We start from the raw sequence: 114,343 nt of genomic DNA on the forward strand, positions 1-114,343 counted from the left end.
GTAGACGAACGGGTAGGACGACTTGATCCAGTTCTCGTGCTTGGCCGGCGGCGGCATGTCGCTGGCGGCGATCTGCCGACGCGCCTTCCAGTCGATCTCATTGGCCTGGTCGGGCGCCTTCTGGTGCGGCTTGGCCGGTGTTGCCAGCACGTCGGGATTGACGAAATGGCCGCGCCGCTCGCGCGCCACCAGGAACCCCTGGTCGACGAGCTGCTGGAAGGCCAGAACCACCGTCCCGCGTGCGACGCCTAGTTTTTCAGCCAGGATGCGGCAGGAGGGAAGCGGCATCGAAGCGGCGATCTGCCGGTCGAGAATGGCGGCCACGATGGCCTGGCGGATCTGCGCCTGCAGGGTTTGGCCGGATTCGGCCGAAATCCGGAACAGGCCGGACCATATGGCCGTGTCGTTGCGCTGTGGCATGGGAAATCTTCCTCGGATGGCCAGCCATTTTCATTTGGCTGGACCAGTCGAGTGTATGGGTGGCACAAGGGGTTGCGCCAATCAATTTTTCTGATCTTTGGGATTTATGCCAGTGATCCTTCAACCAAAATCGGGCCCTGCGGCCGCCCCAAGTGACACATTGTGTCATCGCATCGTGATGCGATGCGGCATCGCCGCGTATTGACCGCACGGAATTCGGCTCAATAGGTTTGTCGCGACGACACGCGCCGGAAACATCCGGTCTGATAAAATACGTCGAAAAACGCCAGGAGCTCCCCGCCAGTGGATAAATCAGCCTTCCAGAAACAGCTTGCCGCCTTGCGCGATCATCGCTCGGCGGCACCTGCCAGCATGCGCCAGGCCTTCGCCGCCGATCCACAGCGTTTCCAGGCATTCACAGCCACCGACGGCGACCTTTTGCTCGACTGGTCGAAATGCGCCGTCGACGCAACCACCATGGACTTGCTGGAAAAGCTCGCCGCTGCCGCCGATCTCGAGGGCCGCCGCGCCGCCATGTTCGCCGGCAAGAAGATCAACATCACCGAAGACCGCGCCGTGCTGCACACGGCGCTGCGCAATCTCAGCGGCACGGGCGTCACGGTCGACGGCCAGGACGTCAAGGCCGATGTCCTTTCCGTGCTCGACGCGATGGGCGCCTTCGCCGATGCCATCCGCTCCGGCAAGGCGCTAGGTGCCACCGGCAAGAAGATCACCGACATCGTCAACATCGGCATTGGCGGCTCCGACCTCGGCCCGGCCATGGCGACGCTGGCGCTGGCGCCCTATCATGACGGGCCGCGCGCGCACTACGTCTCCAACATCGACGGCGCCCATATCCATGACACGCTGAAAGGCCTGTCCGCCGAAACCACGCTGTTCATCGTCGCCTCCAAGACCTTCACCACGGTCGAGACGATGACCAATGCGCAGACGGCGCGCGACTGGGTGCAGAAGGCGCTCGGCAAGCAGGCGGTCGGCAAGCATTTCGCCGCCGTCTCGACCGCGCTCGACCTGGTGGCCAAGTTTGGCATCGAGGCGGACCGCGTCTTCGGTTTCTGGGACTGGGTCGGCGGCCGCTATTCGGTCTGGGGCGCGATCGGCCTGCCCGTCATGATCGCCGTCGGTCCCAGGAATTTTCGCGCCTTCCTCGATGGCGCGCACGAGATGGACCAGCATTTCCGCACTGCGCCGCTCGCCGGGAACCTGCCGGCGCTTCTCGGCCTGGTCGGCTGGTGGCATCGTGTGATCTGCGGCTATCCGGCCCGCGCGGTCATCCCCTATGACCAGCGGCTGTCCCGGCTGCCGGCCTATCTGCAGCAGCTCGATATGGAATCGAACGGCAAGGGCGTCACCCTCGACGGCACGCCCGTGGCGACGCCGACCGGGCCGCTGGTCTGGGGCGAGCCGGGCACCAATGGCCAGCACGCCTTCTTCCAGCTGCTGCACCAGGGCACCGACTTCATCCCGGTCGAGTTCCTTGCCGCGGCCGTCGGCCATGAGCCGGAGCTCAAGCATCAGCATGATTTGCTGCTCGCCAATTGCCTGGCGCAATCGGAAGCCCTGATGAAGGGCCGCACGCTGGACGAGGCGCGCGCGCAGATGCTGGCCAAGGGCATGAAGCCGGCCGATGTCGACAAAATAGCGCCGCATCGTGTCTTCTCCGGCAACCGGCCTTCGCTGACCATCCTCTATCGCAAGCTCGACCCGCGCACTTTCGGGCGGCTGATCGCGCTCTATGAGCACCGCGTCTTCGTCGAGGGCACGCTGTTCAACATCAATTCCTTCGACCAGTGGGGCGTCGAGCTCGGCAAGGAGCTGGCGACCGGCCTGCTGCCTGTCGTGGAAGGCAAGGAAAGCGCCGCAAACCGGGACGCCTCGACCAGGGGCCTTGTGGAACGCATCCACCAATTGCGTGGTTCGGAGTGACTGATTTGGCAGACATCAAGGGGATATTGTTCGACAAGGACGGGACACTTGTCGACTTCAACGCGACCTGGCTCGGCGTCGCCGATTTCATGGCCATGGACGCCTCCGACGGGGACCGCTGGAAGGCCGACAGGCTGCTTGCGGCCGCCGGCTTCGATTTCGCCAGCCGCCGCTTCAAGCCCGATTCGATCTTTGCCTCGGGCACCAATATGGATGTGGTCGAGCTGTGGTTCCCGCGTCTGTCCGACGAAGACCAGATGCTGGCCGTCGCCCGCTTCAACGAAATCACCTCGGTGCAGGGCTCGGCGATGGCGGTGGCGCTGCCGGGCGTGGTCGACACGCTGGCGGTGCTGCACAAAAGATCCTACCGGCTTGGGGTCGCCACCAACGATTCGACCAGCGGCGCGGAAAAGACCTTGGTCACGCTGGGCGTCGCCCAGCTGTTCGACGCGGCCTATGGTTATGACGCGGTGGCCAATCCCAAACCCGCGCCCGACACCATCCAGGCCTTTTGCGACCTTACCGGCCTGAAGCCGGCTGAGGTCGCCATGGTCGGTGACAACCGCCACGATCTCGAAATGGCGCGCGCCGGCGGCTGCGGCCTGGCGGTGGGCGTGCTCTCCGGCACCGGCACGCGTGAGTCGCTGGCTGGCATTGCCGACGTCGTTCTCGATTCCGTTGCCGATCTGCCGGACTTCCTGTCGGCCCGGGTCAAGGAGACGGTTTGATCGCTCCCGCCAGCGCTGGTGCGGTCTCGGCCTCGAAACGAAAGACGCCGCTCGGCTTCAGCGCGGCGTCTTTCGCGTCACCGAAATCCGGCACCTGATATTCGGCGAGCAGTCGCAGCCGGGACAGCGGCAGGTCATGGCGACGGGGATCGCCGACCAGCACCTCGATGCCGGCTGCCAGGCAGCGGTCGAGGAACGGGATAACCCGCAGGGCGACCTCACGGCCGTAGAACACGTCGCCGGCAAGCACGAGGTCGACGGCCGGCGGCGAGCCCATGGTGATATCCTGGTGCACGATAGTGATCTCGACCCCGTTGGCCGCCGCGTTGAGGCCGATAGCGGCGACACCGTTGCGGTCGATCTCGGCGGCTATCACCTCGCTTGCGCCGGCTTTGGCAGCGGCAATGCCGACAATGCCTGAACCCGCGCCGAGGTCCAGCACGCGGCGGCCCGCCACCGTCTTCGGATGGTTGAGGATGTGGCGTGCCAGCACCGCACCACCGGCCCATGCATAGGCCCAGTAGGGCGGCTGCGGCTCCGGCGTGTCGTCGTCCGCGTCAGCATCGTCTTCGGGGTCGACGAGGCGTCTCAGCCCGCTGCCCGGATGGGCGGTGTAGAACCGGATTTCGGGAAGCGCCAGCACAGGAACAAGGCCCATGTTCGCCTTGATGAACTCCGCCGGGTCGAGGCGCGGGCGGCTTGGCAAATCCTTGCCCGGCGCCTCGTCGCCGACGAAATCTTCCCCCGTTAAAGCGCGCTGCGCTTCAGCTCTTTGTTTTGGTGCATGTCGTTTTTCCAAAACCGAGGTCACTTTTGGGCGACCTGCATCAGGCGCGCAATGCCCGCCGCAGGATCTTGCCGACCGGCGTCTTCGGCAATTCGGTCCTGAACTCGATATATTTGGGCCGTTTGTAGCCGGTCAGGTTTTCGCGGCAAAAAGCGGCGATGGCTTCCACGGTCAGGGCTGGATCCTTCTTGACGATGAACAGCTTCGGCACTTCGCCCGAATGCTCGTCTGGCACGCCGATCGCCGCGACTTCGAGCACGCCTGGATGCATCGCCACGACCTCCTCGAGCTCGTTGGGATAGACGTTGAAGCCCGAGACCAGGATCATGTCCTTCTTGCGATCGACGATCTTGGTGTAGCCGCGCTCGTCCATGAAGCCCATGTCGCCTGACTTGAAGTAGCCGTCCTTGGTCATCACCTTGGCGGTCTCGTCAGGCCGGTTCCAGTAACCCGCCATCACCTGCGGTCCCCGGATGCAGATCTCGCCGACCTCGCCCAGCGGCAAATTGTTGCCGTCATCGTCGCGGATGGCGATTTCCGTCGACGGCAAGGGCAGGCCGATCGTGCCGGTGAAGTCGCCGGAACTGAACTTGTTGGCCGTCGCCACCGGCGAGGTTTCCGAGAGGCCGTAGCCTTCAGTGACAGGGCAACCGGTCAAAGCCTTCCAACGTTCGGCGACGCCCTTCTGCACCGCCATGCCGCCGCCCAGTGTCAGCACCAGCGGCTTGAAGTCGAGTTTGCGGAAGTCCTCATTGTTGAGCAGCGCGTTGAACAGCGTGTTGAGGCCGGGAAAGATGTGGACCGGATACTTCTGGAGTTCCTTGACGAAGGCTGGAATATCGCGCGGGTTGGGAATGAGCACGTTGCGGGCGCCTTGCTGCATGCCCATCAGTGCGTTCACCGTCAGCGCGAAGATATGATAGAGCGGCAGCGCGCAGATGAAGTTCGGGTGTGCCGGTTTCGGCTTGATCGTATAGGCGTCTTCCATCCACTGTGCGTTCTGCACGACATTGGAGAGCACATTGCGGTGCAGCAGCGTGGCGCCTTTCGACACGCCCGTGGTGCCGCCCGTATATTGCAGGAAGGCAACATCGTCGGCCGCAACCTTGGCCGGCTTGAAGCCAAGGCCGGCGCCGGCCTTCATCGCCGCGTTGAACTTGACATGCCCGGGCAGCGACCATGCCGGCACCATCTTCTTCACGCGGCGCACCACGAAGTTGACGATCGTGCCCTTGAGGCCGCCGAGCATGTCGCCCATGGCCGCCACCACGACATGCTTGACCGCGGTCCTGGCGATTACCGCCTGCAACGTGTTGGCGAAGTTCTCCAGGATGACGATGGCTTGTGCGCCGGAATCCTTGAGCTGGTGCTCCAGCTCGCGCGGCGTGTAGAGCGGATTGATGTTCACCACGACATAGCCGGCGCGCAGGATGCCCATCATCGCCACCGGATATTGCAGAACGTTAGGCATCATCACGGCGACGCGCGCACCCTTTTGCAGCCCCTTCGATTGCAGATAGGCACCGAAGGCCGCCGACAGCTGCTCGACATCTGCGTAGCTGATGGATTTGTCCATGCAGGTGAAGGCCGGCTGGGCGGAAAACTGCTTGCAGGCGGCGACCAGGAAATCGCCGATCGAACTGTAGGGCAACACCCCGATCTCGGCCTGGACATTTTTCGGATAGCTCTTGAGCCACGGCTTTTCGGGCAGGCCGGCGGCAAGTTCCGTGAGCGCCTTCGGCAACCGCTTGGTGTCAGCCGTCGCCGGTTTCGATGGCGGCGCTGCCTTTGCTGGGGATGTGGCCTTCGTTGTCCCGGTCTTTGCGGGAGAAGTCTTTGCGGGAGCAGCCTTCGCCGGAGTCTTCGTCGCAGAAATCCTGGTCGCAGAGGCCTTTGCCGGGGTGGCTTTCGCCGCCGGCTTCGCGATGGCCTTGGCGGTGGCCGCCTTTGCCGCCGGTACCGTCTTGGCAGGTTTTGCGCCTGTCCTGGCGGTCGCGGCCTTGGCGCCAGCTTTGCCTTGCCCGTCGGCGGCGGCTGGTTTCGAGACTGCCTTTGCCGACGCTTTCACCGGCGCCTTTGATGCTTTCGCCACCCGTTCCTCCTCGACAATTCCTGTTCGCCCGTTTCGGTCGCCTATGCCGCGCCCGCCTCCGAATTGACAGAGACGTCCTCCGTGCCGCCAGCATATCCATCTATGTATTGCCTCTATCGGCGGCGGTGCAAGTCTTGCCCTTGCGGCAAGCCGCCGAAAGATTTGCCGTCGAAAATCTTTCCCGCCGCCGACACTTGGAACCGGCATCTTTCGACATCGACGATCGGATGAAGGTGGATGCGGCATCCATGTCGTCAGATGCCAGATCAATAAAAAAATGCGGTCGTTAATAATCTCGTGAGTGGAAAAAACTGCTAATTTTTTCTGCCTTTTAGCAAAATGGCGGATTTTTTTCCTGCTTCCCGAGGGGTAAGCAAACGGGGTGTTCCAAAGCCGGAAAAACGGTGCTTATATGCGCGCTTCGCGAGCCTGCTAGAGGGGCTTGGAAGAACATCAGGGAGTGCTCAATGAAAAAGAAACTCGCTTTTGCGGCCGCGTTGCTGGCCGCAAGCGTCCTGGGCGGCATGGCCAATGCAAAGACGCTCGTCTATTGCTCGGAAGCATCGCCTGCCAATTTTGATCCGGGTACCACGACCGGCGGCAACGACTTCGATGCCTCGTCGCGCACCGTCTATTCGCGCCTGGTCGAGTTCAAGCATGGCGGCACCGAGGTCGAGCCCGGCCTTGCCGACAAGTGGGACATCTCGGACGACGGCCTGGTCTATACTTTCCACCTGCATCCGGGCGTGAAGTTCCAGACCACCGACTATTTCAAGCCGACGCGCGACCTGAATGCCGATGACGTCGTCTTCTCCTTCGATCGCCAGTTCAACAAACAGAATCCCTGGAACGGCGACAAGTATCTGCCGAACCTGACCTGGGACTATTACACCGGCATGGACATGCCGAAATATGTCGCCAAGTGGGAGAAGGTCGACGATCTGACCGTCAAGCTGACGCTGACCGAGCCGAACGCGCCGATGCTGGCTAACCTCGGCATGGACTTTGCTTCGATCGTGTCGAAGGAATATGCCGACCAGCTGGCGAAGGACGGCAAGATGGCCGACTTCTCGACCAAGCCGATCGGCACCGGCCCGTTCCAGTTCGTCGACTACCAGCTGGATTCGGTCATCCGCTATGCGGCCAACCCAGACTACTTCAAGGGCAAGGAGAAGATCGACGATCTCGTCTTCGCCATCACGCCTGACGCCACCGCCCGCACCCAGAAAGTGCTTGCCGGCGAATGCGACATCGCGCCCTATCCGAACCCGGCCGACATCGCCACCATTAAGGCCAATAAGGACGTGACCCTGATGGATCAGGCCGGCCTGAACATCGGCTATATGAGCTATAACACCACCATCCCGCCGCTCGACAAGCCTGAGGTGCGCCATGCGCTCAACCAGGCGATCGACCGGCAAGCGTTGATCAAGTCGCTGTTCCAGGATGCAGGCGCCACGCCCGCTGAAAACCTGATCCCGCCGACCATGTGGTCGTGGAACAAGGATGTGAAGACCGACGCCTACAATCCGGAAGCGGCCAAGAAGGTACTTGAGGCTGCCGGGCTGAAGGAAATCCAGCTCTGGGCATCCGACCGCGTTCGTCCCTACAATCCGAACTTCCAGCGCGCCGCCGAACTGATCCAGGCCGACTGGGCCAAGGTCGGCGTCAAGGCGGAGATCGTCAACTACGAGTGGACCAAGTATCGCTCGGAAGGCAAGAAGAAGGACCGTCCAGGCGCCTTCCAGATCGGCTGGACCGGCGACAATGGCGATCCGGACAACTTCTTCGCCACCCTGTTCGCCTGCTCGGCCATCGGCGTGTCGAACTACTCGAGCTGGTGCGACAAGGACTTCGAGGATCTGATTCAGAAGGCCAAGAAGACCAGCGACCAGGCCGAGCGCTCCAAGCTCTATGAGCAGGCGCAGGTGATCTTCGCCAAGGAAGCGCCCGCCTTCCTGCTGGTCCACAGTCAAGTCTATGCGGTCGTGCGCAACAATGTCAGCGGTTTCAAGATGGATCCGCTCGGCATTCACCGCTTCGACGGCGTTGACAAGGCCGAATAAGACTATAGAGCGGGGCGGCGCAATGAAGCGCCGCCCCCCTACATCATGCTAAAATATATCCTCCACCGAATTGCACTTTTGATCCCGACGCTGGTCGGCATCACGATCTGCGCCTTCGCGTTCGTCAGGCTGCTGCCCGGCGATCCTATCCTTGCCATGGCCGGCGAACACGGCGTGGCGCCGGCGCGCTACGAAGAGCTCAAGGAGCAGTTCGGCTACAATCTGCCGATCTGGCAGCAATACACACGCTATGTCGGTGAGGTCGTGACCGGCGATTTCGGCGTCTCGATTTCGTCCAAGCGCCCGGTGCTCGAGGAGTTCAAGACGCTCTTCCCGGCGACGCTGGAACTGTCATTCTTCGCCATGATTTTCGCCATGGTGCTCGGCATTCCGGCCGGCATCTTCGCGGCCGTCAAGCGCGGCTCGTGGTTCGACCAGTCGTTGATGGGCACGGCGCTCGTCGGCTACTCCATGCCGATCTTCTGGTGGGGCCTGCTGCTCATCATCTTTTTCTCCGGCTATCTCGGCTGGACACCGGTCAATGGCCGCATCGACCTGCAGTACTTCTTCAAGCCGATCACCGGCTTCATGACCATCGACACCTTACTCTACGGCAAATGGGATGCATTTCGCTCGGTATTGCGCCATCTGGTGCTGCCGACAATTGTGCTCGGTACCATTCCGCTGGCTGTGATAGCGCGCCAGACGCGCTCCGCCATGCTCGAGGTGCTGGGCGAGGACTACGTGCGGACGGCCCGAGCCAAAGGGCTTTCGTCAACCCGAGTCATCGGCGTGCATGCTCTGCGCAATGCACTCATCCCGGTGGTCACCACCATCGGCCTGCAGGTTAGTACGCTGCTCGCCGGCGCCATCCTCACCGAAACGATCTTCTCGTGGCCGGGCATCGGCAGGTGGATGGTCGAATCCATATCCAAGCGCGACTATGTCGTCGTGCAGTCTGGCCTGCTGTTGATTGCCCTTATCGTCATGGCCGTGAACTTGATCGTCGATGTGCTCTATGCAGTCATCAACCCACGCATAAGGGCGGCGTGATGAGCCAGTCGACCGAAATCGCCCCGATGGCCGCCGGCAACCCGGATCGCCTCACCGGCCTCAGGACCTTCTGGTATTATTTCTCGGTGAACCGCGGGGCCGTTATCGGCCTGTTCGTCTTCATCCTTTTGGTGCTGGCGGCGCTGTTTGCGCCACTGCTGGCTCCCTATGCACCCGACGTCCAGGACAAGACCGCATTCCTGCGGCCTCCGGCCTGGCAGGCAGGCGGCAGCTCGCAATATCTGCTCGGCACCGACCCGGTTGGGCGCGACATCCTTTCACGCCTGCTCTACGGCGCGCGCTTCTCGCTGCTGATCGGCGCTGTCGTCGTCTCGCTGGCGCTCGCCGGCGGCATCACGCTCGGCCTGCTGGCCGGCTATTTCCGCGGCTGGGTCGACGTGGCGATCATGCGCGTCATGGACCTCATCCTGGCCTTCCCGTCGCTGTTGCTGGCGCTGGTGATGGTCACCATCCTCGGCCCTGGCCTGTTCAATGCGATGCTGGCCATCGCGCTTGTCCTGCAGCCGCATTTCGCGCGGCTGGTGCGCGCCGCGGTGATGGCCGAGAAGAGCCGCGAATATGTCGTGGCGGCAAAGGTCGCCGGCGCCGGGCATCTCAGGCTGATGCTTCGCACCATCCTGCCCAATTGCCTGGGGCCGCTGATTGTCCAGGGCACCTTGTCCTTCTCCAACGCCATCCTCGAAGCGGCAGCCCTCGGCTTCCTCGGCCTCGGCGCCCAGCCGCCGACGCCGGAATGGGGCACCATGCTTGCTACGGCGCGCGAATTCATCCTGCGCGCCTGGTGGGTGGTGACGTTCCCGGGTCTCGCCATCCTCATCACCGTGCTTGCCATCAATCTGATCGGCGACGGCCTGCGCGATGCGCTCGATCCCAAGCTCAGGAGGTCATGATGGCGCTGCTCGACATCCAGAACCTCGTCGTCGAATTCCAGACCGCATCCGGTTCCTTCCGCGCCGTCGACGGCGTGTCGCTGCATGTGGACGAGCGCGAAGTGCTGGCGATCGTCGGCGAATCCGGCTCCGGCAAGTCGGTCTCGATGCTGGCGGTGATGGGCCTCTTGCCATGGACCGCCAAGGTCACAGCCGACCGCATGAGCTTCAATGGCCGCGATCTCCTGAAACTGAGCCCGGCCGAGCGGCGCAAGATCGTCGGCAAGGACATGTCGATGATCTTCCAGGAGCCGATGGCCAGCCTCAATCCGTGCTTCACCGTCGGCTTCCAGATCGAGGAGGTGCTGCGTTTCCACATGGGCATGGACAAGGCCCAGCGCCGGGCGCGCGCCATCGAATTGTTGAAGCAGGTCGGCATTGCCGAGCCGGCGGAACGGCTGAACTCGTTCCCGCACCAGATGTCGGGCGGCCAGTGCCAGCGCGTCATGATCGCCATCGCCATTGCCTGCAATCCGAAGCTTTTGATCGCCGACGAGCCGACCACCGCGCTCGACGTCACCATCCAGAAGCAGATCCTCGATCTCCTGGTCTCGCTGCAGGCCAAATACGGCATGGGCCTGATCATGATCACCCACAATATGGGCGTGGTGGCCGAGACCGCCGACCGCGTCATCGTCCAGTACAAGGGCCGCAAGATGGAAGAGGCCGACGTGCTGTCGCTGTTTGAATCGCCGAAGAGCAACTACACCCGCGCGTTGCTTTCGGCGCTGCCGGAAAATGCCGTCGGCGACCGCTTGCCGACCGTCTCTGACATGCTGTTCGAGCCGGCGCCCTCGGGAGCCGCCGCATGACCACTGTTGTCGAAGGCAAGAACATCAAGCGCGACTACCATGTCGGCGGCGGGCTGTTCCGCAGCGCGCGCACCGTGCATGCGGTGAAGGGCGTTTCCTTCAGTGTCGAGAAGGGCAAGACGCTGGCCATCGTCGGCGAATCGGGCTGCGGCAAGTCGACGCTCGCGCGCATCATCACGCTGATCGATCCGGCGACGTCGGGTGAACTGTTCATCGACGGCAACAAGGTCGACATCGCCAGGGGCGGATTGACCAAGGAGATGCGCCGCAAGGTGCAGATCGTCTTCCAGAACCCGTACGGCTCGCTCAATCCGCGCCAGAAGATCGGCGACGTGCTGGGAGAACCGCTGCTCATCAACACCGGCAAGCCGGCCGAGGAACGGCGCGACCTCGCCATGAAGATGCTGAAGAAGGTCGGCCTCGGACCCGAGCACTACAACCGCTACCCGCATATGTTCTCGGGCGGCCAGCGCCAGCGCATCGCCATTGCCCGCGCGCTGATGCTGAACCCCAGCCTGCTGGTGCTGGACGAGCCGGTCTCGGCGCTCGACCTGTCGGTGCAGGCGCAGGTGCTCAACCTGCTCGCCGACCTGCAGGACGAGTTCCAGTTGACCTATGTCTTCATCAGCCACGATCTGTCCGTTGTACGCTACATCGCCGACGACGTGATGGTGATGTATTTCGGCGAAGCGGTCGAATACGGCTCGCGCGACGAGGTCTTTTCAGACCCCAAGCACGCCTACACCCGGACGCTGTTCGCCGCGACGCCGCGCGCCGACGTCGCCTCGATCAAGGCGAGGCTGGCGAAGAAGAAGGCGGCGGCCTGAGGCTGCTGGTCGCAGCTGTCAGGCCACCCCCTCATCGATCACGACAGCCTGGCGATAATCGCGCGCAATGCTTCGCCAAATTTGTGCACTTCCTCGACCGTGTTGTAGTGCACCAGCGAGGCGCGGATGGCGCCGCTGTCCATCGACAAATTGAGGCGCTTCATCAGCCGCGGCGCGTACATATGGCCGTCGCGGATGCCGATCTGCATGTCGGCCATTTCCTCGACGATCCGTTGCGGTGACAGTCTGCCGATGTTGAAGCAGAAGGTCGGCACGCGCTCGTTGAGACGGGCCTCGTCGGCGACGCCGTAGATGGTCGCGCCGCAACCTTTCAGCACGGCAAGCATCTCGCGCGCCAGAAGCAGCTCATAGTCGCGGATGGCGCCCATGCCGGCGACGATGTTCTCGCGCCGCGAGCGGTTGTTGGAGGGGGCCAGATTGCGGCCGATCAGTTCCAGATACTGCACGGCCGCGTCCATGCCCGAGACATTCTCGTAGATGAAGGTGCCGGCCTCGACCTTGTAGGGCGGCTCGTCGGGGATGAAATCCTCCCGAAAAGTCGGCAGCCGCTTCAGCGTGTCGAAGCGGCCCCAGAGAAAACCCATATGCGGCGAGAAATTCTTGTAGCCGGAGCAGACGAGATAATCGCAATCCCAGGCCTGCACGTCGATCAGCCCGTGCGGCCCGTAATGCACGCAGTCGAGGAACACTTCCGCGCCGGCCGCATGCGCGATCTCGGCCACCGATGCGACATCGACGATCGAGCCGATCGAATGCGCCGTCACCGTGCAGGCGACGAGGCGGGTACGGTCGGAAACCAGCGGGCGCAGATCGTCGACATGCAGATTGCCGTCCTCGCGCATGCGCCACCACTTGAACTTGGCGCCGGCGGTTTCCAGCGCCAGCCAGGTGGCGATGTTGGCGTCGTGGTCCATGTCGGTGATGACGATCTCGTCGCGTTCCGAGAGCATCTGGCCGATCCCGAGGCTGACCAGGCGGATGAACGAGGTGGCGTTCATGCCGAAGCAGATTTCCGCCGGGCTATAGGCATTGATCAGCAGCGCCACGCTCGTCCGGGCATCAGCGACCGACTGATCGACGGTGACGCTGCGGCCATAGCGGCCGCCGCGCTGCACATTGTGCGAAACCAGATGGTTGGTCACCGCGTCAAGCACGCTCTGCGGGATCTGCGCGCCGGCGGCATTATCCATGAAGATGAAATCGCCGGCCCGTTGCAAGGCGGGAAACATGGTGCGGATGGTGTCGACGGGGAACGCGGCGGCGTTCGCATTGTCGGTTTGGTGCTTGTTCACGGGCAGGCTCCTGCGAAGAATTGGGCGGGTGGAGATCGGTTGGCGAGGTTAGCGCGCTTTCTCGGTCTTGAAGCGGTCTTCAAGCAGGCTGACGAGGCGAACCATCGGCCAGAGGAAGATGAGGTAGACCAGTGCGGCACCGATCAGCGGCGAAGGATTGGCGTAAAGTGACTGTGCGTTGGTCGCTTCCTTCAGGAGTTCCGGCAGCGCCACGGTCGAGGCGAGCGAGGTGTCCTTGAACATCGAGACGCAATTGCTGGTCATCGGCGGGATGACGACGCGGATCGCCTGCGGCAGCACCACCTTGCGCAAGGTCAAAAGGAACGGCAGGCCAAGCGCCTGCGACGCCTCGAACTGGCCTTTCGGAATGCTCTCGATGCCGGAGCGGAACACTTCGGCCGAATAGGCCGACATGATGAAGGCGAACGCCGTCACGGCGGACGCCCAGGATGACAGGCGGATGCCGAGGAAGGGCAGCGCGTAGTAGATCAGGATCAGCACCACCAGCACCGGCAGCGCGCGGAAAATGTCGGTGTAGCCGACCGCCAGCCAGCGCAGCGGCTTGGGTGCATAGAGCCGCACCAGGCTGATCAGCAGGCCGATGGGAATGCCGATGCCGATGCTCAGAATGCCAAGCAGCAGCGTGTTCAGGAAGCCGCGCAGCAACGCCGGCAGGCTGGACATGATGACGTCGGGATTGAAGAAGGTGTCGATCAGCGACATGGGAGCGTTCCCGAACCCCAGAGCAAAGGGTGTTCAAAGTTAAAAACCAATCGACCTCGCCCGTGGCGAGACGGTCCGCGCGGCAGCGGCGCCGGAGCAGGAAATGAATCGTGCCGGCCTGGAAAGCCGGCACGATTTCAGTGCATCTCCGCTCACGCCTTCGGCAGCGGCATTTTCTTGACGGTCGAGGAATCGGCCGGTGCGTCGCTGCCGAACCACTTCTTGTGGATCGCAGCCAGCGTGCCGTCCTTCTTCATCGCGGTCAGCGCGTCGTTGAGCTTGCCGAGCAGCGGGTGGTCCTTGGTCATCATCAGCCCGTACTGCTCACCGGTCTTGATGCGCTGCTTGACCTTCAGATCCTTCATCTTGGTGAAGGAGTATTCCATGCCCGGAATGTCGCTGACGGCGGCGTCGACGCGGCCGGCGCTGAGGTCGAGCAGCAGGTTCTGCTGCGTGTCATAGCCCTTCACATCGCTGAAGCCGTCAGCTTCCTGATGCGCCTTGACCCAGCTCTCGCCGGTCGAGCCGGACAGCACGCCGACGATCTTGCCCTTGAGATCGGCTTCGGTGTTGACCGCGCTGTCGGTCTTGGTGGCAATGCCCATGTCGGAATCATAATAGGGCTGGGTGAAAGACTGCGACTTCAGCCGTTCGGCCGTGATGGTGATCGACGAGATGGCGACGTCGATGCGCTTCGACGTGGTGGCCGCGAACAGCGCCTGGAAGCCGAGATCGGCGATGTCCGTGGTCATGCCGATGCGCTTGGCCGCTTCGTTGACGATGTCGACTTCAAAACCCTCGAAGATGCCGCTCTCGTTCTTGTACTCGAAGGGCGGATTGGTCGGGTAGGCGCCGACATTGAGCACATCGGCGGCGTAAGCCGTGGCGGGGCCGGCGGCGATGCCGATGGCGGCGGCGAGCAGGATGAGATTGCGACGTGTCAGGTTCATTTGGTGTTCCCTCTGGTTGTTGATCGGGCGGGTTCGCCCCGCACGGTTTCTTGCCGCCCCACCTCCCAGCGGGGCGTCAATTCATGGCAGCGACCTGCGCTTGGTTGGCGATGGTCTCAGAATGCGGATCACGGATACGGCCGCGCACGCCGTCGAAAGCAGAGCGCGCGCTGGATGATGACTGGGGCAGCATGAACGACAAGGACTGAACCCCCCGAAGCACCACGATGGACTGGCCGGCAACCCCTGCGGCACGGCCGTCGTCATCGATCTTGAATGCTTATCCAAAGTGGGACGCTTTTCAAGGCGAAAGTTTTAAGCTTAAAAAGCTTGGCGCGCGTGTTGCTCCGGCGATACGCCTTTTTGTCTGGCCGCGCCGGTCTATGCCAATTCGTCGCGTGCGGCAGCAGCGTTGGCCGCGGCGCCGGCGCCCAGAAACATCGTGTCGCTGGCCAGCACGAAGAAACTCGCGCCGAAGGCTGCCCATCGGCCGACAGCCTGTGGGCTGGCGCAAAATATGCCGGATGTCTTTCCATGTGCGCTCGTGGCAGCAATGATCGTCCGGATCGCCGCATTGAGCTTGTCGGCGCCCTGCGATCCGATCGCATCGATCGACACGGAAAGGTCGCCGGGGCCGACGAAGATCACGTCGACGCCGCCGACGGCCGCGATCGCTTCGATGTTGGCGAGCCCCTCCGCTGTCTCGACCTGCACCCCGACGACGGTTCTGTCGTTGGCGCTGGCAAGATATTCGGGAATGCGATAGCCATAGCCGGCGGCCCGGCCAGGCCCGACGCCACGCTCGCCCAGCGGCGGATAGCGTGAGGCTTTGACGACCATCGCCGCCTGCGCGGCGGTCGAGACGCGCGGCACCAGCACCCCTTGCGCGCCGCTGTCCAGCGCCGCCTGGATGGCTTCCGGCGCATGGCCGGGAACGCGCACCATCGCTGGCACGCGGTGGACGTCGGCCGCGCGCACCATGCTCTCGATCATGTCGCGCGAGATCTGCGCATGCTCCCAGTCCACGCAGAGGAAGTCGAGGCCCGACAGCGCCATCACTTCGACCGCGACGGGATGGGGAATGGCGGCAAACGAACCGACGAGGTTTGCCTTGCCGATGCATTTCTGGCGGAATTCGCTCATGCCGATCCCCTTTGTCGTCTGGTCCAAACTCATATCCGCAAACGGCGGCGAGGCGAAGCTATTTCAGGCTTGAAATATTTTGCCGCGGGCCTAGCGTGTGGCCTCCCGCCGCGAGTTCCCGAGATGATCAAAGCGCATCCCCTGCACGGCCCGAACAAACTGAAGCTCGGCGTCTTCTCGGCCAACGCCGATGGCGGGCTTGCCATCACCGATGTGCCGGAACGCTGGACGGCAAGCTGGCAGGACAATCTGACGGCGGCGCAAATCGCCGACCGTGCCGGGCTGGAGTTCATGCTGCCCATCGCCCGCTGGCGCGGCTTTGGCGGCCGCAACAAGGTGCGCGAATGGTCGTTCGAGACCTTCACATGGGCGGCGGCTCTGGCTGTGGCCACCGAACAGATCGGCCTGTTCATGACCGTGCACGTGCCGTTGGTGCATCCGCTCTACGCCGCCAAGGCGCTTGCAACGGTCGACCACATCAGCCAAGGCCGCGCCGGCCTCAACATCGTCTGCGGCTGGAACCCGAAGGAATTCGGCATGTTCGGCACGCCGCTGGTCGAGAAGGGTTACGACCAGGCCGCCGAGTGGATCGAGATTCTTGAGAAGCTCTACGCGTCGGCCGAGCCGCTCGACTATGAGGGCAGCTACTATCAGCTGAAGGAAGCGGTGAGCCGCCCGGCCAGTCTGCAGCTTCCGCGCCCGGTGACGATGAATGCCGCTTTCGGCGGGCCGGGCCGCGACTTCGCCGCCGCCCGGTGCGATTATCTGTTTACGACCTTTTCGGAAATGGGCGATGCCGGCAAGCATGTCGCCGACATCGGCGAGCGCGCCGACAAGGTCGGCCGCGATGTCGGCGTCTACACCGTGGCGCATGTCGTCTGCCGCCCGACCATGGAAGAGGCGCAGGCCTATTATAGGTGCTATGCCGTCGATCTGGCCGACCATGACGCGGTTGACGCCCACATGGCCGGCAAGAAGGAATTCTCGCAGTCGCACGACCCGCACGCCTATGACCGCTACCGCCAACGCTTCGCCGGCGGCGCCGGCACCTATCCCTTGATCGGAACGCCGGAAACGATCGCCGCCGACATGGCCGCCATTGCCGGGCACGGCTATCAGGGCATCGCGCTCTCCTTCGTCAACTACACGCAGGAACTGCCCTATTTCTGCGACCACGTGCTGCCGATTTTGAGGAAGGCGGGCCTGCGGGTGACTTAGTCCGGACGACCGAGTGCGTCGGGTATCACAGCGGTGGCCTGGATCTCCACCTTGGCGCGGTCCTCGACAAGCGCCATCACCTGCATGGCGGCCATCGCCGGGAAATGCCGGCCGATCACCTCGCGATAGGCTTCGCCGATGCCCCTGAGATTGGCGAGATACTCGGCCTTGTCGGTGAAATACCAGGTCATCGAGGTGATGTGCCGAGGCTCGGCACCGGCCTCGGCCAGCACCGCGACGATATTTTGCAGCGTCTGCCGCACCTGGCCGACAAAGTCGTCGGTTTCGAACTGGCACTGCCCGTTCCAGCCGACCTGTCCACCGACAAAGATGAGTCGTCCACGCGCCGCTACGCCATTGGCGTAGCCGACCGGTTTGGCCCAGCCTTCCGGCTGCAGAATCTCATGCATTTGAAGCCTCCCGGTATTTCTGAAAACCAAGTCTCAAAATCGAATACTCTTCAATTTCCCACCGTTAGGCCGCGCCCATCACTTGCCGCGCGATGACCACTTTCTGCACGTCGGAGGCACCCTCATAGATGCGCAGCGCGCGGATTTCGCGATACAGGCTTTCGACAATGTGGCCTTTGCGGACGCCGTCGCCGCCATGCAGCTGCACCGCCTTGTCGATCACGTCCTGCGCCTTGTCGGTGGCGAACAGTTTGGCCATCGCCGCCTCGCGCGTTACCCGCGCCGCGCCCATATCCTTGGTCCAGGCGGCGCGATAGACCAGAAGTGCCGCCGCGTCGATGTCGAGGGCCATGTCGGCGATGTGGCCCTGCACCATCTGCAACTCCGCCATCGGAGCGCCGAACAGTTTGCGTTCGGCCACTCGTTTGATGCTTTCATCGAGCGCCCGGCGGGCAAAGCCGAGCGCCGCAGCGCCGACGGTCGAGCGGAACACGTCGAGCACCGACATGGCGATGCGAAAGCCATCGCCGGGCTTGCCGATCAGCGCCGAGGTCGGCAGGCGGACCTGATCGAAGGACAGCCGCGCCAGCGGATGCGGCGCGATCACTTCGAGGCGTTCGGCAATGCCGAGGCCCTTGACGTCACCCGGTACGATAAAGGCGGAAAGCCCCTTGGCGCCCGGCGCTTCGCCGGTGCGGGCAAAGACGATGTAGAGATCGGCGATGCCGCCATTGGAGATCCAGGTCTTCTCGCCGGTGAGCACATAGCTGTCGCCGTCGCGGGTCGCCGTCATCTCGGTGTTGGCGACATCCGAGCCAGAGCGCGGCTCCGACAAAGCGAAGGCGGAGATCGCCTTGCCGGCGCGTGTCCTTGCCAGCCATTGCTGCTGGTCCGGCGTGCCGAACAGGCTGAGCGCACCTGTGCCCAGCCCCTGCATGGCAAAGGCGAAATCGGCGAGCCCGTCATGGCGGGAGAGCGTCTCGCGCGTGATGCATAGTGTCCGCACGTCGAGCGGTCCGGGATTCACGGTGTCGACAGCTGTCGGTTTCAGCCACCCGTCGCGGCCAAGTTTTTGCACCAGCTCGCGGCATGCGGCGTCGACGTCGTGATGATCGACGGGGAGGCTCTTCGAGCACCACGCTTCCAGGACTTCGGCCAGTTCGCGATGACGGTTCTCGAAGAACGGCCAGTTAAGGAAACTCTTGTCAGCCATCAGTTCCCCTCGAACACCGGCTTTTCCTTGGCCACGAATGCCTTGTAGGCGCGCTCGAAATCGCGCGTCTGCATGCAGATCGCTTGCGCCTGGGCTTCCGCCTCGATCGCCTGGTCGAGGCCCATCGACCATTCCTGGTTGAGCTGCGTCTTGGTGATGCCGTGGGCGAAGGTCGGGCCTGAGACGATGCGCGCTGCCATGTCGAGTGCATCCGCCTCGAGGGAGGCCGCGTCGACCAGCCTGTTGTAAAACCCCCAGCGCTCGCCTTCCGCTGCCGTCATGGTGCGGCCGGTATAGAGCAGTTCGGCGGCGCGGCCCTGGCCGATGATGCGCGGCAGGATCGCACAGGCGCCCATGTCGCAGCCGGCAAGGCCGACGCGGGTGAACAGAAACGCGGTCTTGGCCTCCGGCGTGGCGATGCGGATGTCCGAGCTCATGGCGATGATGGCGCCGGCACCGACCGCCACGCCGTCGACGGCGGCGATGATCGGCTTGCCGCAATTCAGCATCGCCTTGACGAAATCGCCGGTCATGCGAGTGAAGGCGAGAAGCTGCTTCATGTCCATCTTGACCAGCGGACCGATAATGTCGTGGACATCGCCGCCGGAGCAGAAATTGCCGCCATTGGAGAGGAACACCACGGCGTCGATATCGTCGGCATAGACGAGGTCGCGGAACGTATCGCGCAACTCGGCATAGCTGTCGAAGGTCAGCGGGTTCTTGCGCTCGGGCCGGTCGAGCCGGACCTTGGCGATCCTGCCCTCGACCTCCCACAGGAAATGCTTCGGCTTCAGCCCGGCCATCCCGGTCATTCGCGTCCCTCCCAGTTGCTGCGGAACGAGGTCAGCATGCCGGTCAGGCGGCGGGCATCCTCCTCGCTGACCTTGCCCAGCAATTCGCCGATCCAGCCCTCATGCGCGGCAGCGATGGTGGCAAAGGATTTGGTGCCTTCCTCGGTCAGCCGCACCATCGAGGTGCGGCGGTCGCCATTGCGGCGGGCGCGAGCGACCAGCCCTTCGGAAACCAGCCGGTCGACAATGCCGGTGACATTGCCGTTGGAGACCAGCAGGAAGCGCGACAGGTCGCTCATCAGCATGCCTTCCGGCACGCGGTACAGCGCGGCCATCACGTCGAAACGCGGCAGCGTCGTGTCGAATTCCTTCTTCAGGCGCTCGCGCAACTCGGCCTCGATCGTGCGCGAGGCGCGCAGCAGCCTGATCCACAGACGCAGACGGTCCTTGCCGGGTCCCGACGGTGCGGGCAGGGGGCCGGCTACCATGTTTCGCCTCCTGAGATGGAAATTGCCTGTCCGGTGATCGATGACGCCGCATCGCCACACAGCCACAGCACGGCGGCGGCGACTTCCTGCGGCTGAATGAAGCGGCCTTGCGGATTGGTCGAGACAAGGCTCGCCCGCGCCTCGCCGGCAGAGCGGCCGGTCTTTTCGATGATGCGCTGGATGGATTCTTCCAGCATGTCGGTCTCGACGAAACCCGGGCACACCGCGTTGACGGTGACGCCGGATTTCGCGGTTTCCGCCGCCAGCGCTCGCATCAACCCGACGACGCCGTGCTTGGCCGCAACGTAGGGCGCGACATAGGCGTAGCCCTTCAATCCGGCGGTGGAGGCGACGAATACGATCCGGCCTGCCTTGCGCACGGCCATCCCGGCCAGCGCCGGCTTCACCGTCAGGAAGGCGCCGGTCAAATTGACGTCGAGCGTCTTCTGCCAGTCGGCGAGCGTGGTCTTGTGCGCCGGCGTGCTGCCGGCCATGCCGGCATTGGCAATGACGATGTCGAAGGCCCCGCGCGCGGCTTCCGCCGCCTGATAGAGCGAGGCCATGGACGCCTCATCGGTGACATCGGCGGCGATGCCGAAGATACGGTCGCTTTCGCCGGCCACTTTGGCAAGCTCGGCGTCGCGCCGGCCGCAGATGGTCACGTCGATGCCGGCACCGGCCAACGCAAGTGCGATGGCCCGGCCGACGCCGGAGCCACCGCCAGTGACCAGCGCATGCTTGCCGGAGATCGCTGGTACCGCCGTCATACTTTCAGCCCCGCGGCAGCATCGCGCTCGGCCAACCGGTAGATCTGGTCGCGGCCAGGCAAATAGGGATCCGGCCATTTGACGCCGCGGTCGCCGAGCGTCACCGCCGCATGCAGCGTCCAGTAGGGATCGGCCAGATGCGGCCGCGCCAGCGCCACCAGGTCGGCGCGGCCGGCCATCAGGATCGAATTGACATGGTCCGGCTCATAGATATTGCCGACCGCCATCGTCGCCATGCCGACCTCGTTGCGGATGCGGTCGGAAAACGGTGTTTGGAACATACGGCCATAGATCGGCTTCGCGGACACCGATGTCTGCCCGGCCGAGACGTCGCAGATGTCGACGCCGGCTTCGTGCAGCAGCCGCGCGATCTCGACCGCGTCGGCGGGCGTGACGCCTTCGATGCCGACCCAGTCATTGGCCGAAATGCGCATCGAGATCGGCTTCTCCGCCGGCCAGGCGGCGCGCACCGCGTGGAAGATCTCGAGGGGATAGCGCATGCGGTTTTCCAGTGAGCCGCCATATTCATCCGTGCGCCGGTTGGTGACAGGCGTGATGAAGGACGACAGGAGATAGCCATGCGCGGCATGGATCTCCAGCATGTCGAAGCCGCAACGTTCAGCCATCTCGGCCGAGACCACGAACTGGTTGCGCACCAGATCCATGTCGGCGCGGTCCATCGCCTTCGGCACCTGGTTCTCAGGCGACCATGCGACAGCCGATGCCGCCATGACAGGCCAATTGCCCGAGGCGAGCGGCACGTCGGTGCCTTCCCAGCCGAGCCGGGTCGAGCCCTTGGCACCGGAATGGCCGATCTGGGCGCAAATCTTGGCCTCGGTCTCGGAATGGACGAAATCGACAAGCCGCTTCCACGCCACCTCGTGCTCAGGCGCGTAGAAGCCCGGACAGCCGGGCGTGATACGGCCTTCCGGGCTGACGCAGGTCATCTCGATATAGATGAGCCCCGCGCCGCCCTTGGCGCGCTCGGCATAGTGGGTGAAATGCCAGTCGGTCGGGCAGCCGTCGACGGCCTTGTACTGCGCCATCGGCGAAACGACGACGCGGTTTTGCAGCTTCATGTCGCGCAGCTTGAACGGCGCGAACATCGGCGCCCGGCGCAGCCTGTTGCCGCCGGCACCGGCCTGGCGCTGGAACCATTCTTCGGCGCCGCCCAGCCATTGGGCGTCGCGCAGCCGCAAATTCTCGTGGCTGATGCGCTGCGAACGGGTCAGCAGCGAATAGTTGAACTGCACCGGATCAAGACCGAGATAGCGTTCGACCTCCTCGAACCATTCCAGCGAATTGCGCGCCGCCGATTGCAGCTTCAGCACCTCGGTACGCCGCGCGTCCTCATATTTGCGGAAGGCGGCGTCGAGGCCCGGTTCCGTCTCGACATACTCGGCCAGCGCCACCGCGCTTTCCAAAGCGAGCTTGGTGCCGGAGCCGATCGAGAAATGCGCCGACGCTGCCGCGTCGCCCATCAGCGCCAGGTTCTTGTACGACCAGCGTTCGCACAGTACGCGCGGGAAATTGATCCAGGCCGAACCCCTGATGTGGTTGGCATTGGTCATCAGCGCATGGCCGCCGAGATGCTTGGCGAAAATGCGCTCGCACACCGCGATCGATTCCTGCTGCGTCATCGCGCCGAAGCCGAAGGCAGCCCAGGTCTGTTCGCTGCATTCGACGATGAAGGTCGCTGTCTCGCTGTCGAACTGGTAGGCGTGCGCCCACACCCAGCCATGCTCGGTCTTCTCGAAGATGAAGGTGAAGGCGTCGTCGAATTTCTGGTTGGTGCCGAGCCAGACGAATTTGCATTTGCGGGTGTCGATGTCGGGCTTGAAGATGTCGACGAAGGTGTTGCGCGCCCTGGAATTCAGCCCGTCGGCGGCGACGACCAGGTCATGAGTCTCCATGTAAGGCTTGGGATCGGCGATATCGGTCTCGAACATCAGCTTGACGCCGAGCTCGCGGGCGCGGCGCTGCAAGAGGATCAGCAGCCGCTTGCGGCCGATGCCGCAAAAACCATGGCCTGACGAGACCGTGCGAACGCCGTCATGGATGACGGCAATGTCGTCCCAATAGGCAAAATGCTTCTTGATCCAGACGGCGCTGACCGGATCATTCTCAGCGAGGTTCTCGAGCGTTTCGGCCGACAGCACCACGCCCCAGCCGAACGTGTCGTCGGCGCGGTTGCGCTCGAACACCGTCACATCGTGCGTGGCGTCCCTGAGCTTCATCGATATGGCAAAGTAGAGGCCGGCTGGACCGCCGCCGAGAACCGCAACCTTCATCTGTGCGATCTCCTCTTCGCTTGCTGCCTTGCGAGTATCGCGCCGGCGGCAAAATATTTCAAGCTTAAAGTTTTATGTCGAAATCATTGTCCGATACCGGGCGGCGCGCTTGCGTGTCGTCCCGTAAGCGCGCGCCGAAGGATCACTTTTCCGGGTTCTTCGGGCTCCACAGCACCGTCTCGGCACCTTTCTCATAGGCCATACCGTCGGGGTAGCTGATCGCTTCCAGCTGCAATCCCCAGGGCGCCTGGAAATAGAGAATGGTCTGGCCGGCGGCGGGACCCTCCTTGACCGGCAGAGGTCCCATGCGCGTCTTGACGCCCTTGCCATCGAGATAGGCTTTGGCGGCGGCGACGTCGTCGACATAGAGGGCGATGTGGAAGCCGCCAATGTCGCTGTTCTTCGGCGTCAGATCCTTCTGGTCGGGCGCGGTGTATTTGAACAGCTCGATGTTCGAGCCATAGCCGCAACGCACCATGGTGACCTGCTCGATGACGGCCTTGGGATCGACGCCCAGAAGGTCCTGCATGAAGGTGCCCTTGTCGTCGGCGAACGGGCCGAACGACATTGCGTTCTTGCAGCCGACCACCTCGGTGAAGAAGTCGACCGCCTGCTTCATGTCGGGGACGGTGATGCCGGTGTGATCGTGGCCGCGCATGCCGGGGATCGAATCCGCCGAGGCCATGCCGGCGCCGCCAAGGACAGCGGCGGCAAGCGTTGCATTTCGAAGTATCGTCTTCATGTCAGTCCTCTCCATTGGCGGGACCTGGGTCTTTGCGGTCGCATGTCCGAAACCCGCTTTTCGGCATGCGTATGCATTCATGTCGGGGCTTTGGCGGCGGCCGGAATGTCCAGCCAGCCGGCGTCGATTTCGGGCAGCGGAATGGCCGCGATGAGGTCGCGCGTGTAGGTCTCTTTCGGGGCCTCGAACAGCGCGTCGGTGGCGCTGGCCTCGACGATTACGCCTTCGCGCATGACGATGACTTGCCGGCACAGCCGCCGGATGACCGACAGATCGTGGCTGATGAAGGCGACGGTTAGGCCCATCTCCGCTGCCAGCTTCTCCAGCAGGGTCAGGATCTGCGCCTGCGTCGACACGTCGAGGCCAGAGACGATCTCGTCGGCCAGCACGAATTTCGGCGACAGCGCGAGCGCGCGGGCAATGCCGACGCGCTGGCGCTGGCCACCCGACAGTTCGTGGCGGTAGCGGCTGGCAAAGCTCTGCGGCAGCCCGACCCGCTGCAGTGCTTCGGCGACTCTGGTCTTCAGATTGTCGCCAAGCCCGTTCTGCCTGAGCGGCGCGGCGATGATGCTGGCAATGGTGCGGCGCGGATTGAGCGACGACATAGGATCCTGGAAGATCATCTGCAGGTCACGGCGCAACGGCCGCAACTCCGCCTCCGGCAGATGGGCGATGTCGCGACCCTCGAAGCTGATGCTGCCGGCGCTCGGCTCCAGCAGCCTAACCAGCGCGCGGCCAAGCGTCGACTTGCCGGACCCGGACTCGCCGACAATGCCGGTCACCGACCCCCTCGGCAGGTCGAAGTCGAGCCCTTTCAGGATCTCGGCCAACGGCGCGCGGCCGATCAGCGGCTTGCGGGTCATGTCAGGCAGCGCGACCTTCAGCCCGCGCACGGAAAACAGCGGCTCAACCATGGGGCCGCCTCCACGCCAGGTCTGCCGCTGCGATCTCGGCGGCAAGCCCAGCCAGCACCGCTTCGTCCACGGGTTTCAGCGAGGCGAAGGGGTCGGTATAGCGCGGCGTCGCCGCCATCAGCGCCCGCGTATAGGGGTGCTGAGGGGCGGCAAAGAGCGCTGCCGTTTCGGCTTCCTCCACCACCTTGCCGGCATAAAGCACCGAGACCTTCTGGCTGATCTTGGCGACGACGCCGAGATCATGGGTGACGAACAGGATCGCGGTGCCGTGCTCGCGCTGCAAGGCGGCGATCAGGCGCAGAATCTGCTTCTGCACGGTGACGTCGAGCGCCGTGGTCGGTTCGTCGGCGACGATCAGCCGGGGTTCGGCGGCGAAGGCGGCCGCGATCAGCACGCGCTGGCGCATGCCGCCGGAGAGCTCATGCGGATAGCTCTTCAGCACGCGCTCGGGGTCGCGGATCTGCACCTCGTCCAGCAATTGCCGGATGCGGGTGTCGGCCTTCTCGCCGCTCCAGCCGAGAATGCGCACCAGCCGGTCGGTCATCTGCGGGCCGATGCGGCGCGACGGATTGAGCGCGGTCAGCGGATCCTGCGGGATCAGCGCCGTGCGTGCGCCGATCAGCGTGCGCCTTGCCTTGGGCTGAAGCTTGCCGAGGTCTTCGCCCTCGAGCAGCATGTCGCCTTCGACGATGCGCACGCTCGACGGCAACACACCAAGCACCGCCTTGCCGATCATCGTCTTGCCGGCGCCGCTCTCGCCGACCAACGCGCGCACCTCGCCGGGCTGCACGGAAAGCGACACCGAGCGCAGCACGCGCTGGCCGTTCGGCAGCACGGCGCTGAGATTGGCGATGTCGAGACAGGCGCTCATCGCAGCACCGGGTCGAAACGCGCCTTCAGCGCTTCGCCGAATTGGCTGAACGACAGCACGGTGAGGATCAGCGTGATCAGCGGAAACACCAGCACCCACCATGCCTGGTGGATGGACAGCCGGCCCTCGGCGATGATGCCGCCCCAGGTCGGATCGTCGGTCGAGATCGACAGGTTGACGAAGGACAGGATCGCCTCGACGATGACGGCGATGCCCATCTCCAGGGACAGCAGCGCCACGATCGACGGCACCACATTGGGCAGCACTTCACGCAGCATGATGCCGATGCGGCCATAGCCGGCGATGCGGGCATTTTCGACATAATCCATGCGCGACTGGCCCATCGCCTCGGCGCGGATCACCCGGCAAAAGCGCGTCCAGTCGATGATGGCAATCGCCAGGATGACGGAGCTGAGGCCCGTGCCCAGCACCGCCACCAGCAGGATGGCGAACAGCACCGGCGGAAACGCCATCCAGATATCGACGATGCGCGAGATGATGCGATCCGCCCAGCCGCCGAAATAGCCTGCGATCAGCCCGAGCGTCGAGCCGACGAGGCAGGCGGCGATGGCCGCCGCGAATGCGACGATGAAGGCGATACGGCCGCCGAAGATCAGCCGGGACAACAGATCGCGGCCGAGGCTGTCGGTGCCCAGCCAATAGCCGGGCTCGGCGCCATCGAGCCAGAAGGGCGGCAGCCGCTCCAGCATCAGATCCTGCGCCAGCGGGTCCTGCGGCGCGACCAGCGGCGCGAAGATCGCCGCCAGCAGCGCCAGCAGCAGCCAGCCGCCGGCGAGCCACAGCCTGGGGCTCAGTCCGCGTCTTGAGGCCCTATCCATGGCGCAGCCTCGGATTGAGCAGCGCATACATCATGTCGACGGCAAGGTTGATCAGCACGAACAGCAGCGCGAACACCAGCACGATGCCCTGGATCAGCGGCAGGTCGCGGTTGATGACGGCATCGATCGCCATATTGCCGAGGCCTTCATAGGAAAACAGCCGCTCGACGATGACGGTGCCGCCAATCAGGAAGGTGAACTGCACGCCGACCAGCGTCAGCGTCGGCAAAGACGCATTCTTCAGCGCCTCGCGCAGGATGACCTGCGTCTCCGAAAACCCTTTCACTCGCGCCAGCACGACATAGTCGAGGTCGAGCACTTCCTTCAGCGACTGTTTCAACAGTTGCGATATGATCGCCGCCAGTGGCAGCGCCAGCGCCACCGCCGGCATCAGCATGTGTTTGAGGAGATCCCAGGTCAGGTCGAAGCGCAGCCGCATCAGGCTTTCGAAGAAATAGAACTGGGTGACGAAGGGCAGGTCGAGCTGCGGCGACACCCGGCCGGAAATGTCGAAGATCGGCACCAGCACGCCGAACAAAAGGATCAGCACCAGGCCCCACAGGAAATCGGGAATGGAGAGTGCCGCCCCGCTGGCGATGTCGATGCCGGCTTCCACCGCCGTGCCGCGTTCGCGCGCGCCGAGAATGGCCGTCGTACCGCCGAGCGTCACTGCCATGATCAGCGCGACGATGGCTAGCTCCAGCGTGGCCGGCAGCCGGTTGAAGACGAGGCCGAGCACATCCTGCCTGAGCGAAATCGAGGTGCCGAAATCGCCCCGGACCACGCCGGACAGCCAGATGAAGAATTGCTGCACGATGGTCTTGTCGAGCCCGTAGAGTGCGCGCAGGCGGGCGATGTCGTCATCCGTCGCGCCGGGCGGCAGCATCATGGCGATCGGATCGCCGGGCGCGACGCGGATCACGACGAAAACGACGACGGCCACGCCGAACAGCGTGATCAGCATCGTCAGGAGACGGATCAGGAATCGTTGCAGGAGCATGTAAATCTTTGCAGGAGCCTGCTGGCTCGTATGCCTGATAGAAAATGCGCGCCGTCGCTATGGACGGCGCGCGGCAAGTTCAGGCCGATATCAGGCCGGGGTCATCAGGGCCGGCAGCAGCGCACCGGAAATGTGCTGCACGACATTGACCTTCTTCGAGTGCACGATCGGCTGTGCGTACTGGATGAGCGGCAGCACATAGGCCTCTTCGGCAATGTACTTGTCGACCGCTTTCCAGCCAGCGATGCGCTTGGCCTCGTCCTTCTCGCCCCACAGCGGGCCGATCTTGGCGTCGAGGTCGTCGGTCTTCCAGGACGAGTGCGGCGAGGGCCCGAACATGGCGAAACCGGTCGAGGTGGTCGGATCGCCGATGGAATTGCCCCAATTGTAGAAGGCCGCCGGCGCCAGCTTGTGCGCGGCGCGCAGTTCATAATGCTTGGCGATCTCGTAGACCTCGATCTCGGCCTCGATGCCGACCTTGCGCCACATGCCGACGATCGCCTGCACCATCTCGTAGTCCTTGGGCTTGAAGCCCTTGGTCGTCTGAATGGTGAACTTCGCAGGCTTCTTGGTCGAATAGCCGGAGGCGGCGAGCAATTTCTTGGCCTTTTCCGGATTGTGCTCGACCTTGATCGACGGATCGTAGGCGGCGTATTCCGGCGTCTCCAGCGTGTCGATCGGCTGGCCGTAGCCGCGCAGCAGCCGCTTGACCAGAAGCTCCTTGTCCACGGCCATGACGGCTGCCTGGCGGACATTCTTGTCGAGCATGGCATCCTTGTTGTTGAAGAAGATCATGCCGATGTCGGAGACATTCTTGATCGAGCCGGCAAGTCCGTCCTTGGCGATCAGGCGGTCATATTCCTCGTAGGGGATTTCGAGCGTCACCTGCGAGGAGCCGGATTCGATCTCGGCGACGCGGCTCGCCGCGTCGGTGACGAACTTGATCGTCACATTTTCGAAAGCCGGCTTGCCGCCCCAATAGTTCGGATTGGCCTTCAGCCGCAGGAAGGCGTTGCGCTCGAACTTTTCCACCATGTAGGGGCCAGTGCCGATCGGCGCCTTCTCGAAACCTTCAGCGCCGACCTTCTCGTAGTAGGCCTTCGGCAGGATGTAGCCGGTCAGGAACGACATCCATTTGAAATAGACCGGGTCGAACTGCACCACGTCGCCCGTGATCTTGTTGCCGTCGATCTTGAAGTTGTTGACGTTCTTCCATACGAACTGGATCGGGTTGCCGGTTTTTTCGTCGCCCGCGCGCTGCAGCGACCAGACAACGTCCTCGGGCGTGAACGGCGAGCCGTCATGCCATTTCACGCCCTCGCGCACCGTCATCGTCACCTTGGTGCGGTCGTCGTTCCAGCCCCATTCGGTAAGCAGGCCAGGTGCGAAGGACAGGTCGGGCTTTTGCGAGATGATCTGGTCGAACACCGACTGGTAGAGACCCTGGATGGTCGGGTTGACAGCCGAGGGTCCGGTGGTCGGATCCCAGGACGGCAGGTTTACATTGTAGGCGATGGTCAGTTCGCCGGCAGCGGCCTTGGCGATTTTAGGCAAGCCAATGGCGGCCACGCCGAGTGCAGCGGCACTGTATCCCAGCAATTCGCGTCTGTTGATTTTCATGGTCGTTCCCCTTGTTGGTTATTGTCTTTGCGCGGCACCGTCCGTTCATTGGTTCAGGCTTCGTGGCAGCAGCGCCTTGCCTCTCGTCGCCTTGATAAAATCGTTGGAGCCTACCTCCCGCCTAGCTGTTGCGCGAGCATGAAACCCGAGGCCGCACCGGTGCCGGCGCCCGGCCATGTCGCGGCTCCCGTCAGATGCAGATTGCCGACCGGCGTGTTCCAGCCGGCATAGCCGCGCGCCGGGCGGAACAGAAAGTTCTGCGCCAGATGATGGCTGCCGCAGACTTGATCGCCACCGACAAGGTTCGGGTTCTCGCGCTCGAGATCGATGGGCGAGAACACCGATCGGCCGAGGATTTTGCTCCGCAGGCCGGGCGCATAAGTCTCGATGATGTCGAGCACGCGCTCGGCGTAGGCGTCCTTGACCTGATCCCAATGCGCGGGCGCGATCTTGCCGCCGGCATCGCCTGTTATCTCGGCAGGCAGCATGCGCACCTGCACCCACAGCACATGCTTGCCCTGCGGCGCGCGTGACGGATCGATCGCGGTCGGTTGGCCGACGACCAGAACCGGTTCGTCCGGCAGCATGCCGGCCATTGCCTGCTGGTAGGTGCGCGACATGGCGTCGAGCGAGGGTGACAGATGCACATAGGCGAACTGCCGCAGCTCAGACCCGGCGCGCCAGCCCGGCAACTCGTCCAGCGCCAGATGGATCATCATCGTGCCCGGCGCGTACCGAAACTTCTTCATCGCCGTGTCGAAGCCGGCATTGCCGGAACCGCCGGGCAGCAGCGTGCCGGTCAGCGCCTTGGGCGCGACGCCAGCGATAACGGCTTTGGTCGCCGTATGCGTTTCACCGGAAGTGAGCCGCACCCCGGTCGCCTTGCCGTTGGAAACCGTAATCTCTGACACTTCGGCGCCGGTGACGATCTTGCCGCCGGCAGATGTGACCATGCCGGCCAGTGCCCGGATGATGGTGTCGGCGCCGCCCTTGCCCAGCACCATGCCGAAACTCTGGTTGGCCATCGATTCCAGATAGGGGAACACCGCACCTCCCGCGATGTCGGGGGCGAAGTCGAGGTGCATGCCCCAGGTGGCGAGCGTCGCCCGCACATAAGGCGACTCGAAAGTCTCCTCCAGCCACGTGCGGGGTGAGGACAGCAACAGCCTTCCCGTGTCGAGCGCGCCGGCGACACCCTTCTTGCGCCACAGGTTCCACGCCGTGCCGGCCAGCGCACGGGCGCTCATCGGCGAGCCTAGCAGCCTGAACAGATGCTCGGCCTCGCCCGGGAAGGCGGCTACCAGCTTTCGCCATGTCGCGGCATCGGCGGCGGAGAAAGCGGCCATGCGGCTCGCCGTCTTTTCCAGGTCGTTGCTCACGCCGAACCAGCGTCCATCCGGAAAGGCGCTGGCGAAACAGTCGGCGACCGGCGCGAATTCCAGGCCCTGCGTTTTCAATTCATTTGCATATTTCCGGTGAAAGGCAGAGCCGGCAAAGAGGCTCAGATTCATCGCGCCGAAATCGTGGCGGAAGCCGGGAAGGGTGAATTCGCGGGTCTGGACGGCGCCGCCGATCGTGGAACTGCGCTCGAAAATCCCGGTTTTCCAGCCTTTGAGCGCCAGATGCGCGGCGCATGCCAGACTGTTGTGGCCCGCCCCGACAAAGATGGCGTCGAACTCGCTCACGCCCCGTTCCCATTTCCTTTATGCTTAAAGATAATTGCAGATGCATATGTTTTCGTCTAGTAGGATATTAAGGGCCGAGACGAGCCTTGATCATCACTATCAAAGAGGGAACAGAAGACCATGGACACCCAAAAACTCCTCGGCGAAGTCGCCGGCCAGTTGCTGTCAGGCGCCATCAAGGTGGTTGACCTCTCGGCGCAACTCGGGCCTGACACGCCGCTGATCAAGCTGCCGCCGGAGCTTGCCGTTGACACGCCGAAGGTCGAGATCCATTCGATCTCCCGCTATGACAAGAACGGTCCGTGGTGGGCGTGGAACTGGCTGAAGCTCGGCGAGCATTCGGGCACGCATTTCGATGCGCCGCAGCATTGGATCACCGGCAAGGACTATCCGGACGGCGCCACCGACACCATTCCGGCGCAGAACTTCGTCGGCCCGGTCAATGTCATCGACTGCTCCAAGGAAGCCGCCGCCGACCACGATTTCCTGCTCACCGTCGACCACATCAAGGCGTGGGAAGCCAAGCACGGCGCCATTAACGCCGGCGAGTGGGTGGTGATGCGCACCGACTGGTACAAGCGCAACGGCTCGGAAGCCGAGTTCCTCAACGCCAACGAGACCGGCCCGCATACGCCCGGCCCGACGGCCGAGGCCATCCAGTACCTGATAGCCAAGGACATCAAGGGCTGGGGCTCGGAGACGATCGGCACCGACGCCGGCAAGGCCGGCGGCATGGAGCCGCCGTTCCCGGCGCACACGCTGATGCACAAGGCTAACCGCTACGGCCTCGCCAGCCTCTGCAACCTCGACCAGCTGCCGCCGAAAGGCGCCATCCTGATCGCGGCACCGCTGAAGATCGAGCACGGCACCGGCAGCCCGATCCGCGCACTGGCGCTGGTCTCGGGAAAATAGAGCGAGGTGGGGTCTTCGGGAGAAGATCATGCGCCCGACGGTCGAGAGCAACTCTCAATGAAAGCGCCCGATCACATCATCGTCGGCAGCGGCATCAATGCGCTGGTCTGCGCGGCGGTGCTTGGCGGCAAGGGTGCCAAGGTGCTCGTCCTCGAACGCAACGACCGCATCGGCGGCTGTATGCGCACCGAGGAGATCACTGCGCCCGGCTTCATCCATGATGTGATGGCGACGACCTTCGTGCTGTTCATCATCTCGCCGGCCTTTGCGGCATTGGGCGGCGACCTCGCCCGGCACGGGCTGGAGTTCTGCCACACCGGCACGCCGACAGGCGTGCTCACCCCCGACGGCAGCCATGCGGTGCTCGCCACCGACCGCGCCGCCAATGTCGCCGCCCTCAATGCGATCGCGGCGGGTGATGGCGACCGGCATGCCGACGATGTCGGCGGCATCGAGCGCAATGCCGGCCTGCTGTTCGGCCTGCTCGGCGGCAGCCTGTGGTCCTATCCGACGGCCAAGCTTTTGGCCGGCGATGCCTGGCGGCGCGGCCCGCGCGGCCTTGCCGCCTTTCTCGGCGAGGCGCTGGCGCCGGCACGCGGCTGGCTGGAAAGCACCTACCAGTCCGAAACCATCCGCGCGCTCTGGGCGCCCTGGGTGTTGCATGCCGGGCTTGGGCCGGAAGACGCCTTCTCCGGCCAGATCGCCAAGGTGATCGCCTTCGCGCTGGAGGCGGCCGGCGCCCCTATCGTCAAGGGCGGGGCGAAGAACCTGCTGTCAGCCTTCGAGGCGCTGATCACCGAGCGTGGCGGTGTCATCGCCACTGAAGCGGATGTTACCTCCATCATCCTGGCTGGTGGTCGCGCCACCGGTGTGCGGCTGGCCTCGGGTGAAACGGTGCATGCGAGGAAGAGCGTCATCTGCTCGGTCACGCCGACGCAGCTTTATGGCCGGCTGCTAGGCAGCGAGGCGCCCAAAGCCGATATCGAGGCAACGCGGAAATACCGATACGGCAAAGGCAATTTCCAGATCCACTACGCCCTCGACAAGCCGCCGGTGTGGCGCGGCGGAGGGCTGGACAAGGTGGCGCTGCTGCATCTGACGCCGGGCCTGGATGGGGTGTCGAAAGCCTGCAACGAGGCAGTGCGCGGCTTGCTGCCGGAAGTGCCGACCATCTGCGTCGGCCAGCCGCATGCGCTCGACCCGTCGCGCTGTCCGGAGGGCAAGGCGATCCTCTGGCTGCAACTGCCCGAGGCGCCGCGCCACATCAAGGGCGATGCCGCCGGCAAGCTGCAGGCCCCGGCTGACGGGCAATGGACCGACGCATTGCGCGAGGCCTATGCCGACCGCGCCGAAGCGATCCTCGCCAGCCATATTGACGGCTTCAAGGACAATGTCATTGCGCGCCGCGCCTATTCCCCAGCCGACCTCGAAGCGATGAACATCAATCTGGTCGGCGGCGATCCCTATGGCGGTTCCTCGACCATCGACCAGTCCTTCCTGTGGCGGCCGTTCAAGACCAGCCACAACCACAAGACCGGCATCAAGAACCTATACCATATCGGCGCCTCGACCCATCCGGGCGCGGGTCTCGGCGGCGGTTCCGGCTTTCTTCTGGCGGGGAGGCTGTGATGGAACAGAAGGTCGCGGAAAAGCGCCAGCGCATTTCGACCCTCGGCCAGATCGGCCTGCAGCAATTCGCGCCCTATCTGATGAACCGCATCATGGGCCGCTACAACGCCACTTTGCGCGACGATTTCCGCAAGCAGGGCCTGACCATTCCGCAGGTGCGCACGCTGGCTGTCCTATCGGTCACCGATGGCGTCACCGTCAACGACCTATCGGTCTACACGGTCATCGAACAGTCGACCTTGAGCCGCACGCTCGACACCCTGGAGGGGCAAGGCTTCGTGCGGCGCGAGCAGGGCGTCACCGACAGCCGCATCCGCCATGTCTTCCTCACCGATGAGGGCCGCGCCGAGTTCACCCGTGCCTGGCCGGCCATGCATGACGCCTTCGAGGCGATGTTCGAGGGTATCGACGATGCCGAATATGCAGCACTGATCGCCACGCTTTTGAAGATGCTGAAAAACATTCGCAAGCACGACATCTAATGCATGTCGCCCAAAAGTGGATCCGGTTTTGGGAAAACGACATGCATAAAAAAGGACTCTAGACCTACGCGCCGCCATTGCCGGGCGGTAACGGAAGGAGCAGAAAAATGGCCGAACGGTCTTTTGCCAAGGAAGTCGAAAAGCTGCGGCTTGGCGCCGGCGAGGAGTTTGCCGGTGAAGGCATCCTCGCCATCACCAAGGCGCTGCTGCAATGCGGCGTTGGCTATGTCGGCGGCTACCAGGGCGCGCCGATCAGCCATCTGATGGACGTGCTGGCCGACGCGCAGGACATTCTGGGCGAGCTCGGCGTGCATTTCGAGGCGAGCGCCTCGGAAGCCACCGCCACCGCCATGCTCGCCGCCTCGGTGCATTATCCCATTCGTGGCGCGGCGACCTTCAAATCGACCGTCGGCACCAATGTCGCCTCCGATGCGCTCGCCAACCTCGCCTCCGGCGGCGTCACCGGCGGCGCGCTGATCATCGTCGGCGAGGATTATGGCGAGGGCTCCTCGATCATGCAGGAGCGCAGCCATGCCTTCGCCATGAAGAGCCAGGTCTGGCTGCTTGATCCTCGCCCCAACCTGCCGTCGATCGTCAAGGCGGTGGAGGACGGCTTCGAACTGTCCGAGATTTCCAACACGCCGGTCATGCTGCAGGTGCGCATCCGCTGCTGCCATGTGCACGGCCACTTCATCGCCAAGGACAACAAGCGCCCGCCGATGACGGTGGCCGATGCGCTGGAAGCACCGCGCCGCGACACCGGCCGCATCGTGCTGCCACCCGCCTCCTTCCTGCATGAGAAGGAGAAGGTGGCGAAGCGCTGGCCGGCGGCGGTCGATTTCATCGCCAAGAACAGGATCAACGAATTCTTCGGTTCGGATCACGGCTCGGTCGGTATCGTCATGCAGGGCGGCATGTACAATTCGGTCATCCGCGCGCTGCAGCGTCTCGGCCTTGCCGACACCTATGGCGAGACGGACGTGCCGCTCTACGTGCTCAACGCCGTCTATCCCTTGATCGACGACGAGTTCCTGTCCTTCTGCGAAGGCAAGCAGGCGGTGCTGGTCGTCGAGGAAGGCCAGCCCAATTACATCGAGCAGGCCTTCGCGGCGATGCTGCACAAGGCCGGGCGTGGCACCCGATTGGTCGGCAAGGAATATCTGCCGATGGCCGGAGAATATACCGGCCAGGTCATGCTCGACGGCATCGGTGCTTTCCTGCGCGCCGAGGCGCCGCATCTGCTTCCGGGCGAGGTGCGCGCGCCCAACAAGGTCGGCGAGGGCGTCGACACAGCCGATCTTATCAACGTCGTGCCGGGCAGGCCGCCGGGCTTCTGCATCGGCTGTCCGGAGCGGCCGATCTTCGCCGCGACAAAACTGGTCGAACAGGAACTCGGCAAGCACCACATCGCGTCCGATATCGGCTGTCACCTGTTCTCGATCATGCCGCCTTTCGAACTCGGCGCCACCACCATGGGCTACGGGCTGGGGCCGGCCTCGGCCTCGGCGTTCAATTCGCCCGATGCCAAGCGTCGCTCGATCTCCTTCGTCGGCGATGGCGGCTTCTGGCACAACGGCCTCACCTCCTCGATCGGCAATGCCGTGTTCAACAAGAATGACGGCGTCATCGTCATCGTCGACAATTTCTATTCGGCCGCCACTGGCGGGCAGGACATCCTGTCCTCGCGCGCGGGGAACAAGACCAAGTCGACGAAGCATCCGATCACCGAAGCGGTGAAGGGCATGGGCGTCAAATGGCTGCGCCATGTCGACCGCACCTACGATGTCGGCAAGATGCAGGACACGCTGCGCGAAGCGCTGACGACGGAAGAGAAGGGACCGAAGGTCATCGTCGCCTCGTCCGAATGCATGCTCAACCGCCAGCGCCGCGAAAAGCCGCTGGTCGACAAGGCGATCAAGGGTGGCGAGCGAGTCGTAAAGCCGAAGTTCGGTGTTGACGAGGACATCTGCACTGGCGACCACGCCTGCATGCGGCTCTCCGGCTGCCCGTCGCTGTCGGTGAAGTCGCTTGACGATCCGCTGCGTGACGATCCGGTGGCATCTATCGACCAGAGCTGCGTCGGCTGCGGCAATTGCGGTGAAGTGGCTGATGCCGCCGTGCTGTGCCCGTCCTTCTACCGCGCCGATGTCGTGCACAATCCGAGCCGCTGGGACCGTTTCCTGGAATCCACGCGTCGCGCGGTGATCAGCCTTCTGCAGCGACGCCGCGAAAGCCGGCGCCTGACCTTCGCCGATGCTTGACGCTGTCCCGCCATTCCACGCCAAGGCCGGCGCCCAGGATGACGAGCGTGTCATCAAGCTCGCCGTGCTGGCGGTCGGCGGCCAGGGCGGCGGCGTGCTGGCCGACTGGATCACCGATGTCGCCGAGCGCAATGGCTATGTCGCGCAGTCGACCTCGGTCGCCGGCGTGGCGCAGCGCACCGGCGCCACCATCTATTATGTCGAAATGGCCCGTGACACCGGCCGGCTGCCAGTCTTCGCGCTGTCGCCCTCGCAAGGCGATGTCGACATATTGATCGCGGCGGAACTGATGGAGGCCGGCCGCGCCATCATCCGTGGTTTCGTCACGCCCGAGCGCACCACGCTGATTGCTTCTTCGCACCGCATCGCCGCCGTGTCGGAAAAGATCGAGCCGGGCGACGGCCGGGCCTCGTCCTCCAAGGTGCATGCCACGGCGGAAGCGGCGTCCAAACGCTTCATAGCCTTCGACATGGAAAAGATCGCCGCCGACAACGGTTCGATGATCTCGGCCAGCCTGCTTGGCGCGCTGGCGGGGTCGGACGCGCTGCCTTTCACGCGCGAAAGCTACGAGCAGGCGATCGGTGCCGGCGGCCGTGGCGTCAAGGCCAGCCTCGCCGCCTTTGGCGCTGCGTTTGATCGCGCGCGCGGCACGGCGGCACCTGTGTCAAAGCCGGCAGAGCCGGCGATTGTCGAATCCGCCCTGGGGCGCGTCAGCGGCCCGCAAGGCCTCCTGCAGGGCTGGCAGGCGCTCGCCGCTCGCGTCGACCTGATGCCCGTGGCCATCCGCGATATGGCGCTTCGCGGCTTGCGAAAGGTCGTCGACTACCAGGACATCGCCTATGGGCGCGAGTATCTCGACCGGCTGGACAAGGCCGTCGCGCTGGACAGCGTCGACCATGCTTATGCGCTGTCCATCGCCGCCGCCAAGCATCTGGCCAACGCGCTGTGCTATGACGACATGATCCGCGTCGCCGATTTGAAGACGCGCTCGACGCGCGACAGGCGCGTGCGCAAGGAGGTCGGCGTCAAGGACGGCTCGATCCTGCAGGTCACCGAATATTTCCATCCTCGCATCGAGGAGTTCTGCGGCACGCTGCCCGCGGGGCTGGGCAGCTACATCGAGAACCGGCCGAAGCTTGCCGCCTTCCTCGACCGCCGCATCAACCACGGCCGCCGCATCCGCACCGACAGCTTTGCCGGCTTCGCGGCACTCTGGTTCATCGGCGGGCTGCGCCGCTGGCGGCGCAGCCTGCTGCGTCACAAGGTCGAGACCGCGCATCTCGATCGGTGGTACGCATTGGCACTTGGATATTTGCCCCAGGACTATGCGCTCGCCGTCGAAATCCTCAATTGCCGCCGGCTGATCAAGGGCTACAGCGACACCCATGTCCGGGCGCAGTCGAAATTCGACCGCGTGCTTTCCGCCCTTCCCATGCTCAAGGGCCGCGACGATGCCGCCGACTGGATCCGCCGCCTGCGCGAGGCGGCGCTGAAGGACGAAAAGGGCGACATGCTCGACGGTGCGCTGAAGACCGTGGCGACGCTCTGAGCCGGCCCGGCAATCGGATCGCCGTGACACACTGACAGAGCGCACCCCGTTATCGCCCCATTCAAAGAGTTGTGAACGTCGTTCATTTTTCACTTGAACAATGTTCAAAGCATGATAGAGTGCGATTATGAACGATGTTCATTTCTGATAGGCCAACAGCCACGGTATGGACATCAAGCGCAGCAAGGAAGTTTAACCAGCTCAAGACTATCACTGAGATCGAAACCGCTCCTGCAACCCGCAGGGCCTATCGGCACACGGCCGCAGGGTTCCGCCAAATGGAAATCGCCATGAACACGCATCTGATGTTGTCCCGGCGCTTTGCGCCTCTGTTCTGGACGCAGTTCCTGTCCGCCTTCAACGACAATTTCCTCAAGAACACGCTGGTGTTCCTGATCCTCTTCACGCTGGCCGCCGACCAGGCGGCTTCGCTGGTCACGCTCGCCGGGGCCGTCTTCATGGCGCCCTTCCTGTTGTTGTCGGCCCTTGGCGGCGAGATCGCCGATCGCTTCGACAAGGCCCTCATCGCCCGGCGGCTGAAATTCGCCGAGATCGCCGCAGCGGCCGTCTCTGTCGCCGGCATTGCGCTGTCTTCGATCCCGGTGCTGATGACGGCGCTGCTGATGTTCGGCATCATCTCGGCGCTGTTCGGACCGATCAAATACGGCATCCTGCCCGATCACCTCGAGCGCAAGGAACTGCCCAAGGCCAACGCCTGGATCGAGTCGGCCACGTTTGCCGCCATCCTAGGCGGCACCATCGCCGGCGGCGTCGTGTCGGCCGATGGCATAGGCGTCACGGTGTTCGGGCCGATCATGATGGCCCTGGCCGTCGGCTGCTGGTTCGTCAGCCGCTACATTCCGCCCACGGGTTCGGCGGCACCCGGCCTCGTCATCGACAAGAACATCTTCCGCTCGACCTGGCGCCAGGTAAGCGAATTGCGCACCGACACGCGGATATGGCGCGCCGGACTGATGACCTCCTGGTTCTGGCTGATCGGCGCCATCGTGCTTTCGATCCTGCCGACCTTGATCAAGGATTCGCTCGGCGGCAACGAAATCGCCGTCACCGTCTATCTCGCGGTGTTTGCCGTCTCGATCGCCATCGGCTCGGCGATAGCAGCATGGATGTCGCAGGGGCGCATCGTGCTTCTGCCGGCCCCGGTCGGCACGGCGCTGCTGGCGCTGTTCGGCCTGCATCTGGCCTGGACCATATGGAGCATGCAGCCTTCGCCGAAGGCGCAAACCCTTGCCCTGTTCTTCGCCGGGCCAAACACGATCCGCGTAGCGATCGACCTCGCCGCCATGGCCATCGCCAGCGCCTTCCTCGTGGTGCCGACCTTCGCCGCCGTGCAGGCCTGGTCGCCGGAAGCGCGCCGCGCCCGCGTCGTCGCAGCGGTCAGCATCGTCAATGCCGGCTTCATGACGGTCGGCGGTATTGTTGTCGCCGTGATCCAGACGAAAGTCTCGACCGGCGGCATCCTGTTCGGCTTGGCCGTGGCCAACGCCGTCGCGGCCTGGCTGATGCTGAAATTCCTGCCGACCAACGCCTTCCGCGATTTCGTCTCGATCCTGTTCCGCGCCTTCCTGCGCCTGGAGGTCGAGGGCATGGAAAACCTCAAGGCGGCCGGCAAGGCGCCGATCCTGGCGCTCAACCATGTCAGCTTCCTCGACGGCCCACTGGCGCTGACGCTGACCGACGAGGAGCCGGTCTTCGCCATCGACTACGCCATCGCCCAGGCCTGGTGGATGAAACCGTTCATGAAGCTTGCTCGCGCCTTGCCGCTCAATCCGGCCAAGCCGATGTCGACCCGCACGCTGATCAAGATCGTGCAGGGTGGCGATCCGCTGGTCATCTTCCCCGAAGGCCGCATCACCGTCACCGGCGGGCTGATGAAGGTCTATGATGGCGCCGCCATGGTGGCGGACAAGACCGGCTCGATGGTCGTGCCGATCCGCATCGACGGGCTGGAGAAAAGCCCGTTCTCGCGGCTGACGTCGCAGCATGTGCGCCGCCGCCTGTTCCCGAAGGTCAAGGTGACCATACTGGAGCCGGTCAAGCTGCAAGTGCCGCCGGAACTGAAGGGCCGCAAGCGCCGCGCCGCGGCGGGTTCGGCACTCTATCAGGTCATGTCGGATCTCGTCTTCCGCACCCAGGACATCGACAAGACGGTGCTGGAAAAGATCATCCTGACGGCGAATGAACGCGGCATGAAACGGCTCGCCGTGCAGGATCCGGTCACCGGCTCACTGAGCTATGGCAAGCTGCTGACGGCGGCCGCCGTGCTTGGCGAGAAATTCCAGAACCTTTATGCCGGCCAGCAGACGCTCGGCATCATGCTGCCCAACGCCAACGGCTCATGCGCCACGCTGCTTGGCGTGATGTCGGCCGGCAAGGTGCCGGCGATGATCAACTTCACCGCGGGTGCCGCCAACATCCTGTCCGCCTGCAAGGCGGCCGAGGTGAGGACCGTGCTCACGTCCCGCGCCTTTGTCGAGCAGGCAAAACTCGGCGCGGTGGTCGAGGAGATCGGCCGGTCGGTTGACATCGTCTGGCTCGACGATCTGCGTGCAACCATGGGTCTCAAGGACAAGCTGCTTGGCCTGTTGCGCAAGTCGACGCCGCGCGCGCCGCGCAAGCCTGACGACCCGGCGGTGATCCTGTTCACTTCGGGCTCGGAAGGCACGCCGAAGGGCGTCGTGCTCACCCACCGCAACATACTGGCCAATGCCGCGCAGGCCGCCTCGCGCATCGACTTCCACTCGGGCGACAAGGTGTTCAACGTTTTGCCGATCTTCCATTCCTTCGGCATGACGGCCGGCACGGTGCTGCCGTTGATCTCGGGCGTGCCGGTCTATTTCTACCCGTCGCCGCTGCACTACCGCATCGTGCCGGAACTGATCTACGCATCCAACGCGACGATCATCTTCGGCACCGATACGTTCCTCAGCGGCTATGCGCGCACCGCGCACCCCTATGACTTCCGCTCGATACGCTATTGTTTTGCCGGCGCCGAACCGGTCAAGGCAGCGACGCGCATGACCTACATGGAGAAGTTCGGGGTGCGTATCCTCGAGGGCTACGGCGTGACCGAAGCGGCGCCGGTGATTGCCATCAACACGCCGATGTACAACAAGTCCGGCAGCGTCGGTAAAATCATGCCCGGGATGGAATACCGCCTGGATCCGGTACCCGGCGTCGATGAAGGCGGGCGTCTCTACGTGCGCGGCCCGAATGTCATGGCGGGTTATCTGCGCGCCGAGAAGCCGGGCGCGCTCGAACCGCTGGAGGACGGCTGGCATGACACCGGCGATGTCGTCTCGGTCGACGAGGGCGGCTTCATCACCATTCGCGGCCGCGCCAAGCGTTTCGCCAAGATCGGCGGCGAGATGATTTCGCTCGCCGCCGTCGAGGCGCTGGCCGGTGAAGTGTGGAAAGGCTCGTTGTCGGCGGTCGCTTCCGTGCCGGATGCGCGCAAGGGCGAGAAGCTCATTCTCATCACCGAGGCTCCCGGCGCCACACGTGCCGAGTTGCTTGCCTTCGCCAAGGCCAATGGCGCCATGGACCTGATGGTGCCAGCCGAAGTGCGCGTCGTCCCGAAAGTGCCGGTGCTCGGCTCCGGCAAGCTCGACTTCGCCGGCGTGACCAAGCTGGTGCGGGATGCGCCAGTAGCCAAGGTCGAGGCCGCCTGACCAAGGCGACATGCTCGACGGCGCCGCTGAAATCGCGGCGTCGCTTGGCGAGCGCTCCGCCCGCTAGAGCAATTCCAGGAAAAGTGTGAGCGGTTTTCCCGGGAAAAGCGCGTAGCGCTTTCCCTTGGGAATTGCTCCAAAACAAAGAGTTAGAGCGGTTCGCCGTTTCCATGAAACGGTGAAACGCTCTAACGAATATGTGATCGCACCACTCACCCGGCATTCAGCTGGGCGAGTGGTATGTTGTCCTCGGGAATGTCAACCATGGAGGACACAATCATGCTCACCAGATACATTCTGCCGATTGCCGTCGCTGCAGGCACATTGATGCTGTCGAGCGTCGGCTCGCAGGCCCTGCCCATGGCCAAGCCGAGCGCCGGTTTGTTGCCAATCGAAAGCGTCGGCTGGAGATGCGGGCCTGGCTGGCATATGAACCGGTGGGGAAATTGTGTGCCCAACCGTCGTCGCGTAATAATAGTCCGGCCGGGACATTGGCGGTATCATCACCACCATCGCTGGCACCACCGCTGGTGATCACGAGCGGATCGACGCAGCGCCCGGTCCGGAGTGGCGTGGCCGGTTCCCCAAAAAGGTGGCGCCTCATGTGACGCCATCTTATTTCTCATACGATGAGGTCCCGCATAGGCTTCACTGCCGCTGATTCTGGAAACACCTTGTCACTGAGCACGGCTGCCGAAAGACCGAACTGGTCGGCGAGCAGGCCCTTCAACACCGCCCTGACATCGCTGGTCGGTGCCAGATCGCGCTGTTCATAGAGCTGAGCCGGCTTCAATCCCGGCCAGTCGGCGATGACGCGGCCGCCCTTGATCGCGCCGCCGGCGAGCAGCACCACCGTGCCGGTGCCGTGATCGGTGCCGACCGTGCCATTGATCTGCGCCGTGCGCCCGAACTCGGTGATGGCGACGATCGCCGTATCCCTCCAGCGCTCGCCAAGACCCTTCTCGAATTCCTCGAAGGCGCCGTCGAGGCCGCCGAGCAGCGTGGCGAGCCGGCCGCTCGCGCCGCCTTCGTTGACATGCGTGTCCCAGCCATCGAAAGCGAGTGCTGCAACGCGCGGCCCGTCATCGGCCGCGACAAGCCTGGCCGCACCTTGCGCGGCCTGCCGCATGCCGGCGGCGCTGTCGAGGCCGCCCTTCGGCTTCATCGCCCCGACGTTCGGCTTCATCACATTGCCGCCGATCTGGTCGTCGAGCGCCATGCGCTCGGCATCGAGGCCCTTCTGCAGGGCCGCCGCCAGCACTGGGTCGCGATGCTGGTAGAGGTCGAGAACCCGCGCCGCGAGGTCGCCGGCCGGCGCCGGCAGCGATTGCGGCGCCCAGCCGAGCACTGGAGCCGCGCCGCGGATCACCAGCGGCGTCGATGGTCCGACGGCCAGCCCGCCAAGCGTTGCCACGCGGTCGCCCGCCGGCAGGCTCTCCAGCGCCCGGTTGAGCCATCCGGTGGCGACATGGCCGGGACCGGCGAAACCGCTTTCCAGCACATCCTGGCCGTCGAAATGCGAGCGTTCGCGATAGCCTGTCGCTGCGGCATGCACCACCGCCGCCTGGTTTGCCTTGAACAGCCGCGCGAAGACCGGCATCGCCGGATTGACCGCGAAGAAACCATCGAGCGGCAGTGCTGCGTGCGGGCCGGCGAGCGACAAAGCGATGTCACCATGCAGGCCGGCATAGTCGGGGTCGCCGACCGGACCGACCGCCGACAGGCCGTCGAGCGCGCCGCGCAGCACGATAACGATCAGGCGCGGGTCACGATTGTCGGCGGCGCGGGCGAAGCGCGGCAGATAGGCCCAGGCAAACAGCGCGCCGCCGGTCATCAGCACGGCGCGGCGGGACGGATGGGGAGTTTCACACAGCAGGCTCATGACTTGGTCTCCATGTCGGCGCCGGACCTGTTGCTCGCGCTATCGTCTCTGGAATTCGGGCGCCATCAGCAGCAGCGCCAGGCCTTGCTGCTTGGACTCGGCGCGGGCGACCGCTTGCCGCGTTTCCGGCGAGGCTGAGGGACCGATGACGGCGTCGAGCATGTCGTTGGGATTGCCGATATCCTTGACCTGGCGGGCCGCCCGCCAGGCGATGTCGAGGCGGATCTTCATGCCTTCGGCCGAGGCCCAGCTGTCCGCCTGGTCGGAAAAGCCGTTCGGCCCCGGCGGCTGCCAGAGCGGTTCGCCGAGCGCATTGAGCCAGTTGAGTGACTGGCCGGGATCGTTGGCCGGACCCGGACCGGCCGCCCGGCGGATGGCGGCGATATAGTCGAAGGGCGAGCGCATCTTGGCCAGCGGCGTCGACCATGCCTCCGGCATGTCGATGAGGGTCGCCGCCAGTGCCCTGAGATTGCCGTCGCTCTTGGCGAAAACCTTGGCCAGGCGCGCGACTACCGCCGGCGGAGGGTCGTCGGCTATGAAATGACGGGCGAGTTGCGTGGCGATGTGCTGCGCCGTCGCCGGATGGCTGGCGATGTCGTTGAGCGCCGCCTCGGCCTGGCCCATGCCGGCGGCCGGATAGGTCTTGCCCAGCAGCACCGCATCGCCCGGCTCATGCGCATTGGCGTTGAAGACGGAACTGCCCGGTTCGCCAAGCCGGCCCTCGCGCCCGACCATCGTCCAGCCCGTCAGGATGCGCGCGAAGCTGGTGACGTCGGCCTGGGTATAGCCGCTGCCGACGCCCAGCGTGTGCAGTTCCAAGATCTCGCGGGCGAGGTTCTCATTGAGGCCGCGCCGGCGATTCTTGCCGGCGCGGGAGTCCGGGCCGATCGACTGCTGGTTGTCGAGATAGAACAGCATCGCCGGATGCCGCTCCACCGCCATCAGCATGTCGGCGAACCGGCCGAGCACGAAGGGCCGGATCGCTTCCCGTTCGAAGGCGCCGGCGCTCGCCCGCACGATGTTGTCCTTCGCCACGGAGACGCAGAAATGGTTCGACCAGAAATACACCAGGCGTTCGACAAAGCCTGCCTCGGCGCGAAAAGCCTTGTCGAAGCGCGCCTGGGCTTCGGCCCGGAACAGCGCAGCCTCGACCGGCGGCGCGGGCTTGGCCGGGGCCGTGGGCGGTGGCAGGGGATGAGCAGGCGCAATTGGGGCCGGCGTGGCCTGGGTGGGCATGGACTTGGCGCTTGCCATTGCCGGCTGTGCTGCGGCGGCCATGTGCTCGCGGTCGAGCTTGCGTTGGAAGTTTGCCGCCATGCTGGCCTGGATGGCCGGCGTGCTGCCCGGCAGGCTCGCATAGGCCGGGTCGTCGAGCGAGATCAGGGCGATGTCGGGCTGCCGCAGTTCCGCCTTCAGATAGCCGCGTGGGTCGTGGGTAACTTTGTCGCGGTCGCCGGGCCTTGCCCCGAGCCCGAAGCGGTTGAAAGCGACAAGCACTGGATCTGGCGGGGAATTGGCGGCCGGGATAGCCAAGTCAGCTCTCCATTGCTTGGGCTCCCCGCGCACGGCGCCGGAAGCCCGTTCGAGCTGTTTCGTGCCTGTTCAATTGAGGTCGTGGGGCCGGCGAAGTTGTCGGCCCCCGAGCCCCCTACCAGCGATGCCAGCGGTGCCAGTGACGGTGCGGATGCCACCCATAGAAGGCCGGGCGATGCCAATAGTAACCGGGGTAGACGACCACGCGATTGGGGACGCAGCGCCCCCAGGGATTGGGATGCCAGCCAGGCCCGCAACCCCAGGCGACGTGCTCGACCAGCGCCGGGGCGGCAAGCGGCGCCAGCGGCATCGCCGAGGAGGCCGCGACCGTAGCCACCGTTCCGGTCACCGCGAGAGCGGCGGTGGCCGCGTATATTGTCAGATAGTTCATGACCATACTCCGAAGTTGTCCGAGGTTGAAAACCTGTCGGCGCCAGATAGCCCGGCAGGCCTTGCCCTTCATTTCGTTAAACGGGCGCCGTCGGCATTTTCCGTCGGTCGTCACGGCGATTTTTTTGGCGGTGTCGACGGCTGCGGCCCGGCGCGCCTCGAGAGCCCTTCCGCCAGCAGGCTGCGATCCTCGGCGGAGCCTGCCGCCGCGAACGCGATGATGCGCTGCTCCAGCCGGGTGCGCACGGTGACGTCGGCATTGCGGGCACGTTCCAGGGCGGCGGCCAGGGCCGCCGTGTCGAGGACGGGCTGCCGCAGCAAATCCGCTGCCTCGCGCCTGGCCTGCTGGCCGTCGCGAATGATTTCGCGCGACTCTTGGCGGACTTCGCGCAGCGCCTTGCGGAACAGCGTGCGCTGCTGGTCTGGAAGCCGACCGCCGGCCGCCTCCAGCGAATAGCCCTGGGCCGGCTTGCCGCGTTTTATCCAGACGGCCCCGCCGGCAAGCGCGCCAGCCAGGAAGACATTCAGCACCACCGATGCGATGAGGAGATTGCGGCCTGTGCTCATAGGTCTTCCTCGATCGTGTCGGGTCCGGCATCGCCGAACGCCGTCGCATTGGCGTCTAGCACATAATGGTCGGGCTGAACGTCGGGCGTGACGACGGTCACCAGGGCCAGTCCGGCGACGGCGCCGGCCAGCCCAATGCCGGCGAGCCCCAGCCCCAGCCACCAGAAGCGCTGACGCCGTCGCCGGACGACGTACCGGTCCGCGGTCCGCAGGATCGTGTCATGCAGCGCCTTGCGGGGGTGCCGGATGCTGTAACTGTCAAGCAGGGCGTCAAGCGTGTCGGCCCGTCGCGAAATGGCCTGGCCTGTCTCGCTTGAAGCAAAGGCTGCAGCGGCTTCGCGCTCCGCTTGCGGCCAGCGCCGCGGATCGCCGCCATAGGCTTCGGCGAGCGCCGCGAAACGCCTGGCATCCATCGCCGGGCCGTCCTCGATGTCTTCAGCCATCTGTCTTCCCCTTGCCCTTTGGTGCCGCGTGCCCACGCGGGTTGGAAACGAGGCCGATCGGCCTCCGCCGGACGCTCGTAGAGCGCGGCAAATGTCCGCCATTCATGGTCGCGCTCTTCTCAGTCATGGACGCCATCCCTGGCCAGGATCATCTGCAAGGCCCGCCGGCCGCGCGAAAGCAGGCTCTCCAGCGCATCGACGCTGATCTCCAGGGTCGCGGCCGCCTCTATGTTGGACATCTCCTGGTAGTAGACCAGGATGATCGCCTCGCGCTGGCGTGGCGCGATCGCCTGCAAGGCCTGCTCGACACGGTGCGGCTCTTCGCGGGCGTCGGGAAGCGGGGAAGGGTCGGCCATGTCCGGCAAATCGTCGGTCACCTGCTCGCGGCGCCGGCGCAGCCGGTCGTAGCAGAGGTTGAGCGTCACCCGGTGGATCCAGCTGTCGAAGCGTGCATTGCCGCGCCGCCAGCTCGCGGCGTGGCGCCAGATGCGCACGAAGGTTTCCTGCGCGACATCCTCGGCCTCCGCCGCGTCGCCCAGCATGCGCACGGCAAGCGAAAGGATGCGCGGCAATTTGCGCGCGACGAGCGTCTGCACGGCCGCCGGGTCGCCGGCACCGACCCGGCGAACCAACTCCTCGTCCGGATCCGCGCTCATCGGCTGGTGCACTCCCGATATCCATCACGCGTCATGGCCTCTTGGTCATTGCTCCGGCTTGGGAGCGGATTTGTGGCTTGGCATCTCGTCGGCCGTCAGAACGCCGTCGCCATTCTTGTCCAGCTTGGCAAAGCGCTTGGCGAAGAACGCATCGAGCTCGGCGCGGTCGATGAAGCCGTCATGGTTGGAATCGATGCGCGCGAAGGATTTGGCGGCATCGCCCTTGATGTTGCGCTTGGCCTGGAAGGCTTCCCACTCAAGCAGGCTGATCTTGCCGTCACCATCCGTGTCGGCGGCCATGATCGCCTTCTCCCGCCGCTTCTGGAACTTGGCCAGCGTGATGTCGGACTTGGCCCTTGGCGTGGCTGGGGCGGCAGCCGGCGGCGTGGCGCCAGGAGAGGTGACGGCCGGGGGCTGCGTCTGGGCGAGGGCTGCGACGGTCAGCAGGCTCAAGGCAGCGGCAAGGATCGAACGGCTTATCATGCTTCGGCGTCTCCGGTTGGCGCGTCGGCCACGGCCCATGCCGTGGCCACGCTTCAACGGTTAAACGCCGCGACGACGGAAATCCGTCGGTCGCCCGTGCCGATCATCCGATTCGGTGATGCCGCCCCAGTGCTGGTGCCAAAAGCAGCGGCCATGATACCCCATCCGGCGTCATCCGAATTCACGCCGGCCGGCCACCGCCCCTGGCGAACGGGCTACGCCGATGGGTCGGCGGTCACCAGCTGGTCCGGTTTGAAACCCGCATGCTGCGGGATCCAGACATCGCCCTCGCGGTTGAACCAGTGGCACAGATACATGCCGGAAGCGGCACCGTCGCTGACCGTCATCTTCGGCCCTCCCGACTTCAGCCTGACGACGTCTCCGGTCTTGAAAGTGTTGGGCATTTTGGACCTCCCATGCTGAGACCCACAAGTTTCCCACCAAACCCGAGTCGCGACAATGGTGGATATGGGGCGCCGGCAGCGCGATCCACCGCACAGGCCGTGGTCAAGTACCGATTGCAGCATAGGGAGGACAGCAAGAAGGGCAGGAACTGGTGCCGCTTAGGTGCACATAATCGCAATTTCAGCCGGCATCATATAGTGTCAGAATTTCGCCCTGATCTTCATTTTCGCTGATTTTGTTGCGAAAATTGCAACGCGTGAGCGCCAGGCATTGTCACTCGGGGTCATTCCATCTACACGTAGAGGGTGGACCAAAGGGTGGACTTAGAAATGACAAGAGCAAAGGACAGGCTGTCGGCGGTGCAGGTTAAGCAATCGCCTGCCGGCAAGTATGCGGATGGCGGCGGGCTGTGGTTGGTGAAGTCCAGCAAGGATACTGGCAAGTGGGTTCTGCGCGCGGTGGTGCATGGCCGTCGCCGCGAGATGGGTCTTGGCTCGGTTTCCGATGTCGGACTGGCCGAAGCCCGCAAGTCGGCGGACAAGTGGCGCACGGTCGTTCGGGCTGGCGGCGATCCTATTAAAGAGCGGGCTCGGCAGAAGCGCGAGGCGGCGCGGAACCTCCATCTTTTGAAGCATGTCGCGGAAGACTGTTTCGATGCGATCAAGGGCAACCTCAGGGGACAAGGAAAGGCGGGTCGATGGTTCTCGCCGCTCGAACTCCATGTGTTACCCAAGCTCGGAAAGGTGCCGGTGGCCGATCTCGACCAAGTGGACATCCGCGACACTCTGAAACCGCTTCGGGATACGAAATTCGAGACGATGCGAAAGGCGCTCAATCGCCTTGACATGGTTGTGCGCCACGCCGCCGCGCTTGGCCTCGACGTTGACACGCAAGTTGTGGACAAGGCGAAGGCGCTGATTGGAGCGTCACAGCACAAAGCCGTGAACATCCCGGCGATGCCTTGGCATGAGGTGCCTGGGTTTTATCAAAGCCTGAGCGTGGGATCAGTAACGCATCTAGCCTTGCGGCTGCTGATACTCACGGGAGTCCGCTCGCGGCCTCTGCGGTTCCTGCGCGTCGATCACATTGCCGGTGACGTGTGGACCATACCTGCCGACATGATGAAGGGTCGCGAGGGTGCGACTGGCGATTTCAGGGTCCCGCTATCAAAGGAAGCCCTGGCCGTGATCGAGCAGGCCAAGCGTCATGCTCGTGATGGTTTCCTGTTCCCGTCTCTCAGGCGCGGTGTCGTGAGCGACATGACGCTAAGCCGCTACATGGAACGGCGGAAGCTGACAGCGCGCCCGCATGGCTTCCGGTCATCGCTGCGGGATTGGCTTGCCGAATGCACTGATGCGCCTCACGAGGTAGCGGAGACGGTCTTGGGCCACAAAGTCGGCGGTGCGGTCGAGCGCGCGTATCGACGGACCGACTTCATCGACCAGCGGGCCAAGCTTATGGAGCGGTGGGCAGACCATTGCAAGGTGGTGCAACTGGTGAGCGCGGTCTGACTGTCTCGTATCTGGTGTTTTAGGAACTAACCATCTCGCCTTAGGTCAATCCGGGTCACTTGTGAAGCAATGAGGGCCCGACCATGAATTTCGACCACCAAGACCCCCTCCTCAGGGACATAGAAGCCGCCGCCATTCTTGGCATGTCTAAGCCAACTTTCTGGCGGCGTGTGCGGGACAAGACCGCGCCGCAGCCCGTAAAGATAGGCGGGATGAGCCGATGGCCGCGCTCAGAAATCCTCGCCGTGATCGAGCGAGCCAAAGCCGCCCGCAACGCCGCGTGATCGCGATGGATGAAGATGTAGTTTTCTGCGCCAAGACCGGACGGCGGATTTTGGACGACAACGTGATCCAGTTGTTCCCTCTCTTCAACGCCAAGCCGGTTCCTGAGGACGATGCCCAAGCAGCCGACGCTTTGACGGTCCAGCCGACGTTAGCAGATGACAGACCTCCTGAACCCGGCGATGACATCTGAGAAAGCAGAAAAGCCCGGGCGGCAACCTGGGCTCTCCAATTAACTTCGGGACGGCGAAGCTAATGCAACAATCAACGTTGTTCTTTTAGCAACAAGATCGCCGCCTCGTCAAGATTGACGAAGGCAGACATGATAGCGGAAATTGATCGAGGAGAGCTTTTCCTCGACGAAACCACGATCCGAGCCATTCGGATACTATGGCGGGGCGCGCGCTGGCGTATTTTCCCGTACGGGGTTTGGATCGAACCTGACGGCGCGGCGGTGATATTCGATCGCGCCTACAGGCCCATTTGCCGGGTTCGACGACGCAACGAGGTTGAGATCGTCCCTCCTGATCAGTGGATCAACTTCAAGCGACAACGCTGGTTCTGGGATGGATGGACGCACCCCAAGGATAGCGCGGAAACCCGCGAGAAGCTGATCGCAATCGTCGCGCGCTACGGGCTGGAACCGGAATTGCGCCGTCGCCGAGATTTGGAAAGGCGTGGCCTGCTGCCGCGCTGGGCAGAGCGGCCCGCATCGAAACGGAGCGATAGGCAGGAGGCGCGCCATGCGTGAGCTGCCTCCACTTGATCTGTACGAAACTGAGGCCGCTGAGAGGGCGGGGATGGCCGCTGGCGAACCATCTGCCGGGGATGTAGAGCTTCCCGCCGAGCCGCTGCTCGCGGGTGAGGCGCGGGGCCAGCCGTTCACTCGGCAATCAGTCGCGCCGCTCGCCACGATCGATCTGTCAACCGTGCCCGCTGATGACGTAACGCCGCGTAGGTGGATCGTTCCCGACCTCATCCCTGATCGCAATGTCACAGATATTTCCGGCGACGGTGGCTTAGGCAAATCCCTCCTCGCGTTGCAACTCGGCATTGCCATGGCTGCCGGTCGCGATTGGCTCGGCACAATGCCTGAGCCTGGCGGGTTTCTGTACGTTTCGTGCGAGGACGAGCCGAACGAAGTCCTGCGGCGGCGCAACGCCGTTCTGGCCGGCATGGGGCTGACGCCCGGCGATATCCGCAATTTATATCTGGCTGATCTAACCGATGCGGAAGGCACGGAACTGGCAGCACCGGGCAAAGCCGCGCTGGAATTGACGGCCCTACATCATCGGTTCGAAGTGACGATCCGGCAATTGCGCCCGAAATGTGCTGTCCTGGATACACGCGCAGACGTCTTCGGAGGCAACGAATTGTCTCGGGTCCAAGTCCGCATGTTCGTCCGGTCGCTGCGGCGGCTGTGTATCGCCCATGACATGGCGATTATCCTCCTGTCGCATCCGTCCGTTTCAGGCATGGCGTCCGGCTCCGGGCAATCCGGCTCGACAGGGTGGGGCAACTCGGTGCGGTCGCGATTATACCTTACAGCGCCAAAATCCGAGGGCGATACTGACCTCGATCCAGACATTCGCATCCTTTCTAGCAAGAAAGCGAATTACGGACCTCACGGCGCTGAGATCGTGCTTCGATGGGATCGCGGCATGTTCCGGCCGGATCGGGATGCACTTGCAAGCCTCGACCGTGATCAGCAAGACCGGGAGATAGAAGTGACCTTTCTGCAATTGCTTTCGAAACGGGAGAAGGAAGGCCGTCGCGCGAATGCGTCATCCGGGCCAAACTACGCGCCGAAAGTGCTAGCTGAAATGAATGGAACAATTAGCCGTGCGAAATTCAGGGGCGCGATGGAGCGGCTATTTGCAAAGGAAGAAATCGCTTCTGTATCTTATGAGGCGAACGGCAAGGGCAGCACTCAACTTGTGCTTACGGACAAGGGAATGTCTCGGCTTCGAATTCCCTTTTGACAGTCTCTCACGTTTCCGATCTCCCCCCGATCTCTCGGCCCGATCTCCCCCGATCTCCTTTCCGATCTCCCGCATGAATTCCCCGATCTCCACGCGATGCCCCTGCGAACTCCCCCTGCGAACTCCCCCCTCATACTCCCCCGCCGCGCTGCGCGCGCCGCCCGGCAAGGCGGCTTGCGCGCGGCTGGAAAATTACGCCCCGAAGCGCCGGCCCTTTTTTGTAGAGGCAAGTCTATGTACTCCCAAATAACCGTGCCGCGACTGCTGGCGCATTTTCCCTTTTCAATGACGAAGCCTAGTGGTCAAAGTCTGACGCTTGGTACCGGAGGCGTAAGCCCGCTCAGGGTGCAATGCTGCCATTCGTCTCGTCATTCCTTCGTCAGCGCGCGAGAAGCGAAGGCACCTCTAAGGATCGAACTCGCGCCTCTTTCCTTAGTGCCGAGGATCGCCACGCGATATCTCGCGCGGCTGATCGCAACATAGAGCTTGTTGTGCGCTGAGAAGGTCATATAGGCCTTACTTTCCGATCGCTGACTTGTCAGCAAAGGGGGAGCGCGCCCCTCGTCGACACCGACCAGGACGACCCCGTCGAACTCGAGTCCGCCTACATAGTTCGGAAGCGAGAGAACGAAGCGCCCGGTCGTCTTGGCGCGCTTGGCCAGTTCGTTGTCGTTCCGTTGCTTCAAAACCTCCACTGGCCTGCCGCGCGTCATAGCCTCGCGCTGAAGACCGGCAAACAGATCCTCCGTGAACGCGATGATGGCGATTTCCCCGCGGGATGTCGCCATGCCCGACCGCATCTCATCGGCGACCGTGAAGGCGCCGTCCATCATGGCCTCGTCGGTTGCATAATCGCGATAGAAGGGCGTCACCGCTTTCTTCTCCTCTTCGAAGTTCATGTTGCTATGGGCCATCAGAAGCGGATCTTCGAAGTTCGTGAAAGCGGACAGGCAACTTCAGGCATCCAAAAAGCGATGGCAGACATTTGACCAGGTAGGATTGAAGTCTCTAACTGACCCGAAGCTGCCCATCAGTTCCTCCCCCGGGGAAGGTCGCGAATGGGGTCGAATGTTGACACTACTGGGATCGAGCAGGCAGTGAACTTCCGCCCGCTAGTTCGTTTCCTAACTTCGTGCGGGAGTCCCGATCGATTTTCCCAAATCGGTTGCGCTTACTGCGCGTTCAATTCCATTTTCCTTCGCACGATGCAGCGAAAGCCGAGATGGGAGATTGCAGTGTCGACGGGTTGCGCCATTCGCGCCGCGGGCCGGTAGCGCCGACAGTAGTTCGGCGCGCACAGATGGGAGCCACCCTTGGTGACCTTGCGAGGGATCTTAACGTCAGGTAGCCGGGTGTCATAGCTCGCTTCGCGATGGCCGCCACGCGGATTGACAGCGGTGCAGCACGGGCTGTCGATCGCCTTGTGGTCCTGGTACCAGTCGGTCGTCCATTGCCAGACATTGCCGGCCATGTCGTAGAGACCGTAGTCGTTGGCCGGGAACGAGCCTACTGGGGCCGTATATTCGTAACCGTCGTCGACAGTATTCCGGTAGGGAAAGTCTCCTTGCCAGATGTTGGCCATGTGCTTCCCGGCCGGCGTAAGCTCGTTGCCCCAGACGTATTCGGCGGCATCGAGGCCGCCTCGCGCCGCGAATTCCCACTCGGCCTCGGTGGGAAGTTCCTTGCCTGCCCAGTTGGCATAGGCCACGACATCCTCGTAGGCCACATGCACGACCGGATGATCTGCAACCTTCTTGATTGTACTTGCCGGCCCGCGTGGATGGCGCCAGTTGGCGCCGCGGACATAGACCCACCAATTGTAGTGATTGCCAAGGTCGACAGGGCCGGCCGGCTTCCTGAACATCATCGAGGACGGAGCCAGCAGATCGGGTAAGGCACCGGGATAGTCGTCGGGATTGGCGGGTTTCTCGGCAAGAGTGACATGTCCTGTCGCCGCAACGAAGCGTTCGAAGTCGCGGTTGGAGACGGTGAATTTGTCCATCCAGAAGCCGTCGACCCTGACCCGGTGGGCCGGTGCCTCCTCCGGATAGTGGTTGTCTGAGCCCATCAGGAAGGTACCGCCGGGGATCCAGACCATTCCGGGGTACGACCGTTCGGCTGCAGCGCGCTCGAAGACTTCGGCAGGGGCGTTCATCGAAAGATCCCGAAATGACACGGCGTGCTCATCTCCATCAGCCGCCCACCCGCTATCGGCTAGAACTTCCCGGCAATGTCGAACATGACCGCGTCGCCTTTCATGCGGTTTTTGACCTCGACCTCGTGGGCCCATCTCAAGGTGAAATCGACCTCGGTGCTCTCTCCGAACTTGGCCTTGTATTTGACCAGAGGCCCGACCGCGATCGAACGGCCCCTGAAGCCGTCATGGGTGTCGGCGAACGTGCCGCGATCATCTTCAATCTGGTCCAGAAAGCCCGCAATCCCTCCCACGGACAGGCTCTCAGTTACGTTCTTTGTGACCGAAAGATCAAGGTGGGCCGTCGCACCGCTGTAGTAATTGGTGTCATGGTTCTTGGTGTTGATGTCCACGCCAAATTTGGCGGAAAGGTCCAGCCCATGTTCCGGGATAAGATAGGTGAACCCAATCGCTGGCGAGAACGTCCAATAGTTGAGGCCGATGAAGGCAAGGTCACCTTGCTTCCATTCGCCGGTCGGTGCGGTGATCGTCAGGGATGCGGACAGCCAGGTGTTCATGGCATCGTTGTGCCAGCCAAGCACGAGCGGCGCGAAGGCGATGTCGCCGAGCCCGGCAACATTTTGCTTCGTGCCAAAGGGGCCGACCTCGGCCTGGGCGCCGGTCCAGCCCAGGGGGACGGCGGCCTGGACGGCGTAGGTCCAATTTCCTGGCAAGTGCAGCTCCGGCACGTAGACCCCCGCCAGAACCGTCGACCAGATATTGCCGGTCATGCCGACCGCCACCGCGCCGTTGCCGAAAGGCACATCGCCACCAGCTTCGCCATGATAGTAGATATTGGAGACCGCCCAATAGGCGACGCCCGGCGTTGGCGGCACTATTCCCGCACCTGGACCCGCGAACACTCCCGGTAAGTAGCGCCCGGCAACCGCCTCGGTGGCCTTTGCCTCATCAACGGAAGCAAAGGCTACAGCGACAGCCGCTGCGGCAAGCAAGCATGAGGCCGATGCGGATTTTAACATCTCGTCCCCCTCCAGAAAACGACAGAAGCTCCCCGATAGCCAGCATACCACGGTTCGCCTGGTCAGGTCGTTTATTTCAGGTCTCGTCAGCCGCCCGCCGGCCGGACCCGCAGGGCAAGTGTGGTGCCGCCAGCAGGACGTTGCGGCGGCTGACAAGCGAGCCTTGTTTGATCCGGTTCACGGCCTCGATTTGGTCGTTCCTCGTACTCTTGGCCACTCCCGACACACATTGAGACTGACGCTTTTTATTCTTCAGGAGTCAGGCACAGAAGTACGTTACAGTTACCAAATAGCGGTGCGAATGCCTGGCGCGCGATAGAGCGGAACCCTGTACCTCCAAACATCCATGATCGGCAGTTGGCCATCTTGTCCTTGACACTAGGCCCTCCCAACAGACCTATGTCGCCGGCTGAGCCTCGGGGAACCTCCACCTACCTTCGAGGACTTCCGCGCTTGGGCGGTAGAGGCGGACCATGTAGTTCCAGCCGGGCATGGTCGGCAGGCAGTTGGAGATCTTGCCGTCGCAACCGCCGAACTGGACGTCGACCGAGCCGTCCGCTGTCTTCTGCGCCGTGATGCTGTTCAGCGAATAGGCGTTGAGGTCGTTTTTCTGGAAGTGGCCTTCGGCGTTGTAGAGGCTGATCGACCAGAAGGCGTCAACCGGCACGTCTTTGACCGCGAGCCGGTAAACCGTCTTGCCGTCGTTCTTGCTCGGGGTGACGTTGAGATAGAGGGCATCTCTCTCGGGATTGCCGCCGAAGGCGAACGCCGTACCAATCAAGTGCCGAACAGGATCGACCCGATCTCTGGCTCCGAATGTGCGCTTTGTGTCAGGGAGGGTTTCGGCCAGCGCCAGAAGCGCGTCGCGCACCTTCTTCTGGCTTGTCTGGTCCCAGTTGGGCACCTCGAAGCGCCCCGGCCCACCGGGCTGCGCGACAGTGATGGCATCCTGCAAGGCGTGAACCTGCTAGATGTCTTCCGGATTGGCCGGATCGACCAGGATGCGAACGCCCAATGAGACATAGCGCGTGCCGATCTTCTCCCTCGTGAAAGTGTAGCTGCCGGCCTCATAGACAACTTCAGGAGTGTAGTGGTCCTCGTCGATTACCTGCATCGACATGAAGCGCGGACCCGCATTGGGCAGCGTGACCGTCACCGGTCCGGCGTCGAGGTCAAAGTACGATAACGAATACAAGGTATCGCGGTTGGGGCGCACGATGGGAAAGTCAATCGACATGGGCTCGCGGTGGTGCAAGAACCTGCCCAGACCCTGATTGCTGACGCTGCCAGCAAAGATCATATCGGTCTCGGCGCGGTTGAAGTTGTCGGGGGTGACCGTGACGGTGGCGCCGGTCGGCGCTTGCGGGGCAGGCCCGGTCTGTGCGAGCGCCGCGTTGATAGTCGTCCCGAGCAGTAAGCCGGCGCAGATTTGAATGCAAAGCTTCCTCATCGCTCCGCTCTCCTTACTCACCGACCAGAGATTCGCTCGATGTCAGGCAGCTTCCACGTCTTCTCGAACAACGACTTTTCCGGACCGTAGAGTCGAAACAGGACCTCGAACTGCCTGGCCGGGTTGGTTGGAACCCAATTCGCATCCTTGCCAGCCGGCGCCTCAGGCCCAAAATAAACATCGACCGAGCCGTCCGCGTTCTTGTGCAGGTCCGGGTTCTGAGAGGAGCGGCTTGACCGGGGCAGGTCGCGTATGAGCGCGTGGGTCGCGCGGTCGTAGACCGTCGCCGACCAGTATTGGGTGACGGGCGCGTTTGCCGGAACGGTCAGGCGATAGGTGCTGCGGCCATCGAAGGTCTGGCCGGTCTTGTCTTTGACCGTCATCAGGTAGAACTGGCCTTGCCCCAGGTGCTTCGGCGTGAAGAAGGCGAAGGAGAAGACCAACCCGCGACTGTCGACAGGATAGTTGTCGGGGTCGGTGTAGCCGGTCGACGCTCCTTGGAGGAAGTCAGGCAGGGCCGGCACAGCCCATCGGCTGATGTCGAAATAAGGGACTGAGAACATACCTTCATACCTGCCTTCCAGCAGGGCGTGAGCCTCTCGGGCGGCGGCATCAAGGTCGGCATGTGTCCGTGCGTCAGGGCTGAACGGCTTCCCCTTCTCGATGCCGATCGACTTAAGCTGGTCGATCATTGCCTTGTCCCGGGTGAGCCATACCTCGCGCTGAACGAAGCGGTCGAGCGACTGGAAGAAGCGCCAGTCGTAGGGGATGGTCGCATCGTACACGATGTCGATCGCGTCCCGGAAGATGGTTTCTGGCGGATTGGCGGCCCGTGCCAGTGGGTAGAGCTGGATACGCCGGCTGTAGGCTACTGCCTTGGCGACATCGGCATCGCTGCCGCTTTTCAGGATCGAGCGAAGCAGGGCGTAGCCCTGATAGGTCTGTGATGGCAGGACGATGTAACCTTCGGGCGCGGTGTCCTTGTAATCCGGGGGCAGGATCAGGTACTTACCCCCGGCGCCCTTGTCCACGCCGGCCGGACCTACATCCTCCAGCGGGACCTGCCAGTCATCCATGATCGTGCCGTTGATCACGCCGCTATCGGACGGAGGTATCTCGATTACCATCGGCCCGTCCTTCACGTTGAAGAAGGGCATCAGGTAGATGGCGTCCGGGTTTGGCGTCAGCGTCTGGTTCTTCCAGTCCGGCAGGCGTGACCAGTAGACGATCTGGTTGAACTCCCCCCTGGTCTCACGGACCATCGCCTCGTACATGAGGTCGTAGTTGACGGCCGGCATCCCCCAAATCACCGCCTCGACGGCGCGTCGCTCGATTGAGCGGCCGACGATGTCTTCCGCTGACGCCTTCTGCGGCTGCGCGGCGGCGATGATGGATGCCAATGTAAGCGCGAGAATAGCTCGGATCACAGGTCCCCCTGGTGCATGGGTTCGGCAAGCCGCGGCGGGACATACCTTGCTCCGCCGTGGGCTTTGCCCCGGCCTCATTCCTTGCCGCTGTTCCCGGCCTCCTGCAGCTTTTCCAGCACCTGACCGAGCGAAAAGCTGCCAGGCTTTTGCCGCGGCGGGAACGCCACAAAGCTTTGAAGGTGCTGGCCCACGAAGGCCTGCGCCGGCATTAGTACATACGTCCGATCAAATCTCCACCTGACGTATTCAGCCGCTTCACGCTGGGCGCGTTCAAACGGATCGGCTCGCACGTCGAAGATCTTGGGCACCCGCAGGGCTACAAACGGTTCCTCCCACACGTCGAAGCCCTCAGCCCGCTGCTCCAAGAAAAGGATCTTCCAGCGGTCATAGCGAAAGGCGGCGAGATTTCCTTCGTCGGTCCAGTAGAAGAACTCCTTGCGGGGGTCGGGGCCGGTACCGGCCAGCAGGTCGTGCTGGTCGTAACCGTCGAGGTGGACCTTGAAGGTCTTGCCCGCCGCCTCGTAACCGGTCAGAAGTTTCTCCTTGACGTTCGGCTCGCCGGCTGCCGCCACCAGCGTCGGAACCCAATCCTCGTGTGAGACGATGTCGTTGATCTCGGTGCCCGGCTTGACGACCCCCGGCCAGCGGATCATGCCGGGGACGCGGTAGCCACCTTCCCAACTGGTGTTTTTCTCGCCATGGAACGGCGTCGTGCCGCCATCGGGCCATGAGAAAACTTCGGCGCCGTTGTCGGTGGTCCAGAGCACGATGGTGTTGTCGGCAATACCCAGATCGTCCAGCTGCTGAAGAAGCTGGCCGACCATTCCGTCGAGTTCGACCATGCCGTCGGCCTCCATCCCCAAGCCGGTCTTGCCTTCCGAGGCGGGTTTGAGATGAGTGTTGATATGCATGCGGGTCGAGTTGAACCAACAGAAGAACGGCTTGCTGGCCTTGTGCTGCCGATCGATGAAGTCCTTGGCCGCGCCCAGGAATTCCTCATCGACCGTTTCCATGCGTTTTTTGGTGAGCGGGCCGGTGTCCTCGATTTTCTGCTTGCCCACCCGGCCGAAGCGGGGATCTTCGGTGGGATCGTCCGTTTCGGTCGCGGTGCATTTGAGCACGCCGCGCGGGCCGAACTTCGCGTGGAACTCAGGGTTCTTCGGATAGTCCACATTTTCGGGCTCTTCCTCGGCATTGAGATGATAGAGATTCCCGAAGAACTCGTCGAAGCCGTGAACGGTAGGTAGAAACTCGTTGCGGTCGCCGACGTGGTTCTTACCGAACTGGCCTGTGGCGTAACCCTGAGGCTTCAACAGCTCGGCGAGCGTCGGATCCTTCCCGGACAACCCTTCCGGGGCGGCCGGCAGACCGACCTTGAGCAGGCCTGTGCGGAAGCAACTCTGCCCGGTGATGAACGCGGCGCGTCCGGCGGTACAGGATTGCTGGGCGTAGAGGTCGGTGAAGATCGCTCCCTCCCTGGCGATACGGTCAATATTGGGCGTGCGGTAACCCATCATGCCGCGGTTGTAAGCGCTGGTGTTCCAATAGCCGATGTCATCACCGAAGATGACGAGGATGTTCGGCTTGCTACCGGCCGCGGCGGCTTGCGCCAACCGGATCGGATTACTCCCGGCCAACGCGGATGCCGCGGCAAGCGTCGTGCCGCCAAGCAGGACGTTGCGGCGACTGACAAGCGAGCCCTGTGTGATCTGGTTCCCAGCCTCGACTTTATTGTTCCCAGTACCCATGACCTGGTCCTTCCGCATGACCTGCTCCTTCGGTGAGCGTTGAGGGTTGAGATTTTTAGTCTTCAGTCGTTAGAGGGCGAAGTACGTTACAGTTACCAAGCAATCGTCCGGATGCTTGGGGTGCCGACGATGGCCCGTAAGGGGCGAGCCATTACTTGCGGTTGTGCGCATGGTCGGCAGGCAGTTGGGGATCTTGCCATCGCAGTCGCCGAAATCGTGTTGCTTCAATCCGCACGATTGGGTCTGTCGACGGGTCAAATCCGGACGTACGACCAAAAACGTCGACTGCTATGGAATACGCTTTGATTGAGCCTTCGCGTCCTTGAAACAGTTCTTCGGAGATAAAGCGAAGGAATTTGCGGTTGCGATCTGCGCAGTGGAATTGGGGGTCGGAGAGTATCCTCTCCAGCTCCTGCCGCGCTTCCTGCTCAGGCACACTATTTTCCAGCTCGGAATCAGCGTGCCTGCCGCCGCTTGCATGCATGACGAGTTTACCCCTCGTCCATTTGTACTCCTCGCCCTAAAGCAATCCTACCAATGAAACTAGTAGAAAGCAATTTTCATATGCGCAGCCTATAGTTGCATACTCGTAATATTTAACGGACTATCTTCTGCAAATTTCGATAATTTCGTGCTCGATTTGCTCACACAGGCTCTCATATTCCTGGACCATCGCCGGATCCGATCGTGTTCCGTCCTTGCGTAGGCGGTCAAGGGTCGAACTTGCTTCGTCGAACGCTCCACACAGGCTGAGCATATCCGGATTCGCGGTGCTCACCTCCTGGAGCCTCTTGCGCAATGCCGGCATCCTCAACATGAGTTTTATCAATCCTCTGTGGTTGTAGTCGGCCTCGGTGGGCATTAGAAATCCGATCCGAAGGTGCTGTCGACGGGAAACGCTTGGCATGACTGCCGCGAGGGCTGATCGCTCTGCAATTGCGACAGTCGCCTTCCCCTACCTGAAATCCAGCACGTTACTGTAACACCCCGCTGCACCTCCCGCTGCCTAAGTTCCCGCAGGATGGCCGGTCCCGACGACGTCCCCGCGTTTACGGTAACGTACTTCACGAGGTGTCCACTTTGGTCCGAGCATGTGGATCGCTCATCTGCGGACAGACGCGGCCTGGCAACTCGGGAGGTAGGTATGGTTCATTCGGTTCGAGGCTTCAGCGGGACGGTTCGAGGCTTCAGCGGGACGGTGAGAGCACGCGTGTTGATCTTAGCCTGTGTGGCCGCCCTAGTCCCGCTGACGAACGTGCGTGCTGCCGATGACGCAAAGGACCTGCTGAAGACCATGTCGGATTTCATGGCCAAGCAGCAGAAATTCTCCTTCTCCTACCAATCGACGATCGAGGTTGTCACACCCGACTTCCAGAAGTTGCAATTCGTCAGCTCCGGCACGGCGACCGTGGATCGCCCCGACAAGCTGCGCGTCACCCGCAAAGGCGGCTTCGCCGATATCGACGTGGTGTTCGACGGTGCAACCTTCTCGGTGCTCGGCAAGAACCTCAACGACTATGCGCAGATCGAAGCGAAGGGCACCATCGACGAACTGACCGAGCGCCTCGCCGACGCCGGCGTCGAGGCACCGGGCGCGGACCTTCTGTCCGCGAACATCTTCGACGGCCTGATCGATGGCGTCACCGACGCCAAGCATATCGCCGGTGCGGTGGTGAATGGCGTTGACTGCGAATACCTCGCCTTCCGCAAGCCGGATGTCGACTGGGAGATCTGGATCGCCGACGGAGACCGGCCGGTCCCGCTACGCTACGTGATCACCAGCAAGCACGTCAGTCAGGCCCCACAGTACATGTTCGAACTTAGCGACTTCAAGAGCGGCGATGAGGTCGAATCGGCGGATTTCAGGTTCTCGCCTGGAAGCGCGAAGAAGGTCGATCTCAGCGCGCTTGTTTCAATCGACGAGCTGCCCAGTCAGACCGCGGAGGATGCACAATGACCAACCGCGCCAAGTCTCTCATGTTGTGCCTTACCGCAGCATTCGCCCTTGGCGGCATCGAATTCGAGCGCGACGGTGCTTTCGGCCTCAAGCTTGGCTTCGGCACACCCGCCGAGGCGAGGATTGGCCATCCGCTGACGCCGCTCTCCTATGCCGGCGTCGCCCGCCGGACGGCGCGCCGTGTGGCGCGGCGCACCGCATATCGGCTCAGTGTCCTGCCCGGCGGCTGTGTCTATGGGCCGTACGCCGGCGCCTACTACTATCGCTGCGGCAGCGTCTACTACGCCAGGGAAGGTGGCGTCTACGTGCAGGTCATCGTCCAGTAGAGCCCGACGCTTCGCCTTCGATCAGGGTCTTGAGGACGTGGCCATATCGAGGCGCAACGTCCTCTTTTGGTGCGAATCGCAATTTGCAGCCGTGACTTTCAAATGTCTGCACATCGCGCCACCACGACCCTCAGCGTCGGCACCAGCAATGTCCGCTTCTGGTAGGCGGCCAAGTCGGCCGGAATGACCGACATCAGGAGCATAGCTGCTGTTCAGATCGTGGAAGACAAGGGTCGGCTTCGGTCAATTCGAGCCCTTCCGCCGTGTGGCTACACTCTGCGAATCTCGTTGCAGCCGGAAGCGACGGGATTAATCGACGCGCGCCGATGAGACGGCCGCCATCCGGTTTGCGATCAGAGTAATAGCTTTGTCCGCACGCTGGATCTGATCGTCGTCAAGATGAAGCCGAAGCGGGGCCATGTCGAACAATTGACGCATAGCGTTGGCGGCGGCTCCGAAGATGCGCGGCAAGCCGGCGATCTCCAGTGACCAGCCGCGTGGCTTAACGTGTGCCAGGTCGTTCCGGAATTCGTTCAGCCTTAGAATGTCACGACTCTCGGCTTCCGTAAGCTTGAGCGTGCCGTGCATATTGTGGACGTTCGCAACATCAACAGCGCGGTCGACGAGAGTTTCGAATTCTACGATCCGGTATTGATTGGGTGGCTGACAGCCGGGAGTGTGGTTGAAATGGCCGAGCCACTGTTTCTGGTTTCTCTCCGTCAAAGCGCCTATCCCTGCCGTGCCGCTGAGCGTTTCGACCAGCGCCGCTGTCAAAGCCTGATGCATGTCGGTGATTGCAAAGAACCAGCGTTCGGCGTCACCCGACATCGCAGTTTCGAATTCGGAAGCCGCTCTCTCACTGGCATGCACCGCCAGAAGCGCCGGACTTGTCCGCGCGTAAAGGTAATCGGCATCGCTGGATTCCATCGCGCAAGGGTCCGTTTCAGTTCAACAGGCAAAATCATAATTTCTGATAAGGCGGAAACTCGCAACAACCGTGCCACAATAGAGTTCCGTTCATGGCACTTACGCATAAGCAGCGGCGATTCGTTCAGGAATATCTAAGGTCGGAGACGGGCACAGAGGCGGCATTGCGTGCTGGCTACGCGGCGCTGTCTGCTCCCGTCACCGCATCTCGCCTGATGAACGATCCCGAGATATTGGCCGCGATTGAGGAAGGGCAACAAAAGCGGCTCGATCGCGTCGAGGTCGACGCGAACTACTTGCTTAAGCGGCTGCACGAAGAAGTCGAAGCCGACCTAGCTGACCTCTACGACGAGGAAACGGGCGATCTTCTTCCCGTCCACCAATGGCCCGAGGTCTGGCGACGTGGGCTTGTAGCCGGGGTTGAGATTGAAGCCGTGTTCGAGGGGCGCGGTGAAGATCGCGTCCAGATAGGTACTACGAAAAAGCTTAAGCTGTCCGACCGCGCTCGCCGGATCGAAGCGCTTGGTCGTCACGTGTCGGTCGCCGCGTTCCGCGATACCCTGCAGATCAAGAGTCTGGATGGCCTTGCCGACCGACTTGCGCGCGTTTCACGCGCTCAAACCGCCCCAGACGTCGTGAACGCTGAGCCTGCTCCGGCGCTGAGGTCCGATGCGCACCATTCAACAAAATAGTGCGACGCATCACCACGCGTGATGCCAGCTTCACGACCAAAATCCCGATTGGAAAGAGCTGGCATCGCCGCCCGCCCATTCAAGCCTGGGAGCCCGGGGCACTACGAACGGCCGGCGCTTAACGCATGTTGAAGGCGTCGCGAATGCGAAGCAGCGCCTCATCCGATATTATCTGCGCAATTATTTCTACAGTAGCGAACTCGCCAGAACCCCGTTGTTCATATAAGAAATAGCCGCTTGGGTCATTGATTTCTTGCCCTGACATGGATAGGCGGCGGTCCGTTAGGGGTGCCAAGCACAGCGTTCTTTCGTCGTCGAGTTCAACGCTGAAGTATAATTCATCCATCATAGATCCCCGGGGGACGAAACATGCCCGAACGGAAGACTCATCGCCTTGTGCCAAAGCCACAAATCTCAGCCCGCTTTCTTGCAGACTATATGTCAGGGTCGGCGCTCAAGAGACGGTCCATCCTGATCGGATGCAAATACCAATCACTTGCCCGCGTCGTACAGCACGACGAGGCTAAGCAGAATGTATCGAAGTTTCTTCGCTCCGAGAATCCCCAAATTCTTGTACTTAAAGATGCGGCTGCAAAGCTCCGCGCGCGCATGGCCGACGATGAGTTTGAACGCGATCTCTATGATCACAATGCCGACTACATAGACCGCTTTGCTAAAGTCGCCGGAGAGATTGGACTGCCGGACGCGGAGAGGTTGATACCCGGAAAGAGCCTGGCGATCATGCTGGGCAACGTGAAGGTGAAGCCCGATATCCAGCTGCGATTTCGCCGTCTGACAAAAACGAACAAGGTTAAGATCGGCGCGGCAACCTTGCGCTACGCCAAGGGCAAGCCTCTGAAGGATGACACTGGCGCCTGGCAATCTGCTTTCTTGTTTGGATATCTGGCTCTCGCCGAAATCGAAGAGGGGGCGGAGCCGGAGCATAAGCTCTGCATTACAATTGACGCATATTCGGGCACTTGCTTTCCCGCGCCAACAGACAGCGTTTCAAAGTTCAAAAATATGGAAGCCGAATGCGCCGGCATTGCAGAGCGATGGGATAATTTGCCGCCACCACCAAAGGCGGTTTTCTAGAGCCAGGGGTCTGTCAATGAATTGGGCGTGGCATTACCGTACCTTATCAAACGTTCATCTGGGACGTGTCCAACCAATCGCCTAGAGCCCAATTTAGGGAACGTGCAACCCCTCCGAATTCTTGCTAGCGTTGAGAAAACAGGCCTTGCGCAGACTGAATATTGATATAGCCAAAGTTTGGCTGCTGAAGGATATTCAGCATTGTTTGAGGGGCATAGGTTGAAAACAACTGGCAGGCAGGAACATCCCGCGAAACGTCGGCTCGGCGTTGGAAATTGCATTTACTTCATCTGGACCGATGGGGCCGCATGAGGCTGGACGATCTGATTTTCGATAAGAGAACGTCGATAAGCGCTTTGACAAAGCCGCTTATAGACCGTGCCGGCTTTCGCAGAGATATGGGCCAGCTTGGGCGCTACGGCTTCTGGTCGCAGGCCGGCGCGAGTCCTCACCTATGGGAGCATCAGAAGGTGGCAATCGGAACGGTTGTTGCTTATCTGAATGCCAATCGGACGATCCCCGAGCGGCCTGAGCACCAGGAAGCTGCCTTGCTCAAGCTTCCCACGGGTACGGGGAAATCGGGCATTATCGCCGTGTTGTCGCGATGCCTGCCGGGCGTGCGTAAGGTGCTGGTGCTCACGCCGCGCGAGGCGCTGACCAAACAGCTCTTGAAGGACATTCGTTTCAGATTCTGGGGCCATATTGGTTACTCAGTCAACGACGGCCAACTGTTCACGGCGGTGGCGGATTCTTTCGGGGAGAACCTTGAGACCGTTTACACTGAGACATTCTTGCCGAGCCGCTGCGCTGCGCTGCATGTTCATCTCGAAAACGCCGACCGAGCGGTGCTGGTCGGAACGCATCAGGCACTGGACAAGATACGGCGAACGGCGCTTAAAGACGGAGGTGTCTGCGCCCGGCTCCTAGAACGGATCAAGGAAACCTTTGACCTAATCATTGTCGATGAAGGCCACTACGAGCCGGCGGTTTCGTGGTCGCACGGGGTTCGCGACTTCAACTTGCCGACGCTCCTCCTTAGCGCGACGCCCTACCGAAACGACTATAAATCGTTCCGAGTCAGGGGGCGTTTCCTGTTCAACTATCCTTATGCCGAGGCCGTCGCGGACCGGATCATACGGCCTGTGGAAGTCATTGTCCCCAACGATGACCATGCTAGCGGAGGGGACGCGGTGAGCCGGTTTGTGGCGCTGCTTCGATCAGAGCTTTTTGCGCGCCTTCAAACAACGGACCGGTGGTTCAAGAACGACGGCACGCTGCCGAAAGTCATGGTTCGCGCCGATGACCTCGATACTCTGGAGGCGCTTCAGAGCGCCATAAATGCGGCCTTCGGCACGAGGTCGGTTCTGATTCACGATCGCGCGAAAAAGACAGATCAGAATCACGACAGGTTCACTTCAGTTTCGTCCGCTGCCTCCGCTCGGCCGGATGCTCAATTCTGGATACATCAATTCAAGCTTATGGAAGGTATCGACGATTCGTCCTTTGTTGCTGTGGCGATCTTCGATCTTATGGGCAACGCCCGTCAGCTTGTGCAGCAGATCGGCCGTGCTACACGCTATTCCAACGGCGATCGCAGAGTAAAGCAGACTGGCTGGGTTATCGCTTCGCCTGCTAATGCGAGGCGCATTCGAACGTCCTGGGAGCGCTACACCGCGTATGAGGTTTACGCGGCCGACAACGTTGCTTTCATCGTGAGCAACGAGGTGACGCTGCCCGACAGGCTCCTCAACCTCATGGCCGAGTACCAATATATCGGAGGAGAGTTTCGTGGGCGCTTCGAAATCGAGGCTCCGCTTGCCGCCGGAGATATACAGCTTCCACAATCAGCGGCAGTGCTGCGAATGAGCGAGCCTTTCGCCGACATCTTAGCGCTAGGGCCACAGATCGAAGAAGCGATACTCGATGAGGATAGATTCAAGATAACGCCCATTGAGGGCATGCCGGCCAACACAATCGGGTTCTCTTACTACGCCTGGCGCAACTCGCCCCTACTTATCGACCGCTTCTTCTCGGAATGGAAGTTGGGAATTTTCATCGCCGTCCGGCAGGACGAGTTCGTCCTTATGCACGATACGGAAGGCCTCGTCGTAGACATGGCTAAGCTCGGTCTCAAGCGCGCAGACCGGGCGCTGCTCGAAAAGGCGTTTCCGGAGGCGGATGTAGGGACGCCCACGAAGCTGTCGCGCCTCTCGTTTACCTCGCTTGAAATGTCGCAGCAGGCGATCCGCAGCATGGCCGTCAGGACGCGCTCCTTCGAGAAAGTGTTCACCGACCTGCTCGACCCGTCCCTCGTTCCGGCATCCGCGTTCGGGTTTGTCAACGGCGGCGCGAGATATGTTGGCTTTCTACGCTCGCGGATCAGAGATGCCGCCGAACGGAATGTGCCAGTACAGGAATATGTTGATTGGACCGCCCAAGTCGCAGCCGAGCTGCGAGATGAAGAGAGAACGCGAAGCGACGTATTCGGACGATATGCTCAGGTGGTCGAAGGCCTCTCACTGGCCGAAGCCACACCGGCTTCCATCCTGCTGGACTTCTCAAAGGACGGATTTGCTGACGCGCAGGACGACGATGCTGCCGCTCAGGGAGACGGAAATCCTGAGGTCGATTACGATGATCTCTGCGCGGATGTTGATCAGGAGACCGGCGAGTTCACAATCAAGATTGGAGGCGCCGATATTCCGTGCTCGATCGAGTACCGTGAAGATGCGGGTAAGTATCGTCTCAAGAGCGAAGCGTTAAATGATCGGTTCCGGCCAGATAGAACGGACGACAGGCGGCAGCCGCAGACACTCGTGCAGCGCCTCAATCAAAGTCAGTCTTTCCGAATCATCGTTCAAAGAAACGGCGTCGTTTATTCGGAGGGACGGTTCTACGAGCCCCGTCTGCGATGGACCGGCGAGGGCGGCGCAAAGCCGATCCTGGACTACATTTTTTCGGCAGCATGCTTGCGGCATGTAACTTCCGAGAAGGGCGAGGCGATTTTCGGGGGAGATAGAAACGGGTGGTATAAGACATCCATCTTCGGCTTATTCTCCGCCGTGGGCGGGCAGCAACTTGCTGCCGCCGGCATAGCTGAAGACGACCTGACGAGGGCAATCAGCAGTTATCCCATCTGGCTCTGCGATGACGATAATCAAGAGATCACCGACTTCATCGGGCTCGATGAAGAGAGGAAGAAGCTCGTGTTTGCCCACGCCAAAATGGGAAAGCAGGAAGAAGGCGGAACTGGCTTTAACGTTTCGAGCCTCCAAGACGTTGGCCGTCAGGCGCTCGCCAGCCTCGCCTTTATTTCTCGGAGCGAGCCATCGCCGGTTTGGACTGCAGAACGCTGGCAATCGAATGTTCGGGCGAACACCGTCCTGCTCGACGGCCGCAACAGGATTTTCAAAGACGGTCCCGGCCTTGCTCCCGATCAGCTCAACGAAAGACTCATCCGGGCATGCCGCAATCCATCGTTTGACAAGGAAATCTGGATCGTCGGAGCGACGATGGTACGGCGCGCGGCCCTCAGCCAGGGCCTTGACGCTCCGGCTCCCAGCAATCGCTTAAGGCAATTTCTCATGCACTGGGATGCTCTTCAGACAGGATGTGCCCGTGCGAGTGTGCGGCTGCGCCTTTTTTGCGACTAGAAGCCGTCGACTTCCAGGGCACCCGGACCACCGCGAGCGCGCTGGGGGTGACGATTCCGTATCGCCGACGAATGTTTCGCCGACAGAGGACCTCGGTGCCAGGTTGGACCGCTAGCTGGCGTGGCGGTCAACCGTGGCGAAGATTGTTTTCCATCGCTGAGCCAAAGGGGGTCTCCAGGGTGGACCGTTGCAGCGAGAATTTCGCTAAGTATCTGATTTCGAGCCAATTTTTGAAAGTAAGTGGTGCCGCTTAGGTGACTCGAACACCTGACCCCATCATTACGAATGATGTGCTCTACCAACTGAGCTAAAGCGGCCCGGGAGGCCAAAGCCTCCAAGATGGGCTGGGTGATAGACTCAACCGGCCGCGAATTCAAGATGCCACTTGGCAAATCATGCAAGAGCGGCCGCCACGGTCGAAACCAGGGTTTGCGCCCCCGTGTGCGCGAGAATTGCCGGCATGTTCCGATTTTGTTTGCCGGAATAGCGCCAAGATGGACTTTGGACGGCTCGTCGAGGCAGAATGCGGCCGCCCGCCCGTTGATTGATTGGTCGCCTACGGCTAACCATCACGGAAGTTTGGGCAATTTGCAGAGGGATCCCGCTTGGACGCGATCGAAAAAGCGATCCGGAACGCCTTGGAAAAGGGCAACGCCGAAGACCGCGCGTTCCGCGAGAAGGTCTATCGGTCGGCCTTTGCCGCGCTCGACCGTGCGCTCCAGGCCAATCCCGGCGTGACCGTGGAAGTCGCCATCAAGCGCCGCAAGGCGATCCAGGCGACGATCACCGAAATCGAATCCGAGTTCCTGCCGGCCGTGCCTGATGTCGGCCTGGAGGTCGATGCCCCGGCGGCCGAGCCCGCGGCCACTGCGGCGCCCGCCATCGAGATCGGCGACAAGGCGCCATCGCCCACCGTCACCGTCGACAGCCCCGCGCAGCCGGCATCCGATGCGCCGCGATCGCGCGTGCTGCCGGTCGTTCCCGACATCATGCCGGACGAGACGCTTCCTGGCGTGCCGGCCATCGACATGTCCGCTCCCGCAGCGTCCGGTGCTGCCACGGAAGTGGCGCCCGATCGCGATGAGCGGCGCATACGCGGGCGCCGTCTGCCGCTGACCGCCATTTTCTTCACCGTGACCCTGCTTGCGGCGATCGGCATCGGCGTGTTCTTCGCCATCCAGACCGGCGTGTTCAAGACTGCAGCGCAGCTTAATACGGCGCCGCCCGAGGCGCCGCCAACCGTCGAGGACGACGATTTCACCCCGGCCGACGGCGCCAACGCGCCGGCCAAGCCTGGCGCTGCGGACCAGTCGCGCAACTGGATCAATGTGTTCTCGCCGGCAGACCCGACGCATGTCGCCGCTCCGTCGGACGCCAAGGCCTCGGTGATGAAGGACGACACCGGTCCGTTCCTGCGCATCCAGTCCGGACCCTCCGGTTCGGCGATCGCCTTCGATGTCGGGCAGGGCGTGCTGGAGAAGCTCGCCGGCAAGCACGCCGTGTTCGACATCATCGCGCGTGCCGAGGACGGCAAGGACACGCAGATCTCCGTCGACTGCAATTTCGGCGAGCTTGGCGATTGCGGCCGCAAGCGCTACGCGGTCGGCCAGCAGCGCAACGAATATCTGTTCGACGTGCAGTTCCCCAACAAGCACCCGGGCTCGGCCGGAACCATCGCCGTCAATTCCGATTTCGACAAGCAGGGCAAGGCGGTCGACATCTACGAGATCCGCGTCTCGATCGAGCCGTAGGACTCTAGCGGTCGAGCAGCGCTTGCAGCGTCTCGATGCGGTCGGCTTCGTTGGCCGGCTTGTCCCAGCGCAGCCGTGAAATGCGGGGAAAGCGCATGGCGACGCCGGATTTGTGTCGGGTCGAGCGGTTGAGCCCCTCGAAGGCGACTTCCAGCACCAGGCCATTGTCGCGGTCCGCCCGCACCGAACGCACCGGCCCGAAACGCTCGACCGTGTTGTCCCGGACATATTTGTCGATCTGCTTCAGCTCCTCGTCGGTGAAGCCGAAATAGGCCTTGCCGACCGGCACCAGTTCCTCCTCGCCCTCAGCTCCGGACCAGACGCCGAACGTGTAGTCGGAGTAAAAACTCGAGCGCTTGCCATGGCCGCGCTGGGCATACATCAGCACCGCGTCCACCGTGTGCGGATCGCGCTTCCACTTGAACCACGGGCCTTTCGGCCGGCCGGCGACATAGGGCGAATCCCAGCGTTTCAGCATCACGCCCTCGATGATCGGATGCGGCGGCGCGCGGCGCAAATCCTCCAGCACCTGCCAGTCCGCGAAGGCGACGAAGGGCGACAGGTCGAAACGGCCGGGGTCGAGCGTTTTCACGAAGGCTTCGAGGCGGCCGCGCCGTTCCCGGAACGGCAATGCGCGAAGGTCTTCATCGCCGACCTGAAGCAGGTCGTAGCAGCGCATGAAGGCCGGATATTGCTGCTGCATCTTCGGCGTCACCGTCTTGCGGTTCAACCGCTGCTGCAAATCCGAGAAGGTTCCCGTCGCCTCTCGCGGGTCGCCGACCAGCAATTCGCCGTCCAGCGTCGCGGAAAAATGCATGGCGTCTGCGAGGTCGGGAAAGGCGCCGGAGACATCGTCGCCGGTGCGCGAATAGAGCCGGCGGATGCCGCCTTCCGCCACCGCCTGGACACGGATGCCGTCCCATTTCCATTCGGCCGCGTAGTCCGCCGGATCGAGTTTTTCGAGATCGCCGTCGCCAACCGGGTTCGACAGCATGACCGGACGGAACAAAGCCATCGCCGTGTTGCGGGGTTTTTCGGCCTTGCCTTCCAGCCAGGCGAACAACGCCGTATAGGGCGGCGACAGTCCGTGCCAGAGCTCCTCGATCTCGGCGACGTCGACCTTGCCGAAATCCGCCAGCGCCTGTTTGGCCAGCCGCGCCGAGACGCCGATGCGCAGGCCGCCGGTGACCAGCTTGATGATGGCGAAGCGCGCCGAGATGCCGGCGCTGTCGAGCAGGCTGGCCAGCACTTTCGGTCCGTCGGAGCGGCTTGCCGCCTGCAGTTTGGCCACGACCTCGCCGAGCGTCGGCTCGCGGTTGGGGATCTTGCCCGGCGTCTGCGGCCAGACCAGCGACACCGTCTCGGCGAGGTCGCCGACATAGTCGTAGGAATAGCCGAACAGCACCGGGTCCATGCGTTCGGTGACCAGCATGCGCAGCATGGCCGGTTTGACCGCGGCTATTTTGAGATCGCCGGTGATGGCGGCCAGCGCCAGCCCGCGATCCGGGTCCTCGACGGTTCGGAAATAGTCGACCAGCAGCGTCAGCTTGCCGTTGCGCGACGGCGTCAGCACCAGGCGGTCGAGAAGTTCGGCGAAGCGGTTCATGCCTTCAATCGCCCTCGTCCTCATACCCCACCAGATGCAACGGCCGGGCGGCGATGCCTTCGAGCTCGCACCAGCGCACGAGGGCCTCCTCGCGGCCATGCGTCACCCAGATCTCCTCGGCGCCGGTCTCCTTGATGGTGGCGGTGAGTTCGTCCCAGTCGGCATGGTCCGATATGATCAGCGGCAGTTCGACGCCGCCTTGCTTGGCGCGCTGGCGGATCCGCATCCAGCCCGACGCGAAGCACGAGATCGGATCGGGAAAGCGCCGCGCCCAGCGATCGGCGAAGGCCGATGGCGGGCCGACGACGATAGCGCCGGTGAAGTCATCCTTGCCGCCCTCGACCGTTGCCGGCTCGAGGACACCCAGGTCGATACCCTGGCTCTGATAGTATTCGCTGAGCCTGGCCAGCGCGCCATGGATGTAGAGCGGCCTGTCATAGCCGGCGTCGCGCAACAGCCGCATCACCCGCTGCGCCTTGCCCAGCGCATAGGCGCCGACCAGATGCGAGCGTTCGGGAAATTGCGCCGCCGATTTCAGCAGGCGGGCGATCTCTTCCGTGTCGGGTGGATGGCGAAACACCGGCAGGCCGAAAGTCGCCTCGGTGATGAAGACGTCGCAGCGGATCGGTTCGAACGGCGCGCAGGTCGCATCCTTTTGCCGTTTGTAATCGCCGGAGGCGACGATGCGCGTGCCCTGATGCTCGACCGATATCTGCGCCGAACCCAGCACATGCCCGGCCGGATGGAAGCTGACGCTGACGCTGTCGAGAGCGATCGTCTCGCCGAGCCGTGCGGCTTGGGTCGTTCCGGCAAAGTCCTCGCCGTAGCGCAGGGCCATAATGTCGAGCGTCTGCTGCGTCGCCAGCACCGAGCGGTGGCCGGAACGCGCATGGTCGGAATGGCCGTGCGTGATCAGCGCCCGGTTCACCGGCCGCACCGGGTCGATGAAGAAATCGCCCGGTGGACAGTAAAGGCCTTCGGGCCGGGGATGAAGCAGGTCGCTGGCGCGCATGGTCCCCAAGATAGGATATAATTCCGCTGCGGGAAGCCTGATGTCGGAGACTGCTGACTCTCCTGGGCAAAGGGCGCTCAATTCGGTTCAGCTTCCGCATCCTTTGCTCTAAAGAGGTGGCGGCCGGCCATCCGCCGGCGGAACCATCATCATGAAACCGCTTCAGACCTCATCGGGCGATTTGAACGCCGATCGTCGTGCCGACTATGCCGAGATGCTCTTTGCCTCCGGCGATCATACGGCCGCGGCCGAATTGCTGCTTGGCGCGCTGGAGTTGGCGCCGCAATGGGCAATGGGCTGGTTCCGCCTCGGCGAGATGCAGGAGGCATCGGGCAAGCTCGACCTGGCGGCGCAGGCCTGGACGACGTCGCTGAAACTGGATCCGGCCGATCGCCAGGGCGCTGCCCTCAAATTGCAGCTGATCGGCAAGGCTCCGGTTGCCGCCGCGCCGCCCAGCGCTTTTGTCGAGGCGCTGTTCGACCACTATGCCGAGACATTCGAGGAGATGCTGGTCGGCAAGCTCGACTACCGCTTGCCCGAATTCCTCGAGCAGATGATTCGCAAGGCAAGGCCGGGCCGCTTCCGCCTGGCGCTCGACCTTGGCTGCGGCACCGGGCTGATGGGCGAGAGGCTGAGGCCGCTCGTCGACCGGCTGGAAGGGGTCGATATATCGGCCAGGATGCTGAAGAAGGCGCGGGCGAAAGGCATCTACGACACGCTGACAAAAGCGGATTTGCAGGGGTTTTCCCATTCAGGCGAAAAGCCCGATCTGGTGACATCAGCCGATGTGCTGATCTACATCGGCGCGCTCGATGGTCTGGTGGGCACCGTTGCCGGCCTGCTTGCCGAAGGCGGCCTGTTTGCCTTCTCCATCGAGACCTTGGCAGGCGACGGCGATTTTGCGCTGCAGCCCTCGCGGCGCTACGCCCATTCGCAACCCTATGTCGGGCGGACACTCGAGGCCAAAGGGCTTGCGATCCTGGCGCTGGAGCCAACCACCATCCGGCAGGATCGCCGCGAGCCCGTCAAAGGGCTGGGCGTTGTGGCGTGGAAGCCTCACGCCGCTTGAACTATGCAGGATCATCGTGCGGTGGTGCTGCCACGGCTCGGTGTTGCTGCGAAAAAGTCCGATTTGCGTGCGCGACTGATATTTGCGATCTGGTCGCATCAGGGCGGGATACCGGGAGGAGCATATCGGATGCGCTGGAACATGATGATCTTGGCATCTTGCCTGGCAACAGCCGGTTGCGTCGGCAATTCGATGTCCGAGCGGCAGGACGCCAACATAGAATCCTCCCTGCAATACGACACCGTGCCGTGCGATCAGTTGCTGGCGCAGCGCAATGGCTTGGCGCAGCAATACAACCTACCGGTGACCGTGAAGCCGACCTTCTCCAATCCTGCGATGGGTTTCGGTCCGTTCACGCCCGACATGCGCTCCAAGGCCAAGCGCGACAGCGACAAGGCGTCAGGCGAGATCGATGCCATGAACCGGTCGCTCGAGCGTCGCGACTGCGGCAAGCCGGACAAGCAGAAGAAGTTCGCTCTGCCTAGCTGAAGATAGAAGCGGCGGCTATCCGACGAGAGCGATAGCCGGCAGCATGCTCGCGTCCGCATGAGGGACGATCGATGAAACTCTCGGACCTTGGCGACCGCATCTGCATTCTGGGGCCGTCCAACAGCGGCAAGTCGACCCTGGCCGACGCGATCGCCCGCAAGCGTGGCCTGGAGCCCGTTCACCTCGATCTGCTGCATCATCTACCCAACACCGACTGGGAGGCGCGTCCAAAGGGCGAATTCATCGCCTTGCACGACGCCGCGATCGCCGGCGAGCGCTGGGTGATGGACGGAAACTACTCGATCTGCATACCACAAGGTTTCCGGCGGGCGTCGGGACTGATCCTGCTGGATATCTCCACGCCGGCAAGCCTGCTGCGTTACTTCAGGCGAAGCTGGTTTGAGAAGAACAGGCGCGGTGCCCTGGAGGGCGGACGCGACAGCGTCAAATGGGACATGATCCACCATATTGCCGTGACCACGCCGAAAAACCGCCGGAGGTACCAGGCGATGTTCGAGGAGCTCGACCTGCCAAAACTGCAGCTGTCCTCCGTGAGAGCAATCAAGCAGTGCTTCAGGGACTGGGATCTGGCGATGTAAGACCCTGGCTAATATCCCGCCTTGCGATCCACCAGATTCTCGAGTTTTTCGCCACGCTCGAAGGCGTCCATCTGGCGCAGCATGGTCGGCGCCAGATGCATGGGATCGGAGGTCGCCGCGGCGTGCGGCGTCACGAACACTTTCGGATGGTTCCACAATGGGCTGGTCTTCGGCAGCGGCTCGACCTCGAACACGTCGAGGCTCGCCTCCTTCAACGTGCCGTCATCCAGCGCCCGCACGATGTCGGCATCCTTCTGCAGGCGGCCGCGCCCGGCGTTGATCAGCACCGAACCGCCGAGGCCGTTGCGTTTGCGCAATTCCTTGAGCACGCCGTAATTGATGATGCCTTGCGTGTCCGGCGTCAGCGGCAAAAGCACGACAAGGATGTCGGTGGCCTTGAGGAAGGGGATCAACCCGGCCTCGCCGGAATAGGTCGCCACCCCTTGCATCGGCCGCTCGGTGCGTGACCAGCCATTGACCGCGAAGCCGAGCGACAGCAGCACCGAGGCCGCGGCGCGGCCGAGATTGCCGAGCCCCATAATGCCGACGGATATGTCGCCGGCCGGCCGCTGCGGCGGCTCGTGCCAGATCTTCTTTTGCTGCTGCTGCCGGTAGAGCAGGCCCTGGCGATGATGATCGAGCACCCGCCAGACGACATATTCGGTCATGTATTGCGTGAGGTTGTCGGCGACGACCTTGACGATCGGCACGTCGGGCAGGCCCGGGTCAGCGAAAATATGGTCGACGCCGGCGCCGATCGAGAAGATGGCGCGCAGATTGGGCAGCGACGACAACAGGTTCGGCTTCTGCTTCCACACCACTGCATAGGTGATCGACGGATCCTTGGCGCCATCCGGCTCCAGCACCACCTCGCGCTCGGCCGACAAAAGCTCGCGCCAGCGCTGCGGATGAAAGCCGGTGACGGCAAGCAGGATGCGGCCTTTTTCCATCGCGGTATTCTAGTCCCTCTTTACGCAAATTACTCGCTGACGATGCCGACCGGCGCCGTCTCTATCTTGAAGGCGGCCGAGATCAATGCCCGAGTATAGTCGGTTTGCGGATTTTCAAAAATCTGCTGGGAAGGACCGGCTTCGACGATCTGGCCATTGCGCATGACGATAACGTCGTTGGCAAGCGCCCTGATGACCTTGAGGTCGTGGCTGATGAAGAGATAGGCGAGGTCGTGCTTGGCCTGCAGATTGCGCAGGAGGTCGACGACCTGCGCCTGCACGCTCATGTCGAGCGCCGATGTCGGCTCGTCCAGCATGACGAAGCGCGGGTTGAGCACCATGGCGCGCGCGATGGCGACACGCTGGCGCTGGCCGCCGGAGAACTCGTGCGGATAGCGGTTGCGGGTCGCCGGATCGAGGCCGACCTCCTTCAGCACGTCCGCGACCTTGTCGTCGCGTTCATCGGGCGACAGCTTCGGCTCGTGGATCTTCAGCCCTTCCTCGATGATCTCGGCGATCGACATGCGCGGGCTGAGCGAACCGAATGGATCCTGGAAGACGATCTGCAATTCGCGCCTGAGCGGCCGCATGGCGTTGAAGGTGAGCTGGTTGATGTCGCGGCCGTTGAACCGGATGGTTCCCGTCGACGAGATCATGCGCGCCAGGGCCAGGCCGAGCGTCGTCTTGCCGGAACCGGATTCGCCGACCACGCCCAGCGTCTGGCCGGCGCGCACGGTGACATCGATGCCGTCGACCGCCTTCACATAGTCGACCGTGCGCCGGAAGAAGCCCTGCTTGATCGGGAACCAGACTTTTATGTCCTTGCCGGTCATCACCGGCTTGGCGTCGACGTTGGCGGCCGGCGGCTTGCCCTTTGGCTCGGCCGCCAGGAGATGGCGCGTGTAGGGGTGCTGCGGATTGGCGAAGATGTCCTTGGTCGGTCCGGTCTCGACGATCTTGCCCTTGGTCATCACGCAGACCCGGTCGGCGATCTTGCGCACAATGCCGAGATCGTGGGTGATGAACAGCATCGACATGCCTTTGCGGCTTTTGAGGCCGGCCAGCAGTTCGAGGATCTGCGCCTGCACGGTGACGTCGAGCGCCGTCGTCGGCTCGTCGGCGATCAGCAGTTCCGGTTCGTTGGCCAGCGCCATGGCGATCATGACGCGCTGGCGCTGGCCGCCGGACAGCTGGTGCGGATAGGCATCGAGCCGCTTCTGCGGATCGCGGATGCCGACCTCGTTGAGCAGCGCCAGCGTGCGCGCCTTGGCCGGGCGGTCGGCCATGCCCTGATGCAGCTTCAGGATCTCGACGATCTGCTGCTCGATCGTGTGCAGCGGATTGAGCGAGGTCATCGGCTCCTGGAAGATCATGGTGATCTTGTTGCCGCGCACCTGCCGCAACTGCCTTTCGCTCATCGCCAAAAGGTCTGCGCCCTGGAACAGGATCTTTCCCGAGGGATGGCTGGCGCTGGGGTAGGGTAAAAGTTTCAGCACCGACAGCGCCGACACCGACTTGCCGGAGCCGGATTCGCCGACCAGCGCCACCGTCTCGCCCTTGGCGATGTCGAAGGAGATGTGGTCGACGGCGACAGACTGGCCGCCGCCCTGGCTGAAGGCGACGCTGAGATCCTGGACGCTGAGCAGAGGCGCTTCGCTCATTTGAACGTCTTGCGCGGATCGAAGGCGTCGCGCGTCGCTTCGCCGACGAAGACCAGCAGCGACAGCATCAGCGAGATGACGACGAAGCCGGAAATGCCGAGCCACGGCGCATTGAGATTGCGCTGCGCCTGCTTCAGCAATTCGCCGAGCGAGGCGGACCCCGGCGGCAGGCCGAAGCCGAGATAGTCGAGCGAGGTCAGCGTCGAGATCGAGCCCGAGAGCAGGAAGGGCAGGAAGGTCAATGTCGCCACCATGGCGTTGGGCAGCAAATGGCGGAACATGATGGTGCGGTTGGGCACGCCGAGCGCGCGGGCGGCGTTGACATATTCGAAGTTGCGGGCGCGCAGGAACTCGGCCCGCACCACGCCGACCAGCGCCACCCAGGAGAACAACAGCATCAGCCCGAGCAGGATGAAGAAGCCCGGCGGCAGGATGGCGGCGACGATGAGCAGGAGATAGAGCACCGGAATCGCCGACCAGATTTCGATGAAGCGCTGGAACAACAGGTCCGTCCAGCCGCCGAAATAGCCCTGCAAGGCGCCGGCGCCGACGCCGATCAGGGCCGAGCCGGCTGTCAGGATCAGGCCGAACAGCACTGAGATGCGGAAGCCGTAGATGACGCGCGCCAAGACGTCGCGCGCCTGGTCGTCGGTGCCGAGCCAGTTCCAGTTGCCGACAATGCAGGCGGGGTCGGCAGCCCCTTGCGGATACTGGTTGCAGCGCTTTGCGGCGTCATACTGCCAGGACGGCCTGGCGGGTGCCGCTTCCGGAATGGCATTGTTGACGGTCTGGTAGGAATAGCGGATCGGCGGCCAGATCATCCAGCCATTGGCGTTGATCTCGTCCTGGATCACCGGGTCGCGATAATCGGTGACGGCATAGAAGCCGCCGAACTTTTCCTCGGGATAGGCGACCAGCACCGGGAACAGGATTTCACCCTTGTAGGAAGCGATGATCGGCTTGTCGTTGGCGATGAACTCGGCAAACAGCGACAGCACGAACAGGACGAGGAAAATCCACAACGACCAGTAGCCGCGCCGGTTGGCCTTGAAATTCTGCAGGCGGCGCTTGTTGAGCGGCGACAGGAACGGCCGTGGCATCCGCTCCGGCACCACGCCGGCAGTGACTGATGCCTCCGACATCAGACGTCTCTCCGCTCGAAATCGATGCGCGGATCGACCCAGGTGTAGATGAGGTCGGACAGCAAGCCGACGAACAGGCCGAGAAGCGAGAAGATATAGAGGTTGGCGAAAACCACCGGATAGTCGCGCTCGACCACCGAGCGGAAGCCGAGCAGGCCGAGACCATCGAGCGAGAAGATGTTCTCGATCAGCAGCGAGCCGGTGAAGAAGGCCGAGATGAAGGCGCCGGGAAAGCCGGCAATGACGATCAGCATGGCATTGCGGAAGACATGGCCGTAGAGCACTTGTCGCTCCGACAGGCCCTTGGCCCGCGCCGTCACCACATACTGCTTGCGGATTTCCTCCAGGAACGAGTTCTTGGTCAAAAGCGTCGTCGTGGCGAAGGCCGACAGCACCAGCGCCGTCAGCGGCAGGGTCATGTGCCAGAAATAGTCGGCGATCTTGCCTAGCCAGGACAACTGGTCCCAATTGTCCGAGACGATGCCGCGCAATGGGAACCAGTCCCAGAAGGATCCGCCGGCGAACAGCACCATGAGCATGATGCCGAACAGGAAGCCGGGAATGGCATAGCCGACGATGACGACGCCGCTGGTCCAGACGTCGAAGGGCGTGCCGTCCTTCACCGCCTTGCGGATGCCGAGCGGGATGGAAATCAGATAGGACAAGAGCGTGATCCAGAGCCCGATCGAAATCGACACCGGCATCTTTTCCAGGATCAGGTCGAGCACCGAGATGTCGCGGAAGTAGCTGTTGCCGAAATCGAAGCGGATGTAGTTCCACAGCATCATGCCGAAGCGCTCGAGCGGCGGCTTGTCGAAGCCGAACTGCTTCTCCAGCTTCTTGATGAATTCCGGATCGAGCCCCTGCGCGCCGCGATATTTCGAGCTGACGTCGCCGGCGACGTCGAAATTGGTACCGCCCGCATCGCCACCGCCACCGCCGAGGCGGTCGCTGCCGCCCTGATTGGTCAGCTTGGCGATCACCTGCTCGACCGGGCCGCCCGGCGCGAACTGGATGACGGCGAAGGAGATCGCCATGATGCCGAACAGGGTCGGGATCATCAAAAGGATGCGGCGCAGTATATAGGCGCCCATCAGGCTTCCTGCCCTCTGCGGACCGATATCTCAGCCTTTGCCAATTTTTGCCGCCTTGCCCTTATCGAACCACCACAACGTCTCGACCGGAAAGCCGAAATCGGGCTTCTGCTCGACAAAGCCGAACATGTCCCAATAGGCGACGCGGTGATTCGCCAGATAGTATGTTGGAATCCAGTCTAGCCGCGCGCGCAAGACCCGGTCGAGCGCTCTGAGCGCGGTGACGAGGTCTGTTCGGCTGCGCGCCTTGCCGGCCGCCACGATCAGCGCGTCGATGGCCTTGCTTTCGGTACCCGGATAATTGCGCTGCCCCGGCGTGTTCGCCATGCGGGAATCGTAGAGCATCTCCAGGCTGTCGGCCGTGGGCGTTGCTCCGATCGACCAATGCAGGAGGTTGAGGTCGAAATCGAAATCACTCTGCCGCTGCTCATATTGCGCCGAATCGACCTGCCGGATCGAAGCATCGATCCCGATCGCCTTCATGTTTTCGGACCAGGGGGTGAAAATGCGAACGATGCCATCGTCCTCCGCCAGCATCTCCACCCGCAGCCGTTCGCCCTTGTCGTTGACGACGAAACTGCCCGTGCGTTTCCAGCCGGCTTCGGCAAGCAGTTTCGAAGCCGCGCTCAACAGCTTGCGGTCATGACCTGAACCGTCCGAGAGGGGCTGCGTTACTGCCTCGCCAAAGACCTCTGGCGGCAACTCGGCCCGTAGTGGCTCCAGCAGGGCCAATTCCCCTGGCGAGGGCAGGCCCTCGGCCTTGTAGTCCGACCGTTCGAAATTCGATTGCGAGCGCTCGTAAGAGCCGTAAAACAGCGCGCGCTTCATCCATTCGAAATCGAAGCAGTTGGCGATCGCCCGTCGCACGCGCTCATCGCGGAATTGCGGACGGCGCTGGTTCAGCGCGACGCCCTGCATGTCCGGCGTCTTCTCGCCGGGAAATTCCCGTTTGACGACCTTGCCATCGTTCAACGCCGGAAAATCGTATCCCGTCGCCCATACACGCGAGGTGAATTCCTCGCGAAAATGCGTATCGCCTTTCTTGAACGCCTCGAATGCGGCCTGCCGGTCGAGATAAAAGTCGATGCGGATGCGGTCAAAATTGTACTGGCCGCGGTTGACCGCGAGATCGCGGCCCCAATAGTCCGGGACGCGTTCATATTCGACAGTCTGTCCGGCGACCACGCGTCCAATCTTGTAGGGGCCTGAGCCAAGCGGCGGTGTCATGGTCGAGGCATCGAACTCATTGGCCGTATAAAAGGCCTTGGACACGATCGGCATGCCCACGACCGCCAGGATGTTTTGCGCCGACTGTTCGCCATTGAAGGTCAGGTCAAGGGTGACGGCATCGATCGCGACCGCGTCGGTCATGTACCGCAATGCCTTGGAAAGGTTCGGGTGACCCTTGTCCTTGTAGAGCTCCAACGCGAAGACAACGTCTTCAGCGCTCAGCGGCGAGCCATCGTGGAAGCGCGCCTGCGGACGAAGCACGAAGCGAAAGCCATTGCGGTCCGCCGACAAGGTGACGGACTCGGCGAGCAGGCCGTAGACCGTATCCGGCTCATCGAGCGCGCTTGTCATCAGGGAATCGAAACAGAGTTCGGCGCGCGGCGGCGCCTCCCCCTTCAACACCAGGAAATTCAGCGTGTTGAAAGTCAGGAAGCTCTGGTTGAGGGTTGCGTTGGGCGGCGCGAAATTCATCTGGCCGCCCTTGGGCGCATCCGGATTGACATAGTCGAAATGCGCAAAATCCGGTCTGTATTTGAGGTCGCCGAAGGCCGACAGGCCATGCAATTTCACGCCGGTCGCAATGTCGGCGAAGGCTCTGCCTGGCAGCAGGGCCGCGGCAGCGGCGGCCCCGCTCAATGCCAGGAAATCGCGACGGGGCAGCATTGCCATCAATTGCCGCCCTTGTACTTGGCGGCCAGCGCCTTTTCCTTGTCCGGGTCGATCCACCAGGAATCGATGTCGGCGCCGACATAGGCGGGCTGCTTGTCTGGAAAGCCGAACTTGTCCCAATAGGCCAGCCAGACCGCGGACCGGTGATATTGCGGCACGACGTAGAAGTTCCACAGCAGGATACGGTCAAGCGCGTGGGTGGCGGCGACAAGGTCGTCGCGATCGGTGGCGAAGATGATGCGGTCGACCAGCGCGTCGACGATCGGGTCCTTGATGCCCATCAGATTGCGCGAACCGGGCGCGTCGGCGGCTTTTGAAGTCCAGAAGTCGCGTTGCTCGTTGCCTGGCGAATCCGACTGCTGGAGAATTCCCGTGACGACATCGAAATCGAAATTGTTGACGCGGTTGATGTACTGCGTCTGGTCGATGATGCGCAACGTGGCGTCGACGCCGATCTTGCGCAGATTGGCGATGTAGGGGCTGGCGATCACCTGGTCGGTGTCATTCCAGCCGAGGATCTCGAACTTGAACGGAGCGCCTGTCTTGGCGTTGACCATCTTGCCGCCCTTGATCACCCAGCCTGCCTTGGCGAAGAGATCGACCGCCTGTTTCAGGTACTTCCGTTCTGCCTGCGGCGAATCGTAGACCGGCAGCTTGAACTCTTGCGTGAAGAGTTCGGGTGGCAGCTTGTCGCGATATTTCTCGAGGATCTCCAACTCCTTGCCCTTTGGCAGCCCGCTGGAGGCCAGCTCGGTACCCTGGAAATAGCTTGATGTGCGGGTGTTGAAGCCGAAGAACAGTGTGCGGTTCATGCTCTCGAAATCGAACGGGATGGTCAGTGCCTCGCGGACCAGCCGGTCCTGGAACAGCGGCCTTCGCTGGTTGAGGACAAAGCCCTGCATCGCCTGTGGCGACTGGGTCTGGAAGTCTTTCTTGATGACGTCACCGGCCTGGATGGCTGGGAAATTGTAGGCGGTCGCCCATTTTCGGGAGCTGTACTCGCGGTTGATGTCTTCCAATCCGCCCTTGGTGAAGGCCAACCAGGCGGCATTGTCGTCGAGGATGTAGGTATATCGGCGTGTGTCGAAATTCTCGCGGCCGATCTTCACCGGCAGCTTGGCCGCCCAATAGTTCGGCACGCGCTGCCAGACGATTTCCGAGCCCGGCTTGAAGCTGGCGATCTTGTAGGCGGCTGAGCCCAGCGGAATTTCGAGCGTCGGCTTGGTGACGTCGCGCTTCTTGCCGCTGGCATCGGTGCCTTCCCACCAGTGTTTCGGCAGCACGGCGAGGTCGCCGATGATCTTCGGCAGTTCCCGGTTGCCCTTCTGGTTGAAATGGAATTCGACCTCGCGGTCGGAGACCGCCACCGCGTCGGTGACGTTCTCGAAATAGCGGCTGTATTGCGGGCTGTTTGCCTTCAACACCTGGAACGACCAGATCACGTCGTCGACGGTGATCGGCTGGCCGTCATGCCATTTCGCGCGCGTGTCGAGCCGGTAGGTGGCCGAGGAATAGTCATCAGGATATTTGTAGGCGTCGGCGATCAGCGGGTGGCTGGTGCTGCCTTCATCCGTCGCCTGCTCCATCAGCGTGTCGTAGAGCAGGCCGCCGCCGAAGCCTACGAGGCCCGCCGCCGGCGATCCCTGCACGATGTACGGGTTGAAGCTGTCATAGGTGCCGAGCAGCACCGAATTCAACGTGCCGCCCTTGGGCGCGTTCGGGTTGACGTAGTCGTAATGCTGAAAATTGTCGCCGTACTTGGAATCGCCGATCAGCGATGAGGTGGTCCGCCACTCGTCGGCCAGGGGCATCTGCAGTCCCGCCGCCAGCAGGGCCGCCGCCAGCAGCGACTTGAGAAGCATTCGGCCAACCGTCATGCACTGTCCTCTTCGTGCTGCCTTTCTCCGGACCATCCAGAAAGGGCAATCTAGATGATTTGGCGCTCCTGAAAACCGCCATGCGCGGCTTTGTCGCCGCATATGCGTTTTTCCTAACGAAAAAGCCGGGCAGAACCCGGCTTTTCTATGAACGCTTCTATGACAATTTGGTTATTTGGCCGGCGCGGCTGGTGCCGCGCCGTCAGCCGGCTTGGCCGGTGCGGCGCCAGCGGCAGGCTTGGCGGGCGCGCTGGCGTCGGCGGCGGCGCCTGGTGCCGGCAGCGGCTTGGGATTGTCCGACAGCGTGCGCAGATAGGCGATGACGTTGGCACGGTCCTCGTCCTTGGGCAGGCCGGCAAAGCCCATGGCCGTGCCCTTCACGAATTTCTTCGGCGAGGTGATGAAGTGGTTGATGTTGTCATAGGTCCACTTCTCGGTGCCGCCCTTGGAAAACTCCTTCATGCCGGCCGAATAGGCGAAGCCTTCATGTTCGGCGACAGGACGATCGACGAGATCCCACAGATCGGGGCCGACCTTGTTGGGGCCACCCTTTTCGCCGGAATGGCAGGCCTGGCATTTCTTGAAGACGGCGGCACCCGCCTCGACATTGGCGGTCTGCAGCAGATCGGCGATCGGCTTGGATTCGGCGGCCGGCGCGGCCGGGCCGCCTTCGGCCGGCTCCGCGGCCTCGATGGCGAAGCCGGGCTTTTCAGGAGCCGGCGAGGCAAACAGCGCGTCAGATACCAGGCCGACCGAGAAAACGACAAAAACGGTTCCGAGCAATCCGGCGAGCAGTTTGTTGACTTCGTTGGAATCCATACGCCCCTTGCTCCCTTTTCCGGCGGACCGAACCGTCCACTCCGTCCGTCGGTATCGAGACCTGCCCTCCAGAGCCGGTCAAATCGGGCGGAAACTAGGTCTTTTGCTCCGGCGTTGCAACACCTATAAGGGCGCTGCCAGTGAGACCTTTTGCCACTTTTCCCCTCCTCTTTTCGAACGCCTTGCCACAGCGATGTCCACCTTGATCTTGATACCGGCCCGCATGGCCTCCACCCGCCTGCCGGGCAAGCCGCTGGCCGACATATCCGGCGCGCCGATGATCGTCCATGTCGCCCGCCGCGCGGCCGAAGCCGGCCTCGGGCGGGTGGTGGTGGCGACCGACACGCAAAGCGTCGCCGAAGCGGTGCGCGCGCATGGTTTCGAGGCGGTGATGACGCGCATCGACCACGAATCCGGCTCCGACCGCATCCACGAGGCGCTGGCCGCGCTTGATCCCGGGCGCAAGGTCGAAACCATCGTCAATGTGCAGGGCGACCTGCCGACCATCGATCCCGGCATCATCGCCGCCTCGCTCAGGCCGTTCGAGGACGCGGCGGTGGATATCGCCACGCTCGGCGTCGAGATCGTCCGCGAAGAGGAAAAGACCAACCCGAACGTCGTCAAGATCGTCGGTTCGCCGCTGTCAGCCACGCGGCTGAGGGCGCTCTATTTCACCCGCGCCACAGCACCTTGGGGCGAGGGGCCGCTCTATCACCATGTCGGTCTCTACGCCTATCGCCGCTCGGCACTCGAACGCTTCGTCGCGCTGAAACCGTCGCCGCTCGAGCGCCGCGAGCGGCTGGAGCAGTTGCGGGCGCTGGAAGCCGGCATGCGCATCGATGCCGAGATCGTCCGGTCGCTGCCGCTTGGCGTCGACACGCCGCAAGACCTTGAGCGCGCCCGAACCATTCTTTCCAACTGAGAAATCCCTTCGACACCGTGACGTGAATCGAGACCTGGCCCATGCCTGAAAAGACCAACAGAATATCCTTCCAGGGCGAGCCGGGCGCCAATTCCGACACCGCCTGCCGCAACGTCTATCCCTCGATGGAGCCGTTGCCGTGCCCGACCTTCGAGGATGCGTTCAACGCGGTCGAGACCGGCAAGGCCGACCTCGCCATGATCCCGATCGAGAACACCATCGCCGGACGCGTCGCCGACATCCACCACCTGCTGCCGGAATCGCGGATGCACATCGTCGGTGAATATTTCCTGCCCATCCATTTCCAGCTGATGGTGCTGCCCGGCGTCAAGCGCGACGAGATCAAGACCGTGCACAGCCATATCCATGCGCTTGGCCAGTGCCGCAAATACATCCGCAAGAACGGCTGGAAGGCGGTCGTCGCCGGCGACACGGCGGGTGCGGCCAAGATGATCTCCGAGGTCAAGGACCGCACCATGGCCGCGCTGTCGCCGGCGCTGGCCGCGACGCTCTACGGGCTCGATATCATCGAGGAAAATGTCGAGGACACCGATTCCAACGTCACCCGCTTCGTCGTCCTGACCAAGAGCAAGCAATGGGCCGAACGGCCGTCACCGGACGTCAAGATGATGACCACCTTCATCTTCCGCGTCCGCAACGTGCCGGCCGCGCTCTACAAGGCCATGGGCGGTTTCGCCACCAACGGCATCAACATGACCAAGCTGGAGAGCTACCAGCTCGGCGCGTTCACCGCGACGCTGTTCTACGCCGACATCGAGGGCCATCCCGACGATCCGCTGGTCAAGCTGGCGCTGGACGAGTTGCGCTTCTTCTCCCGCGAGGTGCGGATTCTCGGCGTCTATCCGGCCAGCGAGTCGCGCGAGCAGTGGAAGGTGGCTGACTAAACGACCGAGCCCAGCGGCACATAGTCGATCTCGAGAAACTTCTCGACCTCCGGCACCCAGCGGTCGCGCACGAAGGCGACATGGTCGGGGTGGTCGTTGTATCTGGTATAGGCGGCCTGGTCGGCGAACTCCATCGAGAAGCCGAAATGATAGTCGATCTTGGGGCTGATCTGCCGCAACTGTTCGAAATGCGTGACGCCCCGGATCGCTGAGAGGATTTTCTTGGCGTCTACGAGGAACCGCTTTTCCTCGAGCGAGTGCGATGCATGCTTCAGCGTGAAGACGACGGTGTGACGGATCATTTGTCTCTCCTGCAATGACTTTCAGTATTGGCTATTCGCTGTCGACCCAGGCGCGGATAAGGTGGTGCGCGATCGCCCCTTTCGGCGGCGTGACAAGGTTGTCGGCATGCTCCCTGGCCAGCATGAGGCGCACCTCGTCGCGGCCGAACCAGCGGCAGTCCTCCAGCTCGTTGAGGTCGGCCTGGATGTCCTCATTGAGCGGCTCGCCGAAGCAGCCGATCATCAGAGAATAGGGAAACGGCCAGGGCTGGCTGGCGTGGTAGACGACGCGGCCGAGCCGGATGCCGGCCTCCTCCAGCGTTTCGCGGCGCACCGCGGCCTCGATCGTCTCGCCCGGTTCGATGAAGCCGGCCAGCGCCGAATACATGCCCGGCGCGAAATGCCGGCCGCGCCCGAGCAGGCATTTTTCCCGCGTCGCAGTCAGCATGATCGCCACCGGGTCGGTGCGCGGAAAATGCTCGGTACCGCAATTCGGGCAATGGCGCTTGTAGCCGCCAGCCCGCATTTCGGATTGCGTGCCGCACTTGCTGCAGAAACGATGGCTGGCGTGCCAGGCGAGCAAGGCTGCCCCTTGCGCCATCGCGCCGGCCGCCGCTTCGTCGATCAAGCCTTGCATATAGACAGAGCGGTAGTCGATCGCCTTGACGGTCTCGGGCAGCTGTTCGGCCTCGATTGCGACAGGCATCGCCAGCACCGGCCCCTGTTCGGAAAAGCCGAGCAGCACAGCCCCGGCGAAGGACGGCTTGAAAGGCTCGCTCCCGGCGGCGTCGAACCAGGGGTCGAGACTGCCGCTTGTTCCAAGCTTCAGGTGGAGCCGGCCGCCATTCATCAAAAGCAGCCGCGTTGTCGGATCGGCCAGCGCCTTGTCGACCGAATCGTCGGCTCGGTTCTCGGATTGCCGGTCGATCGTGTTGCCGGCAAAGCCGACGAACTGGCTCGGCTCGCGCAAAGGCGCGTCAAACAGGCGGAAGCTCATGCGGACTCTGATGCTTTGGGATGGACATGTCTGGGGATGGACGTGTTTTTAGGATGAACACTGGCGAAGGCTTATAGCGCCGCCCTTATCGTTTCGGCAAACCGGCGCAGGTCGGAACGTTGATACGGCTCGCGCAGGCCATACCCCCACACCGGGCCGGGCCAGCCGGGATCGCCTTCGGACCGAGCGACGATATGGATATGCAGTTGGCGCACGATATTGCCGAGTGCGCCGGTGTTGATCTTGGTGCAGCCGCTGACTTTCTTCAGCGCCTGCGCCACCATATTGGTTTCGAAGGTCAGCATCGCCTGGTCGAGCGGCGTCATGTCGTGGATTTCTTCCGCGCCCGGCCGCTGCGGCACCAACACCAGCCATGGCCAGCGGCGGTCGTTCATCACGCGCAATTCGCACAGCCCAAGCCACATCACCTGCTCGCTGTCCGCCTCCAGCCGGGCATCCAGCGTGAATCCGGCCTTCAGGCCCGGCAGCATCGGCGTTTCCCTTGCTTTTCTTGGTTTCCTCGAACCATGAACGCTAGAGCGGCCGCATCGGGCCTGCAAGCGAATCTCTCTTGTGATGGCGCCGATTTGCCTGCGCACTTGCATTTCGTCGCGCAATTGCCGATATGGACAGCGGGAGGTTGGTGGTGGACGATCCACTCGCCAACCGGGTCAGGTCCGGAAGGAAGCAGCCCTAACGAGCCCGGAACGGGTCATTGTTCCAGCCTCCCACCTCATCGGCCCACCTCGCGACATTGACGACGCATTGCAGCGCGGGCGAGACTATGCGCAGGAATGGCGCCCTGAGGCGCGGCCTTTTGGAGCTTAACGGGCGAATGAGCGAAGGAAATTCGGGGCCAAAAAGCCCGGAGAATGGAAAGGCCGCCGCCTACCGCGTGCTGGCGCGCAAATACCGTCCGTCGAATTTTTCCGAATTGGTCGGCCAGGAGCCGATGGTGCGCACCCTCACCAACGCCTTTGCCACCGGCCGCATTGCCCAGGCCTGGATGCTGACCGGCGTGCGCGGTGTCGGCAAGACCACCACGGCGCGCATCCTGGCGCGGGCGCTGAACTACAAGACCGCGACCGTCGACCAGCCTTCCGTCGACCTCGCCGTGCTCGGCGAGCATTGCCAGGCGATCATGGAAGGCCGCCACGTCGACGTCATCGAAATGGACGCCGCCTCGCACACCGGCATCGACGACATCAGGGACATCATCGAGCGCGTGCGCTACGCGCCGGTCTCGGCCCGCTACAAGGTCTACATCATCGACGAAGTGCACATGCTGTCGACGCAGGCCTTCAACGGCCTGCTGAAAACGCTGGAAGAGCCGCCGCCGCACGTCAAATTCATCTTCGCCACCACCGAAATCCGCAAGGTTCCGATCACCGTCCTGTCGCGCTGCCAGCGCTTTGACCTAAGGCGCATCGACGCCGGCGCGTTGGTGGCGCATCTCTCCTCGATCGCTGCCAAGGAAGGCATTTCGGTCGACGACGACGCGCTGGCGATGATCGCACGTGCGGCCGAAGGCTCGGCCCGCGATTCGCTCTCCATTCTCGACCAGGCGATCGCGCATGGCGCCGGCGCCGTCAGCGCCGAAGCGGTGCGGGCCATGCTGGGACTGGCCGACCGCGCCCGCATCGTCGATCTGTTCGAACATGTGATGAAGGGCGACGTGGCGGCGGCACTCGCCGAATTCCGCACGCAATACGACACCGGCGCCGATCCGGCCGCCGTGTTGACCGATCTTGCCGAGTTCAACCATCTCGTCACCCGGCTGCGTTTCGTGCCGACCGCCATGGACGATGCATCGCTGTCGCAGGACGAGCGCCAGCGCGGCGCCGATTTTGCCAGGGCGCTGTCGGTCCGCGTGCTGTCGCGGACCTGGCAGATGCTGCTCAAGGGCATTCCCGAGGTGCAGTCCTCCAACCGGCCGGTCAGTGCCGCCGAAATGGTGCTGATCCGGCTGGCGCATGCCGCCGACCTGCCGACGCTGGACGAGGCGCTGCGATCCCTGGACGGGGCAGCAACAGTTCAGAATGGCGCATCGCGCCCGAACGGGGCACCCGGCGGCCCCGGCAATGGCGGTGGGGCCGGCGCGGTGGCGCAGACGCGCATGCCATCCGGTTCCAGTGGTGCGCAGACCATGCGGCTGGTCGAGGCCGCGCCCGCGCTGGCCGCCTTCGTCGCGCCGCCCGCGCCGGTGTCCGAGCCGCAGCAGGTGCCGGTCAGGTCGCTGGCCGACATTGTTGCCCTTGCCGACGCGCAGCGCGACATCGCCTTCAAGGTGCTGGTCAAGCGCTGCATCCGTCCCGTGCGCTTCGAGCCCGGCCGCATCGACGTCAGCCTGACCGACGATGCGCCCAAGCTGCTGCTCAACGACCTGACGACGAAACTACGCGCCTGGACCGGCCGCAACTGGCTGGTGTCGCTGTCGAAGGAAGAGGGCGGCCAGACGCTGGCCGAAATGGAATCGACCAAGCGCGAAAACGCCTTCCTCGATGCCAAGAGCGATCCGACGGTTGCCGCCATCCTGGCGCGCTTTCCCGGCGCCAAGATCATCGACGTGCGCATTCCCGACGCGCCGGAGGTAGACGCGACCGAAGCCGAAGTGCCGGTCGAGCCGCCGGCGGATGACGACGAGACCTGACAAACCAAGACAAGGACCGGACCATGAAAGATCTTCTCGGCCTGATGGGCAAGGCGAAGGAAATGCAGGCCAAGTTCCAGGCCATGCAGGATGAGATCGCCACGGTCGAATCCGTCGGCCAGGCCGGCGGTGGCCTGGTCAGCGTCATCTTGAGCGGCAAGTTCGAGATGAAGTCGCTGAAGATCGACCCGTCTTTGTTCAAGGAGGATGAGGTCGAGATCCTCGAGGACCTGATACTGGCCGCCCACAACGACGCCAAGGCCAAGGTCGAGCAAATCATGCAGGAAAAGACCAAGGCGCTGACATCTGGCCTGCCGATCCCGCCAGGAATGAAACTGCCGTTCTGATGCATCTCGCCAAAACCGTGCAGCGGTTTTGGGGTAACGACGTGTGTGAAAGTAGAACTCAGCGGCGATGCGCCCATGACCGAAGAGCCGTCCGAAAGACTGATCGAGCAGCGTATCCGCAACAGGATCTACGAGATTCTGGAAATTCTCGCCGATTGCGACGCCGGCGTCGATATTGTCGGCATCAAGGGCTACTTCTACCTGTTCGAGGATTTCGTGCACCGCCCGTCGATCGAGGCCGGCACGTCGGCGCTTTCGAAGGACGAGCGTGCTGTCGTGCTGGAGATCGCCGAATTCCTCGAGGCGGCCTCCGAAACAAATCCCGACTTCACCAAGGCCGAATTCATCGACAGCGACTGGCCGGGAAGGATCGCGCCGGCGGCCAGGGGCGCGCGGGCGCTGTTCCTCAGGCGCGGCCTGTTTTCGGAGAAGGTCGAGGAGCTTGAACCTGGCCAGTCGGCGGCGATTGCGGCCGGGCGGTAGCGATTCCCGGAAAAACGGGACGAAGGTTTTCCTCCGGCAATTGCGGCGAAACCAAGAGAGAGCGGTCATCGCTTTCGTGAAATGACGGCTCGATCTATCTGGAAAGCTTCGAAATTGTGCCTTTTCGGCAACAGTAGGTCGTTAATAACGTTTTGGCCATCATTTTGCCCGAAAGTGTCTCATTCTTGCCGCAGCCTGGGGGCGGGCATCGAAGTGAGAGGGTAGCCTGTTGAACGTCACGCGATGGAAGACGCCGCTGTTGCTCGGCGTCATCACGTCTCCCCTGTTTTTGGCTGCCTGCAGCCAGACCACTTCGCACGGCATGTCTGTTGCAAGCTTGACCGATGCCATCACGCCGAGTTTCCTGACGTCGCGCGCCTCCAGCCACTCGCCGAAGGACAGGGAGTGTCTGGAGCGGGCAATGTTCTTCGAATCCAACCGGTCGAGCCGTGACGGCATGATCGCTGTGGGCACCGTGGTGATGAACCGGCTGCGCTCCGGCCAGCATGGCAGCACCATCTGCCAAGTGGTTGGCGAGCCGGGACAGTTCGCGCCGGGCGTCATGACCAGGTCGATGAATTCGCGCGCTATGCCCGATGTCGAGGAAGCGGCCGACGCCGTGCTCAAGGGCGAGCGCAAGGCCAAGCTGAAGAATACGATGTATTTCCACACCGCCGGACTGCGCTTCCCCTACAAGAACATGCACTACACCATGGTCGCCGGCGGCAATGCCTTCTACGAGAAGCGCGGCCGTAACTGGCAGCCGCTGCCGGAGGAGCCAATGGTTGCCTCCGTGGCGCCTGAAACGGTGAAGCCGGCCGCGCCGGTGACGATGGTTGCCTCGGCGGAGCCGGCGCTCACGGCAAAAACATCCCGCACGGCTCCGGCGCAGCGGGTTTACATGACCGCCGCTGCGGAACCGGCCCGTCAGCCCAAGACCAGGACCGCCCCGGCACAGGTGACCCCAGTTCAAGAGACCTACGTGACCGCCGCCGCGGCGCCCGTGGCGAAGTCGGCGCGCGTGACCGTGAAGCCGACAATGGTCGCGATGCAGGAGCCGATGGAAGAACCGGATGCCGCCCGGTTTGGCGGAACCTTAAACACCCGCGTCATCTCTTCGGTCCAGGGTGCGCCGCAAGAGGCGGCGATGGGGTTCCAGTCGACGCCTGAGAACACCGACGCTATCGGTGCGATGATCGCCAGCCAGTCTCGACCGCTCGAGATCAACTGATTCGCATTGCCACGGCTTCGCGTGGCAGCATGGCGACCATGCGCGAACGCGGGATGTTCCAAAGCGCTCTGAAAAATCCTAGATCAGAGCAATGTCCAAGCGAATCGCCGGTCCCGAGATCGAACGCCTGATCCAGCTCCTGGCCAAGGTGCCTGGCCTCGGTCCCCGTTCGGCCAGGCGCGCCGCATTGCATCTGATCAAGAAGAAGGAACAGCTGCTGTCGCCGCTCGCTGCTGCCATGAGCGAGGCGGCCGACAAGGTGCGCATCTGTTCCACTTGCGGCAATGTCGATACGGCGGACCCTTGCATGATCTGCACCGATCCGCGCCGTGATGCTGGCACCATCATCGTCGTCGAGGACGTCTCCGACCTGTGGGCGCTGGAGCGGGCGGCAGCGATGAATGTGCGCTACCACGTGCTCGGCGGCACGCTGTCGCCGCTCGATGGCATCGGCCCCGACCAGCTCAACATCCGCTCGCTGATCGACCGCGTCGCCGGCGGCGAGGTCAAGGAGATCATCCTGGCCGTCAATGCCACGGTCGAGGGCCAGACCACCGCGCATTACCTCACCGACCAGCTGTCCGGCTTCGACATCAAGGTGACAAGGCTGGCGCATGGCGTGCCGGTCGGCGGCGAACTCGACTATCTCGACGAGGGCACGCTCGCCGCCGCGCTACGCTCGCGAACGGCGTTTTGACGCAATTGGCGAGGGCCTAGATGACCGCATTCCTTCGCACAATCGCCTTCGCCTTTATCGCGGCGCTTCTCGCCGTCCTCCTCGCGGCACCCGCCTCGGCCGCAAAGATCGACGACCAGTTCCGCGCCTGGCTGCAGAACGATCTCTGGCCCGAGGCCAAAACCAAAGGCATTTCCAAGCAGACTTTCGATGCCGCCTTCGATGGCATAAAGCCCAATCTGAAGCTGCCCGACCTTGTCATGCCCGGCGAGAAGCCGAAGACGCCGCAGAAGCAGCATCAGGCCGAGTTCGGCTCGCCCGGCGCCTATTTCGCCGAGAAGACGGTTCGTGCGGTGACGTCGGGCGGCCGCACGCGCGAAGCCGCCAACGCCAAGACGCTTGCCGCGATCGAAAAGCGCTATGGCGTGCCCGGCGAGATCCTTCTGGCGATCTGGGGGCGCGAGACAGGCTTCGGCGCGGCGAAGATGCCTTACGATGCCTTCGAGGTGCTGGGCACCAAGGCGTTCATGTCGACGAAGCAGGATTTCTTCCGCACCGAGCTTTTGGCGGCGCTGGAAATCGTCCAACGCGGCCTCGCCCCGGTCGGCGCTATGAAATCGTCCTGGGCCGGTGCCCTTGGCCAGCCGCAATTCATGCCGACCTCCTTCCTCAAGCATGCCGTTGATTTCGACGGCGATGGCCGCGTCGACATCTGGAACTCGACGCCCGACGTACTCGCCTCGATCGCCAATTATCTCGTCCACTATGGCTGGGTGAGGGGTCGCGGCTGGGGCTTCGAGGTGACCGTGCCCGAGAGCGTCTCCTGCTCGCTGGAAGGTCCTGATCAGGGCAAGAAGATATCTGAGTGGGCTGGCATGGGCATCAAGCGCGTCGGTGGCAAGTCGTTTCCGGCGAGCGAGCTGAAGGCGGAGGGTTTCCTGCTGATGCCGGCCGGCCGCAGCGGGCCGGCTTTCATCGCCACCCCCAATTTCTACGTGCTGAAGGAATACAACACCAGCGACCTCTATGCGCTGTTCATCGGCCATGGCGCGGACCGCATTGCGCATGGCGACCAGAGTTTTTCCGGCAGCTGGGGTCCGGTCGGCGATCTCCATCGCTCCGACATCGCCGCCCTGCAGCGGGCGCTGGAAGCCAAGGGCTATGATGTCGGCAGCGCCGACGGCCTGCCCGGTTTCAAGACCCGCCGTTCGATCGGCAAGTGGCAGACCAAGAATGGGCAGGCGGCAACCTGCTTTCCCGATGCCGGCCTGGTCGCCTCGCTGAAATAACTCAAAAATCAGCAGATTTTTTTCGTTAGGCCGCCTCGATTGGCCGGCTTGTGCCTCGACGCGCCACCCGCCATTCTGCTCCAATCGGATGTCGCACAAATGCTCGTTGCCCGCCACGAGATCGCTGGATATGCTGTTGACCAATTGGACAAAAACCACGACGGTAAGGGGTTAGAGGCCGTCCTCCGGCCCCGACAAGAATTCTGCAATCCTGAGCCGGGAACTCAGGTCAACAAACCAACAAAACAGGGAACAATCACCATGATGATGGAAAAGTTTGCTCTTCGCTCGCGTGCCTTGCTTGCGGGCGCGGCGATGTCCGCGCTGCTCGTTGGCGCAGCGCCTGCCTTCGCGGTCACACCCGCCGACACGCTGGTCGAGGGCTTCGCCATCGACGACATCATCTCCATGGATCCGGGCGAGGCGTTCGAACTGTCGACCGCCGAAGTCACCGGCAACACCTATGACCTGCTGGTGCGCCTCGACCTCAGCGACACTTCCAAGGTCAAGCCCGATCTCGCGGAGAGCTGGACCGTCTCCGACGACGGCCTGACCTACACGTTCAAGCTCAAGCCGGGCCTCAAATTCGCCTCGGGCAATCCGATCACCGCGGCCGACGTCGCCTATTCGTTCGAACGCGCCGTGAAGCTGGACAAGAGCCCGGCCTTCATCATCGACCAGTTCGGTATCAGCGGTGACAACGTCACCGAAAAGGCCAAGGCAATCGACGACACCACATTCCAGTTCACCGTCGACAAGGCCTATGCGCCGAGCTTCGTGCTGAACTGCCTGTCGGCCACGGTCGCTTCCGTTGTCGACGCCAAGCTGGTCAAGGAGCATGTCGCCGCGGTGACGCCGAGCGCCGACTACAAATGGGACAACGACTTCGGCAATGCCTGGCTGAAGACCGGCTATGCCGGTTCCGGCGCCTACAAGCTGCGCGAATGGCGCGCCAACGAAGCCGTCGTCATGGAGCGCAACGACAATTATCACGGTGAAAAGGCCAAGCTCGCCCGCGTCATCTACCGCAACATGAAGGAAAGCTCGGCTCAGCGCCTGGCGCTCGAAGCCGGTGACATCGACGTTGCCCGCAACCTCGAGCCGAACGACCTCGACGCCATCGCCAAGAACGCCGATCTCACCACCACCAGCGCGCCGAAGGGCACGGTCTATTACATCAGCCTGAACCAGAAGAACCCGAACCTCGCCAAGCCCGAGGTTCGCCAGGCCTTCAAATACCTGGTCGACTACGATGCGCTAAGCTCGACCATCCTCAAGGGTATCGGCGAAATCCACCAGTCATTCCTGCCCAAGGGCGATCTCGGCGCCATCGACGCCAATCCCTTCAAGCTCGACGTTGCCAAGGCCAAGGAATTGCTGGCCAAGGCCGGCCTGGCCGACGGCTTCAGCGTCACCATGGACGTGCGCACCGGCCAGCCGACCACCGGCATGGCGGAATCGATCCAGCAGACTCTGGGCCAGGCCGGCATCAAGCTGGAAATCATCCCCGGCGACGGCAAGCAGACGCTGACCAAGTACCGCGCCCGCAACCATGACATCTATATCGGCAATTGGGGCCAGGATTATTTCGATCCGAACTCCAACGCCCAGACCTTCGCCTCCAACCCCGACAATTCGGATGCCGGCAAGTCGCACACGCTCGCCTGGCGCAATTCCTGGGACATTCCGGACCTGACCAAGGAAACCGAAGCGGCACTGCTGGAGAAGGATGCAGGCAAGCGGGCTGATATGTACAAGGATTTGCAGCAGAAGATCCTCGACACCAGCCCCTTCGTCATCATCCATCAGCAATTGGAAGTGGCCGGGCTGCGCAAGAACCTCAAGGGCTTCGCGCTCGGTCCGAGCTTCGACAGCAACTTCGTCGGCCCGGTCTCGAAAGAATAAAGTCGACGGACGCGCCACATGAGCGCGATTGAAAACGAGAGCGGGCGCGGTAGCGCCCGCGCCGTCGCCATTGCGTCGGCGATTGGCCGTTTCCTGGTCATCGCGGTGACGACCTATCTTGGTCTTCTCGCGGTGACCTTCTTTATCGGCCGTGTCATCCCGATCGATCCGGTGCTGGCGGTGCTCGGCGACCGGGCGCCTCTCAATGTCGTGGAGCGCACGCGCCGCGAGATGGGCCTCGACCTGCCGCTGATCGAACAGTTCTACATCTACGTGAAAAATGCCCTGAACGGTGATTTCGGCACATCTGTGCTGACCACCAACCCGGTCATGACCGACATTCGCCGCGCGTTGCCGGCGACGACGGAACTGGCGACGCTGGGGACACTGATCGGCGCGCTGTTCGGCGTGCCGCTCGGCGTGCTGGCCGCGGTCAGGCGCGGCAGCATCATCGACCAGATCGTGCGCGTCATTGGCCTGATCGGCTATTCCGTGCCGATCTTCTGGCTCGGCCTGCTTGGCCTCGTCCTGTTCTACGCCAAGCTGCAATGGGTGGCTTTTCCGGCCCGGCTCGATGTCGTCTACGAATACACCTTCACGCCGGTCACCGGTTTCTACCTTCTCGATTCGGCGATGCAGGGTCAGTGGGATGTCTTCTGGGATGCCTTCCGCCACATCATCCTGCCGGCCTCGCTGCTCGGCTATTTCTCGCTCGCCTATATCAGCCGCATGACACGCTCGTTCATGCTCAACGAACTTGCGCAGGAATACATCGTTGCCGCCCGCGCCAAGGGCCTGTCGGAGACCCGCATCATCTGGGGCCACGCGCTGCGCAATGCCGCGGTGCCGATGGTGACGGTGATCGCGCTCTCCTATGCCGGCCTTCTCGAAGGCTCGGTGCTGACCGAAACCGTCTTCTCCTGGCCGGGCATCGGCCTCTACATCACCAACTCGTTGCAGAACGCCGACATGAATGCCGTGCTCGGCGGCACCATCGTCATTGGTTCAGTGTTCATCGGCATCAACCTTCTGTCCGATCTTCTCTACCGCGTGCTCGATCCAAGGACGAAGACAGGATGAGCACAGACACCATCCAGAGCCGTCGCGATTGGCTGCTCAGCGAGCGCCCGGCTTCGCGCATGCAGGCAAGGCTTGGCCGCGCCTATGTCGCGTGGCGGCGTTTCTCCGCAAACCGGCTGGCTTTCGTCGGCCTGCTGATCATCATCGCCTTGCTGGTCATCGCCGCTCTTGCCGGCGTACTGGCGCCTTACTCGCCGACATTCGGCGACCTGAAAAATTCCCGGCTGCTGGCACCGAGCGCCGAGCACTGGTTCGGCACAGACGACCTCGGCCGCGATATCCTTTCGCGCATCCTCTACGGCTCGCGCTGGACGCTCTATGTCGTCATCCTGGTCGCCATTATCGCCGCCCCCATCGGCCTGCTGGTCGGTACCGTCGCCGGCTATGCCGGCGGCTGGATCGATGCCATCCTGATGCGCATCACCGACATCTTTCTCGCCTTCCCGAAGCTGGTCCTGGCGCTGGCCTTCGTCGCGGCGCTCGGCCCCGGCATCGAGAACGCGGTGCTGGCGATAGCCATCACCTCCTGGCCGCCTTACGCTCGCATTGCTCGCGCGGAAACGCTGACGGTGCGCAATTCTGATTACATCAAGGCCGTGCAATTGATGGGCGCCTCGCCCTTCCGCATCGTGCTGCGCCATATCATGCCGCTCTGCATCTCCTCGCTGATCGTGCGCGTGACGCTCGACATGGCCGGCATCATCCTCACGGCCGCTGGCCTCGGTTTCCTCGGCCTCGGCGCCCAGCCGCCGCTGCCCGAATGGGGCACCATGATCGCGTCCGGTCGCCGCTTCATCCTCGACCAGTGGTGGGTGGCCGGCGCGCCGGGCTTCGCCATCCTCATCGTCAGCCTCGGCTTCAACCTGCTCGGCGACGGCTTACGCGACGCCCTCGATCCCCGGAGTGGCGACCAATGAGCGACACCCTGCTCGACGTCGACGATCTTCGGGTTGATTTTCCGACCCGCACCGGCCTGGTCCAGGCCGTGCGTGGCGTTTCCTTCGCGCTTGGCCGTGAGCGGCTCGGCATCGTCGGCGAAAGCGGCTCGGGAAAATCGCAGACCGGCCGCGCCATCATGGGCCTGACGCCGCCGCAGGCCAGGATATCGGCCAGGAAACTGGCCTTCGACGGCATCGACCTGCTCGGCATCTCGCCGCGCCAGCGTCGGGCGTTGCGGGGCAACCGCATCGCCATGATCCTGCAGGATCCGAAATATTCGCTCGACCCGGTGATGAGCATTGGCCGCCAGATCGTCGAAACGCTGCGCACGCATGAAAAGGTTTCCAAGGCCGAAGCGCGCGAGCGGGCGCTGGCCATGCTGGAGGCGGTGCAGATCCGCGATCCCAAACGCGTTTTTGACCTGCACCCGCATGAAGTCTCCGGCGGCATGGGCCAGCGCGCCATGATCGCCATGATGCTGATCGCCGGACCGGAAATGATGATCGCCGACGAACCGACTTCGGCGCTCGATGTCACTGTACAACTCGACGTGCTCGGCATCCTCGATAAATTGGTCAGCGAGCGCGGCATGGGGCTGATCTTCATCTCGCACGATCTGCGCCTGGTTTCGTCCTTCTGCGATCGCGTCATCGTCATGTATGCCGGCAAGGTGGTCGAGCAGCTCAAGGCCTCCGAACTCGGCCAGGCCCAGCATCCCTACACGCGCGGCCTGCTCAACTGCATGCCCAGGATCGGCTTCGAGCGCCACCCGCTGCCGGTGCTCGACCGCAAGCCGGAGTGGGCGGCATGACAGCTGCGATCACCGTCGACGGGCTGGAAGTGGTCTTCGACCGGTTTCGCGCGCTGAAAGGCGTCAGCCTCGAAGTCAGGTCAGGCGAATCCTTCGGCCTGGTCGGCGAGAGCGGCTCCGGCAAATCGACGCTGCTCAGGGCCATCGCCGGCCTGGCGCCGGTCGCCTCCGGCAGCATCACCGTCAACGGCAAGACGCTCGGCGCGCGCCGCGACAAGGCCTTCTACCGCGAAGTGCAGATGGTGTTCCAGGACCCGTACGGCTCGCTGCATCCGCGCCAGACCGTCGACCGTCTGCTGCAGGAGCCGCTTGCCATCCACGGCTTTGCCGATGGCGAAAAGCGCATAGAACGCGCGCTCGACGAGGTCGGCCTCGGCAATGGCTTTCGTTTCCGCTACGCGCACCAATTGTCGGGCGGCCAGCGCCAGCGCGTGGCGATCGCACGTGCGTTGATCCTCGAGCCGTCCATCCTGCTGCTCGACGAACCGACCTCGGCGCTCGATGCCTCGGTGCAGGCCGAAGTGCTCAATCTTCTGGAAGAGGTCCGCCGGCGCCGCAAGCTGACCTTCCTGATGGTCAGCCACGACCTCGCCATCATCACCCATATGTGCGAGCGGCTGATGGTGATGCAAAGCGGCCAGGCGGTGGAGAATCTGACGGCGGCACAACTTGTCGCGCACCGCGTGACGGAGGATTATACGCGCAATCTGTTGCGGGCCAGCGACGGGTTTGTGCGAGCTTAGCTGGACGTTCTACGTCGAGTTTTGGAACTCGACCTTACCTCACGTCTCTGCAGCAGCAACGCCGCCTGCGCCGCCTAGTCCCGCCCCTGCTTCGGCTCCTTGATCCTGAACCACGTCACATAAAGCGCCGGCAGGAAGAGCAGCGTGATCGCCGTACCCGCGATGATGCCGCCCATCATCGCATAGGCCATCGGTCCCCAGAACACTTCGCGCGCGATCGGGATGAGCGCCAGGCTGGCCGCGGCGGCCGTCAGCGCGATCGGCCGCATGCGGTGTTCCGTCGCCTCGATGACGGCCGCCCAGCGGTCCTTGCCCTCGCGCACCAGGTCCTCGATCTGCACGATCAGGATGACCGAGTTGCGGATCAGGATGCCGATCAGTGCCAGCACGCCGAGGATGGCGACGAAGCCGAGAGGCGCGCCGCTCGGCACCAGGGCCGCGACCACGCCGATCAACCCGAGCGGCGCCACCGCCACCACCAGGAACAGGCGCTGGAAGCTTTGCAACTGGATCATCAGGATGGTGGCCATGACGAACAGCATCAGCGGCACCACGGCCGCGATCGGCCCCTGGCTTTTGGCGCTTTCCTCGACCGAGCCGGCGGTTTCGACCGAATAGCGCGGCGGCAGCTTGGCGATGAAGGCATCGACCGACGGCTTCAGCTCGTTGACCGCGGTCGCCGGCAGCGTATCGCCGACCAGTCCGGCGCGCACGGTGATCGTCGGAATGCGGTCACGCCGCCATACCGTCGGCTGCTCCAGCTCGTAGCGGAAGTTGGCCACCGCCGCGAGAGGGATCGCCTCGCCGGTGCTGGTCGGCAGCTGCAGGTTCTGCAGCGTCCCGATCGAGCCGCGTTCGGCATCGCGTGAGCGCGCCACGACATTGATCAGATAGGTGGCGTCGCGCACCTGCGTGATGGTGGCGCCGCCGACGGTGCTGTTCAGCGCGCTGGCGATGTCGGAGGAGGTGATGCCGAGCTGGCGCGCCTTGTCCTGCAGCACGTCGACCCTCAGCACGCGCTGCGGCTCGTTCCAGTCGAAAGTGGGTGCCGCCAGCCTCGCATTGGCCGAGATCACGCCGGCGAATTGCTGTGCCAGCTCGCGCACCGTCTGGATGTCGGGACCGCCGACGCGGTACTGCACCGGCCGGCCGACGGGCGGCCCGAGTTCGAGCAGCTTGACGAAGGCGTCGGTGCCGACGAACTCCTCGCGCAGCAGCTTCTCCAGCGCCGGCTTGACCCGGTTGCGCGCTTCGAGGCTCTTGGTGACGATCACGGTCTGGCCGAAATAGGGGTTGGCCGGCTGCACATCATAGGCCAGCACGAAGCGCACCGCGCCCTGGCCGATATAGGACGAGAAATGGTCGATGTCGGGATTGCCGACCAGGGCCCGCTGTTCGAAGCGCTCCATCTGGTCGCGCGTCTCGGCGATCGAGGAATTCTGCGGCAGGTTCCAGTCGACGATCAGCTCGGGCCGGTCGGAGGGCGGGAAGAACTGCTGCTGGACGAGACCGAAGCCGGCGATCGAGGCGGCAAACAACAGCACCGTGGCGATGATGGTCAGCCAGTGGTGGCGCACCGAGCCGACAAGCACGCGCCGGAACAGCGAGGTGAGGCGCCCAGGCTGGTCGTGATGCTTCGTCTTCATCGTCGCCGGCAGGATGGTGACGCCGAGCAGCGGCGCGAACAGCACCGCCACGATCCATGACACCAGAAGCGATACGGCGATGACGACGAACAGGGTGAAGGTGTATTCCCCGGCGGCACTCGAGTTGAGGCCGATCGGGATGAAGCCGGCGACGGTCACCAGCGTGCCAGTCAGCATCGGAAAGGCGGTCGAGGTGTAGACATAGGTTGCCGCCTTGCGCAGATTGTCGCCGACCTCCAGCCGCGCCACCATCATCTCGACAGCGATCATGGCGTCGTCGACCAAAAGGCCGAGTGCGATGATCAGCGCGCCGAGCGAAATGCGCTGCAGCGAAATGCCGAGATAGGCCATGACCGTGAAGGTGATTGCCAGCACCAGCGGGATCGACAGCGCCACGACGAAGCCGGCGCGCATGCCGAGGCTGATGAACGATACTGCGAGCACGATGGCCACCGCCTCGAAGAGAGCGCGGGTGAAGCCCGAGACCGCCTCCTCGACGATGACGGGCTGGTCGGCCACCAGGTGCACGCCGACACCAACCGGCAGGTCGGCCAGCACCTTGTTCATCTCCTTGTGCAGCGCCTCGCCGAACTGCAGCAGATTGGCGTTGGGCTTCATGCCGATGGCGAGCGCGATCGCGTCCTGGCCGTTGAAGCGGAACAGCGCCGTCGGCGGATCGGCATAGCCGCGGGTGATCGTCGCCACGTCGCTCAGCCGGAAGAAGCGGTCGTTGACGCGCAGATTGATGGCGCGCAGGCTGTCCTCGGAGGTGAACTGGCCGCCGACGCGCACGCTGATGCGCTCAGGCCCGGACTGGATGACACCGGACGGCGTGATCGCGTTCTGCGCCTGCAGGCTTGCCACGATCGCCTGCTGGTTGAGGCCGAGAGCGGCGATCTGGCGGGTCGAGAATTCGAGATAGATGGCTTCGTCCTGCGCGCCGACGAGATCGACCTTGCCGGCATTCGGCACGGTCAGGATCTTGGTGCGGGCATCCTCGACATAGTCGCGCAATTGGCGTGGCGTCAGCCCGTCAGAAGTGAAGGCGTAGATGTTGCCGTAGACATCGCCGAAGCGGTCGTTGAAGAACGGCCCCTGCACGCCTTGCGGAAACTGCGCCTTGATGTCGTTGACCATGTTGCGCACCTGAAGCCAGTTCGGCACGACATCGCGCGCCCTGGTGGTGTCCTTCAGGTTGACGAAGATGACGGTCTGGCCGGCCGTGGTGACGGATCTGGTGAAGTCGAGGCTGTCGAGTTCCTCGAGCTTCTTCTCGATGCGGTCGGTCACCTGCTGCAAGGTCTCCTTGACGGAGGCGCCCGGCCAGTTGGCCTGGATGATCATCGTCTTGATGGTGAAGTTGGGGTCTTCCTCACGACCGAGATTGAGGTAGGAGAAGATGCCGGCCACGACGAAGACCAGCATGAAATACCAGACCATGGAGCGGTGGCTGAGCGCCCAGTCGGAGAGATTGAAGCCCTTCATCAGACGCCCCCCTCCGGCACTCTGACCTTCTGGCCTTCGCTCAGGCTGTTGACGCCCGCGGTGACGACGCGCATGCCGGCGTCAAGCCCTTCGGCCACCGTGAAGGTGCCGCCATTCTTCGACGCGACCTTGATGTCGCGCGTGCTCACGCTCGATGTCTGCGGATCGACGATCCACACCTTGTCGGCACCGTTCTTTTCCAGCAGCGCCGACATGGGCAGTTCGATCGTCGGTGCCACCTTGGTCACGCGGATCGCCGTCACCGTCGAGCCGAGCCGGAAGGCCTGTGGCGGATCCGTGAGCGTCAGCTTGACGCGCCGGGTGCGGGTCGAGCCCTCGGCCTGCGGCGCGATCTCGCGCAGCTTGGCCTGGGTCTCGATCGTCGGCAGTGATTGCAGGATGACCTGGAAAGGCGTGCCTGTGGTCAGATCGCCGGTCAACTGATCGGGAATATCGACCACGGCTTCGCGCAGGTCCGAGCGCGCCACCGTGACGACCGTCTGGCCGGCCGAGACGGTCTGACCGACCTCGGCGCCGACAGCCGTGACGACGCCGTCGAAATCCGAGAACAGCCTGGCATAGCCAAGCTGCTCCTGCGATTTGGCCAGCGAAGCCTTGGCGCGCTCGACATTGGCTTCCGCGGCTTTGCGTGCCTGCTGCGCGGCATCGAAGACGGCCTGCGTGGCGTTGGCCGAGGCGAGCAACTGGCGCTGGCGCTCCTCGCTGGCGGCAGCATTGGCGAACTGGGCCTCTGCATTGGAGAGCTCGGCCCTGGCCGCTTGCACCGCCAGCTCCAGCGCGGTCGGGTCGAGCGCGGCGATCGTCGTGCCCTTGCTGACGATATCGCCGACCTTGACGTCGCGCGAGACGACCCGGCCAAGCAGGCGGAACGCAAGGTCGGCGCTGATCTGCGGCTCGACCGAGCCGGCAAAGCCGAAGGTTTGCGTCGTGCGCGGCTCGACCACGACCGACAGAACAGGCCGGATGATCTCCGGCGGCTTTTCATCCGATTTCGAGCATGCGGCGAGCACGCCAAGCGCGAACAGGCCAAACACGATGGACCGGTTCATTGGGCCGCCCCCGATATCTCGACCGTCTGGCCGGGACTGAGCAACTGCCCGCCTGCGGTCACGACGCTTTGGCCTTCGTTCAGCCCGCTGGCGATGACGACCGTGCCTGAATCGAAAGCCAGCACCTCGACCGGCGTCGTCGCCACCGCCTTGGTCGAGGGGTCGACGATCCAGACTGCCGGTTTGCCGGCGCTGGATGTCAGCGCCTGCCAGGGCAGCAGGATCGCCTTCGCCGGCTTGGCGCTGACCGAGCCGATGACGGCCGCCCCCAGCGGCATGCCGGCTGGCGTGTCGGCAATGCCGACCTTGACCCGGATCGAACCGGAGGCTTGGTCGACCACCGGCGAGATTTCGCGCACCTTGCCTGTCGCCCTGACCTGCGGATCGGACAACAGCGTGATCGTCACCGCCGGCGAGGCCGGCGTCCTGGCGACCAGCGTCTCCTGCACGTTGAAGACGGCGTCGCGGTCGCCATCCTCGGCGACGGTGAAGACGGTTTGCGCCGCCTGCACCACCTGGCCGGTTTCGACCTGACGGGCGGTGATGACGCCGGGTGCGCCCGCCTTGAGTTCGGTGAAGGACAGGTTCTGCTGGGCGTTGGCGAATGCGCTCTGCGCCGCATCGACGCTGCCTTGCGCCACTTTCAGCGCCTGGTCGGCGGCGTCATAGTCGCGCCTGGTGGTGAAGCCCTGGGCAAGCAGCGTCTTCTGCCGCTCGAAGGCGGCGGCGGACTGGGTCAGCTGCGCTCGTGCTGCGTCGAGATCGGCTTGTGCGGAGCGCAGATCGGATTGCTGCTCCTGCGGATCGATGCGGGCAAGCACCGCACCCTGGTCGACATGCTGGCCGACATCGACAAGCCGCTCGGCAATACGGCCGCCGACCCGGAACGACAGATTGTTCAGCGTGCGCGCCGCGATCACACCGGTCAGCGAGGTTCTCGGCGCATAGTCGGCCATCGCTACCGTTTCGGTGCGCACCATGATCGGCAGTTTCTTGTCCGCCGCTTCCTGCTTCTGGCAGCCGGCCAGCAGCAATGCGGCTGCGCAGACGCACATTGCCGAGGCGATTGGAAATGACAAAAGGCTGGAGGTTCTGACGGATGGCGGCGAGACGGACGATGTCGCGTTCCTCATCATGGGCTCCCCCAGCTGCGGGTCGCTCGCTGATCGCGATGCCTCGCGTCAGGAGGATAATCGATCTCCGGAAAAAGGAAACCGGTCTCGTACGCGTATCGCCCGACTGGTTAAGGGCGGGATCTTCCCGTCGCAGGCCCAATCGCCCGCCGGTGGTGCCGACTTGAGGAAAACATGAAATAAGGTCAGAAGACATCTGATCAACGAGGACGGGCGCCGGCCCGATGAAGGATATCATGAAGAATTCAGCCATTTCCGAACGCAAAAACCAGTCGATCTCGCGCGGCGTCGGCATGACCACGCAAATCTACGCCGACCGGGCTGAAAATTCGGAAATCTGGGATGTCGAAGGCCGTCGTTACATCGATTTTTCCTCGGGCATCGCCGTCGTCAACACCGGCCACCGCCATCCCAGGGTGATCGAAGCGGTCAAGGCGCAGCTCGACCGCTTCACCCACACCTGCCACCAGGTCGTGCCCTATGAGAGCTATGTGCGGCTGGCCGAACGGCTGAACGCCATGCTGCCCGGCAAGTTCGAGAAGAAGACGATCTTCGTCACCACCGGCGCCGAGGCGGTCGAGAACGCCATCAAGATCGCCCGCAATGCCACCGGCCGCCCGGCCGTCATCGCCTTCGCCGGCGGCTTCCATGGCCGCACCTTCATGGGCATGGCGCTGACCGGCAAGGTCGTGCCCTACAAGGTCGGCTTCGGCGCCATGCCGGGCGACGTCTATCACGCGCCGTTCCCGGTGCCGCTGCACGGCGTTTCGGTTGCCGATTCGCTCGCAGCGCTCGACCGGCTGTTCAAGGCCGACGTCGATCCGGCCCGCGTCGCCGCCATTATCGTCGAGCCGGTTCAGGGCGAGGGCGGTTTCTACGAGGCACCGCGCGAATTCCTGACCGCGCTGCGCAAGCTCTGCGACCAGCACGGCATGCTGCTCATCGCCGACGAGGTGCAGACCGGCTTTGCCCGCACCGGCAAGATGTTCGCGATGGATCACCACGAAGTCGCCGCCGACATCACCACCATGGCCAAGAGCCTGGCCGGCGGCTTCCCGCTGTCGGCCGTCACCGGCCGCGCCGAGATCATGGATGCGCCTGGCCCCGGCGGCCTCGGCGGCACCTATGGCGGCAGCCCGATCGGCGTTGCCGCCGCGCATGCCGTGCTTGACGTGATCGAGGACGAAAAGCTGTGCGACCGCGCCAACACGCTGGGCGCGCGGCTGAAGCAGCGCCTGCAGTCGATCCGCGACGACGTGCCCGAAATCGTCGATATCAGGGGCCTGGGCTTCATGAACGCGGTCGAGTTCAACGACGTCAAGAAGGGCATGCCATCGGCCGAGATCGCCAACGCCATCCGGCTGAAGGCGCTCGACAAGGGCCTGATCCTGCTGACCTGTGGCGTCTACGGCAACGTCATCCGCTTCCTCGCACCGATCACCATCCAGGACGAGGTCATGAACGAGGCGCTCGACATTCTGGAAAGCTCGATCCGCGAAGTCTGCGCTGCCTGAGCCACTTTACCTCCCCCTCGGACCGCAGGACCGGGTGGGGTTTGGCGCCGACCCCATCCCGCTGCTTCGCAGCGACCCTCCCCACAAGCGGGAGGGTAAGGCGGCTATCCCGCAGCCCGTGCCGGCTCATCCTGCTGAAAAGCTGCCAGCGCCGCCTTCAGCCCATCCGGTCCAGCCGCCACCATTTCAGGCGTAGGCGAGAAGCCGGCGCCCAGCATCTTGCGACCAAGCATGTGGTCGCCGGGGCGGTTGACGGATTCGATGCCGAGCAACCGGTCGCCGGCATAGTGGTAGATCGAGAACTTGTTGTCGGGCAGGTCGCCCAGCACGACATGGCTGTCGCCGCCGGCGGTCAGCCCGACCATCTGCAATTTCATGTCGCCAATATCGGACCAGAACCATGGCACCGCCGAATAGGCATCCGCGTGACCGGTGATCGTGCGCGCCGCGAGCCGCGCCTGGTCGGTGGCGTTCTGAACCGATTCCAGCCGCACATCGCCGCCGGTGAACCAGTGCCGGTAGGAGGCGGCGTCGCCGATGGCGAGAATGTCTTGCACCGAACTGCGCATCTGGTGATCGACACGGATGCCGTTGGCGATGGTGAGGCCCGCGTCCTGCGCCAGTTCAACGTTGGGCACGGCGCCGATGCCGACGATGACCATGCGCGCCGGCAGCTTTTCGCCTGATGAGGTGATCGCGGCGACGACGTGGCCGTTTTCGCCTTCGAGCCTTGCAATCGAGGTGCCGGTGAGGATGCGCACGCCGGTTGCTTCCAACCTTTGGCGGACATGGCTTGCCACCACCGGGGCAACGGCGCGGCCGAGCAGCCGGTCGACCGCTTCCACCACCGTCACCGTGCGGCCGGCCGCACGCAGCGTCGCGGCGATTTCCAGCCCGATGAAGCCGCCACCGAGGATGACGACATCTTCGCTCCGTGCGCTCAGGTCGCGGATCAGCCGGGCATCGGCCAGCGAACGCAGCGACAGGACGCCAGACAGATCCGAGCCAGGCAGCGGCAGGAGACGCGGGCGCGATCCGGTCGCCAGGATCAGATGGTCGAAGGCAAGCACGCCGCCGCCTGATATCTCCAGGCTGTGGCCGCCGGCATCGATGCGCTCGATCCGCACGCCCGGCCGGTAGTCTATGACGCTGCCGGTATAGAAGGCCTCACCCCGAAGCGGTTGCGGTTTGGCCTCGGCGTCCTTGATGAAGGTCTTCGACAGCGGTGGCTTGTGGTAGGGCAGTTCGTTCTCGTCACCGATGAGGATCACCGGTCCGTCATAGCCGTCCTCGCGCAGACTGGCGGCCGCTTGCACGCCCGCATGACCCGCACCGACAATGACCACGCCGTTCTTCATCACGTCCCAAATCCTGGTTCGATCCTAGGATCTCTCGGCAAGTGGCAATTGTCTGGCGCCGCCACAAGAGAGCGTTTGCGGGTCGCACCCGGAACGGCGTCTGTCAATCGTACAGTTCGACAGCGATGCCGGTGCAGTCGAGGTGTAAAGTTGACTTCTGTAGTTTAGAATAATTCTAAACTATTGTTTCAATTGGCTTTTCCTGTCGATTTTCGTTGACTTCCGCCAGCGTCGAAGCTTTATGGGGCGCCTGCGTATTGGCGCATCCCTTTGATGTCTGGGCCTTGAACCCGTTCGATTGGAGGCATTTTGGTGTCTTTCTTCCCCGAACCGCGCAATGGCGCGGCAACTCTTGGCGCTTTTGGCAACGACGTGGCCCGGCGCCGGTCGCGGCGCGCGCCGCTTATGGAATTTCCGAAAAACTGGAGACCGATAATGACAGCACGATATGGCGGCAGGCTGGCGGCGATTGGTGCCACGGCGCTGCTGACGGCGGCGGTGTTCGTGCTGCCTGCCAAGGCGGAAACCGACGCGAAAGCGGTCATCAGGACCTATTCCGATATCGCGCTTGCCAAATATGAGGATTCGTTGACCACGGCGCAGGCTCTCGACAAGGCGGTCGATGCGCTGCTGGCCAAGCCGTCGGCGGAAACGCTCAATGTCGCCCGCGACGCCTGGAAGGCCGCGCGAGTGCCCTACCAGCAGACCGAGGTCTATCGCTTCGGCAACAAGATCGTCGATGACTGGGAAGGCGAGGTGAATTCCTGGCCGCTGGACGAAGGCCTGATCGACTATGTCGCCAAGAGCTACGGCACGGAATCGGACACGAATTCGCTCTATACGGCCAATGTGATCGCCAACAAGGAAATCGAGATCAACGGCAAGAAGGTCGACGCTTCGAAGCTTTCGCCTGAATTCCTTTCAGGCACGTTGCAGCAAGCCGGCGGCGTCGAGGCCAATGTCGCCACCGGTTATCACGCCATCGAATTCCTGCTCTGGGGCCAGGATCTGCATGGCACCGGCCCGGGTGCCGGCGAGCGCCCCTACACCGATTACGATCTCAGGAACTGCACCGGTGGCAATTGCGACCGCCGTGCCGAATATCTGAAATCCGCCACCACACTTCTGGTTTCGGACCTGCAGAAGATGGTCAACGACTGGAAGGAAGACGGCGCCGCACGCAAGAACCTCGTCGATGGCGAGCCGAACACGGCGATCTCGGTCATCTTCACCGGCATGGGCTCGCTGTCTTATGGCGAACTGGCAGGTGAACGCATGAAACTCGGCTTGATGCTGCATGATCCGGAGGAGGAGCAAGACTGCTTCTCCGACAACACCTACAATTCGCACCTCTATGATGCGATCGGTATCCGCGCCGCCTACCTGGCCAGTTACACGCGCCTCGACGGCACCGTCGTTTCGGGCCCTTCGGTGCACGACATGGTCAAGGCGGCCGATCCGGCGATCGACAAGGAACTGTCCGACAAGCTAGACGTCACCGTCGCCAAGATGGAGGCGATCAAGGCGCGGGCCGAGGCCGGCGAGGCCTATGACCAGCAGATCGCCGAGGGCAACACGGCAGGCAACGCCACCGTGCAGGCGGCGATCGACGCCTTGATCGACCAGACCAAGTCGATCGAACGTGCGGTCGGCTCGCTGAAACTCAACGCCATCGCCTTCGAAGGCTCCGACAGCCTCGACGCACCCGACAAGGTGTTCAAGTAAGCGCCGAAACCTGGAGCCTGCCTGGCCGGAAGCTGATAATCGGCTCCGGAATGGGCTCCGGGACCTGAACAAGCCACACGGCGCGGGAGGCGCCGTCAGCCATCCGAGCACTGTAAATGCTGATCTGCCATTGCAACATCATCACCGAGAAGGAGATCGAGCAGACGATCATCGGGCTGCTGGACCAGGACCCCTGGCAACTCATCGTGCCGGCCAAGGTCTATCACGCGATGCAAAAGCGTGGCCGCTGTTGCGGCTGTTTCCCAAATGTGGTCGAAACGATCATTCGGGTTACCGAAAATTACCACGCCCGCTCGGAGGCGAGCGGCGTCGATGTCGTTTCACATCTGGATCGCGTCAGAGGCCTGCGCGTCCAATACGGGAGCAGAACCCATGAAGGGCGAAAGTCTGATCATCGAGCGGCTTAACGAGGCTCTTTTCCTGGAGCTTGGAGCCGTCAATCAATATTGGGTGCATTTCCGTCTGCTGGAGGATTGGGGGTACACGAAGCTGGCCAAGAAGGAGCGGGCCGAATCGATTGAGGAGATGCACCACGCCGACAGGCTCATCGCCCGGATCATCTTCCTTGAAGGCCATCCGAACCTGCAGTCCGTGGCGCCGCTGCGCATCGGGCAGAACGTCAAGGAGGTGCTCGAATCCGACCTTGCCGGCGAATATGACGCGCGCACGGCCTACAAGCGTTCGCGCGAAATCTGCCATGAGGTAGGCGACTACGTGACGATGAAACTGTTTGAGGATCTGCTGGCTGACGAGGAAGGTCACATCGACTTCCTCGAGACGCAGCTCGACCTGCTCGCCTCGATCGGCGAGGAGAAGTACGGCCAGCTCAACGCCGACGCGGCCAACGAGGCGGAGTAAAGGCATGCGGGAATGCGGCGCCTGCTAGAATTCCCGCGTCGCTCGCGGCGGGCCGGCGGCTCGCCGTTCCGCCTGAACAGACCAGCCGGACTGGCTCGTCGGCGCTGCGCCATTCTCGTCTTGGCGCTGACATCGTCCGCGCTTGCCGGCGAGCTTCAGCCGACCGGGCTCGCCACCACGCGCAGCGACCTCAATGCCAAGGATCAGGCGCGCGTCACCTCCGTCACCAGGCCGACCACGGATTTCTCCAAACCCGAGCCGTTCGAGTTGATGCAAGGTGGCGCCGGCACGTCACGGAAGGACGTCAGCCGCGATTCCTTCTCGCAATCCTCGGCCAACATCACCTTCGAGGAAGAGGGCACTTTCAAGCTCGGCAACGCCTTGTTCCGCAAGAACTGGGTCTCGTCCCCATCTTCGACGCAGGCGTCGGACGGGCTTGGTCCGCTGTTCAACGAACGCGCCTGCCAGAACTGCCATCTGAAGGACGGCCGCGGTCGCCCGCCGCAAGGCGATACCGGCACCACCTCGATGTTCCTTCGGCTGGCGCGTGACGCCAGCAACGCCAAGGAAAAGTCAGCCCTTGCCGACCGCGAGCTGCTCAACTTCCCCGACCCGGTCTATGGAACGCAGTTGCAGGAGCTGGCCGTGCCCGGCTTGCGCGGCGAAGGCCGGATGCGCGTCGATTACCAGGAACGGCAGGTGACGCTGGCGGACGGCACGATGGTTTCCCTGCGCAAGCCCAGCTATTCCGCCACCGATCTCGGCTATGGGCCGCTTGATCCGCGCACCACGCTGTCGCCGCGGCTAACGCCGCCGATGATCGGCCTTGGCCTGATCGAGCAGATCGCGCCGGCTGACATTCTAGCCCATGCCGATCCGGAAGACCGCGACAATGACGGCATCTCCGGCAAGCCGAACATCGTGCGTGACGGTTTGAGTGGCGAACTGACGCTTGGCCGTTTCGGCTGGAAGGCGCAGACCGCATCGATCCGCAAGCAGGCGGCTGACGCCTTTGCCGGCGACATCGGCATCTCGACGCCGGAAGAACCCAAACACTGGGGCGAATGCACCGCCGCTGAGGCAAGATGCCTGGCCATGCCGAATGGCGTGCAGGCGCGCCTCGGTCCGGTCGAAGCGCCGCCGCCGGTGATGGATCTCGTCACCTTCTATTCGCAGAACCTGGCGGTGCCTGCGCGCCGCGATCTCGCTGCGCCTGATGTGCTCGCCGGCAAGAAGCTCTTCTATGAGATCGGCTGCGTTTCCTGCCACACGCCGAAATTCGTCACCCGCCGCGATGCGCCTGACAAGGCGCAGGCCTTCCAGCTGATCTGGCCCTATTCCGATTTCCTGCTGCACGACATGGGGCCCGACCTGGCCGACGGCCAGGCGGTGGGCGATGCGACGGGCAGCGAATGGCGCACCCCGCCGCTGTGGGGCATCGGCCTCACCGAAACTGTCAACGGCAACTCCTTCTTTCTGCATGATGGCCGCGCACGTAGCCTGACCGAGGCGGTCTTGTGGCATGGTGGCGAGGCGCAGAAGGCGCGCGACCGCTTTGCCGCCGCCAATGCGGCCGAGCGCGATGCGCTGGTCAAATTCCTGGAGTCACTGTGATGTTGAAGCGCTCTACACTGGTTCTCGTTCTTCCCCTGGCTCTGCTCGGTGTTTTCCCGGCCTCGGCGGCGGTGAAAGCCTCCGACATCATCCAGGGGGCGATCGACGGCTTTGTCCGCCCGGCCTATGCCGACCTGCACCAGCATGCGGAAGCGTTGACGCGAGCGATGCACACGCTCTGCAAAGCGCCCTCGCAAGGGGAACTCGATGCGGCGCGGGCCGAGTTTTCGGCCACGGTCTATGCCTGGTCGTCGGCCGAAATCATCGGTTTCGGGCCGATCAAGGAGAACAATCGGCTGGAGCGCATCCTCTACTGGCCGGATCGCAAGAGCATTGGCCTGAAACAGGTGCAGGCGGCGTTGGCGGACAAGGACCCGACCGCTAGCGATCCCGCACAGCTCGCCGGCAAGAGCGTCGCCATGCAGGGGCTCGGCGCGCTGGAATTCGTGCTTTTCGGCGACGGCGCCGACGCGCTGGCGGGCAAGGATGATCCCTATCGCTGCGCCTATGGCGCGGCGGTTGCCGGCAACATCGAAACCATGGCCGGTGACGTCAGCGCGGCCTGGAACAAGCCGGACGGCTTTGCCGCACTCTGGGCCAATCCGGGGCCGCAAAATGCGCTCTACCGCGACGGCAACGAAGCGGTGACGGAACTGGTCGGCGTCTTCATCAACGAGCTGGAGATGGTCAGGGATGTCCGCCTGAAAGGGTTCCTTGGCGGCAAGGCGGATGCGGACAAGCCGAAACAGGCGATCTATTGGCGATCGCAAAACACAGCCAATGCGCTGGCTGGAAATCTCTCCGGCGTCGATGCGTTGTTCCAGGCCTCGAAACTTGGCGATGCGCTGCCGCCCGATGCACGCTGGATGGCGGAGTCCATCCATATCCAGCTGGTAAACGGCGTCGCCACCGCGAGGTCGATCCAGGGTCCGATCGACAAGACGCTCGCCGACCCGGCGCTGCGCGAAAAGCTCGAGCATTTCGCGCTGATCACCTCCAGCCTGTCGACCCTGATCGGCACCAGGCTGACCGCCGAATTCAGCCTGACCGCTGGCTTTTCGTCGCTGGATGGGGATTGAGCATGCGTACGCCGCTCATCGACCGTCGCGACTTTCTGAGGGCCGCCGGTATCGGCTTCGCTGCCGTGATGGCGCCGTCTGCCTGGGCGAAGACGCTTGCCGCCAACGCCGTTTTCGCCACCGCTTTCGTCAAGCGCGACGGCAGTTTTGGTGCCGCCATCCTGTCCGAGGCCGGCAAGGTGCTGCATGCGATCGACCTGCCCGACCGCGGCCATGACGTCACTTTCGATCCCATATCAAAGCGTTCGGTGGTTTTCGCCCGCCAGCCCGGCACCTTCGCCGTCGTTTTCGATCATTCGGGCCGCGACGCACCGCAGACCGTCGCCAGCATCTCCGGCCGGCATTTCTTCGGCCATGGCGTGTTCTCGCCCGATGGCGCGCTGCTCTATGCCACCGAGAACGATTTCGACAACGCGGCCGGCGTCATCGGTATCTACGATGCGCGGGCGAAATTCAGTCGCGTCGGCGAATTCCCGACCTATGGCATGGGCCCGCACGAGCTCCTGCTCCTGGGCGACGGCCGGACGATGGCGGTCGCCAATGGCGGCATCGAGACCCATCCGGACTATGGCCGCGCCGAGCTCAACATCGCCACCATGAAGCCGTCCTATGTGCTCATCGACCGCGTCACCGGCGACCTCATCGAAAAGCATGAATTGCCGGCTTCCCTGCACCAGCTGTCGATCCGTCACATGGATACCGACCCGTCCGGCACCGTCTGGTTTGGCTGCCAGTACCGGGGGCCGGGCACGGATCGTCCGCTGCTGGTCGGCCGCGCCGTGCGCGGCAAGGAGTTGCAGCTTCTCGACATGCCGCAGGACGTGCTGTCCGGTTTCCGCAACTATATCGGCTCGGTTGCCGCCAATCTTTCAGCCGGCAGCGTCGCCGTCTCGTCGCCGGAAGGCAATTCGCTTGTCGTGATCGATGCGGCCAGCGGCCGGGTGGTCTCGTCCAGCGCGCTGGTCGAGGTGTGCGGCCTGGCGCCGGACGGATCGGGCTTCATCGCCACCACGGGGGCCGGCGAGATCATCGAGGGCAGCGGCGCGACGCGGTCTGAGCCGGACTATGTCTGGGACAACCATATGCTGCGCATCGAACGGGCCTGACAGCGGCGGCGGAACCGAAGCCGCTTAACAAATTATGCTTGCGGTGGCGCGCCTTGGCGGGCACAGGGAAGTTGTTTTTCGGAACCGGCGTTTCATGAATGTGCTTGCCATCGACTGTGCCGCCAGCCTCTGCGCCGCCTGCGTCTACGACGCGGCGGTCGGGAGGGAGCTTGGCCGCTCGGTGCTCGATCTCGGCAAGGGTCATGCCGAGCACCTGATGGCCGTCATCGCCGAGGCGTTGAAGGTGGGCGAAACCGACTATGCCGGCCTTGGCGCCATTGCCGTCTCTGTCGGCCCCGGTTCCTTTACCGGTCTGCGCGTCGGCGTGTCGACCGCGCGCGGCCTGGCGCTGGCGTTGAAAATTCCCGCAATCGGCGTGACGACGCTCGAAGCGCTGGCCGCCGAGGCCGCAGTGGCATTTCCCGGCCGCGCCGTGTTGGCGGCACTCGATGCCGGTCGCGACGAAATCCATGCGGCGTTGTACGACAAAGCGTTAGTTTTGACTTACGGTCCAGCGGTAACCACACTTGCGGACGCCGTGGCCATGGCGACGGAACAGTCTTTGGTGCTGGCCGGGACAGCAGCCGCACAGATCGCGGCCTCGGCCGCGCGCACCTTCGACATCGGCCCTCGGACGGCCACGGCCGACATTGTCACATATGCACGTCTGGCCTCCGCCAAAGGCGAGGGCGAAAGGCCGAAACCGCTTTATCTGCGCGGTGCCGACGCCAAGCCGCAA

General features: G+C 63.2%; 101 protein-coding genes, 1 tRNA gene, 1 other RNA gene and 1 pseudogene (2 of these 104 running past the window's edge). 51 read left to right on the forward strand and 53 right to left on the reverse strand.

The genetic code is table 11. The features are described 5' to 3' along the window. Positions 1-420, reverse strand: partial view of a PLP-dependent aminotransferase family protein gene (locus MAFF_RS22155; protein ID WP_010913204.1) — the 5' end (the start) only. 1,074 nt of this gene lie to the left of the window's left edge; 420 of the gene's 1,494 nt are visible here — the first part of the coding sequence; the start codon lies at positions 418-420; the stop codon falls past the left edge of the window. Positions 421-723: 303 nt separating this feature from the next. On the opposite strand from MAFF_RS22155, the gene pgi reads away from it, so the two are divergent. Both pgi and MAFF_RS22165 read left to right on the forward strand, forming a co-directional pair. Further along, positions 724-2,367 (forward strand): glucose-6-phosphate isomerase, encoded by a 1,644-nt coding sequence (pgi, locus tag MAFF_RS22160; RefSeq protein WP_010913205.1) that lies wholly within the window; start codon positions 724-726, stop codon positions 2,365-2,367. Positions 2,368-2,372: 5 nt separating this feature from the next. Further along, a complete protein-coding gene (locus tag MAFF_RS22165) occupies positions 2,373-3,095 on the forward strand; it encodes an HAD family hydrolase (RefSeq protein WP_044548835.1) in 723 nt (240 codons plus the stop codon). On the opposite strand, the gene MAFF_RS22170 is transcribed toward MAFF_RS22165, so the two are convergent. Continuing rightward, entirely contained in the window at positions 3,079-3,906 is an 828-nt protein-coding gene (locus MAFF_RS22170; protein WP_010913207.1) for a class I SAM-dependent methyltransferase, read from the reverse strand. The two genes, MAFF_RS22165 and MAFF_RS22170, sit on opposite strands and share 17 nt — an antisense overlap. A 16-nt stretch (positions 3,907-3,922) precedes the next feature. Beyond that, the gene (locus MAFF_RS22175) at positions 3,923-5,974 is read right to left on the reverse strand and encodes a long-chain fatty acid--CoA ligase (RefSeq protein ID WP_044548837.1); all 2,052 of its coding nucleotides are present in this window, start codon (positions 5,972-5,974) and stop codon (positions 3,923-3,925) included. 467 nt (positions 5,975-6,441) lie between these two features. On the opposite strand from MAFF_RS22175, the gene MAFF_RS22180 reads away from it, so the two are divergent. The 5 genes from MAFF_RS22180 to MAFF_RS22200 are packed head-to-tail and all read left to right on the forward strand — an operon-like array spanning position 6,442 to position 11,682. Then, on the forward strand, positions 6,442-8,040 hold the full coding sequence (locus tag MAFF_RS22180; protein WP_010913209.1) for an ABC transporter substrate-binding protein: 1,599 nt from the start codon (positions 6,442-6,444) through the stop codon (positions 8,038-8,040). Between the two features lie 45 nt (positions 8,041-8,085). Beyond that, positions 8,086-9,093: an ABC transporter permease subunit gene (locus MAFF_RS22185; protein WP_010913210.1), complete on the forward strand. Its 1,008-nt coding sequence runs from the start codon at positions 8,086-8,088 to the stop codon at positions 9,091-9,093. Beyond that, a complete protein-coding gene (locus MAFF_RS22190) occupies positions 9,093-10,004 on the forward strand; it encodes an ABC transporter permease subunit (protein ID WP_010913211.1) in 912 nt (303 codons plus the stop codon). Before MAFF_RS22185 ends, MAFF_RS22190 begins: the two co-directional genes overlap by 1 nt. Next, the gene (locus MAFF_RS22195) at positions 10,004-10,855 is read left to right on the forward strand and encodes an ABC transporter ATP-binding protein (RefSeq protein WP_010913212.1); all 852 of its coding nucleotides are present in this window, start codon (positions 10,004-10,006) and stop codon (positions 10,853-10,855) included. The genes MAFF_RS22190 and MAFF_RS22195 overlap by 1 nt, the downstream gene beginning before the upstream one ends. Then, the gene (locus MAFF_RS22200) at positions 10,852-11,682 is read left to right on the forward strand and encodes a dipeptide ABC transporter ATP-binding protein (RefSeq protein ID WP_010913213.1); all 831 of its coding nucleotides are present in this window, start codon (positions 10,852-10,854) and stop codon (positions 11,680-11,682) included. Before MAFF_RS22195 ends, MAFF_RS22200 begins: the two co-directional genes overlap by 4 nt. Positions 11,683-11,720: 38 nt before the next feature. On the opposite strand, the gene MAFF_RS22205 is transcribed toward MAFF_RS22200, so the two are convergent. The 4 genes from MAFF_RS22205 to MAFF_RS22220 all read right to left on the reverse strand — a co-directional run bounded on the left by MAFF_RS22205 (position 11,721) and on the right by MAFF_RS22220 (position 15,811). Further along, the gene (locus MAFF_RS22205) at positions 11,721-12,995 is read right to left on the reverse strand and encodes a cysteine desulfurase-like protein (protein ID WP_010913214.1); all 1,275 of its coding nucleotides are present in this window, start codon (positions 12,993-12,995) and stop codon (positions 11,721-11,723) included. Positions 12,996-13,043: 48 nt separating this feature from the next. Beyond that, positions 13,044-13,718: an amino acid ABC transporter permease gene (locus MAFF_RS22210; RefSeq protein ID WP_010913215.1), complete on the reverse strand. Its 675-nt coding sequence runs from the start codon at positions 13,716-13,718 to the stop codon at positions 13,044-13,046. Positions 13,719-13,870: 152 nt separating this feature from the next. Then, entirely contained in the window at positions 13,871-14,668 is a 798-nt protein-coding gene (locus MAFF_RS22215) for an ABC transporter substrate-binding protein (RefSeq protein WP_010913216.1), read from the reverse strand. A gap of 381 nt (positions 14,669-15,049) precedes the next feature. Beyond that, positions 15,050-15,811 carry an HpcH/HpaI aldolase family protein gene (locus tag MAFF_RS22220; RefSeq protein WP_080512092.1) on the reverse strand — a complete coding sequence of 254 codons (762 nt, stop codon included), beginning with the start codon at positions 15,809-15,811 and terminating at the stop codon, positions 15,050-15,052. 123 nt (positions 15,812-15,934) lie between these two features. On the opposite strand from MAFF_RS22220, the gene MAFF_RS22225 reads away from it, so the two are divergent. Then, entirely contained in the window at positions 15,935-17,029 is a 1,095-nt protein-coding gene (locus MAFF_RS22225) for an LLM class flavin-dependent oxidoreductase (RefSeq protein ID WP_010913219.1), read from the forward strand. Here the strand turns inward: MAFF_RS22225 and MAFF_RS22230 are convergent. The 13 genes from MAFF_RS22230 to MAFF_RS22290 all read right to left on the reverse strand — a co-directional run bounded on the left by MAFF_RS22230 (position 17,026) and on the right by MAFF_RS22290 (position 30,660). Beyond that, on the reverse strand, positions 17,026-17,439 hold the full coding sequence (locus MAFF_RS22230) for a RidA family protein (protein ID WP_010913220.1): 414 nt from the start codon (positions 17,437-17,439) through the stop codon (positions 17,026-17,028). The two genes, MAFF_RS22225 and MAFF_RS22230, sit on opposite strands and share 4 nt — an antisense overlap. A gap of 64 nt (positions 17,440-17,503) precedes the next feature. Next, positions 17,504-18,652, reverse strand: a complete 1,149-nt coding sequence (locus tag MAFF_RS22235) for an acyl-CoA dehydrogenase family protein (protein ID WP_010913221.1) — start codon at positions 18,650-18,652, stop codon at positions 17,504-17,506. Continuing rightward, positions 18,652-19,464: an enoyl-CoA hydratase family protein gene (locus MAFF_RS22240; RefSeq protein WP_044548838.1), complete on the reverse strand. Its 813-nt coding sequence runs from the start codon at positions 19,462-19,464 to the stop codon at positions 18,652-18,654. Before MAFF_RS22240 ends, MAFF_RS22235 begins: the two co-directional genes overlap by 1 nt. Next, a complete protein-coding gene (locus tag MAFF_RS22245; protein WP_010913223.1) occupies positions 19,461-19,931 on the reverse strand; it encodes a MarR family winged helix-turn-helix transcriptional regulator in 471 nt (156 codons plus the stop codon). The genes MAFF_RS22240 and MAFF_RS22245 overlap by 4 nt, the downstream gene beginning before the upstream one ends. Continuing rightward, the gene (locus MAFF_RS22250) at positions 19,925-20,698 is read right to left on the reverse strand and encodes an SDR family NAD(P)-dependent oxidoreductase (RefSeq protein WP_010913224.1); all 774 of its coding nucleotides are present in this window, start codon (positions 20,696-20,698) and stop codon (positions 19,925-19,927) included. The genes MAFF_RS22245 and MAFF_RS22250 overlap by 7 nt, the downstream gene beginning before the upstream one ends. Beyond that, positions 20,695-22,989 (reverse strand): bifunctional salicylyl-CoA 5-hydroxylase/oxidoreductase, encoded by a 2,295-nt coding sequence (locus MAFF_RS22255; protein ID WP_010913225.1) that lies wholly within the window; start codon positions 22,987-22,989, stop codon positions 20,695-20,697. The genes MAFF_RS22250 and MAFF_RS22255 overlap by 4 nt, the downstream gene beginning before the upstream one ends. A gap of 142 nt (positions 22,990-23,131) precedes the next feature. Continuing rightward, a complete protein-coding gene (locus MAFF_RS22260; RefSeq protein ID WP_032934004.1) occupies positions 23,132-23,731 on the reverse strand; it encodes a VOC family protein in 600 nt (199 codons plus the stop codon). 77 nt (positions 23,732-23,808) lie between these two features. After that, positions 23,809-24,645 carry an ATP-binding cassette domain-containing protein gene (locus tag MAFF_RS22265; protein ID WP_010913227.1) on the reverse strand — a complete coding sequence of 279 codons (837 nt, stop codon included), beginning with the start codon at positions 24,643-24,645 and terminating at the stop codon, positions 23,809-23,811. After that, a complete protein-coding gene (locus tag MAFF_RS22270; RefSeq protein WP_010913228.1) occupies positions 24,638-25,516 on the reverse strand; it encodes an ABC transporter ATP-binding protein in 879 nt (292 codons plus the stop codon). Before MAFF_RS22270 ends, MAFF_RS22265 begins: the two co-directional genes overlap by 8 nt. Then, on the reverse strand, positions 25,513-26,382 hold the full coding sequence (locus MAFF_RS22275; protein WP_010913229.1) for an ABC transporter permease: 870 nt from the start codon (positions 26,380-26,382) through the stop codon (positions 25,513-25,515). Before MAFF_RS22275 ends, MAFF_RS22270 begins: the two co-directional genes overlap by 4 nt. After that, the gene (locus MAFF_RS22280; RefSeq protein WP_010913230.1) at positions 26,348-27,355 is read right to left on the reverse strand and encodes an ABC transporter permease; all 1,008 of its coding nucleotides are present in this window, start codon (positions 27,353-27,355) and stop codon (positions 26,348-26,350) included. Before MAFF_RS22280 ends, MAFF_RS22275 begins: the two co-directional genes overlap by 35 nt. Before the next feature lie 90 nt (positions 27,356-27,445). Continuing rightward, complete coding sequence (locus MAFF_RS22285) at positions 27,446-28,975, reverse strand: ABC transporter substrate-binding protein (RefSeq protein WP_010913231.1); 1,530 nt, start codon at positions 28,973-28,975, stop codon at positions 27,446-27,448. A gap of 110 nt (positions 28,976-29,085) precedes the next feature. Then, complete coding sequence (locus MAFF_RS22290) at positions 29,086-30,660, reverse strand: phytoene desaturase family protein (protein WP_010913232.1); 1,575 nt, start codon at positions 30,658-30,660, stop codon at positions 29,086-29,088. Between the two features lie 120 nt (positions 30,661-30,780). On the opposite strand from MAFF_RS22290, the gene MAFF_RS22295 reads away from it, so the two are divergent. From MAFF_RS22295 to MAFF_RS41450, 7 genes are all read left to right on the forward strand, one after another. Beyond that, complete coding sequence (locus tag MAFF_RS22295; protein WP_010913233.1) at positions 30,781-31,572, forward strand: cyclase family protein; 792 nt, start codon at positions 30,781-30,783, stop codon at positions 31,570-31,572. Positions 31,573-31,629: 57 nt separating this feature from the next. Then, positions 31,630-33,201, forward strand: coding sequence for a phytoene desaturase family protein (locus MAFF_RS22300; RefSeq protein WP_010913234.1), 1,572 nt, complete (start codon positions 31,630-31,632; stop codon positions 33,199-33,201). Then, positions 33,201-33,683, forward strand: coding sequence for a MarR family winged helix-turn-helix transcriptional regulator (locus MAFF_RS22305; RefSeq protein WP_010913235.1), 483 nt, complete (start codon positions 33,201-33,203; stop codon positions 33,681-33,683). The genes MAFF_RS22300 and MAFF_RS22305 overlap by 1 nt, the downstream gene beginning before the upstream one ends. Positions 33,684-33,790: 107 nt before the next feature. After that, the gene (locus tag MAFF_RS22310) at positions 33,791-35,944 is read left to right on the forward strand and encodes an indolepyruvate ferredoxin oxidoreductase subunit alpha (protein ID WP_010913236.1); all 2,154 of its coding nucleotides are present in this window, start codon (positions 33,791-33,793) and stop codon (positions 35,942-35,944) included. Then, complete coding sequence (locus MAFF_RS22315) at positions 35,937-37,493, forward strand: indolepyruvate oxidoreductase subunit beta family protein (RefSeq protein ID WP_010913237.1); 1,557 nt, start codon at positions 35,937-35,939, stop codon at positions 37,491-37,493. Before MAFF_RS22310 ends, MAFF_RS22315 begins: the two co-directional genes overlap by 8 nt. 290 nt (positions 37,494-37,783) lie before the next feature. Next, on the forward strand, positions 37,784-41,185 hold the full coding sequence (locus tag MAFF_RS22320) for an acyl-[ACP]--phospholipid O-acyltransferase (RefSeq protein WP_044551150.1): 3,402 nt from the start codon (positions 37,784-37,786) through the stop codon (positions 41,183-41,185). Positions 41,186-41,464: 279 nt separating this feature from the next. Continuing rightward, positions 41,465-41,719, forward strand: a complete 255-nt coding sequence (locus MAFF_RS41450; RefSeq protein WP_080512093.1) for a GCG_CRPN prefix-to-repeats domain-containing protein — start codon at positions 41,465-41,467, stop codon at positions 41,717-41,719. A gap of 88 nt (positions 41,720-41,807) precedes the next feature. Here MAFF_RS41450 and MAFF_RS22330 read toward each other — a convergent pair whose 3' ends face one another. The 8 genes from MAFF_RS22330 to MAFF_RS22365 form a co-directional block, all read right to left on the reverse strand. Further along, a complete protein-coding gene (locus MAFF_RS22330) occupies positions 41,808-43,067 on the reverse strand; it encodes a DUF1501 domain-containing protein (protein ID WP_010913239.1) in 1,260 nt (419 codons plus the stop codon). Positions 43,068-43,106: 39 nt separating this feature from the next. Then, a complete protein-coding gene (locus tag MAFF_RS22335) occupies positions 43,107-44,600 on the reverse strand; it encodes a DUF1800 domain-containing protein (protein ID WP_044548839.1) in 1,494 nt (497 codons plus the stop codon). 115 nt (positions 44,601-44,715) lie between these two features. Further along, positions 44,716-44,991, reverse strand: a complete 276-nt coding sequence (locus MAFF_RS22340) for a GCG_CRPN prefix-to-repeats domain-containing protein (RefSeq protein WP_044551152.1) — start codon at positions 44,989-44,991, stop codon at positions 44,716-44,718. 110 nt (positions 44,992-45,101) lie between these two features. Continuing rightward, positions 45,102-45,557: a periplasmic heavy metal sensor gene (locus MAFF_RS22345; RefSeq protein WP_010913241.1), complete on the reverse strand. Its 456-nt coding sequence runs from the start codon at positions 45,555-45,557 to the stop codon at positions 45,102-45,104. Further along, the gene (locus MAFF_RS22350; protein WP_244420586.1) at positions 45,554-46,000 is read right to left on the reverse strand and encodes a hypothetical protein; all 447 of its coding nucleotides are present in this window, start codon (positions 45,998-46,000) and stop codon (positions 45,554-45,556) included. The genes MAFF_RS22345 and MAFF_RS22350 overlap by 4 nt, the downstream gene beginning before the upstream one ends. A 119-nt stretch (positions 46,001-46,119) precedes the next feature. Beyond that, on the reverse strand, positions 46,120-46,656 hold the full coding sequence (locus MAFF_RS22355; RefSeq protein ID WP_044548840.1) for an RNA polymerase sigma factor: 537 nt from the start codon (positions 46,654-46,656) through the stop codon (positions 46,120-46,122). Between the two features lie 45 nt (positions 46,657-46,701). Further along, positions 46,702-47,139, reverse strand: coding sequence for an EF-hand domain-containing protein (locus tag MAFF_RS22360; protein WP_032932853.1), 438 nt, complete (start codon positions 47,137-47,139; stop codon positions 46,702-46,704). A gap of 215 nt (positions 47,140-47,354) precedes the next feature. Further along, positions 47,355-47,543 carry a YodC family protein gene (locus MAFF_RS22365; RefSeq protein WP_044548841.1) on the reverse strand — a complete coding sequence of 63 codons (189 nt, stop codon included), beginning with the start codon at positions 47,541-47,543 and terminating at the stop codon, positions 47,355-47,357. A gap of 330 nt (positions 47,544-47,873) precedes the next feature. Between MAFF_RS22365 and MAFF_RS22370 the strand changes: the two genes are divergently transcribed. The 5 genes from MAFF_RS22370 to MAFF_RS22390 all read left to right on the forward strand — a co-directional run bounded on the left by MAFF_RS22370 (position 47,874) and on the right by MAFF_RS22390 (position 51,319). Continuing rightward, positions 47,874-49,055 (forward strand): tyrosine-type recombinase/integrase, encoded by a 1,182-nt coding sequence (locus MAFF_RS22370; protein WP_010913246.1) that lies wholly within the window; start codon positions 47,874-47,876, stop codon positions 49,053-49,055. Positions 49,056-49,198: 143 nt separating this feature from the next. Continuing rightward, entirely contained in the window at positions 49,199-49,339 is a 141-nt protein-coding gene (locus tag MAFF_RS22375; protein WP_425280337.1) for a helix-turn-helix transcriptional regulator, read from the forward strand. Next, positions 49,276-49,530 (forward strand): hypothetical protein, encoded by a 255-nt coding sequence (locus MAFF_RS22380; protein ID WP_162034342.1) that lies wholly within the window; start codon positions 49,276-49,278, stop codon positions 49,528-49,530. The genes MAFF_RS22375 and MAFF_RS22380 overlap by 64 nt, the downstream gene beginning before the upstream one ends. A 129-nt stretch (positions 49,531-49,659) precedes the next feature. Further along, entirely contained in the window at positions 49,660-50,088 is a 429-nt protein-coding gene (locus MAFF_RS22385; RefSeq protein ID WP_010913249.1) for a hypothetical protein, read from the forward strand. After that, positions 50,081-51,319 carry an AAA family ATPase gene (locus tag MAFF_RS22390; protein WP_010913250.1) on the forward strand — a complete coding sequence of 413 codons (1,239 nt, stop codon included), beginning with the start codon at positions 50,081-50,083 and terminating at the stop codon, positions 51,317-51,319. The genes MAFF_RS22385 and MAFF_RS22390 overlap by 8 nt, the downstream gene beginning before the upstream one ends. A 368-nt stretch (positions 51,320-51,687) precedes the next feature. Here MAFF_RS22390 and MAFF_RS22395 read toward each other — a convergent pair whose 3' ends face one another. The 7 genes and pseudogenes from MAFF_RS22395 to MAFF_RS39180 all read right to left on the reverse strand — a co-directional run bounded on the left by MAFF_RS22395 (position 51,688) and on the right by MAFF_RS39180 (position 59,602). After that, positions 51,688-52,233 carry a 3'-5' exonuclease gene (locus MAFF_RS22395; protein WP_010913251.1) on the reverse strand — a complete coding sequence of 182 codons (546 nt, stop codon included), beginning with the start codon at positions 52,231-52,233 and terminating at the stop codon, positions 51,688-51,690. A gap of 257 nt (positions 52,234-52,490) precedes the next feature. Then, a complete protein-coding gene (locus MAFF_RS22400; RefSeq protein WP_044548842.1) occupies positions 52,491-53,474 on the reverse strand; it encodes a formylglycine-generating enzyme family protein in 984 nt (327 codons plus the stop codon). Positions 53,475-53,533: 59 nt separating this feature from the next. Beyond that, positions 53,534-54,466, reverse strand: a complete 933-nt coding sequence (locus MAFF_RS22405; protein ID WP_157866040.1) for a SphA family protein — start codon at positions 54,464-54,466, stop codon at positions 53,534-53,536. A gap of 424 nt (positions 54,467-54,890) precedes the next feature. Then, positions 54,891-55,943: pseudogene (locus MAFF_RS22410) on the reverse strand (DUF1214 domain-containing protein). A 17-nt stretch (positions 55,944-55,960) separates the two neighbouring features. Beyond that, positions 55,961-57,448 (reverse strand): DUF1254 domain-containing protein, encoded by a 1,488-nt coding sequence (locus MAFF_RS22415; RefSeq protein ID WP_010913256.1) that lies wholly within the window; start codon positions 57,446-57,448, stop codon positions 55,961-55,963. Then, complete coding sequence (locus tag MAFF_RS22420; protein WP_010913257.1) at positions 57,445-59,118, reverse strand: arylsulfatase; 1,674 nt, start codon at positions 59,116-59,118, stop codon at positions 57,445-57,447. The genes MAFF_RS22415 and MAFF_RS22420 overlap by 4 nt, the downstream gene beginning before the upstream one ends. 151 nt (positions 59,119-59,269) lie before the next feature. After that, positions 59,270-59,602: a hypothetical protein gene (locus MAFF_RS39180; RefSeq protein WP_157866042.1), complete on the reverse strand. Its 333-nt coding sequence runs from the start codon at positions 59,600-59,602 to the stop codon at positions 59,270-59,272. 609 nt (positions 59,603-60,211) lie between these two features. On the opposite strand from MAFF_RS39180, the gene MAFF_RS22435 reads away from it, so the two are divergent. Then, positions 60,212-61,075: a DUF2092 domain-containing protein gene (locus MAFF_RS22435; RefSeq protein WP_244420588.1), complete on the forward strand. Its 864-nt coding sequence runs from the start codon at positions 60,212-60,214 to the stop codon at positions 61,073-61,075. Continuing rightward, on the forward strand, positions 61,072-61,401 hold the full coding sequence (locus MAFF_RS22440; RefSeq protein WP_010913259.1) for a hypothetical protein: 330 nt from the start codon (positions 61,072-61,074) through the stop codon (positions 61,399-61,401). Before MAFF_RS22435 ends, MAFF_RS22440 begins: the two co-directional genes overlap by 4 nt. 309 nt (positions 61,402-61,710) lie before the next feature. On the opposite strand, the gene MAFF_RS22445 is transcribed toward MAFF_RS22440, so the two are convergent. Beyond that, positions 61,711-62,328, reverse strand: a complete 618-nt coding sequence (locus MAFF_RS22445; RefSeq protein ID WP_010913260.1) for a hypothetical protein — start codon at positions 62,326-62,328, stop codon at positions 61,711-61,713. Positions 62,329-62,420: 92 nt separating this feature from the next. Between MAFF_RS22445 and MAFF_RS22450 the strand changes: the two genes are divergently transcribed. The 3 genes from MAFF_RS22450 to MAFF_RS22465 all read left to right on the forward strand — a co-directional run bounded on the left by MAFF_RS22450 (position 62,421) and on the right by MAFF_RS22465 (position 67,768). Further along, positions 62,421-63,020 (forward strand): terminase small subunit, encoded by a 600-nt coding sequence (locus tag MAFF_RS22450; RefSeq protein ID WP_010913261.1) that lies wholly within the window; start codon positions 62,421-62,423, stop codon positions 63,018-63,020. 369 nt (positions 63,021-63,389) lie between these two features. Continuing rightward, a complete protein-coding gene (locus MAFF_RS22460) occupies positions 63,390-64,115 on the forward strand; it encodes a hypothetical protein (protein ID WP_010913262.1) in 726 nt (241 codons plus the stop codon). Positions 64,116-64,423: 308 nt separating this feature from the next. Beyond that, complete coding sequence (locus MAFF_RS22465; protein ID WP_010913263.1) at positions 64,424-67,768, forward strand: DEAD/DEAH box helicase; 3,345 nt, start codon at positions 64,424-64,426, stop codon at positions 67,766-67,768. A gap of 241 nt (positions 67,769-68,009) precedes the next feature. Here MAFF_RS22465 and MAFF_RS22470 read toward each other — a convergent pair. Continuing rightward, positions 68,010-68,085, reverse strand: a tRNA-Thr gene (locus MAFF_RS22470). A gap of 288 nt (positions 68,086-68,373) precedes the next feature. Here MAFF_RS22470 and MAFF_RS22475 point away from each other — a divergent pair. After that, entirely contained in the window at positions 68,374-69,519 is a 1,146-nt protein-coding gene (locus MAFF_RS22475) for a hypothetical protein (protein ID WP_032932855.1), read from the forward strand. 4 nt (positions 69,520-69,523) lie between these two features. Here MAFF_RS22475 and MAFF_RS22480 read toward each other — a convergent pair whose 3' ends face one another. Together MAFF_RS22480 and MAFF_RS22485 are read right to left on the reverse strand one after the other, a co-directional pair. Next, on the reverse strand, positions 69,524-71,125 hold the full coding sequence (locus MAFF_RS22480) for a cisplatin damage response ATP-dependent DNA ligase (protein WP_010913265.1): 1,602 nt from the start codon (positions 71,123-71,125) through the stop codon (positions 69,524-69,526). Between the two features lie 4 nt (positions 71,126-71,129). Continuing rightward, the gene (locus MAFF_RS22485; protein ID WP_010913266.1) at positions 71,130-72,137 is read right to left on the reverse strand and encodes a ligase-associated DNA damage response exonuclease; all 1,008 of its coding nucleotides are present in this window, start codon (positions 72,135-72,137) and stop codon (positions 71,130-71,132) included. A 151-nt stretch (positions 72,138-72,288) separates the two neighbouring features. Here MAFF_RS22485 and MAFF_RS22490 point away from each other — a divergent pair, with 151 nt between their 5' ends. The 3 genes from MAFF_RS22490 to MAFF_RS22500 all read left to right on the forward strand — a co-directional run bounded on the left by MAFF_RS22490 (position 72,289) and on the right by MAFF_RS22500 (position 74,294). Further along, positions 72,289-73,206: a class I SAM-dependent DNA methyltransferase gene (locus tag MAFF_RS22490; RefSeq protein ID WP_044548848.1), complete on the forward strand. Its 918-nt coding sequence runs from the start codon at positions 72,289-72,291 to the stop codon at positions 73,204-73,206. 129 nt (positions 73,207-73,335) lie between these two features. Then, positions 73,336-73,695, forward strand: coding sequence for a hypothetical protein (locus MAFF_RS22495; protein WP_032932859.1), 360 nt, complete (start codon positions 73,336-73,338; stop codon positions 73,693-73,695). 71 nt (positions 73,696-73,766) lie between these two features. Further along, a complete protein-coding gene (locus tag MAFF_RS22500; RefSeq protein ID WP_010913269.1) occupies positions 73,767-74,294 on the forward strand; it encodes an ATPase AAA in 528 nt (175 codons plus the stop codon). A gap of 8 nt (positions 74,295-74,302) precedes the next feature. Here MAFF_RS22500 and MAFF_RS22505 read toward each other — a convergent pair whose 3' ends face one another. The 7 genes from MAFF_RS22505 to MAFF_RS22535 form a co-directional block, all read right to left on the reverse strand. Further along, positions 74,303-75,244 carry a 2-hydroxyacid dehydrogenase gene (locus MAFF_RS22505; RefSeq protein WP_010913270.1) on the reverse strand — a complete coding sequence of 314 codons (942 nt, stop codon included), beginning with the start codon at positions 75,242-75,244 and terminating at the stop codon, positions 74,303-74,305. A 29-nt stretch (positions 75,245-75,273) separates the two neighbouring features. Then, positions 75,274-76,905, reverse strand: coding sequence for an ABC transporter ATP-binding protein (locus MAFF_RS22510; RefSeq protein WP_010913271.1), 1,632 nt, complete (start codon positions 76,903-76,905; stop codon positions 75,274-75,276). Continuing rightward, the gene (locus MAFF_RS22515; RefSeq protein ID WP_044548852.1) at positions 76,902-78,047 is read right to left on the reverse strand and encodes an ABC transporter permease; all 1,146 of its coding nucleotides are present in this window, start codon (positions 78,045-78,047) and stop codon (positions 76,902-76,904) included. The genes MAFF_RS22510 and MAFF_RS22515 overlap by 4 nt, the downstream gene beginning before the upstream one ends. Beyond that, positions 78,047-79,141: a microcin C ABC transporter permease YejB gene (locus tag MAFF_RS22520; RefSeq protein ID WP_010913273.1), complete on the reverse strand. Its 1,095-nt coding sequence runs from the start codon at positions 79,139-79,141 to the stop codon at positions 78,047-78,049. Before MAFF_RS22520 ends, MAFF_RS22515 begins: the two co-directional genes overlap by 1 nt. Before the next feature lie 30 nt (positions 79,142-79,171). Beyond that, the gene (locus tag MAFF_RS22525) at positions 79,172-81,040 is read right to left on the reverse strand and encodes an extracellular solute-binding protein (protein ID WP_010913274.1); all 1,869 of its coding nucleotides are present in this window, start codon (positions 81,038-81,040) and stop codon (positions 79,172-79,174) included. Next, complete coding sequence (locus MAFF_RS22530) at positions 81,040-82,917, reverse strand: extracellular solute-binding protein (protein ID WP_010913275.1); 1,878 nt, start codon at positions 82,915-82,917, stop codon at positions 81,040-81,042. The genes MAFF_RS22525 and MAFF_RS22530 overlap by 1 nt, the downstream gene beginning before the upstream one ends. A gap of 171 nt (positions 82,918-83,088) precedes the next feature. Beyond that, complete coding sequence (locus MAFF_RS22535) at positions 83,089-83,736, reverse strand: c-type cytochrome (RefSeq protein ID WP_010913276.1); 648 nt, start codon at positions 83,734-83,736, stop codon at positions 83,089-83,091. A gap of 193 nt (positions 83,737-83,929) precedes the next feature. On the opposite strand from MAFF_RS22535, the gene MAFF_RS22540 reads away from it, so the two are divergent. Then, complete coding sequence (locus MAFF_RS22540; RefSeq protein WP_010913277.1) at positions 83,930-84,658, forward strand: 3-deoxy-manno-octulosonate cytidylyltransferase; 729 nt, start codon at positions 83,930-83,932, stop codon at positions 84,656-84,658. Positions 84,659-84,699: 41 nt separating this feature from the next. Then, on the forward strand, positions 84,700-85,563 hold the full coding sequence (locus MAFF_RS22545; RefSeq protein ID WP_010913278.1) for a prephenate dehydratase: 864 nt from the start codon (positions 84,700-84,702) through the stop codon (positions 85,561-85,563). Here MAFF_RS22545 and MAFF_RS22550 read toward each other — a convergent pair. From MAFF_RS22550 to MAFF_RS22560, 3 genes are all read right to left on the reverse strand, one after another. Continuing rightward, on the reverse strand, positions 85,560-85,865 hold the full coding sequence (locus MAFF_RS22550) for a Dabb family protein (protein WP_010913279.1): 306 nt from the start codon (positions 85,863-85,865) through the stop codon (positions 85,560-85,562). The genes MAFF_RS22545 and MAFF_RS22550 overlap by 4 nt on opposite strands. 31 nt (positions 85,866-85,896) lie before the next feature. Next, positions 85,897-86,841 (reverse strand): NAD(+) diphosphatase, encoded by a 945-nt coding sequence (gene nudC / locus MAFF_RS22555; RefSeq protein WP_010913280.1) that lies wholly within the window; start codon positions 86,839-86,841, stop codon positions 85,897-85,899. 71 nt (positions 86,842-86,912) lie between these two features. After that, complete coding sequence (locus MAFF_RS22560; RefSeq protein WP_010913281.1) at positions 86,913-87,332, reverse strand: HIT domain-containing protein; 420 nt, start codon at positions 87,330-87,332, stop codon at positions 86,913-86,915. Positions 87,333-87,476: 144 nt separating this feature from the next. Here MAFF_RS22560 and ffs point away from each other — a divergent pair. From ffs to MAFF_RS22615, 12 genes are all read left to right on the forward strand, one after another. Then, an RNA gene (gene ffs / locus MAFF_RS37020) (signal recognition particle sRNA small type) lies at positions 87,477-87,573 on the forward strand. A gap of 103 nt (positions 87,574-87,676) precedes the next feature. Then, complete coding sequence (locus MAFF_RS22565; protein ID WP_010913282.1) at positions 87,677-89,491, forward strand: DNA polymerase III subunit gamma/tau; 1,815 nt, start codon at positions 87,677-87,679, stop codon at positions 89,489-89,491. Between the two features lie 23 nt (positions 89,492-89,514). Further along, positions 89,515-89,838, forward strand: a complete 324-nt coding sequence (locus tag MAFF_RS22570) for a YbaB/EbfC family nucleoid-associated protein (RefSeq protein WP_010913283.1) — start codon at positions 89,515-89,517, stop codon at positions 89,836-89,838. A gap of 75 nt (positions 89,839-89,913) precedes the next feature. Beyond that, positions 89,914-90,321: a hypothetical protein gene (locus MAFF_RS22575; protein ID WP_032932876.1), complete on the forward strand. Its 408-nt coding sequence runs from the start codon at positions 89,914-89,916 to the stop codon at positions 90,319-90,321. A gap of 229 nt (positions 90,322-90,550) precedes the next feature. Then, positions 90,551-91,552, forward strand: coding sequence for a cell wall hydrolase (locus MAFF_RS22580; protein ID WP_044548857.1), 1,002 nt, complete (start codon positions 90,551-90,553; stop codon positions 91,550-91,552). 91 nt (positions 91,553-91,643) lie between these two features. After that, positions 91,644-92,249 carry a recombination mediator RecR gene (recR, locus tag MAFF_RS22585; RefSeq protein WP_010913286.1) on the forward strand — a complete coding sequence of 202 codons (606 nt, stop codon included), beginning with the start codon at positions 91,644-91,646 and terminating at the stop codon, positions 92,247-92,249. A gap of 20 nt (positions 92,250-92,269) precedes the next feature. Further along, positions 92,270-93,517: a lytic murein transglycosylase gene (locus MAFF_RS22590; RefSeq protein WP_010913287.1), complete on the forward strand. Its 1,248-nt coding sequence runs from the start codon at positions 92,270-92,272 to the stop codon at positions 93,515-93,517. A 261-nt stretch (positions 93,518-93,778) separates the two neighbouring features. Continuing rightward, positions 93,779-95,422 carry an ABC transporter substrate-binding protein gene (locus tag MAFF_RS22595; RefSeq protein ID WP_044548859.1) on the forward strand — a complete coding sequence of 548 codons (1,644 nt, stop codon included), beginning with the start codon at positions 93,779-93,781 and terminating at the stop codon, positions 95,420-95,422. 18 nt (positions 95,423-95,440) lie between these two features. Continuing rightward, a complete protein-coding gene (locus tag MAFF_RS22600; protein ID WP_010913289.1) occupies positions 95,441-96,502 on the forward strand; it encodes an ABC transporter permease in 1,062 nt (353 codons plus the stop codon). Then, positions 96,499-97,419, forward strand: a complete 921-nt coding sequence (nikC, locus tag MAFF_RS22605) for a nickel transporter permease (protein WP_010913290.1) — start codon at positions 96,499-96,501, stop codon at positions 97,417-97,419. The genes MAFF_RS22600 and nikC overlap by 4 nt, the downstream gene beginning before the upstream one ends. Continuing rightward, positions 97,416-98,252 carry an ABC transporter ATP-binding protein gene (locus MAFF_RS22610; RefSeq protein ID WP_010913291.1) on the forward strand — a complete coding sequence of 279 codons (837 nt, stop codon included), beginning with the start codon at positions 97,416-97,418 and terminating at the stop codon, positions 98,250-98,252. Before nikC ends, MAFF_RS22610 begins: the two co-directional genes overlap by 4 nt. After that, on the forward strand, positions 98,249-98,995 hold the full coding sequence (locus MAFF_RS22615) for an ABC transporter ATP-binding protein (RefSeq protein WP_044551163.1): 747 nt from the start codon (positions 98,249-98,251) through the stop codon (positions 98,993-98,995). The genes MAFF_RS22610 and MAFF_RS22615 overlap by 4 nt, the downstream gene beginning before the upstream one ends. A 74-nt stretch (positions 98,996-99,069) precedes the next feature. Here the strand turns inward: MAFF_RS22615 and MAFF_RS22620 are convergent, their stop codons facing one another. The 3 genes from MAFF_RS22620 to MAFF_RS22630 are packed head-to-tail and all read right to left on the reverse strand — an operon-like array spanning position 99,070 to position 104,332. Beyond that, on the reverse strand, positions 99,070-102,126 hold the full coding sequence (locus MAFF_RS22620; RefSeq protein ID WP_010913293.1) for an efflux RND transporter permease subunit: 3,057 nt from the start codon (positions 102,124-102,126) through the stop codon (positions 99,070-99,072). Then, positions 102,126-103,196, reverse strand: coding sequence for an efflux RND transporter periplasmic adaptor subunit (locus MAFF_RS22625; RefSeq protein ID WP_010913294.1), 1,071 nt, complete (start codon positions 103,194-103,196; stop codon positions 102,126-102,128). The genes MAFF_RS22620 and MAFF_RS22625 overlap by 1 nt, the downstream gene beginning before the upstream one ends. After that, the gene (locus tag MAFF_RS22630) at positions 103,193-104,332 is read right to left on the reverse strand and encodes an efflux RND transporter periplasmic adaptor subunit (RefSeq protein ID WP_032932882.1); all 1,140 of its coding nucleotides are present in this window, start codon (positions 104,330-104,332) and stop codon (positions 103,193-103,195) included. The genes MAFF_RS22625 and MAFF_RS22630 overlap by 4 nt, the downstream gene beginning before the upstream one ends. A 233-nt stretch (positions 104,333-104,565) precedes the next feature. Here MAFF_RS22630 and MAFF_RS22635 point away from each other — a divergent pair, with 233 nt between their 5' ends. Continuing rightward, positions 104,566-105,843, forward strand: coding sequence for a 4-aminobutyrate--2-oxoglutarate transaminase (locus tag MAFF_RS22635; RefSeq protein WP_044551165.1), 1,278 nt, complete (start codon positions 104,566-104,568; stop codon positions 105,841-105,843). Between the two features lie 104 nt (positions 105,844-105,947). Here the strand turns inward: MAFF_RS22635 and MAFF_RS22640 are convergent, their stop codons facing one another. Further along, positions 105,948-107,201, reverse strand: coding sequence for an NAD(P)/FAD-dependent oxidoreductase (locus tag MAFF_RS22640; protein ID WP_010913297.1), 1,254 nt, complete (start codon positions 107,199-107,201; stop codon positions 105,948-105,950). 435 nt (positions 107,202-107,636) lie between these two features. On the opposite strand from MAFF_RS22640, the gene MAFF_RS22645 reads away from it, so the two are divergent. The 7 genes from MAFF_RS22645 to tsaB form a co-directional block, all read left to right on the forward strand. Then, the gene (locus MAFF_RS22645; RefSeq protein ID WP_044548864.1) at positions 107,637-108,926 is read left to right on the forward strand and encodes an imelysin family protein; all 1,290 of its coding nucleotides are present in this window, start codon (positions 107,637-107,639) and stop codon (positions 108,924-108,926) included. Positions 108,927-109,042: 116 nt separating this feature from the next. Then, positions 109,043-109,354: a (2Fe-2S)-binding protein gene (locus MAFF_RS22650; RefSeq protein ID WP_010913299.1), complete on the forward strand. Its 312-nt coding sequence runs from the start codon at positions 109,043-109,045 to the stop codon at positions 109,352-109,354. Then, the gene (bfr, locus tag MAFF_RS22655) at positions 109,320-109,805 is read left to right on the forward strand and encodes a bacterioferritin (RefSeq protein ID WP_010913300.1); all 486 of its coding nucleotides are present in this window, start codon (positions 109,320-109,322) and stop codon (positions 109,803-109,805) included. Before MAFF_RS22650 ends, bfr begins: the two co-directional genes overlap by 35 nt. Positions 109,806-109,817: 12 nt before the next feature. Then, the gene (locus tag MAFF_RS22660) at positions 109,818-111,419 is read left to right on the forward strand and encodes a di-heme oxidoredictase family protein (protein WP_010913301.1); all 1,602 of its coding nucleotides are present in this window, start codon (positions 109,818-109,820) and stop codon (positions 111,417-111,419) included. Next, positions 111,419-112,498 (forward strand): imelysin family protein, encoded by a 1,080-nt coding sequence (locus MAFF_RS22665; protein WP_010913302.1) that lies wholly within the window; start codon positions 111,419-111,421, stop codon positions 112,496-112,498. Before MAFF_RS22660 ends, MAFF_RS22665 begins: the two co-directional genes overlap by 1 nt. A gap of 2 nt (positions 112,499-112,500) precedes the next feature. Continuing rightward, positions 112,501-113,604, forward strand: a complete 1,104-nt coding sequence (locus MAFF_RS22670; protein ID WP_010913303.1) for a DUF1513 domain-containing protein — start codon at positions 112,501-112,503, stop codon at positions 113,602-113,604. A 94-nt stretch (positions 113,605-113,698) separates the two neighbouring features. Next, on the forward strand, positions 113,699-114,343 hold the 5' portion of the coding sequence (tsaB, locus tag MAFF_RS22675; RefSeq protein WP_010913304.1) for a tRNA (adenosine(37)-N6)-threonylcarbamoyltransferase complex dimerization subunit type 1 TsaB. It continues 33 nt past the right edge of the window; only the first 645 of its 678 coding nucleotides appear in the window; the start codon lies at positions 113,699-113,701; the stop codon falls past the right edge of the window.

The sequence above is a fragment of the Mesorhizobium japonicum MAFF 303099 genome (assembly GCF_000009625.1).
Taxonomy (GTDB): Bacteria; Pseudomonadota; Alphaproteobacteria; order Rhizobiales; family Rhizobiaceae; genus Mesorhizobium; species Mesorhizobium japonicum.

Bases quoted from the DNA above. Each gene is read 5' to 3' on its own strand.
- bfr (WP_010913300.1), top strand. From the start codon at position 109,320: ATGAAGGGCGAAAGTCTGATCATCGAGCGGCTTAACGAGGCTCTTTTC.
- MAFF_RS22650 (WP_010913299.1), top strand. From the start codon at position 109,043: ATGCTGATCTGCCATTGCAACATCATCACCGAGAAGGAGATCGAGCAG.
- MAFF_RS22575 (WP_032932876.1), top strand. From the start codon at position 89,914: ATGACCGAAGAGCCGTCCGAAAGACTGATCGAGCAGCGTATCCGCAAC.
- MAFF_RS22445 (WP_010913260.1), bottom strand. From the start codon at position 62,328: ATGGAATCCAGCGATGCCGATTACCTTTACGCGCGGACAAGTCCGGCG.
- MAFF_RS22395 (WP_010913251.1), bottom strand. From the start codon at position 52,233: ATGGCCCATAGCAACATGAACTTCGAAGAGGAGAAGAAAGCGGTGACG.
- MAFF_RS22535 (WP_010913276.1), bottom strand. From the start codon at position 83,736: ATGGATTCCAACGAAGTCAACAAACTGCTCGCCGGATTGCTCGGAACC.
- MAFF_RS22480 (WP_010913265.1), bottom strand. From the start codon at position 71,125: ATGAACCGCTTCGCCGAACTTCTCGACCGCCTGGTGCTGACGCCGTCG.
- MAFF_RS22510 (WP_010913271.1), bottom strand. From the start codon at position 76,905: ATGAGCGAAGCGCCTCTGCTCAGCGTCCAGGATCTCAGCGTCGCCTTC.
- MAFF_RS22515 (WP_044548852.1), bottom strand. From the start codon at position 78,047: ATGTCGGAGGCATCAGTCACTGCCGGCGTGGTGCCGGAGCGGATGCCA.
- MAFF_RS22285 (WP_010913231.1), bottom strand. From the start codon at position 28,975: ATGAAAATCAACAGACGCGAATTGCTGGGATACAGTGCCGCTGCACTC.
- MAFF_RS22250 (WP_010913224.1), bottom strand. From the start codon at position 20,698: ATGACGGCGGTACCAGCGATCTCCGGCAAGCATGCGCTGGTCACTGGC.
- MAFF_RS22315 (WP_010913237.1), top strand. From the start codon at position 35,937: ATGCTTGACGCTGTCCCGCCATTCCACGCCAAGGCCGGCGCCCAGGAT.
- MAFF_RS22300 (WP_010913234.1), top strand. From the start codon at position 31,630: ATGAAAGCGCCCGATCACATCATCGTCGGCAGCGGCATCAATGCGCTG.
- MAFF_RS22660 (WP_010913301.1), top strand. From the start codon at position 109,818: ATGCGGCGCCTGCTAGAATTCCCGCGTCGCTCGCGGCGGGCCGGCGGC.
- MAFF_RS22195 (WP_010913212.1), top strand. From the start codon at position 10,004: ATGGCGCTGCTCGACATCCAGAACCTCGTCGTCGAATTCCAGACCGCA.
- MAFF_RS22615 (WP_044551163.1), top strand. From the start codon at position 98,249: ATGACAGCTGCGATCACCGTCGACGGGCTGGAAGTGGTCTTCGACCGG.
- MAFF_RS22355 (WP_044548840.1), bottom strand. From the start codon at position 46,656: ATGAGCGCGGATCCGGACGAGGAGTTGGTTCGCCGGGTCGGTGCCGGC.
- MAFF_RS22630 (WP_032932882.1), bottom strand. From the start codon at position 104,332: ATGATGAGGAACGCGACATCGTCCGTCTCGCCGCCATCCGTCAGAACC.
- MAFF_RS22460 (WP_010913262.1), top strand. From the start codon at position 63,390: ATGCCCGAACGGAAGACTCATCGCCTTGTGCCAAAGCCACAAATCTCA.
- MAFF_RS22415 (WP_010913256.1), bottom strand. From the start codon at position 57,448: ATGAGGCCGGGGCAAAGCCCACGGCGGAGCAAGGTATGTCCCGCCGCG.
- MAFF_RS22360 (WP_032932853.1), bottom strand. From the start codon at position 47,139: ATGATAAGCCGTTCGATCCTTGCCGCTGCCTTGAGCCTGCTGACCGTC.
- MAFF_RS22520 (WP_010913273.1), bottom strand. From the start codon at position 79,141: ATGGGCGCCTATATACTGCGCCGCATCCTTTTGATGATCCCGACCCTG.
- MAFF_RS22450 (WP_010913261.1), top strand. From the start codon at position 62,421: ATGGCACTTACGCATAAGCAGCGGCGATTCGTTCAGGAATATCTAAGG.
- MAFF_RS22255 (WP_010913225.1), bottom strand. From the start codon at position 22,989: ATGAAGGTTGCGGTTCTCGGCGGCGGTCCAGCCGGCCTCTACTTTGCC.
- nudC (WP_010913280.1), bottom strand. From the start codon at position 86,841: ATGAGCTTCCGCCTGTTTGACGCGCCTTTGCGCGAGCCGAGCCAGTTC.
- MAFF_RS22570 (WP_010913283.1), top strand. From the start codon at position 89,515: ATGAAAGATCTTCTCGGCCTGATGGGCAAGGCGAAGGAAATGCAGGCC.
- MAFF_RS22625 (WP_010913294.1), bottom strand. From the start codon at position 103,196: ATGAACCGGTCCATCGTGTTTGGCCTGTTCGCGCTTGGCGTGCTCGCC.
- MAFF_RS22600 (WP_010913289.1), top strand. From the start codon at position 95,441: ATGAGCGCGATTGAAAACGAGAGCGGGCGCGGTAGCGCCCGCGCCGTC.
- MAFF_RS22670 (WP_010913303.1), top strand. From the start codon at position 112,501: ATGCGTACGCCGCTCATCGACCGTCGCGACTTTCTGAGGGCCGCCGGT.
- recR (WP_010913286.1), top strand. From the start codon at position 91,644: ATGTCCAAGCGAATCGCCGGTCCCGAGATCGAACGCCTGATCCAGCTC.
- MAFF_RS22295 (WP_010913233.1), top strand. From the start codon at position 30,781: ATGGACACCCAAAAACTCCTCGGCGAAGTCGCCGGCCAGTTGCTGTCA.
- MAFF_RS22595 (WP_044548859.1), top strand. From the start codon at position 93,779: ATGATGATGGAAAAGTTTGCTCTTCGCTCGCGTGCCTTGCTTGCGGGC.
- MAFF_RS22230 (WP_010913220.1), bottom strand. From the start codon at position 17,439: ATGCATGAGATTCTGCAGCCGGAAGGCTGGGCCAAACCGGTCGGCTAC.
- MAFF_RS22270 (WP_010913228.1), bottom strand. From the start codon at position 25,516: ATGAGCGCCTGTCTCGACATCGCCAATCTCAGCGCCGTGCTGCCGAAC.
- MAFF_RS22390 (WP_010913250.1), top strand. From the start codon at position 50,081: ATGCGTGAGCTGCCTCCACTTGATCTGTACGAAACTGAGGCCGCTGAG.
- MAFF_RS22400 (WP_044548842.1), bottom strand. From the start codon at position 53,474: ATGAACGCCCCTGCCGAAGTCTTCGAGCGCGCTGCAGCCGAACGGTCG.
- MAFF_RS22490 (WP_044548848.1), top strand. From the start codon at position 72,289: ATGAAACCGCTTCAGACCTCATCGGGCGATTTGAACGCCGATCGTCGT.
- MAFF_RS22365 (WP_044548841.1), bottom strand. From the start codon at position 47,543: ATGCCCAACACTTTCAAGACCGGAGACGTCGTCAGGCTGAAGTCGGGA.
- MAFF_RS22305 (WP_010913235.1), top strand. From the start codon at position 33,201: ATGGAACAGAAGGTCGCGGAAAAGCGCCAGCGCATTTCGACCCTCGGC.
- MAFF_RS22495 (WP_032932859.1), top strand. From the start codon at position 73,336: ATGCGCTGGAACATGATGATCTTGGCATCTTGCCTGGCAACAGCCGGT.
- MAFF_RS22310 (WP_010913236.1), top strand. From the start codon at position 33,791: ATGGCCGAACGGTCTTTTGCCAAGGAAGTCGAAAAGCTGCGGCTTGGC.
- MAFF_RS22235 (WP_010913221.1), bottom strand. From the start codon at position 18,652: ATGGCTGACAAGAGTTTCCTTAACTGGCCGTTCTTCGAGAACCGTCAT.
- MAFF_RS22340 (WP_044551152.1), bottom strand. From the start codon at position 44,991: ATGAACTATCTGACAATATACGCGGCCACCGCCGCTCTCGCGGTGACC.
- MAFF_RS22640 (WP_010913297.1), bottom strand. From the start codon at position 107,201: ATGAAGAACGGCGTGGTCATTGTCGGTGCGGGTCATGCGGGCGTGCAA.
- MAFF_RS22465 (WP_010913263.1), top strand. From the start codon at position 64,424: ATGAGGCTGGACGATCTGATTTTCGATAAGAGAACGTCGATAAGCGCT.
- MAFF_RS22330 (WP_010913239.1), bottom strand. From the start codon at position 43,067: ATGAGCCTGCTGTGTGAAACTCCCCATCCGTCCCGCCGCGCCGTGCTG.
- MAFF_RS22380 (WP_162034342.1), top strand. From the start codon at position 49,276: ATGGCCGCGCTCAGAAATCCTCGCCGTGATCGAGCGAGCCAAAGCCGC.
- MAFF_RS22220 (WP_080512092.1), bottom strand. From the start codon at position 15,811: ATGAGCGAATTCCGCCAGAAATGCATCGGCAAGGCAAACCTCGTCGGT.
- MAFF_RS22190 (WP_010913211.1), top strand. From the start codon at position 9,093: ATGAGCCAGTCGACCGAAATCGCCCCGATGGCCGCCGGCAACCCGGAT.
- MAFF_RS39180 (WP_157866042.1), bottom strand. From the start codon at position 59,602: ATGCATGCAAGCGGCGGCAGGCACGCTGATTCCGAGCTGGAAAATAGT.
- MAFF_RS22500 (WP_010913269.1), top strand. From the start codon at position 73,767: ATGAAACTCTCGGACCTTGGCGACCGCATCTGCATTCTGGGGCCGTCC.
- MAFF_RS22420 (WP_010913257.1), bottom strand. From the start codon at position 59,118: ATGGGTACTGGGAACAATAAAGTCGAGGCTGGGAACCAGATCACACAG.
- MAFF_RS22590 (WP_010913287.1), top strand. From the start codon at position 92,270: ATGACCGCATTCCTTCGCACAATCGCCTTCGCCTTTATCGCGGCGCTT.
- MAFF_RS22215 (WP_010913216.1), bottom strand. From the start codon at position 14,668: ATGAACCTGACACGTCGCAATCTCATCCTGCTCGCCGCCGCCATCGGC.
- MAFF_RS22440 (WP_010913259.1), top strand. From the start codon at position 61,072: ATGACCAACCGCGCCAAGTCTCTCATGTTGTGCCTTACCGCAGCATTC.
- MAFF_RS22200 (WP_010913213.1), top strand. From the start codon at position 10,852: ATGACCACTGTTGTCGAAGGCAAGAACATCAAGCGCGACTACCATGTC.
- MAFF_RS22210 (WP_010913215.1), bottom strand. From the start codon at position 13,718: ATGTCGCTGATCGACACCTTCTTCAATCCCGACGTCATCATGTCCAGC.
- MAFF_RS22260 (WP_032934004.1), bottom strand. From the start codon at position 23,731: ATGAAGACGATACTTCGAAATGCAACGCTTGCCGCCGCTGTCCTTGGC.
- MAFF_RS22560 (WP_010913281.1), bottom strand. From the start codon at position 87,332: ATGCTGCCGGGCCTGAAGGCCGGATTCACGCTGGATGCCCGGCTGGAG.
- MAFF_RS22525 (WP_010913274.1), bottom strand. From the start codon at position 81,040: ATGGCAATGCTGCCCCGTCGCGATTTCCTGGCATTGAGCGGGGCCGCC.
- MAFF_RS22185 (WP_010913210.1), top strand. From the start codon at position 8,086: ATGCTAAAATATATCCTCCACCGAATTGCACTTTTGATCCCGACGCTG.
- MAFF_RS22370 (WP_010913246.1), top strand. From the start codon at position 47,874: ATGACAAGAGCAAAGGACAGGCTGTCGGCGGTGCAGGTTAAGCAATCG.
- MAFF_RS22280 (WP_010913230.1), bottom strand. From the start codon at position 27,355: ATGCTCCTGCAACGATTCCTGATCCGTCTCCTGACGATGCTGATCACG.
- MAFF_RS22225 (WP_010913219.1), top strand. From the start codon at position 15,935: ATGATCAAAGCGCATCCCCTGCACGGCCCGAACAAACTGAAGCTCGGC.
- MAFF_RS22635 (WP_044551165.1), top strand. From the start codon at position 104,566: ATGAAGAATTCAGCCATTTCCGAACGCAAAAACCAGTCGATCTCGCGC.
- nikC (WP_010913290.1), top strand. From the start codon at position 96,499: ATGAGCACAGACACCATCCAGAGCCGTCGCGATTGGCTGCTCAGCGAG.
- MAFF_RS22385 (WP_010913249.1), top strand. From the start codon at position 49,660: ATGATAGCGGAAATTGATCGAGGAGAGCTTTTCCTCGACGAAACCACG.
- MAFF_RS22275 (WP_010913229.1), bottom strand. From the start codon at position 26,382: ATGCGCTGCTCAATCCGAGGCTGCGCCATGGATAGGGCCTCAAGACGC.
- MAFF_RS22320 (WP_044551150.1), top strand. From the start codon at position 37,784: ATGAACACGCATCTGATGTTGTCCCGGCGCTTTGCGCCTCTGTTCTGG.
- MAFF_RS22505 (WP_010913270.1), bottom strand. From the start codon at position 75,244: ATGGAAAAAGGCCGCATCCTGCTTGCCGTCACCGGCTTTCATCCGCAG.
- MAFF_RS22485 (WP_010913266.1), bottom strand. From the start codon at position 72,137: ATGCGCGCCAGCGACCTGCTTCATCCCCGGCCCGAAGGCCTTTACTGT.
- MAFF_RS22545 (WP_010913278.1), top strand. From the start codon at position 84,700: ATGCCTGAAAAGACCAACAGAATATCCTTCCAGGGCGAGCCGGGCGCC.
- MAFF_RS22620 (WP_010913293.1), bottom strand. From the start codon at position 102,126: ATGAAGGGCTTCAATCTCTCCGACTGGGCGCTCAGCCACCGCTCCATG.
- MAFF_RS22245 (WP_010913223.1), bottom strand. From the start codon at position 19,931: ATGGTAGCCGGCCCCCTGCCCGCACCGTCGGGACCCGGCAAGGACCGT.
- MAFF_RS22645 (WP_044548864.1), top strand. From the start codon at position 107,637: ATGACAGCACGATATGGCGGCAGGCTGGCGGCGATTGGTGCCACGGCG.
- MAFF_RS22550 (WP_010913279.1), bottom strand. From the start codon at position 85,865: ATGATCCGTCACACCGTCGTCTTCACGCTGAAGCATGCATCGCACTCG.
- MAFF_RS22375 (WP_425280337.1), top strand. From the start codon at position 49,199: ATGTCTAAGCCAACTTTCTGGCGGCGTGTGCGGGACAAGACCGCGCCG.
- MAFF_RS22540 (WP_010913277.1), top strand. From the start codon at position 83,930: ATGTCCACCTTGATCTTGATACCGGCCCGCATGGCCTCCACCCGCCTG.
- MAFF_RS22565 (WP_010913282.1), top strand. From the start codon at position 87,677: ATGAGCGAAGGAAATTCGGGGCCAAAAAGCCCGGAGAATGGAAAGGCC.
- MAFF_RS41450 (WP_080512093.1), top strand. From the start codon at position 41,465: ATGCTCACCAGATACATTCTGCCGATTGCCGTCGCTGCAGGCACATTG.
- MAFF_RS22350 (WP_244420586.1), bottom strand. From the start codon at position 46,000: ATGGCTGAAGACATCGAGGACGGCCCGGCGATGGATGCCAGGCGTTTC.
- MAFF_RS22345 (WP_010913241.1), bottom strand. From the start codon at position 45,557: ATGAGCACAGGCCGCAATCTCCTCATCGCATCGGTGGTGCTGAATGTC.
- MAFF_RS22610 (WP_010913291.1), top strand. From the start codon at position 97,416: ATGAGCGACACCCTGCTCGACGTCGACGATCTTCGGGTTGATTTTCCG.
- MAFF_RS22265 (WP_010913227.1), bottom strand. From the start codon at position 24,645: ATGGTTGAGCCGCTGTTTTCCGTGCGCGGGCTGAAGGTCGCGCTGCCT.
- MAFF_RS22665 (WP_010913302.1), top strand. From the start codon at position 111,419: ATGTTGAAGCGCTCTACACTGGTTCTCGTTCTTCCCCTGGCTCTGCTC.
- MAFF_RS22180 (WP_010913209.1), top strand. From the start codon at position 6,442: ATGAAAAAGAAACTCGCTTTTGCGGCCGCGTTGCTGGCCGCAAGCGTC.
- MAFF_RS22240 (WP_044548838.1), bottom strand. From the start codon at position 19,464: ATGACCGGGATGGCCGGGCTGAAGCCGAAGCATTTCCTGTGGGAGGTC.
- MAFF_RS22530 (WP_010913275.1), bottom strand. From the start codon at position 82,917: ATGACGGTTGGCCGAATGCTTCTCAAGTCGCTGCTGGCGGCGGCCCTG.